The following is a 111069-nucleotide window of genomic DNA, read 5'->3' on the forward strand; positions in this document are numbered from 1 at the left end:
CATGCCGTAGTCTTGCAGGTAACGGTAGCCGTCCTTGTTCACCAGGATGCCGCCTTCGCCGCGGCAGCCCTCGGTCATCAGGATGCCGGAACCGGGCAGGCCGGTCGGGTGATACTGCACGAACTCCATGTCGCGCAGCGGTACGCCGTGGTGGAACGCCATGCCCATGCCGTCGCCGGTGACGATGCCGCCGTTGGTGTTGTAGCGATAGACGCGCCCGGCGCCGCCGGTGGCCATCACCACCGCGTTGGCGCGGATCTGCACGCGGGTGCCTTCCATCATGTTAAGCGCCACCAGGCCGCGCGCCTGGCCGTCATCCACCAGGATATCCAGCACGAAGTGCTCGTCGAAGCGTTGGATTTGCGGGTATTTCAGCGAGGTTTGGAACAGGGTGTGCAGCATGTGGAAGCCGGTCTTGTCGGCGGCGAACCAGGTGCGTTCGATCTTCATGCCGCCGAAGCGCCGCACGTTGACCGAACCGTCCGGTTTGCGGCTCCACGGGCAACCCCACTGTTCGAGCTGGGTCATCTCGCGCGGGCACTGATGCACGAAGTGATCGACCACGTCCTGCTCGCACAGCCAGTCGCCGCCGGCAACGGTGTCGTGGAAGTGGTAGTCGAAGGTATCGTGATCCTGAGTGACGGCGGCGGAGCCCCCCTCGGCGGCGACCGTGTGGCTGCGCATCGGGTAGACCTTAGAGATCAGCGCGATTTTCAGTTGGGGATTGGCTTCCGCTGCGGCTATTGCTGCACGTAAACCAGCGCCCCCGGCCCCAATAATGGCAAGATCGGCGTTAAAGGTTTGCACTGCATTCCTCCAATGTTCTTATTAAGAACGGCAAGTTAAATATCTATGCTTAAAATTTAGCGAACTCTTCGGGTGCTAACTAATTGAACCGATTAATGTTGCTTAAAGGTTAAGGATAGATATCTCCCACCAATAATGGGGAATTAACTATACCTAAAGTTAAGTAGTGGAAATTTGATGTGATCGATTGTTTTGTCGATTAACGCTCGACCAACAGGCTTGCCTGCCTTTTCGCGTGTTCGGCGTGCTTTACCCTTTTTAGCGCGCTTTTGCCGCCTATTTATCGGAAATTGGCGTTATCGCCGGTTGCGCATCGTGAAGAATTTGTTTGGCTGCAAGGATGCGAGTAGACTGCATCCCCTGTTTGATTTCGGAGTTAATTACCATGAGCGAAACGGCAAGCTGGCAGCCTAGTGCACCCATCGCCAATTTGTTGAAACGCGCAGCGATTCTGGCTGAGATCCGGCGTTTCTTCGCCGATCGTGGCGTGCTGGAAGTTGAGACGCCCACCATGAGCCAGGCAACGGTCACCGACGTTCACCTGTTCCCGTTCGAGACGCGTTTCGTCGGGCCGGGGGCGGCAGAGGGCCTGACGCTATACATGATGACCAGCCCGGAATATCACATGAAGCGCCTGCTGGCGGCGGGCAGCGGCCCGATCTACCAAATGGGGCGCAGCTTCCGCAATGAAGAAGCCGGGCGGCATCACAACCCGGAATTCACCATGCTGGAGTGGTACCGTCCGCACTACGACATGTACCGCCTGATGAATGAGGTGGACGATCTGCTGCAACAGGTGCTGGACTGCGAGAGCGCGGAGACCCTGTCTTATCAGCAGGCGTTCCTGCGTCATCTGGACATCGATCCGCTGTCGGCGGAGAAGGCGCAGCTGCGTGAAGCGGCGGCCAAACTCGATCTGAGCAACATCGCCGATACCGAAGAAGACCGCGATACGCTGCTGCAGCTGCTGTTCACCGTGGGCGTGGAGCCACATATCGGTCGTGAAAAGCCGGCGTTCGTTTACCACTTCCCGGCCAGCCAGGCGGCGTTGGCGGAGATCAGCACCGAGGACCACCGCGTGGCGGAGCGTTTCGAGGTGTACTTCAAGGGCATTGAGCTGGCGAACGGTTTCCGCGAGCTGACCGACGGCCGTGAACAACAGCAACGCTTCGAGCAGGACAATCGCAAACGCGCGGAGCGCGGCCTGCCGCAGCAGCCGATCGACTACAACCTGTTGGCGGCGTTGCAGCACGGCATGCCGGAATGTTCCGGCGTGGCGCTGGGCGTGGATCGTCTGGTGATGCTGGCGTTGGGCGCCGAGAGCCTGAGCGACGTGTTGGCCTTCCCGGTCGGGATCGCCTGACGTTTCAGGCGGTGAGAAAAGCAAAAAGGGTCGGCAAATGCCGGCCCTTTTTTTATCGCGAGAGTCCCTTACAGCCCTCCGGCGTCGCGCTTGGTATTCGGTGCCGGCGTGGACGGCGGCGTACGGCCGTTGTTGGTCAGCCGCGACAGCGTCTCGGTACGCACCTGGAACGGTGGGTACGGCAGCGTGATGCCGTGCTCACGGTAGCCTGCCAGGATCAGCTGGTGGATCTCGTGGCGCAGCGGCATGCGGTGGCCCATCTCGGCGGCGTAAATACGCATCTCGAAGATCTGGATGCCTTGCTGCAGGTCGACCAGGTAGACCTCCGGCGCCGGGTTATCCAGCACCAGCGAGCAGCGCTCGGCGGCGTTCATCAGGATCTTGGTCACCTCTTCACTGTTGGCTTCGCCCGGCGCCGGTACGGTCAGCACCACACGAGTCAGGTTATCCGACAGCGACCAGTTGACGAACTGCTCGGTGATGAAGGCTTTGTTCGGCACGATGATCTCTTTGCGGTCCCAGTCCGAGATGGTGGTGGCGCGGGTGTTGATCTTGGTGACGGTGCCGGTCAGGTTGCGGATCGTCACGGTATCGCCGATGCGGATCGGCTTCTCGAACAGGATGATCAGGCCGGAGATGAAGTTGGAGAAGATCTCCTGCATGCCGAAGCCCAACCCCAGACTGAGCGCGGTGACCACCCATTGCAGTTTCGACCATTCGATGCCGATCCAGGCGAAGCTGAGCACTGCGCCAAACAGCAGCAGCAGGTACTTGGTGATGGTGGTGATGGCGTAGCCGGTGCCTGGCGACAGATCGAGGTGCTGCAGCACCGCCAGCTCCAGCAGCGCCGGCAGGTTGCGCACCAGCTGCATGGTGATGATCAACACCAGAATGGCGATCAGAACCGCGCCGAGGGTGATCGGATGGGCGGTTTCCACGCCGTTCACCGTCGAGGTGACGTCCCACAGCGAGATGTTTTCCAGGAAGGCGAACGCGGAGTGGATCTCCGACCACAGCACGATCACCGACACCAGCGCGATCAGCGTCAGGATCGAACGCACCAGCCGCAGCGACTGGGCGCTGATGGTGTCCAGATCGAAGTCTGAATCGTCCGGATCGATGGATCCTTCGGTACTGTTCGGGGTATGCGAAGTTTCGTCTTCGCCGCGGGCGCGCTGGGCCAGAATGTCGGCGCGGCGCTGTTTGGCGCGATCGAAGGCGATGCGCCGCCGCTGGATCAACATCCAACGGCGAATGATGTGGTAGATGACCAGCAGCAGGAACCAAATCGCCACCGAGGTTTCCAGGCGCGCCAACAGCGCCTGCGCGGTGGTGAGGTAACCGACGGTCGACGCCAGCGCCGCCAGCAGCGGCGCCGACAGCAGCAGCCCCCAAAAGGCGCTGTTGAGCATGTTGTCGCCGGAGCCGTTTTTATCCAGATACAGCGGGATGCCGGCGCGTTTCAGGCTGTGGGTGACCAGCGCCAGCGCCAGACACAGCAGGATGAAGCACAGCCGCCCCAGCGTATTGGCGAACTCGCGCTCTTTCAGGCTATCGAAGGTGATCAGCGCCATGATCAGCGGCACGATCAGCCAGATCGACATTTTGTAGTAGCGCATGGCGCGCGAGACCTGCTTCGCCGGCCAGCGGAAGTGCACGATGAACAGCCCCTGCGGGTGGGCGAAGGCGGCGCAGATCATACAGATCCACAGGATCGGCAATGTGGCGGTCACCCCTTTGCCGATCGCTTCCGCCACCGGGTAGTTCCAGGCGCTTTGCAGGCCGTAGCCGAGTGCGGCCCACAGTACCGGCAGCGGCATCGCCACCAGAATCGACCAGAACACGGTGCGCACCGTCAGGAAGAATTCATCCTGCGTCACCTTGCCGACGCGGCTGCTGGCGCGCTCGAGGAAGGCGTGATAGTGCTTGCGCGAACTGATGCTGAAAATCACCAGCAGCAGGGCGCCGAAGATCGGGATCAGCGTTTCGCGGCTGGTCACCATCATCATGAAGGCGCCGCCGAGCTGCGACAGCGTATCCAGCGACAGGACGCGCGTCAGATCGTGCGCCACGTTGAGCGGGTAAGAGAAGTTGATCGGATTGACGTCCGGCACCCAGAACAGGTAGCGGTGGGTGGCGTCGCGAATTTCGTTCAACGCTTCGATCAGCTGGGTGTTGGCCACCTTCAGCTTGGTCAGCTCGAGAATTTGGGTGTCGCAACCGGACAACAGCGAGTTCAGCAGCTCGCGCTGGGTGCGCAGCTGGGCATCGACGATGCGCTGCTCCTGGTTGGTCAGTGCGCTGCCGTCGTCGCGTTTGAACTCGCGCTGCGACAGTTTTTCCAGCTGGCTTTCAAACTGCAGGCGTTGCACGCGCAGCTGGGCCATGTCGCCGTCCAGCTGTTGCGGTTTGGGCATTTCCGGCAATGTCGCCACCTGGGCGCGCAGGGTTTCCCCCAGCGCCGACGACGAACCGAGCCACTGGGCCTGTTCGATGATGGTGCTCAGCGCCTGGCGCACCTGCAGTGTCTGCGCCGCCGCCTGCCGCTGCTGCGATGAAATCAGATCCATGCGCTGCGCCTGGTTGTTCAGCGCGGCGGACAGTTCGCGGTTGATCTGCAGCTGTTGGCTGATGCTCTTCGGCAGATCGCCGTTCTGCTCGGCCAACTGCTCGGTTTTTTCCAGCGCCAGTTCCGCTTCGCGTTGGCGCTGGGCGTTGAGGTTGTTGCGCAGCGCCTGCAGCTGAACGTCTATTTTCTCGTGGCGCTTTTTATAGACTTCGGCGCGCATGCGCGCCAGCTCCTGGCGATTGTTGGCCGACAGCTGCGCCAGCTCCAGTTCGTCTACTTTGGCCTTGCGCGCCGCGGCTTCGGTCTGCAGCAGGGCCAGGGCGGCCTGCGCGTACGGCGTGGTCGGGTTGGCGGGCTGCGCCTGCAAACGGCGCTGCACTTCGGTCAGCGCGCGGCGGGCGTCGGTCTGCTGCTGCGGCAACTGGCCGAGCGAGTCGCTGATTTCCCGGGTGCGATCCTGCTCTTGCTGCAGCAGGCGTGCCTGTTCCAGTAGCAGGCTGCTGGTTTGCAGGATCTGCTGCTCCAGATCGGCCGCCGGGAGATCGTCGCCGTTCGGCAGGATCTTGTTGCTTTCCAGCACCAGCTGCCGGCGCAACTCCTGCGTCATCTTCGGGAAATCGTCGATCACCCTCTGATACTGCTCGGAGCGAGTCTGCGACTCTTTACGCTCCGTCAGCCAGTTGAGAGCGCTTTGCAGCGCTTCGGTGGTCTCCGCCTGATTCGGCGCGTTTTTGCTGCTTTCCGCCTGCTTCAGCTCCTGTTTGAGCTGGTTCTCGGTCGGCACGGGGGCGGCCAGCGCCGGTTGCCACAGCAGGCAACCGAGCAAAAGCGTGATGATCAGGCGCACGGCGTCGATTCCTTTAGAGCGGGGTCTGTGGTGTTTCAGCGGCGGCCGGAATTTCGGCGAAGGCCTCACCCATGCGGGTGACGGTGCCGTTATGCAGCTGCGGCGCGAACTGTACGCTGCCTGCGGTAAACAGGTTGATCACCGTGGAGCCGAGCTTGAAACGGCCCATCTCGGCGCCTTTTTCCAGCGCGATGGCACCTTCTTCACCGGCGGCCGGGTAGGTCCAGCGCTTGATGATGCCTTCGCGCGGCGGCGTGACGGTGCCGGCCCAGACGGTTTCGATGCTGCCGACGATGGTGGCGCCGACCAGGATTTGCACCATCGGCCCGATGTCGGTGTCGAACACGCAGATCACGCGCTCGTTGCGCGCGAACAGGTTAGGCACGTTGGCGGCGGTGAGCGGGTTGACCGAGAACAGATCGCCCGGCACATAGATCATCTCGCGCAGCACGCCGGCGCACGGCATGTGTACGCGGTGGTAATCGCGCGGCGCCAGATAGGTGGTGGCGAACAGGCCGTTGCGGAACGGCTCGGCCAGCAGATAGTTGCCGGCCAGCAGCGCTTCCAGACTGTAATGGTGGCCTTTAGCCTGGAAGATTTGATCGTCGCGGATCGGACCGAGCTGGCTGATGGCGCCGTCGGCGGGCAGCGCCAGCCAGTTGGCGTCGGCGATGATAGGGCGTGCGCCGTCGCGCAGCGGGCGCACGAAGAAGTCGTTGAAAGTGGCGTAAGACGCCAGGTCCGGATTTTGCGCTTCCTGCATCTCTACGCGGTAGTAGCGGGCGAAGGTCTTGACCACCAGTTGGGTCAGCCAGCCGGCCTGTTTGTCCGCGCCCCAGCCCGCCAGGCGGGTCAGCGCCAGCTTAGGCAGCCAATATTGCAATTTAATCTTGATGCTATCCAGCACGTTAACCTCGTGAATCAGGGTAAAGGGCGCGCATTGTAACGAGGGCTCCGCCGTCGTCAATCCCGCCCGTCAGTGTCAGTCTGCGGCGTCCGTGAAGTTCTTGCGAACCTTCACCTGCGCCATGCTTTCCAGAATGCGGTGATAGTTGTCGAAACGCTCTTCCGCGATATCGCCTTTCTCCATCGCCTCGCGAATGGCGCAGCCGGGATCGGTATCGTGGCGGCAGTCGCGGAATTTGCAACCGCCTAAATAATCACGGAATTCGACAAAGCCACGGGTGATTTGTTCCGGCTCCAGGTGCCACAGGCCAAACTCGCGCACCCCTGGAGAGTCGATCACATCGCCGCCGTGCTGGAAATGGTACAGCCGCGCGGCGGTGGTGGTATGTTGCCCGAGGCCCGATACGTCGGAAACCTGATTTACCAGAATTTGCTCTTCGGACGGCGGCAGCAGCGCGTTCAGCAGGCTGGACTTGCCGACCCCGGACTGACCGGCGAAGATGCTGATGCGCCCGGCCAGCGCCTGTTCGAATTCCTCCATGCCTTCCCGCGTCTGGCTGGAGACTTCCAGCACCCGGTAGCCAATCTTGCGATAGATATCCATCATGCCGTCGACCAGCTTGCGCGCTTCGGCGTCCAGCAGGTCAATCTTGTTGAGCACGATCAGCGGCTCGACTTCGAGCGTTTCGCAGGCCACCAGATAACGGTCGATGATGTTCAGCGACAGCTCGGGCAGGATCGCCGACACGATGACTATCTGATTGATATTGGCGGCGATCGGCTTCACGCCGTCGTAGAAATCCGGGCGCGTCAGCACCGAGGTGCGTTCGTGCACTGCTTCCACAATGCCTTTTACCCCTTCATGGGCGCCCAGGCCGGGGCGCCACACCACGCGATCGCCGGTCACCAGCGAACGCAGCGTGCGGCGGATGTTGCAGCGGTGCTGAGTGCCATCCGGCGCCTCAACGTCGGCGTGCATGCCGAAACGGCTGATGACGACGCCTTCCTGCGGCTCGCCCAGTTGGGAATCATCAGGTTCCGGTTTGTTGTCAGCGCGCTTCAGACGGCGCTGATGGTTCGCCTGCACGCGGCGTTGCTGGCCTTTGGACAGTTTGTTCTTACTCACTGCGCCTCACTTGAATCGGTTTTATACCTTTACGTATACGCACAGCTGCGGCGGGGGACTTTCCCCGGGCGCAGCCTTGAACCCGTCAGGGTATATGTCGCCCAGGGCGACCAAAAAGACTATGATACACGCTATTTTATATTAAATAACCGTTGTTAGCCGCCGGCTGCGGCGCGTCGCCACCGGCGGCGCCCGCCGTCTCGTCCGCGCAGCGTTTTTCTCTCGGCTTTTAGGCAGGAAACATCATGACAGGAAACGAAAATAACCTGATTTGGATCGATTTGGAGATGACCGGTCTGGATCCCGAGCGTGACCGCATTATCGAAATCGCCACGCTGGTCACCGACGCCAACCTGAACATCCTGGCGGAAGGGCCGGTGATCGCCGTGCATCAAACCGATGAGCAGCTGGCCCTGATGGACGAGTGGAACGTGCGCACCCATACCGGCAGCGGATTGGTGGAGCGAGTGAAAGCCAGCCGTCAGGACGATCGCGCCGCCGAGCTGGAAACCATCGCCTTCCTGCAGCAATGGGTGCCGGCCGGCAAATCGCCGATCTGCGGCAACAGCGTAGGCCAGGATCGCCGTTTCCTGTTCCGCTATATGCCGGAACTGGAGGCCTACTTCCATTACCGCTATCTGGATGTCAGCACGCTGAAGGAGCTGGCGCGCCGCTGGAAGCCGGAAATTCTCGGCGGCTTTAAGAAGCAGGGCACCCATCAGGCGCTGGGTGACATCCGCGAATCGGTGGCCGAACTGGCTTATTACCGCGAACATTTCATTCAGCTTTAAGGCGATAGCAGCCCCTGTGGAGAAAAAACGCCGTTTTTAGCCGCTTAATTCGCCAATCTGGCGCTTTAATCGGCAATCAAACAAAAATCGCGTTTTTTTGCTTTCAGGGGCTTGCGACAAAAAGGATTTCTCGTATAATGCGCACCCCGTACCGATGAAGAATTTCGTAACGTTCCACCATCGATACGCCGGGCGGGAATAGCTCAGTTGGTAGAGCACGACCTTGCCAAGGTCGGGGTCGCGAGTTCGAGTCTCGTTTCCCGCTCCAAATTCAACAATGTCGCGATGCGGCATGATGAATAAATAAAGCAGTATCAAGCAGTATCTATGCGACGCGGGAATAGCTCAGTTGGTAGAGCGCAACCTTGCCAAGGTTGAGGTCGCGAGTTCGAGCCTCGTTTCCCGCTCCAAAAATTCAAAGGTCACGCCAGTATTTGGTGGCCGGATGCCAAAAGCATCTCAATGCGGGAATAGCTCAGTTGGTAGAGCACGACCTTGCCAAGGTCGGGGTCGCGAGTTCGAGTCTCGTTTCCCGCTCCAATTTTCTCTTCGTTTCAAACTCAAATCCAACGCCTTGTCGGGCGCGGATTTTTGTCCCGTTTTACACACCCGGTAAAAACGTTGTGAACAGAGTTATCCACAGCCTCTGTACATAAACCCGCCTGCCTGAAAAATCAACGTCATACAAATTAAATATTTATTGCTTTGATTTATAAGCTTATTTATTTATGCCGAAACGTTATGCCGATCACTTGCTCTTTTTGTTGCAGTTGAAAGACAACGTGTTTTTATTTTTATACACAAATCCACAGAGTGAGTCGCTCGGGCGGCATGACTGTGCGATGTACGCCCTCAGGCGTCGCGCGGCAGGCCTTTTTCCACAGCCCGTATCAACCGTTTTTTCTGCGCCGTCTGCACCTCAATGCCCTGCGCTTCGCGGCGGGCGAGCTGTTGCGCCAGCGCCCAGTGGATATGTTCGTCCAGCATGGCGTCCTGCTCCAAACGCGCGCGCAGTGCGAGTACGATGCTGTCCTCATAAGGCGCGTTGCCCAGCGCCACCGCGATATTGCGCAGCCAGCGCAGGTGGCCGATGCGGCGTATCGCCGAGCCTTCGGTGATGCGCAGGAATTTTTCTTCCGTCCAATTGAACAGATCGATCAGCTGCGGCGCATGCAGCGCGGCGCGCGGGCTGAAGTCGTCTTCATCGGTGAGTTGCGAAAAGCGGTTCCACGGGCAGATCAGCTGGCAATCGTCGCAGCCGTAGATGCGGTTGCCGAGCAGCGGGCGGAACTCTTCCGGGATCGCGCCTTCCAGCTCGATGGTCAGGTAGGAGATGCAGCGCCGGGCGTCGACGGTATAGGGCGCGACGATGGCACCGGTCGGGCAGGTGGTGATGCAGGCGACGCAGCGGCCGCACTGCTCTTCCTGCGGCTGATCCACCGGCAGCGGCAGATCGATCAGCAGTTCACCGAGGAAAAACCAGGATCCGGCTTCGCGGTTGAGAATTAGTGAGTGTTTACCAACCCAGCCAATACCCGCTTTGGCGGCCAGCGCGCGCTCCATCACCGGCGCCGAATCGACAAAGGGACGGAAATTCAGCTCGCCGCAGTATTCCTGGATTTGATCGCCCAGCTTTTTCAGGCGCTGGCGCAACAGCTTGTGATAATCGCGCCCCAGCGCGTAGCGGCTGACGTAACCCAACTGCGGGTTTTGCAAGGTGCTGGCGAACGCCGCCTTGGCCGGCAGGTAGTTCATGCGCACGCTGATCACCCGCAGCGTGCCCGGCAACAGCTCGTGAGGGCGCGCGCGCAACATGCCGTGGCGCGCCATCCATTCCATCTCGCCGTGGTACTGTTTGTCGAGCCAGGCCTGCAGCTTCGGCTCTTCAAGGCTCAGATCGGTATCGCAGATGCCAACCTGCTGGAATCCTAGCGATTGCCCCCATTGCTTGATATGTTGGGCGAGTTGATGGAGATCGAGGGGGTGCGTCATGACGGGCCACAGTGAAAAAGCATACGTTGACAGTTTACCACACTCTGTCTGGCCTGCGGACTGGATCCGGCGTTCGGAACCTGCGGCGGCGGCCTCGCTCGGTATTTCTCTTTACGATTTGATGCAGCGCGCCGGTCAGGCGGCCTACGCGCTGGCGCGCAACGCTTACCCCTCACGCGACCACTGGCTGGTGCTCTGCGGCCACGGCAACAACGGCGGCGATGGCTATGTGACGGCGCGCCTGGCGAAGGCGGCGGGCGTGCAGGTGACGGTGATCGCCTGTGAAGGCGCACGGCCGTTGCCGCCGGAGGCCGCTGAAGCCCGCCTGGCCTGGCTGGCCGCCGGCGGCGATATTCTGCCGGCGCACAGCCGCTGGCCTGAACGAGTCGATCTGATCATCGACGCTCTGTTAGGCACCGGTTTAGGCAGTGCGCCGCGTGCGCCTTACGATGCGCTGATCGAAGCCGCCAACCGCCATTCGGCGCCGGTGGTGGCGCTCGATATCCCGTCCGGCCTGCTGGCAGAAAGCGGTGCGGCGCCGGGGGCGGTGGTGCGTGCCGCACACACCGTCACGTTTATCGGTCTTAAGCCGGGGTTGCTGACCGGCCAGGCGCGCGATTGGGTCGGGCAACTTCATCAGAATACGCTAGGCTTATCGGGTTGGTTGGCAAAGCAACCGGAGCAGATTCAGCGGCTTACCGCCGAAGTGCTGCCGCGCTGGCTGCATCCGCGCCGTCCCTGCGCCCACAAGGGCGAACATGGCCGTCTGCTGTTGGTGGGCGGCGACCGCGGATTCGGCGGCGCCATTCGCATGGCGGCGGAAGCGGCGCTGCGCAGCGGGGCGGGATTGGTGCGAGTGCTCACTCACATTGAACACGTTGCGCCGCTGTTGGCGGCCCGACCGGAGTTGATGGCACAGGCGTTGGACGAAGCGACGCTGCGGCAGGCGATGCAGTGGGCGGATGTGCTGGTGATTGGCCCGGGGTTGGGCCAGACTGAGTGGGGCAAAAACGCGTTGAACGTGCTGCAAACCAGCGATAAACCGGCTTTGTGGGACGCCGATGCGCTGAACTTGCTGGCATTAAATCCCGAGAAACGGCAGAATCGCGTGATGACTCCGCATCCCGGGGAGGCGGCGCGGCTGTTGAGCTGCAGCACCGCCGACATCGAGAGTGATCGCTTACTTGCCGTGCGTAACCTGACGGCGCGTTATGGCGGCGTGGCGGTGCTGAAAGGCGCCGGAACGCTGATCGCCGATGAGCGGGGGCAGATGGCGATCGCCGACGTCGGCAACGCCGGCATGGCCTCGGGCGGCATGGGCGATGTGCTGTCGGGCATCATCGGCGGTTTGCTGGCGCAAAAGCTCTCGCTGTATGATGCTGCCTGTGCGGGCTGCGTCGTACACGGCGCGGCCGGCGATCGCGTAGCGGAAAGACAAGGTACAAGAGGCATGTTGGCGACCGATTTACTGCCGGACATCCTTCATTTCGTTAACCCTGAGTGGGCAAAATAGACTTTATCGAATGAAAGAACTCGTTTTACCTCTGCCGGACGAGGCAGCGACTGTCGCTTTGGGCACCACTTTGGCCAAGGCTTGCGATCGCGCCAGCGTCATCTATCTGTACGGCGACCTGGGCGCCGGTAAAACCACCTTCAGCCGTGGCTTCCTGCAGGCGTTGGGGCATCGGGGCAACGTCAAAAGCCCGACCTACACGCTGGTGGAGCCTTATGCCCTGCAGCCGCTGGCGGTGTATCACTTCGATCTGTATCGCCTGGCCGATCCGGAAGAGCTTGAGTTTATGGGCATTCGCGATTACTTCGCGCAAGACGCCATCTGCCTGGTCGAATGGCCGCAGCAGGGCACCGGCGTGCTGCCGGAGCCGGATCTGGCGTTACATCTGCGCTATCAGGGCGAAGGACGAGAGGCGCAGATCGAGGCGATTTCCGCTTACGGCGGCCAATTGTTAGACCGTATCCATGGATCACAGGGATGATGCTGCAATGACGCATGCGTTGAAAAAATTTGCGATCGTCATGTTGATCGCCGTGCTGGGGCCGCTCGGCGCGCTGAACGCGCTGGCGGCGTCTTCGCTGTCCGATATCAAAGTCTCTAACGCCCAGCGCGAAGCGACGGTGTCGGTGAGTTTCAATGGCCCGCCGGACTACGCGTTTTTCCCGCTGCACGGCCCGGATCGCGTGGTGTTGGACGTCAACCAGAAAGGCAAGGTCGGCGGCCTGCCGCTCAATTTCAGCGGCCAAAACCTAGTGAAAAGCATTCGCTCCAGCGCGCCGAAAGACGCCCAGAGCGTGCGCCTGGTGTTTGATCTGACCCAGCGCGCCAAAACCCGAGTTTCCACCCGTCAGAACGGCAGCGTACACACCGTGGTCTTCACCATTACGGCCGAAGGCGGCGCCAATGCCGTGGCGCGTAAAGCGCCGGTGCAAACGCCTGCGCCGGTGGCGGTCAGCCAACCGCCGCGTCAGGCGCCGGTCGCGGTGCGTGAAGCGCCGGAGCCGCCGCTGCGCAAAGCGCCGCCGGGTTCAAACCCCTTTACCAATAAACAGAGCGTGGTCGCAGGCACCGCCACCGAGGTGACGCCGCGCAGCAGCCGCGTTTCCGCCGGTTCCGGCGATCGGGTGGTGGTGGCGATCGACGCCGGCCACGGCGGTCAGGATCCGGGTGCCATCGGCCCGACCGGCCTGAAAGAGAAGAATGTCACCATCGCCATCGCGCGCCGTCTGCAGGCGATGCTGGACGCCGATCCGCAGTTCAAGCCGGTGCTGACGCGTAACGGCGACTATTTCATTTCGGTGATGGGGCGTTCCGACGTCGCGCGTAAGCAGGGCGCCAACGTGCTGGTTTCCATCCACGCCGACGCCGCGCCGAACCGCAGCGCCAGCGGCGCTTCTGTTTGGGTGCTGTCCAACCGCCGCGCCAACAGCGAAATGGCCGGCTGGCTCGAACAGCATGAGAAGCAGTCCGAGCTGCTCGGCGGCGCCGGCGATCTGCTGGCCAACAGCCAGGCCGACCCTTATCTGAGCCAGGCGGTGCTGGACCTGCAGTTCGGCCACTCGCAGCGCGTGGGGTACGATGTGGCGGTGAAAGTGCTGCAGCAGCTGCAGAGCGTCGGATCGCTGCATAAACGCCGGCCGGAACACGCCAGCCTGGGCGTGCTGCGTTCGCCGGATATCCCATCGCTGCTGGTGGAAACCGGATTTATCAGTAATAGCACGGAGGAGCGGCTGCTGGGCAGCAGCGCGTATCAGGAGAAGATTGCCAAGGCCATCCATAACGGTCTGCGCAGCTACTTCCTGGCGCATCCGCTGCAAGCCGACCCAAAGGTGGAAAACCGACCGCTGGACGTCGCAGCGGCGGTTAACACCTCAACACCAGACGTGCGCCAGCCGGAGCCTATCGTCAGCTCGGCCGGCGCGAGCCGCAGCCAAAGCGGCAAAACCCAGATCCACGTGGTGAAGCGGGCGGAGACGCTGTCCGGCATCGCCGACAGCTACGGTACGACCATGGCGGCGCTGCGGGATCTGAACAAACTGAAGAAAGACGGCGTATGGGTCGGGCAACGCCTGAAGGTGCCGGCGGGGAAAAACGCCGCCATCACTACCGTCGCCAAGGCGAAAACGCCGGCGAAGAAGCCGTCCAAACATAAAGTGGCCCGTGGGGATACGCTCTCCTCCATCGCTTCTCGTTACGGCGTCAGCGTCGGCGATCTGAAACGGGTCAATAATCTGAAGTCGGACGTCGCGCCGCTGGATCGGACGCTGACCATTCCGCAGGCCTAGCGCCATCGCTACAGGAGTCAGCATGCCTATCCAGGTGTTACCGCCACAGCTCGCCAACCAGATCGCCGCCGGAGAGGTGGTTGAACGCCCCGCGTCGGTGGTCAAGGAGCTGGTGGAAAACAGCCTGGACGCCGGCGCGACGCGTATCGACATCGATATTGAACGCGGCGGCGCCAAGCTGATCCGCATTCGCGACAACGGCTGCGGCATCGGCAAGGACGACCTGGCGTTGGCGCTGGCGCGGCATGCCACCAGTAAAATCAGCACGCTCGATGACCTGGAGGCGATCGTCAGCCTCGGTTTTCGCGGCGAAGCGCTGGCCAGTATCAGCTCGGTTTCCCGTTTAACCCTGACGTCGCGCACCGCCGAGCAGAGCGAAGCGTGGCAAGCCTACGCCGAAGGGCGTGAGCAGGCGGTGACGGTCAAACCCGCCGCGCATCCGGTCGGCAGCACGCTGGAAGTGCTGGATCTGTTTTACAACACCCCGGCGCGTCGCAAGTTCATGCGCACCGAGAAAACCGAATTCGGCCATATCGATGAAGTGGTGCGGCGCATCGCGCTGGCGCGTTTCGATGTGGCGATCAACCTCAGCCATAACGGCAAATTGATCCGCCAATACCGGGCGGCGAAGGAAGAAAGCCAACACGAGCGCCGTTTGGGCAGCATCTGCGGCCCGGCGTTTTTGCAGCATGCGCTGAACATCGACTGGCAGCACGGCGATCTGAGCATCCGCGGCTGGGTGGCGGATCCGGCCGGCGCGCGTCAGCTGGGTGAAATGCAGTATTGCTACGTCAACCGCCGCATGATGCGCGATCGGCTGATCAATCACGCCATTCGTCAGGCCTATCAGGATCAGTTGAAAGACGATCAGCAGCCCGCTTACGTGCTGTACCTGGAGGTCGATCCGCACCAGGTGGATGTCAACGTTCATCCAGCCAAGCACGAGGTGCGTTTCCATCAGGCGCGGCTGGTGCACGATTTTATTTATCAGGCGGTGACCACCGTGCTGCAGCAGGCCGGCCAAACGCCGCTGCTGCCGCTGACGGAAACGCCTGACGAAGAACCAGCGCCGGTCTGGCAGCAGGAAAACCGCGTCGCCGCCGGCGGCAACCATTTTTCTCAGCCTGCGCCGCGCCGCGAAACGCCGCCGCAGGCCGGCGTCGCCCGCGAGCGTGCACCGCAGCCGGGTTGGCAAACGGCGGGCGGTTACCAGAAACGCGAAGGCGAGCTGTACGGCAAACTGATCCAGCCCGCCGCAGAGCCGCCGGCCGACGCCGAGTCGGAAACCCCGAGCAAGCCACCGCTGTTCCCGCCGGTGAAAGCCGCAGCGGAAGTACCGCTGGCGGGCGGGCAGCACAGTTTTGGCCGGGTGCTGATGATTTATCCGCCATGCTATGCGTTGATTGAGCAGCGCCAACTGCCGGCACTGCTCAATCTGACGGTGGCCGAACGCTGGCTGCGTCAGGCGCAGCTCAACCCGTCGGCGGAGGGGCTGCGGCCGCAACCGCTGCTGATCCCGATCAAGCTGACGCTGAGTAAAAACGAAGCGGCGGCCATTGCGCGGCATCAGACGCTGTTGGCGGCGATGGGGCTGGATCTGCAGACAGATCATGGCCGTGTGACGTTGCGCGCAGTGCCTTTACCATTACGCCAACAAAATTTACAAAAACTGATACCCGAACTGTTAGGCTATCTGGCCGAACATCAGGAGATGTCGCCCGCGGTGCTGGCTACCTGGCTCGCTCGTCGCCTTGGCAGCGAACATGAACAGTGGAACACCTCGCAAGCGATACAATTGCTGACCGACGTTGAACGACTTTGCCCGCAGCTGGTCAAATCGCCACCGAGCGGACTTTTACAACCCGTTGATTTACAGGCCGCACTGGCGGCCCTCAAGCATGACTGAAACTGAAATGACACCACGTCCCCCGGCTATTTTCATCATGGGGCCGACCGCCTCGGGCAAGACCGCGCTGGCGATCGCGCTGCGCGAACGCCTGCCGGTGGAGCTGATCAGCGTCGATTCCGCGCTGATTTATCGCGGCATGGATATCGGCACCGCCAAGCCGAACGCCGAAGAATTGGCGCAGGCGCCGCACCGGCTGATCGATATCCGCGATCCCGCCGAAGCTTATTCGGCGGCGGAGTTCCGCGCCGACGCGCTGAAAGAGATGGCCGACATCACCGCCGCCGGGCGCATTCCGCTGCTGGTGGGCGGTACCATGTTGTATTTCAAGGCGTTGCTGGAAGGATTGTCGCCGCTGCCGTCCGCCGATCCCGCAGTGCGCGAGCGCATCGAACGGCAAGCGGCGGAGCTGGGTTGGGAGGCGTTGCACCGGCAGTTGCAGGCGATCGATCCGGTCGCGGCATTGAGAATTCATCCGAATGATCCGCAGAGACTGTCCAGAGCACTGGAAGTTTTTTTTATTTCGGGTAAAACTTTAACGGAACTGACTCAAATTTCGGGTGAATCGTTACCGTATCAAGTTCACCAATTTGCGATAGCGCCGACCAGCCGTGAGTTGATCCATCAACGCATCGAGCTGCGGTACCATCAAATGTTGGCGGCGGGTTTTGAGACGGAAGCGCGTGCACTTTTCGCACGGGGTGATTTGCATACGGACTTGCCCTCCATTCGCTGTGTCGGTTACCGCCAGATGTGGTCATACTTGTCTGGTGAAATTAGTTACGATGAGATGGTTTATCGTGGTATTTGCGCAACACGTCAGTTGGCTAAACGCCAGATGACCTGGTTACGGGGTTGGGAGTCGGTCCATTGGTTGGACAGTGAAAAGCCGGGAGAGGCTTTGGACTCGGTGACACAGGTTGTTAGTGCATAGGTTGGGTGATTGTGTACAATTGCTGAGTATTCAGCGCGCAAATTTTTACGTCGTTTATTTTAGAGCCGACAGGTTCTTAGTTACAAACAACAAGCAAATAAGGAAAAGATAGAATGGCTAAGGGGCAATCTTTGCAAGATCCGTTCCTGAACGCATTGCGTCGTGAACGTGTTCCGGTTTCTATTTATTTGGTGAATGGTATTAAGCTGCAAGGCCAGATTGAGTCTTTTGACCAGTTTGTCATCCTGTTGAAGAACACGGTTAGCCAGATGGTGTACAAGCACGCTATCTCTACCGTTGTCCCGTCACGTCCGGTTTCGCATCACAGCAACAACCCGAGCGGCGGTTCAAGCAACTATCACCATGGCAACAATCCGTCTGCGCAGCAACAGTCGCAGCAGGAAAGCGATGACGCTGAATAAAGCGCGTTGCAAGTCAACCATGACGGGGAGCATAAGCAGCCGCGCGCTGTTTATGTCCCCCAAACTCACGGTGAGTGTCCGTTTGAGAGGTTGCACGCTTGTTTGACCGTTATGAAGCCGGTGAGCAGGCCGTACTGGTTCATATCTATTTCTCGCAAGACAAAGATACGGAAGACCTCAACGAGTTCGAATCGTTGGTTTCCTCAGCCGGTGTCGAAGCTTTGCAAGTGGTGACTGGTAGCCGCAAAGCCCCGCATCCGAAGTACTTTGTCGGCGAAGGAAAGGCCGAAGAAATTGCAGATGCGGTGAAAGCCAGCGGCGCGTCTGTTGTCCTGTTTGATCATTCCCTTTCCCCGGCGCAGGAAAGAAACCTTGAGCGCCTGTGCGAATGCCGGGTGATCGACCGCACCGGGTTGATTTTAGACATCTTTGCCCAGCGTGCCCGCACCCATGAAGGTAAGCTGCAGGTGGAGCTGGCGCAGTTGCGTCACATCGCCACGCGTCTGGTGCGCGGCTGGACGCACCTGGAGCGGCAAAAAGGGGGGATAGGCCTGCGCGGGCCGGGGGAAACCCAGCTTGAGACCGACCGTCGCCTGTTGCGCGATCGCATCAGCTTGATTCTGCGCCGCCTGGAGCGGGTAGAGAAGCAGCGTGAACAAGGCCGACGCGCGCGGACCCGCGCCGATGTGCCGACCGTATCGCTGGTGGGCTACACCAACGCCGGCAAATCCACCCTGTTTAACCGAATAACGTCTGCCGAGGTGTATGCGGCGGACCAGCTATTTGCCACCCTGGATCCTACGTTGCGGCGCATTGATGTGCCGGACGTGGGAGATACCGTGTTGGCGGATACCGTAGGCTTTATCCGGCACCTGCCGCACGATCTGGTGGCCGCCTTCAAGGCGACGCTGCAGGAGACGCGCCAGGCATCGCTGCTGCTGCACGTCATCGACGCGGCGGATCCGCGCGTCGATGAGAACATCGAAGCGGTGAACACCGTGCTGGCGGAGATCGACTCGGATGAAATCCCTACACTGTTAGTGATGAACAAAATAGATATGCTGGACGATTTTGTGCCGCGTATCGACCGCAACGACGAAAACCTGCCGATCCGGGTGTGGCTGTCCGCCGCCAGCGGAGAGGGTATTCCGTTGCTGTATCAGGCGTTGACGGAGCGCTTATCGGGGGAGATCGCGCATTACGAATTGCGCTTACCGCCACGGGCAGGCCGTCTTCGCAGCCGTTTTTACCAGCTTCAGGCGATTGAAAAAGAGTGGAACGAGGAGGACGGCAGCATTGGCGTGGTGGTGCGAATGCCGATCGTCGAATGGCGTCGTCTCTGCAAGCAAGAACAGGACCTGATTGACTTTATCGTATGATCATATCCTGTTACATTTATGCTTCGCGAAAGCCTGAAGTACCCAATCACAGAATATGGAGCTAAAACATGGCGTGGAATCAGCCCGGTAATAACGGACAGGACCGCGACCCGTGGGGGAGCAGCAATAACAATGGCGGCAACTCTGGCGGTAACAACAAAGGCGGTCGTGATCAAGGGCCACCTGATTTGGACGATATCTTCCGCAAACTGAGCAAGAAATTGAGCGGTTTCGGCGGGGGCAAAGGCTCCAACAGCAATAGCGGCGGCACCGGCACCTCTGGTCCGGGCTTCAGCGGCCGCATTATCGGTATCGCGGCGGTCGCCGTGGTGGTGATCTGGGCCGCCAGCGGCTTCTACACCATCAAGGAAGCCGAGCGCGGCGTCGTGACGCGTTTCGGCAAGTTCAGCCACCTGGTGCAGCCGGGCCTGAACTGGAAACCGACCTTCATCGACGACGTGCGTCCGGTAAACGTGGAATCCGTGCGCGAGCTGGCGGCGTCCGGCGTGATGCTGACCTCCGATGAAAACGTGGTGCGCGTGGAAATGAACGTGCAGTACCGCGTGACCAACCCGGAAGCGTACCTGTTCAGCGTCGTCAATGCCGACGACAGCCTGAGCCAGGCGACCGACAGCGCCCTGCGCGGCGTGATCGGTAAATACTCGATGGACCGCATCCTGACCGAAGGCCGTACCGTGGTGCGTAACGACACGCAGCGCATGCTGGAAGAGACCATTCGTCCTTACAACATGGGCATCACGCTGCTGGACGTCAACTTCCAGGCGGCGCGTCCACCGGAAGAGGTGAAGGCGTCGTTCGACGATGCGATCGCCGCGCGTGAGAACGAGCAGCAATACATCCGTGAAGCGGAAGCTTACGCCAACGAAGTTCAGCCGCGTGCGAACGGCCAGGCGCAGCGTCTGCTGGAAGACTCCAAGGCTTATAAAGACCGCACCATCCTGGAGGCTCAGGGTGAGGTGGCGCGCTTTGCCAAACTGTTGCCGGAATACAAGTCCGCTCCGCAGATCACCCGTGAGCGTCTGTATATCGAAACCATGGAAAAAGTGCTGGGCCATACCCGTAAGGTGTTGGTGAGCGACAAAGGCAACAACCTGATGGTGCTGCCGTTGGATCAGATGCTGCGCGGCCAAGGCGCGGCACCGGAGAGCGGCAACAAGGATACCAGCCTGATTCGCCTCAATCCGAATCCTGCGCCGGCTGCCAACAGCAGCGCTCCGCGCACCAGCGGCGGTTCGATTATGGATCAGCGCCGGGCGAATGCGCAGCGTGACGACACCACTCGCGTAGGGAGAGAGTAATCAATGCGTAAGTCTTTTGTAGTTATTGTCCTCGCGGTGCTGGTGGTGCTGTACGCTTCGCTGTTCGTGGTGCAGGAAGGCCAGCGCGGCATCGTGCTGCGCTTCGGCAAGGTTCTGCGCGACGGCGAAAACAAGCCGCTGGTGTATGCGCCGGGTCTGCACCTCAAGATCCCGTTCATTGAAACCGTGAAGAACCTGGATGCGCGTATCCAGACCATGGACAACCAGGCCGATCGCTTCGTGACCAGCGAGAAGAAAGACCTGATCGTCGACTCCTATCTGAAGTGGCGCATCAGCGATTTCAGCCGTTACTATCTGGCGACCGGCGGCGGCGACGTCTCCCAGGCTGAAGTGCTGCTGAAACGTAAGTTCAGCGACCGTCTGCGTTCCGAAATCGGCCGCCTGGACGTGAAAGACATCGTGACCGACTCGCGCGGCAAGCTGATGTCCGACGTGCGTGACGCGCTGAACACCGGCACCGTGGGCGACGGCGAGGAAGTGGCGACCACCGAAGCCGATGACGCTATCGCCTCTGCGGCGGCGCGCGTTGAGCGGGAAACCACCGGCAAACAGCCGCAGGTGAACCCGAACAGCATGGCGGCGCTGGGCATCGAAGTGATCGACGTGCGTATCAAGCAGATCAACCTGCCGGCCGAAGTGTCCGACGCCATCTACCAGCGTATGCGCGCCGAGCGTGAAGCGGTAGCCCGTCGTCTGCGCTCGCAAGGCCAGGAAGAAGCCGAGAAGCTGCGCGCCAGCGCGGACTACGAAGTGACCCGTACCCTGGCGGAAGCCGAGCGTCAGGCGCGTATCACCCGCGGTGAAGGCGATGCCGAAGCGGCCAAACTGTTCGCCAATGCGTTCAGCCAGGATCCGGACTTCTATGCCTTTATCCGCAGCCTGCGCGCCTATGAAGCCAGCTTCAAGGACAACCAGGATGTGCTGGTACTGAGCCCGGACAGCGATTTCTTCCGCTACATGAAGTCGCCTGATACCCTGCGCAAATAAGCGCGGCAGGCAATCTGATCGAGGGCCCGTTTACGCGGGCCCTTTCTCGTTTTTGGGGGATGCATGAACTCAACGATTTGGCTGGCGCTTGGGCTGGTTCTGGTACTGGAAGGATTGGGGCCGATGCTGTTTCCGCAGGCCTGGCGCAAAATGATTGTGGCGATGTCGCAGCTGCCGGACGCGACGCTGCGGCGATTTGGCGGTGGAATAGTGGTTGCGGGCTGCGTGATCTACTACATGTTGAGCGGCCGCACGGGTCTTTAAAGTCTAGCCCAAAATTTATGCAATCGTATGCTAAAAGTGCTGAAAATCGAAAATTACGGTGGTAGAATCCATTTTTAAGCAATCGGTGATTTTGAAAAATGGGTAAGAACGTCGTCGTACTGGGCACCCAATGGGGTGACGAAGGTAAAGGCAAGGTTGTAGACCTGCTGACTGAACGGGCTCAATATGTTGTGCGCTACCAAGGTGGCCATAACGCTGGCCACACTCTGGTAATCAACGGTGAAAAAACCGTCCTTCATTTAATTCCTTCAGGTATTCTGCGTGAAAACGTCACCAGCATCATCGGCAACGGTGTTGTTCTGGCGCCGGACGCGTTGATGAAAGAAATGGGTGAACTCGAAGCGCGTGGCATCCCGGTACGCGAACGTCTGTTACTGTCTGAAGCTTGCCCGTTGATCCTGCCTTACCACGTTGCGTTGGATAACGCGCGTGAGAAAGCGCGCGGCGCGAAAGCGATCGGCACCACCGGTCGCGGCATCGGCCCGGCTTACGAAGATAAAGTGGCTCGTCGCGGCCTGCGCGTCGGCGACCTGTTCAACAAAGAAACCTTCGCCGTTAAGCTGAAAGAGATCGTCGATTACCACAACTTCCAGCTGGTCAACTACTACAAAGTTGAAGCCGTCGATTATCAGGCGACGCTGGACTATGTGCTGTCTATCGCCGACATCCTGACCGCCATGGTGGTTGACGTTTCCGAACTGCTGGACGGCGCGCGCAAGCGTGGCGATCTGATCATGTTCGAAGGCGCTCAGGGCACCCTGCTGGATATCGACCACGGCACCTATCCGTACGTGACCTCTTCCAACACCACCGCAGGCGGCGTAGCTACCGGTTCCGGCATTGGCCCACGTTATGTGGACTACGTGCTGGGCATCGTGAAAGCTTACTCTACTCGCGTGGGTGCAGGTCCGTTCCCAACCGAACTGTTCGATGAAACCGGCGAGTACCTGTGCAAGCAGGGTAACGAGTTCGGCGCCACCACCGGCCGTCGTCGTCGTACCGGCTGGCTGGATGCCGTAGCGGTGCGTCGTGCGGTGCAGATCAACTCACTGTCCGGCTTCTGCCTGACCAAACTGGACGTCCTGGACGGCCTGAAAGAAGTGAAGATCTGCGTGGGTTACCGCATGCCGGACGGCCGCGAAGTGGACACCACTCCGCTGGCGGCAGAAGGCTGGGAAGGCATTGAGCCTATCTACGAAACCATGCCGGGCTGGAGCGAAACCACCTTTGGCGTGAAAGAGCACAGCAAGCTGCCTCAGGCTGCGCTGAACTACATCAAGCGCATCGAAGAAGTGACCGGCGTACCGGTAGACATCATCTCTACCGGCCCGGATCGCAGCGAAACCATGATCCTGCGCGACCCGTTCGACGCATAATCAGGCTTTGCGGCACTAAACAAACCGGGCGCGTCCCGGTTTGTTTTTATCCTGACTCCCTCCGATTGCGGCTTCACGTCAAAAAATCCTTTCATAAACCCGCCTTAGGGTGCGGGATTCGCTAAATAATTAGCGACGAACTCTCCGGCTGGTTTATTATCCAATGAGTAATCTTTTGAATAGCGCCGAAAAGCGGCGTATCAGACGGGTAAAGTGATACCCAGAGGTAAGATGTGCAGTTAACAAGTTTTACTGATTATGGCCTGCGGGCGTTGATCTACATGGCTTCGTTGCCGCAGGACAAGATGACCAGCATCTCGGAAGTGACCGAGGTTTACGGCGTGTCTCGCAACCATATGGTGAAGATCATCAATCAGTTGAGCCGGGTGGGTTTTGTCACGGCGGTGCGCGGCAAGCATGGCGGCATCCGTTTGGGCAAACCGGCCGAGAGCATTCGCCTCGGCGACGTAGTGCGGGCGCTGGAGCCGCTTGCGCTGGTTAACTGCAGCAGCGAGTTTTGCCACATCACCCCTGCCTGCCGACTGAAGCAGGTGCTCCAGCAGGGCGTACAGAATTTCCTTGAAGAGCTGGATAAGCATACGTTGGCCGACATGGTCGAAGACAATCCGCCGCTCTACAAGCTATTGCTTGTCGAATAAAACGACGTTGAGAAGACAAGGCTCAACGTCATCCTGCTGATGACAACGGAGGAACCGCAATGTCACAAGATCCATTCCTGGAACGAGAAGCAGAAAAATACGAATCCCCCATCCCCAGCCGTGAATATATCCTGGCCCATTTGGCGAAACGAGAAACGCCGGCCAGCCGCGAAGAACTGGGCAACGAACTGGGCCTCAGCGGCGAAGAGCAGCTGGAAGCGCTGCGCCGCCGCCTGCGCGCCATGGAGCGCGATGGCCAGTTAGTGTTTACCCGCCGCCAGTGCTACGCGCTGCCGGAACGTTTGGATCTGCTGCGCGGCACGGTGATCGGCCACCGCGACGGCTACGGCTTCCTGCGCGTTGAGGGCAGCAAAGACGATCTGTACCTGTCCGCCGAACAGATGAAAATGGCGATCCACGGCGACGTGGTGCTGGCGCAGGCGCTGGGCGCAGACCGTAAAGGGCGTCGCGAGGCGCGCATCGTGCGCGTGCTGGTGCCGAAAACCAGTCAGATCGTCGGCCGTTTCTTCATGGACGCCGGTACCGGCTTTGTGGTGCCGGACGACAGCCGTCTGAGCTTTGATATTCTGATCCCGGCGGACAACGTCAGCGGCGCGCGCATGGGCTTTATGGTGGTGGTGGAGCTGACTCAGCGTCCGACCCGCCGCACCAAGGCGGTCGGCAAGATCGTCGAGATCCTCGGCGACAAAATGGGCACCAGCATGGCGGTGGACATCGCGCTGCGCACCCATGAGATCCCGCATACCTGGCCGCCGCAGGTGGAAAAACAGGTGGCCGATCTCAGCGAGCAGGTGCCGGAAGCGGCCAAGAAGGGCCGCGTCGATCTGCGCAAGCTGCCGTTGGTCACCATCGACGGTGAAGACGCGCGCGACTTCGATGATGCTGTGTACTGCGAGAAGAAACGCGGCGGCGGCTGGCGCCTGTGGGTGGCGATCGCCGACGTCAGCTACTACGTGCGTCCGCGCACCGCGCTGGACGATGAAGCGCGTAGCCGCGGCAACTCGGTCTATTTCCCGTCGCAGGTGATCCCGATGCTGCCGGAAGTGCTGTCCAACGGGCTGTGCTCCCTGAACCCGCAGGTCGATCGCCTGTGCATGGTGTGCGAGATGACCATCTCCGCCCAGGGGCGCCTGTCGACGGCCAAGTTCTACGAGGCGGTAATGAGCTCTCACGCCCGCCTGACCTACAACAAGGTGTGGCACATTCTGCAGGGCGATCAGGAGCTGCGCGAGCATTACCACCCGCTGGTCAAGCACCTGGAAGAGCTGCACGCCATGTACAAGGTGCTGGATAAGGCGCGCGCCGAGCGCGGCGGCATCGCGTTTGAAACCGAAGAAGCCAAATTCATCTTCAACGCCGAACGTCGCATCGAGCGCGTGGAACCGACGGTGCGCAACGACGCCCACAAGCTGATCGAAGAGTGCATGATCATGGCCAACGTGGCGGCCGCGCGCTTCGTCGAGAAACGCAACGAGCCGGCGTTGTACCGCGTGCACGATCGTCCAAGCGACGACCATATCTCCGCGCTGCGCAGCGTGCTGAGCGAGCTGGGGCTGACGCTGGGCGGCGGTAACAAGCCGCAGCCGAAAGACTATGCGGTGCTGATGGATGAAGTGTCCGAGCGCCCTGATCACGAAATGCTGCAAACCATGTTGCTGCGCTCGATGAAGCAGGCGATTTACGATCCGGAAAACCGCGGCCACTTCGGCCTGGCGTTGGCGTCTTACGGCCACTTCACCTCGCCGATCCGCCGTTATCCGGATCTGGCGCTGCACCGCGCGATCAAATATCAGCTGGCCAAGGAACACGGCGAGCCGAAAGAGCGCTGGACGCCGACCGGCGGCTGGCACAGCGAATTCGAAGAGATGCTGCAGCTGGGCGAACACTGCTCGATGACCGAGCGCCGCGCGGACGAAGCGACGCGCAACGTCGCCGACTGGCTGAAGTGCGACTTCATGCAGGATCACGTCGGTGAAGTGTTCAGCGGCATCATCTCCAGCGTGACCGGCTTCGGCTTCTTCGTGCGCCTGAACGATCTGTTCATCGACGGGCTGGTGCACGTATCAACGCTGGATAATGATTACTATCGCTACGATAATATCGGCCAGCGCCTGATCGGCGAGTCTTCCGGCACGGTCTATCGTCTGGGGGATACGGTGGAGATCCGCGTGGACGCGGTGCATATGGACGAGCGCAAGATTGACTTCGCGCTGGTATCCAGCACCCGCAAAGCGCGCGGTGAAGGCAAAACCGAGCGCGATCGCGCCAAGAATGGCGGTCAGCGTACGCTGCGCGACAACGGTAGCGCAGGGCGCGGCAAGCGCCGCGGTGGCAAACCGCCGGCCAACTTCGAGCCGGACAGCGCCTTCCGCAAGCAGGATGACGCCAAGCCCGCCGACAAGGTGAAGAAGGCGAAGAAGAAGGCCAAGAAGGCGTCCGACAAAACGCGGAAAATCGCGGCGGCGACCAAAGCCAAACGCGCAGCCAAGAAGAAAGGTGCCGAGCAGGCCTAACCTGCCGCACATCGTTACCATCGGCCGGTTATCGCCGGCCGCACGAATTTAAAAGAGCATCATGAGCGAAATTATTTACGGCATCCACGCCGTCAAAGCCCTGTTAGAGCGCGATCCGCAACGCTTCCTGGAAGTGTTTATCCTGAAAGGCCGCGAAGATCGCCGCCTGCAACCGCTGATCGCCGAGCTGGAAGCGACCGGTATCGTTATTCAGGTGGCGAACCGCCAATGGCTGGATGACAAGGTTGAAGGCGCGGTGCACCAGGGGATCGTCGCCCGGGTGCGCGAAGGGCGTCAGTATCAGGAGAACGATCTGCCGGGCCTGCTGGAAAGCGTGGAGACGCCGTTCCTGCTGGTGCTGGACGGCGTGACCGACCCGCATAACCTCGGTGCCTGCCTGCGCAGTGCCGACGCCGCCGGCGTGCACGCGGTGATCGTGCCGCGTGACCGTTCCGCCCAGTTGAACGCCACCGCCAAGAAAGTGGCCTGCGGCGCCGCCGAAAACGTGCCGTTGATCCGCGTGACCAACCTGGCGCGCACGCTGCGTCTGTTGCAGGAAATGAATGTCTGGGTGGTGGGCACCGCCGGCGAAGCCGACCATACGCTGTATCAGAGCAAAATGACCGGCCCGATGGCGCTGGTGATGGGCGCGGAAGGCGAAGGCATGCGCCGCCTGACCCGCGAACACTGCGACGAGCTGATCAGCATCCCGATGGCCGGTACCGTCTCTTCGCTGAACGTGTCGGTCGCCACCGGCATCTGCCTGTTCGAAGCGGTGCGTCAGCGCGGCTGATTCTCCTGACGGGGGCGCAGTGCCCCCGTTAATTCCCCCTCTTGTGATCCCGCCTGCGGCAGAAATCCCTGCGCCGACCATACTTACTCCTGACGCTTTTTTCAGGGAGCACTCTCATGGTCTGGACTACGCACACCGTTTTTAACCAACCCAAGCCGCTCGGCAACAGCAACCTGTTTCTCTCCGATACGCCGCTGCGTGAAGCGTTGCAGCGCGAGCAAGGCGGTTGGGACGCCGAGGTATTGGCTTCGCTGGGCCAGCAGCTCGGCACGCAGGAGTCGCTGGAGCTGGGGCGGCTGGCCAACGCCAACCCGCCGGAGCTGCTGCGCTACGACGCCACCGGCCAGCGACTGGACGACGTCCGCTTTCACCCGGCCTGGCATATCCTGATGCAGGGGCTGATCGCCAACCGGGTGCACAACCTGCCCTGGCAGGAGGATGCGCGCATCGGTTCCTTCGTGGCGCGCGCCGCGCGCTTTATGCTGCATGCTCAGGTCGAGGCCGGCACGCTGTGCCCGGTGACCATGACCTTCGGCGCCACGCCGCTACTGCAGCAGGCGTTACCGGCCGAGTTTCGCTCCTGGCTGACGCCGTTGCTGTCGGATCGTTATGACGCTCACCTGTTGCCGGGCGGGCAAAAGCGCGGTCTGCTGATCGGCATGGGTATGACAGAGAAGCAGGGCGGCTCCGATGTCTTGAGCAATACCACCACCGCCGTGCCGCTCGGCGCGCGCGGGCCGGGCGAAGCCTACCGGCTGGTGGGGCACAAGTGGTTCTTCTCGGTGCCGCAGAGCGATGCGCACCTGGTGCTGGCGCAGGCCGAAGGCGGGTTGTCCTGTTTCTTCCTGCCGCGCATTTTGCCGGACGGCAGTCGCAACGCCATTCGCCTGGAGCGGCTGAAAGACAAGCTGGGCAACCGTTCCAACGCCAGCAGCGAAGTGGAGTTTCAGGACGCCACCGCCTGGCTGCTGGGCGATGAGGGCGACGGCGTGCGGCATATCCTGAAGATGGGCGGCCTGACCCGTTTCGACTGCTCGCTCGGCAGCCACGGCCTGATGCGCCGCGGGCTGTCGGTGGCGCTGTATCATGCGCTGCAGCGGCAGGCGTTCGGCAAGCTGTTGATCGAACAACCGCTGATGCGCCAGGTTCTGGCACGCATGGCGCTGCGATTGGAAGGGCATACCGCGTTGCTGTTCCGGCTGGCCCGCGCCTGGGAAAGCCGCAGCAATGAGGGCGAACTGATCTACAGCCGCCTGCTGACGCCAGCGGCCAAATACAGCATCTGCCGGCAGGGCATGCCGTTCATCGCCGAGGCGATGGAGGTGCTGGGGGGGATCGGCTACTGCGAAGAGAGCGAACTGCCGCGTCTGTACCGCGAGATGCCGGTCAACAGCATCTGGGAGGGTTCCGGCAACATCATGTGCCTGGACGTGCTGCGCAGCTTGCACAAGCTGCCGGGCGCGCTCGAGATGTTGCAGTTCGAACTGCAGCCGGTGCGCGGTCAGAATCGGCTGTTCGATCATGCCTGGCGGCAGTGGCAGCAGCGTGCCCGGCAACCGAGCGAGGAGATGGGGCGGTTGCTGACCCAGCAGCTGTTCGATCTGTGCTGCGCCGCGCAGCTGTTGCAGCACGCCAGCCCGCAGATCGCCGACGCCTGGTGTCACCTGACGCTGGATCACCGCGGTGAGAGCCTGCTGTCGGCCGAGGTGTGCGAGCTGCTGTTGAACCGCGCCATCGGCGGCTAGGGAAAAGGGTGGCGCGCGGCGGCGAAAACCTTTTTAATTCAGCCTCACTCTGACAGGAAAATGCACATGGATATTCTCAGCGCGTTGGCGGCGTTCGCCTCTTACTTCTTTAGCGGTTTCGCCATGATTTTGGTGTTTCTGTTCGTCTATACCCGTATCACTCCGCACGACGAATGGGCACTGATCAAGGCCGATAATCAATCCGCCGCCTTTGCTTTCATCGGTGCCTGCCTGGGGTATGTGATCCCGTTGGCCAGCGCGGCGATCAACTCGATCAGCCTGCTGGATTACCTGCTGTGGGGCGTGGTGGCGCTGGTGGTGCAACTGCTGCTATTCGCGGCCGTGAAGATCTACATGCCGCGCATCAGCGACAAGATCGAAGCCAACCATCTGGCCGCCGGGATTTTCCTGGGGGGCGTCTCCGTCAGCGGCGGCGTGTTGAATGCGGCTTGCATGAGCTACTAAAGGTATAAGATCGCCGAGGCGCGCCAGCCAGGCGGGTGCGCCTGCTCTTCCATCCGCAGGATGCGGTAATAGCTGGCGCCGTGTTGGTCGGCGGTGCGGGCGATGGCCAGTTCCGCCTCCTGCGGTGAGCCGGGCAGATCGTTGAAGGTGATCTCGGCGATTTCACTGAGCGGCGTCACGCGATCGGCGGGCGCCAGCTCGGCGGACTGTGCGCCGGTGCTGAGCAACCCCATGGAAAGCAAGAGGGAGGTGAGTGCGGTGGAGCGTTTCATGGCGTTCCCCTTCGTCAGATCCTGATTCGACACCCGCAATATGCGGCATGCTGTCCCTCAGTGTGCAACACCCTGCTTCAGCCAGTGCAAAGCCAGTGTAAATCTGCTTAAAAAATCCTCACCTTAGCGATACAGGATCGCCTGGGAATACCATTGGCCCGGCACGACGGTCTCGCTGTTCATGATGATCATGTAATAACGGGCGCCGGCGGCGGTGGCCTTGCGCTGGATCTCCGCCTCCACGTCCATCGGGCTGCCGCGTACTACGGCGGTGACGGTGCCGATTTTCACCAGTTCGGCGGTTTGCGCGCGAACGATCTCCTGCGCCTGTGCGGTGGGCGGCGGCGGCGGTTTCGGCGTGGTGGTCATGATGCCGCAGGCGGAAAGCTGTGTGGCCAGAGTCAGGCTAATGAGTGTACGAACAATCGTCATGGTGACCTCGGAAGCGCCGGTGCGATGGCTTCAGTGTAACGCAATATAAGCTGTAACAGATTGAGCTATCGCTGCTTCGTGCAAGTTTGTCATGATTAAGGCCAACAGGTGATTGAGGATGAGCGGATGATCGAAATTCATGACGAGCGGGCGGGCGATATTGCGGTGATCCATGCGGTGCCGGCGGGGCAGTATCATCGGCCGCTGCCGACGGTGTTCTTCTGCCATGGCTATACCTCGTCGAAAGAGGTGTACGCCTACTTCGCCTATGCGCTGGCGCGCGCCGGTTTTCGGGCGGTGCTGCCGGATGCCGATCGGCACGGCGAGCGGTTCGACGGCGATGAGACGCGGCGCCTGGCGTCGTTCTGGGAGATCTTGCGCAGCAATATCGACGAACTGCCGCAGGTCAAAGCGCATTTTGAGCGGCTCGGCCTGATTGCCGACGGACACATCGGCGTCGCCGGCGCCTCAATGGGCGGCATGACCGCGCTCGGCGCCTTCGCGCGCTTCCCGTGGATCCGGGCGGCCGCCAGCCTGATGGGCTCCGGTTATTACCGTTCGCTGGCGCAAACGCTGTATCCGCCGTTGGGCGAACGGGGCGAGGCGCTCTCGCCGGCGGCGTATGCCGCGCGTACCGCCGTGCTGGCGGAGTATGAACTGGAGGGGCGTTTGGCGCAGATCGCCGGGCGGCCGCTGCTGCTGTGGCACGGCGAGACGGACGACGTGGTGCCGGCGGCGGACAGCCTGCGTTTGGCGGCCGAACTGCGGCGGCAAGGCGCGGACGGCCGTTTGACGTCGCTCGTCGAGCCGGGGGTGAAGCATCGCATCACGCCGTTGGCGCTGTCCGCCACCACCGATTTCTTCCGCCGCGAGTTGTAATGCGCATCCGGGCGCGATGCAGGGAATTACAGCGCTCTGCGCAGGCTGTTTCGGCCATTGTTTGGCCGCCTTAAGGGGAGAATGTCAGCGTGAATTCTTTCTGGGGCAGCAAGGAACAGAGCATGATAAAGGGTATCAGCAAGACGGCCGAGGCCGATCGCAGTTTGATGGGAACGATAAAAGCGCGCACCGAGGTTAAATCAGCGGCCTTCAGCGAGCTGTTGGGCGCCGCCGACGGCAAAGCGCGGCAAAACAAGGCTAATCCGCTGTCGCGAATTACCGCGCATACGGTGCAAAACATGACGGCACTGTTCTCTTTCGCGCCGAAAGCGGCGGCCACTCACACTGCGGCGGCAGGGGCGCTCTCTTTCGAGCAGCGGGCGACCCTGGCGGAAAGTACCGAACTGCTGCAAACGCGCACCCACTATCTGCGGATGGCGTTGCAGTTGCACAATCCGGGCAAGGCGCTCAGCGCGCCGGCGTTGCTCAAGCTCTGATTGGCGTGGGAAGTAGTGGAGCGCCCAACGTGCGGCGCTCCTGAGTGGACTTAACGGGCTCTCTGGTGAAGCCCTGGGGATTTCCCTGGCGTGGCGTGTCTCTTTAGCGGTACAGCTCGGCGCTGACGTGCATCGTGCTGTTGTCGCCCGGTTCGTGCAGGGCGATGATGCGATAAGAGGTTGCGCCGCGTTGATCGGCGATTTTACTGACCTGGCTGCTGGCGTCATCCGGCGAAACCACGTTCTGGTTCAGGGTGACGAAGCCGACGCTCTGGCGTTGATCGGCCTGGTGCGAGGTGATCTCCGTCGCGGCCATTACGTTGGCGGAGAACAGGGCGGCCAGCGCCGTCGCGAGCATGATGCGTTTCATAGTGCCTCTCTTAACTTCTTGCCGTTACGGCCTGACAGCGAGTGTCGCTGCGGCAAAAAGTCATTTATCTGCATTGAATAACCTGGAATCTTTTTCGTCGCGCTGTCTGCGGCGGATATGGTTAATTTTAGTCCGTTTCGGCGGATTAAAAAGCGGGGCGTTTTGATGACCTTTTTCAAAAAAAATGAAATAGATTTGTGACTCAGCGCTGATTTCATTGAAAGATTTTTGAAACCGATGGATCGGCGTACATAGGTTCACCCACGAGCAAATCGTGCTATTTCCCATAGCGCCTCGCATTAACGCGAATAAAACCCACGCAGTCCTTGAGTTTCCCGCCCTGCGTCAGTATGATTACGCGTCATTTTTCAGCCGCACACTAAACACGTTCCTTGCTTCCATGGGCCGCGGTTGACCCTGACAGGAGGCTGAATAATCCGTAAGGAGCAATTCGATGCGTCATTACGAAATCGTTTTTATGGTCCATCCTGACCAAAGCGAACAGGTTCCGGGCATGATCGAGCGTTACAGTGCTACCATCACTAACGCGCAAGGTCAGATTCACCGTCTGGAAGACTGGGGCCGCCGTCAGCTGGCTTATCCGATCAACAAACTGCACAAGGCTCACTACGTTCTGCTGAACGTTGAAGCGCCGCAGGAAGCGATCGATGAGCTGGAAACTAACTTCCGCTTCAACGACGCCGTTATCCGCAGCATGGTTATGCGCGTTAAGCACGCGGTAACTGAAGCATCTCCGATGGTTAAAGCGAAAGACGAACGTCGTGGCGATCGCCGCGAAGACTTCGCTAACGAAACCGCAGATGATGCAGATGCTGGGGATTCTGAAGAGTAATTGCCGCCGTGACGGCTAATCGTCTGGTTTTGTCGGGCACTGTGTGCAAGGCGCCGGTTCGAAAAGTGAGTCCTTCCGGGATACCACACTGCCAATTTGTGCTAGAGCACCGTTCGCAGCAGATGGAAGCCGGATTCAGCAGACAAGCATGGTGCCGAATGCCCGTGGTTGTCAGCGGACAACAGTCACAAGCACTAACTCAAAGATTAACGGTCGGCAGTCAGATTACCGTGCAAGGCTTTGTAAGCTGCCATCAAGGGCGCAACGGGCTGAGCAAATTGGTTCTGCATGCCGAGCAGATTGAATTGATAGATTCTGGAGACTAGCCAAATGGCACGTTATTTCCGTCGTCGCAAGTTCTGCCGTTTCACCGCGGAAGGCGTTCAAGAGATTGACTATAAAGACATCGCTACGCTGAAAAACTACATCACCGAAAGTGGTAAAATTGTACCGAGCCGTATCACCGGTACTCGTGCAAAATATCAGCGCCAGCTGGCCCGTGCTATCAAGCGCGCGCGCTACCTGTCTTTGTTGCCGTACACTGATCGTCATCAGTAATCGGCCACTGTCCATTAACGACTTTGAGAGGATAAGGTAATGCAAGTTATTCTGCTTGATAAAGTAGCAAACCTGGGCAGCCTGGGTGATCAAGTTAACGTTAAAGCGGGCTACGCTCGTAACTTCCTGGTACCACAGGGCAAAGCTGTTCCTGCTACCAAGAAAAACGTTGAGTTCTTCGAAGCACGCCGTGCTGAACTGGAAGCCAAACTGGCTGACGTTCTGGCTGCTGCTGAAGCTCGCGCAACCAAGATCAACGAACTGGGTTCAGTGACCATCGCTTCCAAATCTGGCGACGAAGGTAAACTGTTCGGCTCTATCGGCACCCGCGACATCGCTGACGCAGTGACTGCGGCAGGCGTTGAAGTTGCCAAGAGCGAAGTTCGTCTGCCGAACGGCGTTCTGCGTACCACTGGTGAGCACGAAGTGCACTTCCAGGTACACAGCGACGTGTTCGCACAGCTGAATGTAGTTGTGGTTGCAGAAGCGTAATTTACGCTGCTGTTAACCCGGTTAAAACGCCAGCCTCGCGCTGGCGTTTTGCTTTTCTGCGCCCGGCAAAACGCGCTACGCTTGAACTCGGGATGAAAAGGAGAGCGTGCGATGGCAAAGATTACTCTGCAACGGGTTTACGACTTCAGCGCGCCGGCGCCGGCGCATTGTTATCTGATAGATCGGCTATGGCCGCGCGGCGTCAGCAAGGAAAGGCTGGCGGGCGTGCAGTGGCTGAAACAGGTGGCGCCGGATGACGAGCTGCGCAAGTGGTTCCATCAGCATACCGACCAGTGGGCGGTCTTTGAGGCGCGTTACCGCCAACAGCTGGTGGCCAACGATGCCTGGCGGCCGCTGGTGGCGCTGTTGCGGCAGGGGGAGGCGCTGACGCTGCTGTATGGCAGCAAGGATACCGAGCACAATCAGGGCGTGGTGCTGCGCGAGTTTCTGCTGGCGCAGCTGTAGGGATTAGCGTTCCCGGCGGTAGCTGCCGTCGGCCTGGCGGCGGAACAGCACCTGGCTGTTGTCTGCGGTGGTGACCGACAGCGCGTTAATCACGCCGTTGGCGTCGCGTTCGATACGCACTTCCTGGCCGGCTTTCATGTTGCTCAGCGGCTTGTCGCCGCCTTCCACCTGCGCCATGGCGAACACTTCATTCACCGGCAGGTTGTTGTCGCGAAACAGCTGGGCCAGCGTCTGGCCGGGCTGGATCTGATAACGCTGCCAGTTGCCCGCCGGCGCAGTTTCGTTGGCAGACGTGGTGCCGCCGTTTTGCAGTTCGGCCTGCAGCGGCACGCTGGTTTCCTGCTGAGATACCGGGAACGGCTGTCTTTCGGGCGAGTAAGGCCACAGCAACGCCAACAGCAGAATGATGCCGAAGATCAGCACCCAGCGGCGGTGGAAGTAGGGCAGCGGCTCCATCCAATGGAAACCGTCCGGCAGATGCCAGACTTTGGCCAGCAGCGCTTTGACCTGCTGCATTTTGTCGTTGGCCGACGGCGGTTCCGATGGCGGCTCCGCGCCTTCAGACGCAGGTGCGGCGCCCGGTTTCAGGCGCTGGCTGACGTTCAGCCAGGTGCGCAGCAGCGGCTGGTAGATGCGGGTGGTTTTCCTTCTCCTGGGCGCGATTCTGCCCATGGTGACCTCTCTTCGACGGCGTAATAATTAGCGCGGCGCGACAAACGCGTCGCCTGCCCGGTATCCTGCTTTCAGTATAGTCCGCTAACTGATTGAAGTGAAAGGCGGCTGAGCGGCAGAGCCGAGGTTTGCGGCTGCGGGCGTTAACAGAAGGTTATTGTTTCTTTTTCTACGACAAAAGTCATCATTCTCCACACAAGATTTTACCCGGCATTGACGCGCTGTTATGCTGCGCTTTCGACTTTTTACAGACTTAAGGAAAACCCCATGACAACCCCTTCTTTTGACAGCGTTGAAGCGCAAGCAAGTTACGGGATTGGTTTACAGGTCGGCCAGCAGCTGCAAGAGTCCGGGCTGGAAGGTTTGCAACCGGAAGCTTTGCTGGCGGGTCTGCGCGACGCGCTGGAAGGGAATGCCCCGGCGGTTCCGGTAGACGTGGTGCACCGTGCGCTGCGTGAAATCCACGAGCGTGCGGACGCGGTGCGCCGCGAGCGCCAGCAGGCGATGGCCGTTGAAGGCCAGAAGTTCCTGGACGACAACGCCAAACGCGACGACGTGACGCTGACCGAGTCCGGCCTGCAGTTCTCCGTGCTGGAGCAGGGCAACGGCCCAATCCCGTCCCGTCAGGATCGCGTGCGTGTGCACTACACCGGTCGTCTGATCAACGGCGACGTGTTCGACAGCTCGGTTGAGCGCGGCCAGCCGGCGGAATTCCCGGTCAGCGGCGTGATCCCAGGCTGGATCGAAGCGCTGACCCTGATGCCGGTCGGCTCCAAATGGCAGCTGTATATCCCGCACAACCTGGCCTACGGCGAGCGTGGTGCTGGCGCGTCCATCCCGCCGTTCAGCGCGCTGGTGTTCGACGTCGAGCTGCTGGAAATCCTGTAATCCCACCGAGGATTGCTCTGGGCGCCTTCGCGGCGCCCTTGTTTTATGCGCCGCGCAGCGCGCGCGGGAACAGCAGATTGTTCTCCAGACTGATGTGTTCCATCAGATCGCCGATGAACTCGTCGATGCCGTTGTACAGCGCTCGCCAGGTGGTGCAGGCACCCTCCGGCGGCGTGACGTTATCGGTGAGGAACTTCACCACCTCCAGTTGCTCGCCCGCCTCGTCATGTTCATGTTCCATCACCGAAATAGGTCCGGCGGCCTGAGGCCCCATCCCCTGTTTGATCAGCGGGAACAGGATCTGCTCCTCTTTCATCATGTGATTCTCCAGATCCAGGCGGATCAGGTTCAGCTGCTTCGCCAACCCGCGCGGGCAGGCGGGTTTGTCGCCGTGCACGCGTTCAACTTTTTCCGCCATCAGCACCAGTTCGGCCAGCTGTTCTCGGTGCCGCTGATGAAAGCGCGGTAGAATGTAGTCGATCACCTCATCGAGCGGGGCCGTGCGCCAGTCACGGTTTTGTACCGGCGTGGCGGCCAGAGCGGCCAGTTCGTTCTCCAATCTGTCGATATCCAGGCCTTTACGCTCGGCGGCGCGTTCCAGCGACTGTCGGCCGCCGCAGCAGAAATCCAGCTGGTGTTGGCGAAAAAGACGGGATGCCCGGGGAATGGCGATAGCGAGCGCGCCAAGGGATTGATTGCGGTAATCCATGGTAGTGCCTCTTTAAACGAAGGAATTCTATAAAATGCATTTTAAATGCAATTTAAAGGGCGCGCCAGCGGGAAAATAGCGAAGATGGCCGGGGGATTGCCCCGGCCTGACGATTATTTTGCGCTTAAATCGATGCGATAGACCGCGAAACCGATGCGGTCATTGCCTTCGGCGGTCATCGGGTATTGGGCGTGCTCTTTGATAAACGCCGTTGCTTTGTCCGATGGCGAGGTCTCGAAGCGGATATCCAGCGGCTGCTTGCTGCTGAAGGTCGCCAAACGCCAGTTGTTGTCTGCCTGCGGATGTACTGCGCCGCGCCGTTTGGTTTCGGCGCTGATGTAGGCCGCCAGTACCGAACGGTTCTCATCCGGCGAAGCGAAGGCGATATGTTGGTCGCCGGTACCGGCAAATTTGCCGCCGTAGGCGCGGTAGTTGTTGGTGGCGACCAGGAAAGTGGCGTTCGGATCGATCGGCTTGCCGTTGAAGGTCAGCTGCTTGATACGCTCCGCCTTATCGTTGATCAACTGGCATTCGCCGTCATAGCGCGCCGGCTGGCTGACGTCGATCTGGTAATTGACGCCGTCGATCACGTCGAAATTATAGGTGCGGAAGCCATCCCAGTTGATCAAACCTTGCGGCTTGGCGTTATTGACGTCTATCTGGTTGAACTGACCGGCGGAGCACTCCAGCCACTCTTTCACCTCTTTGCCGCTGGCCTTCACCACCACCAGCGTATTTGGATAGAGATAGAGATCGGCGGCGTTGCGGAAGGTGAGCTGGCCCTTTTCCACTTCGACGAAGCTGGCGGGATCGTTCTTGCGGCCGCCGACCTTGAACGGCGCCGCCGCCGACAGCACCGGCAGATCGGCCAGATCCGGGTCGCCCTGGATGTAATGTTCGACGTAGGCCTTCTGCGCATTGTTGACGATTTGCACCGTCGGATCGTCCTGCACCAGCGCCAGATAGCTGTACATGTTGCCGTCGGATTTGCCGATCGGCTGGCTGACGAACTCGCGCGTGCCCTTGTGATCGTCCGCCAATACTTTCACCAGCGCGGCGTCTTCAGCCGCCAGCGATTTCTTGTTCTCTTTGTCGTAGATCGGCCGCGCTTCCGCTTTGGCGGCGGTCACTTTCCAACTGCCGCCATCGTTGTTGAGCTGCAGGTCGACCACGCCGAGATGATCGCCCCACTGGCCCGGCATGACCGCCGGTATGCCGTTCAGCAGGCCCTTATCGATATCCGCGCCTTTGATGTTGGCGAAGTCCTTGCTTGGGAACACCGCATGGGCGTGACCGAACATGATGGCGTCGATGCCCGGCACCTGGCTGAGGTAATAGACCGAGTTTTCCGCCATCGCCTTGTAAGGCTCGCTGGACAGCCCGGAATGCGGGATCGCCACCACCAGATCGGCGCCCTGTTTACGCATTTCCGGCACGTAGCGCTTGGCGGTGGCGGTGATGTCGTCCACCGTCACTTTGCCCTGCAGGTTGGCTTTGTCCCATACCAGGATCTGCGGCGGCACGAAGCCGATGTAGCCGATGCGCAGCGTATGCGCCTTGCCGTCGCGGTCTTTCACCGGCGTATCGACGATGATGTACGGCGTGAACAGCGGTTTTTGCGTTTTGGCGTCGAGGACGTTGGCGTTGATATACGGGAATTTGGCGCCGGCGATGGCGTTCTTCAGGTAATCCAGCCCGTAGTTGAACTCATGGTTGCCGATGTTGCCGACCACATAGTCCAGCGTGTTCATCGCCTTGTAGACCGGGTGCACGTCGCCCGGCTTCAACCCCTTGGCCGCCATGTAGTCGCCGAGCGGGCTGCCCTGAATGATGTCGCCGTTGTCCACTAACACCGCGTTGGTGGCCTGCTGGCGCGCCTGTTGGATCAGACTGGCGGTGCGCACCAGGCCGAATTTGTCGGTCGGGGTGTCCTTGTAGTAATCGAAGTCCATCATATTGCTGTGCAGATCGGTGGTTTCCAGCACGCGCAGATCGACGGTCGCCGCCTGCGCCGAGGCGCACACCAGCAGCGCAAGCGCGGACAGCCTCAGTGGATGCTTCATCATTGGGGGGTCTCTCCATTCCATTATTCGAGTGTTATCGCAGAGGGAAATGTAATTAACATTGCTTGCCACAGCAAACTGTGAAGTTTGACAGAAAACGGCGGCAGGTAACGCGGGGAAGTTCACAGTTGCGCCCTACAAGATCTGAGCAATTCCCGGGGCTTAGGCGGTTGAGATGGATATTCGGCGCAAAAAAAACTAGTCTGCTAGCAGAGACAGAGGGAAATTTCCCACGGAGATGCGGAGTTGAGGTGCATGATGTTAGAGCGAATTTGCCAACTGTCCCGCGAGGCGGGGGCGGCGATCATGGCGGTGTACGATGGTGAACAACCGCTTGATGTCGCACAGAAAAAAGATGATTCACCGGTGACGGCGGCCGATCTGGCGGCGCACCATATCATCAAGCGCGGCCTGGCGGCGCTGACGCCGGAGGTGCCGCTGCTGTCGGAAGAGGATCCGCCGGCGTGGGAAGAGCGCCGCAACTGGACGCGCTACTGGCTGGTCGATCCGTTGGACGGCACTAAAGAGTTTTTACATCGCAATGGCGAGTTCACGGTCAATATCGCCCTGATTGAAGACGGGCAGGCGGTGATGGGCGTGGTGTATGCCCCGGCGATCGACGTGTTGTATCTGGCGGAGCGCGGCAAGGCCTGGAAAGAAGAGAAGGGCGTGCGGCAGGCGATCGGCGTCAGCAACGCGCATCCGCCGCTGGTGGTGGTGAGCCGCTCGCATATCGACGACGAACTGAAAGACTATCTGCAGCAGCTGGGCGAGCACCAGACCGTGTCCGTCGGCTCCTCGCTGAAATTCTGCCTGGTGGCGGAAGGCAAGGCGCAGCTCTATCCCCGCTTCGGGCCGACCAACATTTGGGATACCGCCGCAGGGCATGCGGTGGCGGTGGCTGCCGGGGCGCAGATTCACGATTGGCAGGGCAAGCCGTTGCTTTACACCCCGCGTGAATCCTTCCTCAACCCCGGCTTCCGGGTTTCGCTGTTCTGAGTTAGTTCGCCAACAGCTGGTGCAGCTTGGACATCACCTGCTGCACCTCTTCCGGCGTCAGCGCGCCGTCTTTGGCGAACTGGATGCGCCCTTGCTTATCCAGCACCACAATAGCGGAGCCTTTCGGCTGCAGATCCCAGGCTTTGCGCACGTTGCCGTCGCTGTCGACGATGAACTGCGACCATGGGAACTCCTTCTTGCTGTCTTCAATGCTGCTGCGCACGAACATCGCGGTGCCCATCAGGGCATCGTCGGTGTTGACGATTGTCGTCGTTTGGTAACGATCGTGTGGTAGCTTCGCCTTCTTGATCGCTTCAATCAGTGGGTCGTTCATGTCTTTGGCGGAGCTGCGGCCGGCAATATGTTGTATCACCCGCACTTTTCCACTGAGCTGCGCGCTGTTCCAGTTTTGGTAGCTAAAATTACCGTCAGCGTAATTGAGCTCTCCTTTGTCGCTGACGCCGACCGGCGCCACGCGCTGCTGGAGCTGGAAGTTGTGTGCGGAAGCGAAAAGCGGGGCGAGCAGCAGGGATACCATCAGCATGCGACTTGTTTTCATGCTTTCTCCTTGTAATGGGGGGAATTTGTGCGACAGCACTTCGACAGCCTAAAGCATAGGATGTGATAAGAGGTCTGTCCTGTTAACCGGATCGCAGATTTTCCCTTGGTTCGCTAATCATCAGATTTTGAAGGGATATCCTGAAAACGTTATAAATTATCATATACAATTCTGTCAAAAAGTGTAAATCCAGCGTAGATCACCGGGCGAAAGTGAACGTTCTGGTCTTTACTGGGTCTACTACATGCAATCAAGTTGCGTTCTGAATTTCGAGGCTGCCACCTTTGGCGGCTCGCTGAGCGCATGGATCAACGGGAGGAGCGTAAAAGAATGAGAATCTTCCAGCGTTATAACCCTTTGAAAGTGGCAAAGTACGTTAAGACCCTGTTTCGCGGAAGGCTATATATCAAGGACGTAGGCGCATTTGAATTCGACGAGGGGAAAATCCTGCCGCCGAAGATTCGCGACAAGCGCCATTTCAGCGTGATGTCTGAAGTGAACCGCCAGGTGCTGCTGTTGCAGGCCGAGTTCGGTTGAACACCATGCTGGCAGCTGAAAAAAATGCGGCCCCGATGGGGCCGCTGATGTTTTTGCCGGCTGGCATCAAGCCGCCGGGGTGTCTTCCGGGGCTTTCGGCAGTACCGCCGCCGGTTTGTCGCTCAGCCGGGTGACCAGCAGCTGGTCTATCTTGTAGCTGTCGATATCCACCACTTCAAACTTGTAGCCGGCGTATTTGACGAAGTCGGTGCGTTTCGGGATCTTGCGCAGCATATACATCATAAAGCCGCCGATGGTCTCGTAGTTACCCGCCTGCGGGAATTCGTCGATATCCAGCACGCGCATCACGTCGTCGATCGGCGTGCCGCCTTCAATCAGCCATGAGCTTTCGTCACGCGCTACGATCTGCTCTTCCTGACCCTGGCCGACCAGGTCGCCCATCAGCGTGGTCATCACGTCGTTAAGGGTGATGATGCCCACCACCAACGCATATTCATTGAGGATCACCGCGAAGTCTTCACCGGCGGTCTTGAAGCTTTCCAGCGCTTCAGACAGCGTGAGGGTGTCCGGCACGATCAGCGCCGAACGGATCTGCACGCCGCTGCTCAGCACCAGGCTCTGGTTGCCCAGCACGCGGTTCAGCAGGTCTTTGGAGTCGACGTAGCCGACCACCTGATCGATATGGCCGTCGCACACCAGGAACTTGGAGTGCGGGTGGGTCGAGACTTTCTCCTTAATGCTCTCTTCGCTTTCGCGCAGATCGAAGTACACCACGCTTTCGCGCGAGGTCATCGAAGACGGCACGGTACGCGATTCCAGTTCGAACACGTTTTCAATCAGCTCGTGCTCCTGCTTGCGCAGCACGCCCGCCAGGGCGCCGGCTTCCACCACCGCGTAAATATCATCGGAAGTGATGTCGTCCTTGCGCACCATCGGCAGTTTGAACATGCGGAAGATCAGGTTGGCCATGCCGTTGAAGAACCACACCAGCGGGCGGAAGATCATGATGGAGAAACGCATCGGGTTGATGATCCGGACGGCGACCGTCTCTGGTGCAATCATACCGATGCGCTTCGGGGTCAAATCGGCGAACAGGATAAACAGGCTGGTCACCAGCACGAAGGAGCAGATGAAGCTGACCTGTTCCGCCAGTTCGGGGGACAGGAATTTAATAAAGAATTGTTGGAAGGTGCCGGAAAAAGCCGCGTCGCCGACGATACCGCCGAGGATGGCCACGGCGTTCAGGCCGATCTGCACCACGGTGAAGAAGATGCCCGGAGTTTCTTGCAGTTTAAGCACTCTGGCGGCGTTGACGTTGCCTTCGTCCGCCATCAGCTTCAGTTTGATCTTGCGCGAGGCGGCCAGAGAGATTTCCGACAGTGAGAAGAACGCACTCACCGCGATCAGAAAAAGAATCAGTAAAATACTGTTTAACATAATCTATCCATACGTGCCGACGGGATGCCGGCGCTCTTGAGGAAGGGTAGTACATAGTAAAAAAAGCAGCGATAACAACCAGAAGGGAAGCTATCGGGCCGCAGAAGCGGCCCGCATAGTATAGCAGTTGCCCCACAGGGGCCGCCAGCGGTTAAAAAAGTGCCGCCGGCCTGCATCGGATCAGCCCTGCGGCGGCAGGCAAACGCCGATGCCGCCCAGCCCGCAGTAGCCTTCCGGGTTCTTGAACAGGTACTGCTGGTGATCGTCTTCTGCGTAATAGAACGGCAGCGCCGGCGCGATCTCGGTGGTGATGACACGCTTGTCTCCCGCCGCGTCCATCGCCTGCTGGAAGCGCTGCAGGCTGCTTTCGGCTTCGGCCTGCTGTTCAGGGCTCAGCGTATAGATCGCCGAGCGGTACTGCGTGCCGACGTCGCCGCCCTGGCGCATGCCCTGCGCCGGATCGTGATTTTCCCAGAACAGCTGCAGCAGCTGTTTGTAGCTGACGACCTGCGGATCGAACACCACGCGCACCACTTCGGCATGGCCGGTCTGGCCGCTGCATACTTCACGGTAGGTCGGGTTCGGCGTGTAGCCGCCGCTGTAGCCGGCGGCGGTGCTGTAGACGCCCGGCTGTTGCCAGAACAGGCGCTCTACGCCCCAGAAACAGCCCATGGCGAAGATCGCCACTTCCATGCCTGCCGGCACCTGGGTCATCGAGTGTTCGGTGACCACGTTGAGCGTTGCGACAGGCATTGGCGTGGTGCGGCCAGGCAGCGCGCTTGCCTTATCGACGGTTTGTGATTTATCAAAAAATGGCACCACGGTTGACTCCTGTTGTCACAGTAAGAATTGACCCTACATGGCGGCGGTTCGGTTGTATCTCACCGCGTCTTTGCCCACAATAAGTGGCAAGTGGGATTTTGTATAAGCTTAACGCAGTATTTTGAGCGCCAAAAGTGAAGAATTCGCCTGTTGCGCGGCGGTGGCAAAGCGCGGCGGGCGGCGTCCGGAACGAGGCTGAAGAGGGCTGCCGTCATGATAGCGCGGAGTCTGCCCTGGCCCCGGAGCGAACACCATAACAGGAAAGTAAAATCAATAAGGAGAACACGTGCCAAAGTACCCGGTCATGTGCTTGATAGCTGTGTTGCTTGCAACACCTGCAGCCTACGCGGCGAACGTGCGGTTGCAGGTGGAAGGGTTAAGCGGAGAATTGGAAAAAAACGTCCGGGTGCGGCTGTCGTCGATCACGCCTGAAGAAGTCGGCACCGACGGCCGTTTTCGCGCGCGGGTGGATGAGGCGGTGCGCCAGGGGCTGCGCGCGCTCGGCTATTACCAGCCGACCATCGAGTTTACGCTGGACGACAGGCCGGGGATGTCGCGCCCGGTGCTGCATGCCAAGGTCAATCCGGGCGAACCGGTGCGCATCGCCGGCGCCAACATCGTGCTGGAAGGCGGCGCAAAGACCGATGAGGACTACCTGGCGCTGGTAAAGAAGGACCGGCCGACCATCGGCGAGATCCTCAACCACGGCAAGTATGACAGTTTCAAAGGCTCGCTCACCGGCCTGGCGCTGCGCAAAGGCTACTTCGATGCCGACATGACCAAAAGCCAGCTCGGTGTGGCCGAAGATCTGCACAAGGCGTTTTGGGATATCGATTTCAACAGCGGCGAACGTTATCGCTTCGGCAAGGTGAAATTCACCGGTTCGCAAATCCGCGAAGACTATCTGCAAAATCTGGTGCCCTTTCATCAGGGGGATTACTACAGTTCGGAGGATTTGGCCGAGCTGAACCGCCGTTTGTCCGCCACCAACTGGTTTAACTCGGTGGTGGTGTCCCCTGATTTCAACGATGCCAAAGAGAACAAGATTTTGCCGTTGGACGCGCTGGTGACGCCGCGCACGCGCAACACCGTCGAAACCGGTATCGGTTACTCCACCGACGTCGGCCCACGGGTGAAAGGCACCTGGAAAAAGCCCTGGCTCAACGATCGCGGGCATAGCCTGGAAACCAGCGCCAGCGTGTCGGCGCCGGAGCAGCAGCTGGATCTGACCTACAAGATCCCGCTGCTGAAGAATCCGCTGGAGCAGTATTACCTGCTGCAGGGCGGGCTCAAGAACGTCAATCTCAACGACACCAAATCCGTCACCTCCAAAGTGGTGGCCTCGCGCAACTGGGATCTCTCCAGCGGCTGGCAGCGGGCGATCAACCTGACCTGGCGCTGGGATAACTTTACCCAGGGTAACGTCAGCAACACCACCATGCTGTTGTATCCCGGCGTCAGCTTCAACCGCACCCGTTCGCGCGGCGGCCTGATGCCGACCTGGGGCGACAGCCAGCGCTACTCCATCGACGTGTCCGACACCACTTGGGGCTCCGGCGTGGACTTCGCGCTGATGCAGGCGCAGAACGTCTGGATCCGCACCCTGGCCGACAAGCACCGTTTCGTGGCGCGCGGGCAGGTGGGATGGATTGAAACCAACGATTTCGACAAGGTGCCGCCGGATCTGCGTTTCTTCGCCGGTGGCGACCGCAGCATTCGCGGCTACAAGTACAAAGACATTTCGCCGCGTGATAACGACGGCAAGCTGACCGGTGCCTCCAAGATGCTGACCGGATCGCTGGAGTACCAATACAACGTGACCGGCAAATGGTGGGGGGCGATGTTCGTCGACTCCGGTGAAGCGGTGAACGATATCAAGCAGAGCAACTTCAAAACCGGCGCCGGTGTCGGCGTGCGCTGGCAGTCGCCGGTGGGGCCGGTGAAGCTGGATATCGCCGCGCCCGTGGGGGACAAGGACACCCACGGGATGCAGTTCTACATCGGTTTGGGGCCTGAACTATGAGCCTGGTTAAAAAGATTTGTCTCGGATTTCTGGTCGTCTTGCTGTTGCTGATCGGCGGTCTGGCCTTCCTGGTGGGCACCACCACCGGTTTGCATATGGTCATCAACGGCGCGGCGCGCTGGGTGCCTGGGCTGGAGATCGCCGGCGTCAGCGGCGGTTGGCGCGATTTGACGCTGAAGGGCGTGAAGTATCAGATGCCGGGCGTGACGGTCAACGCCGGGCAGTTCCACCTCTCCCTCGATCTGTCCTGCTTTAAACGCAGTTCGCTGTGCGTCAACGCCTTGACCGCTCAGGACGTGGACGTGGCGGTGAACACCAAAGAGATGGCGCCTGCCGCGCCGGTGGAGGAGAGCAGTGAGCCGACCACCAATCTCAGCACGCCTTATCCGATCACGCTGCGCCTGTTGGCGCTGAATAACGTCAAGGTCACCGTCGACGACACCGCCATCTCTCTGGCCGAGTTCCGCACCGGTGCACACTGGCAGGAGCGCGCGCTGACGCTGATGCCCACCAAGATCGGCTCGCTGCTGATCGCGTTGCCGAAAACCCCGCAAAACCCGTTGCCGGAAGCGGTGCAACCGGCGGTAGAGGTGGCGAAAAAGGTCGGCGAGCAGGTTACCGAAGCGGCGAAACCGGCGCCGCAGCCGGAAGAGAAGCCGCTCGGCGAAACGCTGAAGGAACTGTTCGCCAAACCGCTGTTGCCGGATCTGCCGGACATCCGCCTGCCGCTGGATATCACCGTCAAAGAGATCAGCGGCGAGCAGCTGCGCTTGACCGGCGATACCGACGTGCTGATCACGAGCCTGTTGCTGCAGGCCAGCACGCAGGACCAGCATATCCAGCTGGACAACTTCGACGTGAAATCGCCGCAGGGCACGCTGTCGGTGCAGGGACAGGCGACCCTGACTGGCGACTGGCCGGTGGCCCTGACCGCCAACAGCGCGTTGAATATCGAGCCGCTGAAGGGCGAGAAAGTGAAGCTGAACATCGGCGGCGGACTGCGTGACGAGCTGAAGGTGGCGCTGAACCTGTCCGGCCCGGTCGGGGCCCAACTCGATGTGCAAACCCGGCTGGCCGAAGCCGGCCTGCCGCTGGCGCTGACGCTGCAGAGCAAGCAGCTGAAATGGCCGCTGAGCGGCGAGGCGCAGTATCAGGTCAACGATTTCCGCCTGCGCTTTAACGGCAAGGCGACCGACTACGCGCTGTCGACGCGCGCCAATCTGAAAGGCCAGGATCTGCCGCCGGCGGTGTTGACGCTGGACGGCAAAGGCAACGTCGAGCAGTTCAAGCTGGAGCGCCTGCGCCTGGCGGCGCTGCAGGGCAATACCGACCTCACCGCGCTGGTGGACTGGAGCAAGGCCATCAGTTGGAACTCGCAATTGACGCTGAGCGGCATCAATACCGCCAAGCAGTGGCCGGAATGGCCGGCGAAGCTCGACGGCAAGATAGCTACGCGCGGCAGCCTGCACGGCGGCAGCTGGCAGTTGCAGGTGCCGGTGTTGCAGCTGGACGGCAACGTGAAGCAGAACAAGGTCACGGCGCGCGGCACGCTGAGCGGCAACGCCGCCGGGCAGTGGAAAATCCCCGGCATCGATCTGACGCTGGGGCGTAACCAGCTGAACGTCAAAGGGCAGTTGGACGAGAAGAGCTGGAATCTGGACGCTAACATCGACGCGCCGCGTCTGGACGGCGCGCTGCCGGGCCTGGGCGGCACCGCCAAAGGGCTGCTGAAACTGCGCGGCAATCTGCAGGCACCGCAGCTGCTGGCGGATTTGACCGCCTCCGGCTTGCAGTGGCAGGCGCTGCGCATCAACCGCGTGAAGATCGATGGTGATGTGCGCTCCACGGATCAGATCCAGGGGCAGTTGGCGGTACGCGTCGAGCAGCTGAAGCAGGACGCGCTGGAGGTCAGCCTGCTGACCCTCGACGCCAAAGGCAGCGAGAAACAGCATCAGCTGCAGTTGAAGATCGACGGCAAACCGGTCTCCGGCCAGCTGGCGCTGCAGGGCAGCTTCGATCGTCAACAGCAGCGCTGGCGCGGCAATCTGAACAACACCCGCTTCGATACGCCGGTCGGGGAGTGGCGCCTGACGCGCGCCATCGCGCTGGACTACCTGAACACTGAGCAGAAGATCAGCGTCGGGCCGCACTGCTGGCAGAACCCGAATGCCGAACTGTGTGTGCCGAAGACCATTGAAGCCGGCCAGAGCGGCCAGGCCAGCGTGGTGCTTAACCGGTTCGACCTGGCGATGATCAAACCGTTCCTCGGTCCGGAAACCGCCCTCAGTGGCGTGTTCACCGGCCGGGCCGACGTCAGCTGGAAACCAGGCGGCGCGCTGCCGGAGGCGAAAGTCACGCTGGCCGGCAACGGCGTCAAAGTCGTGCAGCAGGTACAGGGCAACGCGCTGCCGATCGCCTTCGATACGCTGACCCTCAACGCCGGGCTGAACAACGGCCGCGCGCAGGCCGACTGGCGGATCAAACTGACCAACAACGGCCAGTTCGACGGCAACATCCAGGTGGCGGATCCGCAGGTGCGGCGCACCATCAGCGGCAACGTCAATATCACCAACATCTCGCTGGCGCTGATCAACCCGGCGCTGATGAAGGGCGAAAGCGCGGCGGGCATGCTGAACGCCAACCTGCGCCTGGGCGGCAGCGCGCAGAAGCCGCTGGTGTTCGGCCGCCTGGCGTTGGATCGGGCGAAGGTGCAGGGGCACTGGATGCCGTTCGACATGACCGATGCGCGGCTGGCGGTGAATTTCAACGGCATGACCTCGACGCTCGAGGGGCTGCTCAGCACCACGCGCGGTCAGCTGAATCTGGCGGGCGACGCCGACTGGCGTGACATCAATGCCTGGCGTGCGCGCATCGCCGCCAAGGGCGACAAGCTGCGGGTGACGGTGCCGCCGATGATCCGCATCGACGTGTCGCCGGATCTGGTGTTCGAAGCCACGCCGCAGCTGTTCTCGCTCAACGGCAAGGTCGATATTCCCTGGGCGCGCATCACGGTGCAGGAGCTGCCGGAAAGCGCGGTGGGCGTCTCTTCCGACGAGGTGATGCTGGACGATCAGCTGAAGCCGATTCAACCGAAGACGGCATCGATCCCCATTAACAGCAACCTGATGATTCACGTCGGCAACGACGTGCGGCTGGACGCTTTCGGCCTCAAAGCCCGCCTGAAGGGCGACCTGAAGGTGGTGCAGGACAAGAAAGGGCTGGGCCTCAACGGCCAGATTGACATCCCTTCCGGTCGATTCCATGCTTATGGTCAGGATTTGATCGTGCGTAAAGGGCAGCTGATGTTCTCCGGTCCGCCGGATCAGCCACTGCTCAACATCGAGGCGATCCGCAACCCGGAATCCACCGAGGACGACGTGACCGCCGGCGTGCGCGTGACCGGCCTGGCGGATGCGCCGAAGCTGGAAGTGTTCTCCGATCCGGCCAAATCGCAGCAGGAAGCCTTGTCTTATCTGCTGCGCGGCCAGGGTTTGAGCAGTTCCGGCGCCGACGGCAACGCCATGACGTCGATGTTAATCGGCATGGGGGTTGCACAAAGTGGTCAACTTGTGGGTAAAATCGGCGAGGCATTCGGCGTGAGTAATTTGGCCCTGGACACTCAGGGGGTTGGCGACAATTCCCAGGTTGTCGTGAGCGGCTATGTCCTCCCAGGCTTACAAGTAAAATATGGGGTGGGTATTTTCGACTCGCTGGCCACGCTGACGTTGCGTTATCGCCTGATGCCTAAGTTGTATCTTGAAGCGGTGTCTGGTCTCGACCAGGCATTAGATTTGCTCTATCAGTTTGAGTTTTAGCGATGCGAATAATTGTCTACGGCAGTTTACGACGCAAACAGGGAAACAGCCATTGGATGACCAACGCCCAATGGCTCGGCGAGCACGAGCTCGAAGGCTATCAGATTTATAATCTGGGCCATTACCCGGCGGCGATCCCTGGAGAGGGCACGATACATTGCGAGGTGTATCGTATTAACTCATCGATTCTGGCAGAGCTGGACGAACTGAAAAGCAACACCAAGGACTATAAGCGCGAGCTGATTCAGACGCCTTATGGGAGTGCGTGGATCTACCTGTACAAACACAGCGTGGACGGTTACCCGCGAATTACCAGCGGTGACTGGCTGAAGCGTCTCGAAGAACAGTAAGAAAAAAAACACCGCTCATTGAGCGGTGTTTTTTCATCGGACGGCGGCGAGAATTACTTCTTGGCGGCGCGTTCGAAGGAGGCGATGATTTCCGCTTTAGCCGCGGCAGCGTCTGCCCAGCCTTCCACTTTCACCCATTTGCCTTTTTCCAGATCTTTGTAGTGCTCGAAGAAGTGAGCGATCTGAGCTTTCAGCAGCTCCGGCAGGTCGTTCACGTCTTTCACGTGATCGTACTCTTTGGTCAGCTTGCTGTGCGGTACCGCAACCAGCTTGGCGTCTTCACCGGCTTCGTCGGTCATCTTCAGCACGCCAACCGGACGGCAGCGGATCACGGAACCCGGCTGCAGCGGATATGGCGTTGGGACCAGCACGTCAACCGGGTCGCCGTCCAGAGACAGGGTGTGGTTGATGTAGCCGTAGTTGCACGGGTAGAACATTGCGGTGGACATGAAACGGTCAACGAACAGCGCGCCGGTTTCTTTGTCGATTTCGTATTTGATTGGATCGGCGTTGGCCGGGATTTCGATTACTACGTAGATGTCTTCCGGCAGGTCTTTGCCAGCAGGGACCAGATTCAAGCTCATGTCGGTTTCCTTTAATCATCAAACCAGAAATGGAGTGGCGGCTATTATAGCGGACTCTTTTGCGATTTCCTGCCCTTTTCATCGTCGAAAACCCAGTGCCTCTGCGCGCGGAGAATTTCCAGATTAATCCCGCCACGGCATGAAGTTTTGCCTGCGGCTGCCGATAACTTCAACAAACAATAATGAGCCAGCAAAGCTGGCTCCGCGTTTTGCCACCCCTACTACGTCTGATCTCACTATTCTGAAGCCGGGAAGAACTCATGCTAAAAAAGATTACGGTGAAGGCTGGGCTGATCGCCCTGCTGAGCCTGATGACCATGCTGCTGATTATGGTCAGCATTATTGGCGTCAACGCGATTAACGAAGGATCGCGCTCGATCCATACCTTAAACCAGATCCTTGGCGAAGAGCTGGGCTCGCTGGCCAACAGCTCCAACCTGACGCTGCGCGCCCGAACCGCTGCCTCGCTGGCGGTGCGCCAACGGGAGATCGGCCAGACTGATGTCTCCGACGCGACCGTCGGCCGCATCTACGGCTACCTCGAGCAGTCGAACAAGGAAATGGCGCGCTTTGTCGGCGTCGGCACCGTGACCGATCGCGGCCGCGAACTCTCCAACCGCCTGCAAAACAGCTATCGCGCCTATCTGGAACAGGGCGTGAAGCCGATGGCCGCCGCCATCAAGGCCGGCAAGATTGATGAGTATTATCATATCCAGGAGACGCGCATCTCCGCATTGAGCATCGCGTTTGAAAAGGATCTCACCGATTTCCGCAGCTTCGCCATGAAGCTCGGCGCCCAGCAGGTGCATGACGCGGAAAGCAACGCCAACACCAAGATCTCGCTGATCGTGGTGGCGGGCCTGCTGAGTGTGCTGCTGGCGGTGCTGGCCTGGTTCGCGCTGCGCGTGATCATTCTGCGCCCGTTGGACGAGTCCATCGCGCAGCTGGAGCACATCGCCGGCGGCGATCTGACCCATGAGATCCGCGGCGAGGGTGATACCGAAATGGGGCGCCTGATACGTGCTATGCAGCGCATGCAGCGGGCGTTGGCCAGTTCGGTCAGCAAAGTGCGCGATGCCAGCAGCCAGATCGACACCGGTTCACGCGAACTGGCGGCCGGCAACCTGCACCTGGCGCAGCGCACCGAAGAATCGGCCGCCTCGCTGGAAGAGACCGCCGCCAGCATGGAGCAACTGACCTCGACGGTGAAAATGAACGCCGAGAACTGCGAACAGGCCAACCAACTGGCGCTGAGCGTGTCCGATATCGCCAACCAGGGCAGCGACGTGGTCAGCCAGGTGATGAGCAAGATGCAGGCGATCACCGACAGTTCACGCCGCATCGCCGATATCATCAGCGTGATGGACGGCATCGCCTTCCAGACCAATATCCTGGCGCTGAATGCGGCGGTGGAAGCGGCGCGCGCCGGTGAACAGGGCCGCGGCTTCGCGGTGGTGGCCGGCGAAGTACGCAATCTGGCGCAGCGCAGCGCCCAGTCGGCGAAAGAGATCAAAGGGCTGATCGAAGCGTCGCAGAACCGGGTGCAGGAAGGCGAGCAGATGGTGGAGTCGGCGGCGCAGACCATGAGCGGCATCACCGGCGAAGTGGGCCGGGTGACGGCGTTGATGCGTGAGATCTCGGCGGCGACACGCGAACAAAGCAGCGGTATCGAACAGGTGAACCTGGCGGTGGCGCAGATGGATCAGGTGGCGCAACAGAATGCGGCGCTGGTGGAGGAGTCTGCGGCGGCGACGCGCTCGCTGGAAGATCAGGCTCAGCTGCTGGCGCAGAGCATGGCGGCGTTCAAGCTGTAAGGCGACAAGGGTTCGGCAAGGCGCCGAACCCTGGCAAAAAACGCGTTACTCGTCCGGGTTTTCGGCGATGAAGCGTTCTGCGTCTTCTACCATCGACTTGGTGCCGACGAAGAATGGCGCGCGCTGGTGCAGTTTCACCGGCGTGATGTCCAGAATGCGGTTTTTACCGTCGCTGGCCTTACCGCCGGCCTGTTCGGCCAGGAACGCCATCGGGTTGCATTCGTACAGCAGGCGCAGCTTGCCCTGTGGGTGGCTGGCGGTGCTTGGGTAGATGTAGATGCCGCCTTTCAGCAGGTTGCGGTGGAAGTCCGCCACCAGAGAACCGATGTAGCGCGAGGTATAAGGGCGCTGCGTCGCTTCGTCCTGCTCCTGGCAGTACTTGATGTATTTCTTCACGCCGAGAGGGAACTTGATGTAGTTGCCTTCGTTGATGGAATACATGTTGCCGCTCGCCGGGAAGCGCACTTTCTCGTGAGAGAGACAGAACACGCCCAGAGACGGGTCGTAAGTGAAGGCGTGGACGCCGTAACCGGTGGTGTACACCAGCATGGTGGACGAACCGTAAACCACATAACCCGCTGCGACCTGGGCGCTGCCCGGCTGCAGGAAGTCTTCTTCGGTCACCGGCGTGCCGACCGGCGTGATGCGACGGTAGATAGAGAAAATCGTACCGACCGAGACGTTGACATCGATGTTGGACGAACCGTCCAACGGATCCATCAATACGACATACTTGGCATTTTCAGCACGCTCGCCGTCGAATATCACGATTTCATCTTCTTCTTCGGAAGCGATACCCGCAACTTCACCGCGCGCTTTCAACGCCGCTTTCAGTTTTTCGTTCGCGTACAGGTCCAGTTTCATCTGAACTTCGCCCTGTACGTTGGACACCCCGCTGGTTCCCAGAATATCAACCAGGCCGGCCTTGTTGATGTCGCGGTGGATGATTTTGGCGCCCAGTTTAATGGCAGAAAGTAACGCGGTCAGCTCGCCGGTGGCGTGCGAGAAGTCGTGCTGTTTCTCGACGATAAATTCGCCTAACGTTTTCATGACACAATCCCTGAATCTACGGATGGATAGCGGCCTGTTAACAAACCGCCAACGTTTTCGCGTGCAGTGTAGCCCAAAGATGCGCGCCATTCATAGGCAAATCCATTTCTTCTGGACGATTCTGAGCGTTAGAATATGCCGACATTCGATGCACTCACATGAGAAACCTATGCGCATTCACATTCTTGGGATCTGTGGCACCTTTATGGGCGGGTTGGCGATGCTGGCGCGCTCACTGGGGCATGACGTCACCGGTTCGGACGCTAACGTCTATCCGCCGATGAGCACGCTGCTGGAGAACCAGGGGATCGATCTTATTCAGGGTTATGATCCAGCCCAGCTGGATCCGGCGCCGGATCTGGTGATCATCGGCAACGCCATGACGCGCGGCAACCCGTGCGTGGAGGCGGTGCTGGAGCGTGGCATCCCTTACGTTTCCGGTCCGCAGTGGCTGCACGACGCCGTGTTGCGCGATCGCTGGGTATTGGCGGTCGCCGGCACCCACGGCAAAACCACCACCGCCGGCATGGCGACCTGGATCCTCGAGGCCTGCGGCTACCAGCCCGGCTTCGTCATCGGCGGCGTGCCGGGCAACTTCGACGTTTCGGCCCGCCTCGGCGGCAGCCCGTTCTTCGTCATTGAAGCCGACGAGTATGACTGCGCGTTCTTCGACAAGCGCTCCAAATTCGTGCATTACAGCCCACGTACGCTGATCATGAATAACCTGGAGTTCGACCATGCCGACATCTTCGACGATCTGAAAGCCATCCAGAAACAGTTCCACCATCTGGTGCGTCTGGTGCCGGGCAAAGGCAAGATCATTCTGCCGGACAACGACAGCCACCTGAAACAGGTGATGGCGATGGGCTGCTGGAGCGAGCAGGAGCTGGTGGGGGAAGAGGGCACCTGGCGCGCGCAGAAGCTGACGCCGGACGCCAGCCATTACGCGGTGTTCCTCGACGGCGAGCAGGTCGGCGAAGTGAACTGGGCGCTGGTGGGCGAGCACAACATGCATAACGGCCTGATGGCCATCGCCGCTACCCGCCACGTCGGCGTACAGCCGGCGGACGCCTGCCGCGCATTGGGCGATTTCATCAATGCCCGCCGCCGCCTGGAGTTGCGCGGCGAAGCCAACGGCGTCACCGTTTACGACGACTTCGCGCACCACCCGACGGCGATCCTGGCCACTCTGGCCGCGCTGCGCGGCAAGGTAGGCGGCACGGCGCGCATTCTGGCGGTGCTGGAACCGCGCTCCAACACCATGAAAATGGGCATCAGCAAAAACGATCTGGCGCCTTCGCTCGGCCGCGCCGACGAGGTGTTCCTGTTCCAGCCGCATCACATTCCGTGGCAGGTGGCGGAAGTGGCGGATGCCTGTGTGCAACCGGCGCACTGGAGTGCGGATCTCGACGCGCTGGTGGACATGGTGGTGAAAACCGCACAGCCGGGCGATCACATTCTGGTGATGAGCAACGGCGGTTTTGGCGGCATTCACGATCGCCTGCTGGACGCGCTGGCGAAAAAGCAGGAACCGAAGGTGACCTACTGATCGCTTAGCCGCATCAGCCAACACAAGGGCCGCATTCGCGGCCTTTTTTACGCCCATAAAAAAGCCCTCGCGAGCGAGGGCAACGGGGTTCGTCGGATAGGACGACGAGAGGGTCTCTGGGAAATCGGCGTTTGCGTCAGAACTCGGCAGTGGCAGTGACGAGGGTAATCAGCTCTGCAAAGCCGTTCCCAGAGTTGTTATTTGTAAATCTCGGCGGTGGCGTGGTAGTTGCCTTCGTTACGCGCTTCTATTACGCGGTAGGCGGTCGCGCCTTTCGCGTCGGCTTTCTCCGACAACGCCTGGCGAATGTCGGTCGGCGCGCCGTCGATGCCGCTGACGGTAATGGTGCCGATAGATTGCAGATTGGCGGTCTGATCGTTAGTCACCAACTGGGCGGCGGAGGCGCCGAAGGAGATGACGGACAGCAAACCGAGTGCAGCAACAGTAGTTTTCATGTTCATGATAGCGATCCTTGGTCATAACAGCCTGGAAGGGCTTGGCAGCGATTTTTATTCTTGAAGGCCGTTATGACAGCGTTTGGTTCCAGAGATGTATTGCCCGTTGCCGGGTAATGCCGGTACTTATTTGTAGATTTCAGCGGTCGCGTGGAAGTTGCCGTCGTTACGCGCTTCGATCACACGGTAAGCGGTCGCCCCTTTGGCGTCGGCTTTATCGGACAGCGCCTGACGAATGTCGGAAGGTGCAGCGGCGACGCCGCTCACGGTGATCACGCCGGCGGGCTGCAGTTTTGCGGCCTGGGTTGCATCAACAGATTGTGCTGCGAATGCGCCGAAGGAAAGCATGGACAGAACGCTCAGGGTTGCAACGGTAGCTTTAATTTTCATCATCTCACCTCATCGTATTCTTTTATCAGTTCCAACGAACTGTGACTTAGTTCACGGAAATGAGTATACAGCTAGTAACGCGAAAAATTAATAGTTCGCTAACAGTTGCTAGTGAAACTTTAAACCGATGAACCTTCTTTTTTATAACCGTAAGGAATAAAAAACGCTTATAAAACGATCTTTCGATGTTAATTTTATGTAATTTCAATGAGGTAAGTGCTTTTGACCAAAAGTGCGGAAGATCACAGTGGGTACTGCTGGCTACATGGAGATGTCATGGAAATGTGTTGTGGCGGGATAAAAAAGCAGTGTTAAACGCGGTTGAGGGCCGAGAAGGTAACGCAGGGGTTAAAGAAGCGCTAACAAAATGCGAACGGTAGCCGCACTTTGTTAGCGCCAGGTTTCACAGCTCTTGCTCGAACACGCCCAGGATCGCTTCATGCAGCTTCTGAGCGGTAAAGCCGCTGGACGGGGTGACGAAAATAGTGTCGTCGCCGGCGATAGTGCCAAGGATGCCCTGGGATTTGCCCAATGAGTCGAGCAGGCGGGCGATCAGCTGTGCGGCGCCGGGGCTGGTGTGGATCACCACGACGGCGTCGTTATGGTCGACGTCCAGCACCAGGTTCTTTAGCGGGCTGGTAGTGGTCGGCACGCCGAGTTCGGCCGGAAGGCAATACACCATTTCCATTTTGGCATTACGCGTACGTACCGCACCGAACTTGGTCAGCATGCGCGATACTTTGGATTGGTTAATGTTTTCGAAGCCTTCTTCTTGCAGCGCCAAAACGATCTCGCCTTGAGAACTGAATTTTTCTTCTTTCAATAACGCTTTGAACGTCTTGATCAGATCTTCCTGTTTTGCGGGATTACGCATTTTGCACCGTGGAAAGTTGATAGTGGAAGTCATGATTATGCATATAGATGAATTTTTATGCAACAGAGGCCGACCCAAAGAAAATAAACATGACCGGGCGGCGAGGAAAGGGCGGCATTTTAACAAAATCCGGCCGCGATGAATATGCCCTTTTGACGACGGAAAATCGGCCCGCAGTAGTAAATAAAATGTTATTAAAATGATGTTGTTCTGATGTTGCGTAAGGGTGTAATGTAACGGCCGGTTAACTTGCTCGTGAATAACCTCGCATTATTTTTGATTAGTGTGCGCTATGCCCTTCATGCGTAAGCGATTTAATCTAAAATGGGCGCGACAGCGGCCATTTTATTACACTGGCAGGCAAGAATTGGCTAATTTATTGTTTTTAAAGGTGTAATAATTTAAGGTCCGTAACCAACACATTCACGGCGCTTTATATATTTAAGATAATAAAGGAGTATAGGATGAAAGTTGCAGTTCTCGGTGCTGCTGGCGGTATCGGCCAGGCCCTCGCCCTTCTACTCAAAACCCAGCTTCCTTCAGGTTCTGAACTCTCTCTCTACGACATTGCCCCCGTTACCCCAGGCGTTGCCGTCGACTTAAGCCACATCCCAACCGCAGTTAAAATCAAAGGCTTCAGCGGCGAAGACGCGACCCCGGCTCTGCACGGCGCGGACGTGGTGCTGATTTCCGCAGGCGTGGCCCGTAAGCCAGGCATGGATCGCTCCGACCTGTTCAACGTTAACGCCGGCATCGTGCGTAACCTGATTGAGCAAGTGGCGAAAACCTGCCCGAAAGCCTGCATCGGCATCATCACCAACCCGGTAAACACCACGGTCGCCATCGCGGCGGAAGTGCTGAAAAAAGCCGGCGTTTACGACAAAAACAAACTGTTCGGCGTGACCTCGCTGGATATCATTCGTTCCAACACCTTCGTGGCCGAGCTGAAAGGCAAGCAGCCTGAAGAACTGAACGTGCCGGTGATCGGCGGCCACTCTGGCGTGACCATCCTGCCTCTGCTGTCGCAGATCCCAGGCGTGAGCTTCACCGATCAGGAAGTGGCGGATCTGACCAAACGCATTCAGAACGCCGGCACCGAAGTGGTGGAAGCTAAAGCCGGTGGCGGATCTGCAACGCTGTCCATGGGCCAGGCGGCCGCACGTTTCGGCCTGTCTCTGGTGCGTGCGCTGCAGGGTGAGAAAGGCGTGGTGGAATGCGCTTACGTTGAAGGCGACGGCAAATACGCTCGCTTCTTCGCGCAGCCGCTGGTGCTGGGCAAAAACGGCGTTGAAGAACGCAAAGATATCGGCACCCTGAGCGCCTTTGAACAAAAAGCGCTGAATGAGATGCTGGACGTGCTGCACAAAGATATCGAGCTGGGCGAGAAGTTCATCAATAACTGATCGTCGCCGCGAGTCAGCCGATAAACGCCGCCGGACGCTGTTCCGGCGGTTTTTTTTGCCCTGCGTTCACGACTTGATGCGCGCTTTGCGATCCAGCAGGCAATCGCTGTGCGGATCATAATAGCGGCTTGGCCAGATCTCCGAGGGGTGAACGCCTATCGCTTCGGCGATCAGCCATTCTCCTTTCGGCCATGGGCGCGACAGCGCGTTGGCCAGCGTTGATGAGCTTAATCCTGCCTTGCGTGATACCGCCGCCAGCGTGGTGCCCTGCTTGCGTAACGCCGCGATGATATCTGCCGTGTGCCAGTCCTGCTTCCTTGAATTCATGTTTACATTCCTTTTCTGATTAGCCAAAGTTGCGTTAGTGGTATAACTAACGGGTCGAGGTTAGGCGTTTGAACAACGTGAAACGCTTATTCGGAAATCAGAATACCATTAAATTTCCAAAAAATGACCCAATCAGTTTCCAAATAAATGACTTTGCCCACTACTGCCCAGAGATAATGGCTATGAAAAACGAGTGGTTTGCCGCCAAGGAGCTGACAGGCATCGCAGGATTACCTTCCTCACCACAGGGAATCAATCTGATGGCCCGGCGCGAAGGCTGGATCAGCCGCAGGCGCCAAGGCGTGCAGGGAAAAGCGTTGGAGTATCATATCGACAGCCTGCCGGCAGGCGCGCGCAATCTGCTGATGCTGAGGGAAGACGGGGCGGCATATGACCTGGAGCGCCAGGATCCGTTGGCGGTTTGGATCGAGTATTACTACCATCTGACGGAAAGCGAGCGCGAAAAAATGGTGGCTTTCCTGATGCGGGAAGGGATCGGCGGCCTGCTGGCACGCATCGACGAAGAAAACAAGAGGTAGTCAGGCCCGTGGGCGCGGGCCTGATGAGAACGTTAAGAAACCCAGATTTCTTAAAATTCGCGCTGTACCGCCAGATGGGCCAGGCCTTCCAGCGCCGTGCGGTGCTCCGAGGCCGGCAAGACCTGCAGCGCGGCGATCGCCTTGTCGGCTTCCTCTTCGGCGCGTTGGCGGGTGTATTCCAGCGAACCGCATTGCTGCATCGCCTGCAATACCGGCTCCAGCAGGTGGCGGCCGTTGCCTTGCTCAATCGCGCCTCGGATCATCTCACGCTGCGCGTCGTCGCCGTTGTGCATCGCGTGCAGCAGCGGCAGGGTCGGTTTCCCTTCGTTCAGATCGTCGCCGGTGTTTTTACCGAGGGTGCTGCCGTCGGCGCTGTAATCGAGCAGATCGTCGATCAGCTGGAAAGCGGTGCCGAGGTAGCGGCCATAATCTTGCAGCGCCTGCTCTTGCTCGGCGCTGGCGCCGGACAGGATCGCCGACGATTGCGCCGCCGCTTCAAACAGACGGGCGGTTTTGCTGTAGATCACCCGCATATAGTTTTCTTCGCTGATGTCAGGATCGTGCACGTTCATCAACTGCAGCACTTCACCTTCGGCGATGACGTTGACCGCCTCCGACATCAACGCCAGCACGCGCAGTGATTCCAGGCTGGTCATCATCTGGAAGGCGCGGGTGTAGATAAAGTCGCCGACCAGCACGCTGGCCGCATTGCCGAACGCGGCATTGGCGGTGGCTTTGCCGCGGCGCATGTCCGATTCGTCGACGACGTCGTCATGCAGCAGCGTGGCGGTATGAATGAACTCGATCAGGGCGGCGACGGTGACGTGCTTGTTGCCTTCATACCCCAACGCTCGCGCCGCCAGGACGGCGATCATCGGCCGGATGCGCTTACCGCCACCGCTGATAATGTAATAGCCAAGCTGATTGATGAGCGTGACATCGGAATTCAGCTGTTCGAGAATTGTTGCGTTCACGGCCGCCATATCTTGCGCGGTTAACTCGGTAATTTGCTCTAGGTTCATTGTATTTTTTTCAGCTGTGTTTCTCTTCACCGCGTTGAGATCGCTGCTCACATCGGTACATGGCGGTAACTGTCCCTATGATTGTACTTGAAAAACGGTTCAGATAAACGCCACGAAAGAAACTGTGTTTTTTTTCTTCTTTTTTGTTCATCTGGTCTTATTCTGCTCTTGTCATGCGCCGCTTTTTTGCGTAGAATTCGCGCCCTATTGTGAATATTTATAGCGCGCTCTGAACTAACACAGTCGGGCACGCGGAAAGCGGAGTTTTATATGTACGCGGTTTTCCAAAGTGGTGGTAAACAACACCGAGTAAGCGAAGGTCAGACCGTTCGCTTGGAAAAGCTGGACATCGCAACTGGTGAAGCGGTTGAGTTTGACCAGATTCTGATGATCGCTAATGGCGAAGATATCAAAATCGGCGTTCCTTTCGTCGATGGCGGCAAGATCAAAGCTGAAGTCGTTGCTCACGGTCGTGGCGAGAAAATTAAGATTGTTAAGTTTCGTCGTCGTAAACACCACCGTAAGCAGCAGGGCCACCGTCAGTGGTTCACTGACGTTAAAATCACCGGCATCAGCGCTTAAGTTAGGAGAGCGGATTAATGGCACACAAAAAGGCTGGCGGCTCGACTCGTAACGGTCGCGATTCAGAAGCTAAACGTCTGGGCGTAAAACGCTTTGGCGGCGAAGCAGTACTGGCAGGCAGCATCATCGTTCGTCAGCGCGGCACCAAATTCCACGCTGGTACCAACGTGGGTTGCGGCAAAGACCACACTCTGTTTGCTTTGAAAGACGGTAAAGTCAAATTCGAAGTTAAAGGCCCGAGCAATCGTAAATTCATCAGCATCGAAGCTGAATAATTTTTCGAGCCTTACGAAATAGATGTAAGCCCCGCAATTCGTTGCGGGGCTTTTTACATTTATGGGCTGCTCAGGTGCGGCCCCGTCAGCGTTGGCGAAGGTGATATGGATACGAAGCAGCAGGTCGGCGTTGGCATTTCCCTGGCGTTAACTACGGCGGTTTGCTGGGGCGCGTTGCCGATCGCGATGAAAGAAGTGCTGGCGGTAATGGAGCCGTTTACCGTCGTCTGGTACCGCTTTACCATGGCCGCGATCGGTTTGGGCGTCATCCTCGCGGTGCGCGGCAAGCTGCCGCCGCTGACGATGTTCCGCCAGCCGCGCTGGCTGCTGCTGTTGGCGATCGCCACGGCAGGGCTGCTGGGCAACTTCGTGTTGTTCAGTTCATCGCTGCAATACCTGAGCCCGACGGCGTCGCAGGTGATTGGCCAGCTGTCGCCAGTCGGCATGATGTTCGCCAGCGTGCTGATCTTAAAAGAGCGCATGCGGGTTACCCAGGCGATCGGCGCGCTGATGCTGATCGGCGGCTTGATGCTGTTCTTCAACGTCAGCCTGGTTGAGATCTTCACCCGGCTGACGGACTATACGCTGGGCGTCATGCTGGGCGTGTGCGCGGCGATGGTCTGGGTGAGCTACGGCGTGGCGCAGAAGGTGTTGTTGCGCCGGCTGGCGTCGCCGCAGATCCTGGTTATGTTGTACACTTTATGTGCGATAGCGTTGTTTCCTCTGGCCAAGCCCGAGGTGATTTTCCAGCTTAGCGGCTGGCAATTGGCGTGCCTGCTGTTTTGCGGCGCCAATACGCTGATCGGCTATGGCGCGCTGGCGGAAGCGATGGCGCGATGGCAGGCGGCGCAGGTGAGCGCGTTGGTGACGCTGACCCCGCTGTTTACCCTGCTGTTTTCAGATTTATTGGCGATGGCCTGGCCTCAGGCGTTCGCCGCGCCGACGTTGAACCTCGTCGGCTATGTTGGCGCGTTTGTGGTTGTGGCGGGCGCTATGTTTTCCGCAATTGGTCACCGGTGGTGGCCGCGACGGGCAGAACCCCCCCAGGTTGCTCCTTTGAAGCAGCCCGGTGAATGATTTACGGAGACGGTAAATGAAGTTTGTAGATGAAGCAGCGATTTTGGTCGTTGCAGGCGACGGCGGCAACGGATGCGTCAGCTTCCGCCGCGAAAAATATATCCCCAACGGTGGGCCTGACGGCGGCGACGGCGGCGACGGCGGCGACGTCTACCTGCTGGCGGACGAAAACCTCAACACCCTGATCGACTACCGTTTTGAGAAGTCTTTCCGCGCCGAGCGTGGCCAGAACGGCCAGAGCCGCGACTGTACCGGTAAACGCGGTAAAGACGTCATCATCAAGGTGCCGGTCGGCACGCGCGTGAAGGATCAGGGCACCGGCGAGATCCTCGGCGACATGACCCGTCACGAGCAGAAGCTGATGGTCGCCAAGGGCGGCTGGCACGGTCTGGGCAACACCCGTTTCAAATCTTCGGTCAACCGTGCGCCGCGTCAGAAGACGCTGGGCACCGCCGGCGAAGCGCGCGATCTGCTGCTGGAACTGTTGCTGCTGGCCGACGTGGGCATGCTGGGTCTGCCGAACGCCGGCAAATCGACCTTCATCCGCGCGGTGTCCGCCGCCAAACCGAAGGTGGCCGACTATCCGTTCACCACCCTGGTGCCGAGCCTGGGCGTGGTGCGCATGGACCACGAGCAGAGCTTTGTGGTCGCCGACATCCCGGGGCTGATCGAGGGCGCATCCGAAGGCGCGGGCCTGGGCATTCGCTTCCTGAAACACCTGGAGCGTTGCCGCGTGCTGCTGCACCTGGTGGACATCGCGCCGATCGACGAATCCGATCCGGTGGAAAACGCCAAAGTCATCATCAACGAGTTGAACCAATACAGCGAAAATCTGGCGCAGAAGCCACGCTGGCTGGTGTTCAACAAAATTGATGTGATTGGTGAGGAAGAAGCCGCCGAACGCGCCAAGGCGATTGTGGAAGGCATGGGCTGGGAAGGGAAGTACTACATGATCTCCGCCGCCAACCTCGAAGGCGTCAACGCGCTGTGCTGGGACGTGATGAACTTCATCAACACCCAGCCGAAAGCGATGGCGATCGAAGAAAGCGCACCGGAAAAAGTCGAATTCATGTGGGATGACTACCACCGTGAGCAAATCGCGGAAGTGGAAGCCGAAGCGGAAGATGACTGGGATGACGACTGGGACGAGGACGACGACGAAGGCGTCGAAATCATTTACCAGAAGTAATTCGGTGATCAAGGGCTCAGCAACGCTGGGCCCTTGTTATTTGAGCGCTTTTTCCGGCAGCCAGCACTGGGCGTTCAGGCCGCGTGCATCGCGGCGGTTTTCCAGCGTCAAACGCCCCTGGTGCAGCTGCACGATGCGGATCACGATATTCAACCCCAGCCCGCTGCCGCCGTAGCGTTGATCCATGCGGCGAAACGCCTGCGTCAGCTCCCCGACCATCTCTTCCTTGATCCCCGGGCCATCGTCGATGACCTGCAGCAGATAGCCGTTGTCCTGTGGCGTTAACTGTACCAGTATCGCGCCGCCTTCCGGGCCGTAGCGGTGGGCGTTTTCGACCAGGTTGCGCAGCAGCAGCCGCAGCAGCACCGGATCGCCGTTCACCGCTGCGGCGGCCGGCAATCGCCAGTCCAACGTCTGCCCGCGTTGAGCGGTCATTTCGCCGAGCTCTTCGCGCAGCGGCTGGATCACATCGGCCACCCAATCGAAATGCTGGTAATGGCCGCTGGCGAAGTCTTGCCCGGCGCGCGACAGCATCAACAGTTGCTCGACGGTGTGCATCAGCAGATCGATGCGGGCGATCAGCGCCTGGCTGCCCTTGACCCCCTGTTTTTCCATCAGTTCCAGATGCAGGCGAATGCCGGCCAGCGGCGTGCGCAGCTCATGGGCGGCGTCGGCGGTAAACAGGCGTTCCTGTTGAATGGTGTTGTCCAGCCGTGAGAACAGCTGATTGAGCGCATTGGTGACCGCCACCATCTCCAGACTGTCGCTGTTGATCGGCAGCGGCGTCAGGTTATCGGCAGAGCGCTTTTCCAGCCGCTGCTGCAATTGGTTGAGCGGACGGGTGATCCAGCTGATGGCCCAGAACGACGCCAGCAGCGTGACGATCATCATGATCAGCGAAGGCGCCAACAGCGACGCGATGGCCTCGGCGATCTCGGTATCGACGCGTTCGCTGCGCACTTTGGCAGACAGGGTTTCGTCCACCAGGAAACTGATCTGTTCCTGGCTTTCGTGCCACAGCCAGAAGGCGCTGATGAGTTGCGTGACCAGCAGGATCAGCGCCAGCATCAACAGCAGGCGGCGGCGCATGCTGATCATGACGAAGGTTCCAAACGGTAGCCGATGCCGCGCACGGTGCGGATGCGATCCTTGCCCAGTTTGCGGCGCAGGTTGTGGATGTGCACTTCCAGCGTGTTGGAACCCAAATCGTCTTGCCAGGTGTAGAGATCTTGCTGCAGGAGCTCACGGTTAACCGTCTGCCCGGCGCGCATGATCAGGCGCGCCAGGATGGCGAACTCTTTCGGCGTGACCTCCACCGGCTGCTGTTGCAGGTAGACTTGCTGGCTGGACAGGTTCAGCTGCAGGTCGTCCACCTGCATCAGATTGTCGCTGTGGCCCTGGTAGCGGCGCAGGAGGGCGCGCACGCGTGCCTGCAGCTCAACCAATGCGAAGGGTTTGACCAGGTAGTCGTCGGCGCCGGCGTCCAGCCCGTCGACCCGGTCTTCCAAGGCGTCGCGGGCGGTCAGGATCAGCACCGGCAGATCGATCTGCTGGCGGCGCCACTGCCGCAGCAGTGCGGCGCCGTCCATGTCCGGCAGGCCGAGATCCAGGATCACCATGCTGTATTGGCTGGTGATGAGCAGGCTGTTGGCCTCCGCCGCCGTGGCGGCGCAGTCGCAGACATAGCCTTCGCCGGTCAGCGCCAGCGCCAGCCCCTGTTGCAGCAGTTCATCATCCTCAACGACCAGCAGCTTCATGACGATCCTTAGTTGTTTTGGTAAATATCCCGATACAGGCGGCTTTCGAAGCGCACCAGCGGTGCGCGGCGCTGCTTCTGATCTTCCGGCGGCACGGCGTAGCCGGAGAGATACTGCACGAAGGCCATGCGCTGGCCGCTGGCGGTGGTGATGAAGCCTGCCAGGTTGTACACGCCCTGCAGCGCGCCGGTCTTGGCCGACACTTTGCCGTCGACGCCGGCTTCGTGCAGGCCGCCGCGGTAGCGCAGCGTGCCGTCATAACCGGACAGCGGCAGCATCGAGATGAAGTTCAGCTCGTTATCGTGCTGCGCGATGTACTGCAGCGCCTGCATCATGGTCGCCGGCGCCAGCAGGTTGTGGCGCGACAGGCCGGAGCCATCGGCGATGATGGTGTTGCCCAGATCGATACCGGCCTTCTGGCGCAGCACCTGCCGAACCGCGTCGGACCCCGCTCGCCAGGTGCCCGGCACGCCGAAGCGTTCGTGGCCGATGGTGCGGAAGACGGTATCGGCGATCATGTTGTCCGATTTCTTCAACATGATCTTCAACAGATCGTGCAGCGGCGCCGACTGGGTTTGCGCGATCACCGTGCCGGTGATACCGGGACGCGTCTGGCGTTTCAAATGCCCGTCGATCTGGATGCCGGCCTGCGTCAGTTCGTCTTTCAGGATCGCGCCCGCATAGCTGGCGCCGTCCTGGATGGCGAAGGCCAACGGCAGCGGTTCGCTGCGCTGCGTCAGGCAGCCGGTCAGGGTAAAGCGGTTCAGTTCGCCCGGCACCACGTCCAGCTCGCAGTACTGCGCGTCTGCGGAACCGCGCGCCAGAGTGCGCACCTGGCTGAACATATTGACCGGATAATAGGAGGCGACGCGGATAAACGCCATGTCGCCCGGGTTCGGCGCGCTGTACAGCGAGACCGAGAAACAGTTGCGATCGACGATGGCGGCGGCCGGCGGCGCGCTGAAGCACTGCGTCAGATCGTTCCACGGCCAGCCGGGCGCTTTGTCATGGCTGGCGAAGACCGAAGTATCGACCAGCACGTCGCCGCTGATTTGGCGCACGCCCTGTTTCTTCAGGACGGCCACCATATTGCGCAGGCTCTGACGTTTGAAGGTCGGATCGCCGCTGAAGCGGGCGATCAGGTTGCCGCGCAGCACGCCGTCGCGGATATCACCCTGGCTCTCCAGCGTGGTGGTGAAACGGTAATCGGGCCCGAGCTGCAGCAATGCCGCCAGCGCCGTCAGCACTTTTTGGGTACTGGCCGGCAGCGCCATTTGCTGAGAGTGGTAATCGATCGTCGGCGAGCCGGCGCCGATCTTCTGAACGACCAGGGCAAGGTTGGCCCCATCAGGCAGATATTGTGTGTACTCTTCAACCGGGGCCGCATTCGCATTCAGAACAAATGCGCAAGCCAATGCACTGACAATTCGTGAAAAACGCATAATCTCGGGATAACAGCTGGATAACGTGCCGTCATACTACGGTGCAATCAGGGAAAAAGTAAACGATGACCCTCAAGGAACTCTAGGCTAAAATGCGTATCAAAATGCAAAACCAATCTTGGCTTGGGCCCCGTTCCGAGTCAGGTTTCTTTTGTTTGTCGCCTGGAGGCGGGTGGCGCTATGCCAACCGTGTTTTCATACGAATACGTCAGGATGACGGTTATTTGAACAGGAAAGATTTAGAGGTATTTATACGATGAACCAAATTCCGATGACCTTGTTTGGCGCTGAAAAACTGCGCGAAGAGCTCGAATATCTGAAAAGCGTGCGCCGCCCGAAAATCATTGCGGATATCGCTGAAGCGCGCGAACACGGCGATCTGAAAGAGAACGCCGAGTACCACGCCGCCCGCGAACAGCAGGGTTTCTGCGAAGGCCGCATTCAGGAAATCGAAGCCAAGCTGTCCAATGCTCAGGTGATCGACATCACCAAAATGCCGAACACCGGCCGGGTGATCTTCGGCGCCACCGTATCGGTGATGAATCTGGACAGTGAAGAAGAAGTGACTTACCGCATCGTTGGCGACGATGAGGCCGATTTCAAGAAAAATCTGATTTCGGTAAACTCGCCGATGGCGCGCGGTCTGATCGGCAAAGAGCAAGACGATGTGGTGGTGATCAAAACCCCAGGCGGCGACGTGGAATACGAGATCCTGAAGGTCGAGTATCTCTGATCGAGGCCGTTGGTCATTAATGCGCCAACGTTTTGTAAAGATAGGAAAAAGGCCGCAAGCGGCCTTTTATCTTCGTCAGGCGCATGGCACCTTTTCTTTAACCTGATGGTTATTAACGCGGTAGACTGATCTTGCGCTCTTTCGAAGGGCGGTAAAGAATAAGCGTACTGCCGATAACCTGCACATTGCAGGCGCCCGTTTCGCGCACGATAGCGTCGGCGATCAGGGTCTTGGTTTCGCGATCTTCAGCGGCGATTTTTACCTTGATCAGCTCATGATGCTCCAGAGCCTGTTCAATTTCAGCCAGCACCCCTTCGGTAAGACCGTTATTGCCCAGCATCACCACCGGTTTTAACGGATGCGCCAGGCCTTTCAGGTGCTGTTTTTGTTTATTATTCAGATTCATTGTCTTTTTTGCTTAAGTTGGGATTGAAAACGGTACATTCTACCGCCATCTCATGTATATCACCAAATCGGTCTTCACCGGTGTGAGTCTACGTGAGCAGCGACCCTGACATAAGACTCTTTTTATGATAGTTGGAAAACGAGATGGCTAATAAAAAGCGTTCGGCTAGCTCCAGTCGCTGGTTACAAGAACACTTTAGCGATAAATATGTGCAGCAGGCGCAGAAAAAGGGACTGCGATCCCGCGCCTGGTTTAAACTTGATGAAATACAGCAGAGCGACAAACTGTTCAAGCCGGGCATGACTGTGGTTGACCTGGGCGCCGCGCCGGGCGGTTGGTCGCAGTATGTGGTCACCCAAATCGGCGGTACCGGTCGCATCATCGCCTGTGATATTTTGCCAATGGATCCTATCGTTGGCGTCGATTTCCTTCAGGGCGATTTTCGTGATGAACTGGTGCTGAAGGCACTGTTGGAACGAGTAGGCGAGAGTAAGGTTCAGGTGGTCATGTCCGATATGGCCCCGAATATGAGTGGCACCCCGGCCGTCGATATTCCAAGGTCGATGTATCTGGTGGAGTTGGCGCTGGATATGTGTCGTGATGTCCTCGCACCAGGCGGAAGTTTCCTGGTGAAGGTGTTCCAGGGAGATGGCTTTGACGAGTACCTACGGGAAATTCGCTCCCTGTTTACGAAGGTTAAGATTCGTAAGCCAGACGCTTCCCGCGCCCGTTCGCGCGAAGTGTACATTGTAGCGACAGGGCGCAAACTGTAGTACCCTAACGCTGTTTGTTAACACAGTTGTAAGATGAGGTTAATCCCTTGAGTGACATGGCGAAAAACCTAATTCTCTGGTTAGTCATCGCAGTAGTGTTGATGTCTGTATTCCAGAGCTTTGGGCCCAGCGAGTCGAATGGCCGTAGGGTGGATTACTCTACCTTCATGTCCGAACTGACCCAGGACCAGGTTCGCGAAGCGCGAATCAACGGGCGTGAAATTAACGTTACCAAGAAAGACAGTAACAAATACACGACCTACATCCCTGTCAACGATCCGAAGTTGCTGGATACGTTGTTAACGAAGAACGTAAAAGTTGTCGGCGAGCCGCCTGAAGAGCCGAGCCTGCTGGCTTCTATCTTTATCTCGTGGTTCCCGATGCTGTTGCTGATCGGGGTCTGGATCTTCTTTATGCGGCAAATGCAGGGCGGCGGCGGCAAGGGCGCGATGTCCTTCGGCAAGAGCAAGGCCCGCATGCTGACGGAAGACCAGATCAAGACTACTTTCGCCGACGTTGCCGGTTGTGACGAAGCGAAAGAAGAGGTGAGCGAACTGGTGGAATACCTGCGCGAACCGAGCCGTTTCCAGAAGCTGGGCGGCAAGATCCCGAAAGGCGTGCTGATGGTTGGCCCGCCGGGGACCGGTAAAACGCTGTTGGCGAAAGCGATCGCCGGCGAAGCGAAGGTGCCGTTCTTCACCATTTCCGGTTCCGACTTCGTCGAAATGTTCGTCGGCGTGGGTGCATCCCGCGTGCGTGACATGTTCGAACAAGCGAAAAAAGCCGCGCCGTGCATCATCTTCATCGATGAAATCGACGCCGTCGGCCGCCAGCGTGGCGCCGGCCTGGGTGGCGGTCACGATGAGCGCGAGCAAACCCTGAACCAGATGCTGGTTGAGATGGACGGTTTCGAAGGCAACGAGGGCATCATCGTCATCGCGGCTACCAACCGTCCGGACGTGCTTGACCCTGCGCTGCTGCGTCCGGGCCGTTTCGACCGTCAGGTCGTGGTCGGGCTGCCGGATGTGCGTGGCCGTGAGCAGATCCTGAAGGTGCACATGCGCCGCGTGCCGTTGGCCGCCGACATCGACGCTTCCGTCATTGCGCGCGGTACGCCGGGCTTCTCCGGTGCTGACCTGGCTAACCTGGTCAACGAAGCGGCGCTGTTCGCCGCCCGCGGCAACAAGCGCGTGGTGTCGATGGTGGAGTTCGAGAAAGCCAAAGACAAGATCATGATGGGTGCGGAACGTCGCTCCATGGTGATGACCGAAGCGCAGAAAGAGTCGACCGCGTATCACGAAGCGGGCCACGCCATCATTGGCCGCCTGGTTCCTGAACACGATCCGGTACACAAGGTCACCATCATTCCTCGTGGCCGTGCGCTTGGCGTGACCTTCTTCCTGCCGGAAGGGGATGCGATCAGCGCCAGCCGTCAGAAGCTGGAGAGCCAAATCTCCACCCTGTACGGCGGCCGTCTGGCGGAAGAGATCATCTACGGGCCGGAAAAAGTGTCTACCGGCGCGTCGAACGACATCAAAGTGGCGACCTCCATCGCCCGCAACATGGTGACCCAATGGGGCTTCTCCGAGAAGCTGGGGCCGCTGCTGTATGCGGAAGAAGAGGGTGAAGTGTTCCTGGGCCGTTCCGTGGCCAAGGCGAAGCACATGTCGGATGAGACCGCGCGTATCATCGACCAGGAAGTGAAGTCGCTGATCGAACGCAACTACACGCGTGCTCGCTCGCTGCTGATGGAAAACATGGACATCCTGCACTCGATGAAGGATGCGCTGATGAAGTATGAAACCATCGATGCGCCGCAGATCGACGATCTGATGAACCGCAAAGACGTGCGTCCGCCGGCTGGCTGGGACGATGCGAACAAAGGCAACAGTTCCGACAACGGCGGCACCCCGAAAGCCCCGACGCCGGTAGATGAGCCGCGCACCCCAACGCCGGGCAACACCATGTCCGAACAGCTCGACAAGTAACAACGGCTGTGTAATAACATCAAACCCCGGTACGCCGGGGTTTTTTTTTGCCCGGCGGGCAGTGAACCAGGCAACAGTAAGGTGGATCAACCATGCAGTTAACCGTGCGCGACATGACGCTCAATCTCTCCCATCCGCAGGTGATGGGTATCCTCAACGTGACGCCGGATTCGTTTTCAGACGGCGGCCGTCACAACACCCTGAACCAGGCTCTGCTGCACGCGCACGCGCTGATTTCGGCTGGCGCCACGATGATCGACGTCGGCGGCGAATCGACAAGGCCGGGGGCGGCGGAGGTGAGCGAAGAGGAAGAATTGGAACGGGTCGTGCCGGTGGTGGAAGCGCTGGCGCAGCGCTTCGAGGTCTTTATCTCGGTCGATACTTCGAAGGCGGGCGTGATCCGCGAATCGGCGCAGGCCGGCGCCCATCTGATCAACGACATCCGTTCGCTGCAGGAGCCGGGCGCCCTGGCGGCGGCGGCGGAAAGCGGCCTGCCGGTCTGCCTGATGCACATGCAGGGGCAGCCGCGCACCATGCAGCAGGCGCCGCACTACGACGATCTGATCGCCGACGTTCAGACGTTTTTTGAACACCATATCCGGCGCTGCAATGAGGCGGGGATAACAAATCAGAAATTGCTGCTCGACCCCGGCTTCGGTTTCGGTAAAAATTTGGCGCACAACTATCAGCTTCTGGCTCGGTTGTCGGAGTTTCATCGGTTCGGTTTGCCGCTGCTGGTCGGCATGTCGCGCAAATCGATGATTGGACAACTGCTGAACGTGCCGCCGGATCAACGGGTTATCGGCAGCGTGGCCTGCGCAGTGATCGCGGCGATGCAGGGCGCGCAGATTGTCAGAGTGCATGACGTTAAAGAAACCGTCGAGGCGATGCGTGTCGTCGAGGCAACACTTTCAGCAAAGGAATAGTAAGACATGAGCGAGCGCAAATATTTCGGTACCGACGGCATCCGCGGCAAAGTCGGGGACAGCCCCATCACCCCCGACTTCGTGCTGAAGCTGGGTTGGGCGGCCGGCAAGGTGCTGGCGCGCCACGGTTCGCGCAAGATCATCATCGGCAAGGACACGCGCATCTCCGGTTACATGCTGGAGTCCGCGTTGGAAGCCGGCCTGGCGGCCGCGGGGCTTTCTGCCTCTTTCACCGGGCCGATGCCGACGCCGGCGGTAGCCTATCTGACGCGCACCTTCCGCGCCGAAGCGGGCATCGTCATCTCCGCCTCACATAACCCGTTTTACGACAACGGCATCAAATTCTTCTCGATAGACGGCGCCAAACTGCCGGACAACGTCGAAGAGGCGATTGAAGCCGAGATGGAAAAACCGCTGACCTGCGTGGAGTCCGCCGAACTGGGTAAAGCCAGCCGCATCATCGACGCCGCCGGCCGCTATATCGAATTCTGTAAAGGCACCTTCCCGAGCGAGCTGAGCCTGAAAGGGCTGAAGATCGTGGTCGACTGCGCCAACGGCGCCACTTACCACATTGCGCCGAGCGTGCTGCGCGAATTGGGCGCCACGGTGATCGCCATCGGCGTTGAGCCGGACGGCATGAATATCAACGAAAAATGCGGCGCCACCGACGTGCGTCAGCTGCAGGAGCGCGTACTCAAAGAAAAAGCGCACGTGGGCCTGGCGTTCGACGGCGACGGCGATCGCGTGATGATGGTGGACAATTTGGGCAACAAGGTGGACGGCGATCAGATCCTGTACATCATCGCGCGTGAAGGCCTGCGTCAAGGCCAGCTGCGCGGCGGCGCGGTCGGCACCCTGATGAGCAACATGGGGCTGGAGCTGGCGCTGAAGCAGCTGGGCATTCCGTTCGCCCGCGCCAAGGTGGGCGACCGCTATGTGCTGGAGAAGCTGCAGGAGTTGGGCTGGCGCATCGGCGCGGAAAACTCCGGCCATGTGATCCTGCTGGACAAAACCACCACCGGCGACGGCATCGTGGCCGGGCTGCAGGTGCTGACCGCCATAGTGCGCAACCACATGAGCCTGCACGATTTGTGCAGCGGCATGAAGCTGTTGCCGCAGATCCTGGTCAATGTGCGCTTCGCCGGCGAGCATAATCCGCTGGAATCCGAAGCGGTGCGTAAAGTCACCGAGCAGGTGGAAGCCGAGCTGGCCGGTCGCGGCCGGGTGCTGCTGCGCAAATCGGGCACCGAACCGCTGATCCGCGTGATGGTGGAAGGCGAGGACGAGCAGCAGGTGACCGCGCTGGCGCATCGCATCGCCGACGCGGTGAAATCCGCAGGTTAAAACAGACAGTTAGCCGCCGGGCTCGGCAACGCTGAGCCCGAACAGGCGATTGTTGGCGTTTTTTTCCGCAAACGCGCCGGCGGCTGCAAATTGCCCTTGCGCGGGTTGGCGGCTTTGGTTAGTATTCACACCCGCTTCAGTAGGCAGTTTTTAAAAGCGCCTGCTTGATGAGTGTGAAGCATTTGGCATGCGGTTAGGCCGCAAGGATACGGGTACTACTATGTACGAAGCTCTTCTGGTAATTTTCCTGCTGATCTCAATCGGGCTGGTTGCTCTGATTATGCTGCAGCAAGGTAAAGGCGCTGATATGGGAGCCTCTTTCGGAGCAGGTGCATCAGGCACGCTGTTCGGTTCGAGTGGTTCCGGTAACTTTATGACCCGCATGACTGCTGTGCTGGCGACGCTGTTCTTCGTCATCAGCCTGATTCTGGGCAACCTCAGCAGCAACCAAAGCAAGAAAGGCAGCGAGTGGGAAAACCTGGGTCAGCCAGTGAAAACTGAGCAGACAACCGCGCCGGCGGCACCAGCCAAACCGAGCAGCGATATCCCGCAGTAAGCCGCAACAGAGTTTGAAAACGGTGGTTGTGAACTCGAAAGAACAACGGCCGTTAGCAGTAAGAATCAGTACCGAGGTGGTGGAATTGGTAGACACGCTACCTTGAGGTGGTAGTGCCCTAACGGGCTTGTGGGTTCGAGTCCCATCCTCGGTACCAAATCCCAGAGATAACTTGCAATTTTGCGATTATCGGCGTAGTATTTGCCACGTTTTCGGACGCGGGGTGGAGCAGCCTGGTAGCTCGTCGGGCTCATAACCCGAAGGTCGTCGGTTCAAATCCGGCCCCCGCAACCACTTTCCTTTAAGTGTTTATTTTCAAATACACTTTTCGATTGAAACCCGCTTTTCTCGATCAACATTTGAAAATGACACTTGCTCGAAAGTTGTACCGAGGCCGCCTAGCGGCAAACAGGGTCCAGTTGCATAAAGCCCCGATTTTTCGGGGTTTTTTGTTATTTGGCAACAGAATCACTGGGCTATTTAGCCCTTTTTTTATGTCTTGGGGGTGGGCTTGTCCACATTAGAGCAACAGTTAACAGAGATGCTTTCGGCACCCGTAGAAGCGTTGGGCTTTGAGCTTGTAGGCATCGAATTCATTCGTGCGCGCCAATCGACGCTCCGCATCTATATTGATAGTGACAACGGCATCAATGTTGATGATTGCGCTGATGTCAGCCACCAGGTCAGCGCTGTATTGGACGTCGAAGATCCAATCACGGTCGCTTACAACTTGGAAGTCTCCTCTCCTGGCCTTGATCGCCCGATGTTCACCGCAGAACACTATACGCGTTACCTCGGTGAAGAAGTCAGCCTGGTCCTGCGCATGGCGGTACAGAACCGTCGCAAGTGGCAGGGTATTATCAAGTCTGTCGAAGGCGAGATGATCACGGTTACTGTGGAAGGGAAAGATGAAGTGTTCGCGCTGAGCAACATCCAGAAAGCGAACCTGGTACCCCACTTTTAAAGTTTGGAAGAGGCAACTAGGATGAACAAAGAGATTCTGGCTGTTGTTGAAGCAGTTTCCAATGAAAAATCCCTTCCGCGCGAGAAGATTTTCGAAGCGCTGGAAACTGCATTAGCCACCGCAACCAAGAAAAAATACGAGCAGGAAATCGACGTGCGCGTCAGCATTGACCGTAGAACCGGCGATTTCGATACCTTCCGCCGTTGGGTCGCCGTAGACGAAGTGACTCAGCCAACGCGTGAAATCACGCTGGAAGCCGCTCAGTTTGAAGATCCGAGCATCGAGCTCGGCGGCTACGTCGAAGATCAGATCGAATCCGTGACCTTCGACCGTATCACCACCCAAACCGCCAAACAGGTTATCGTGCAGAAAGTGCGCGAAGCCGAGCGTGCGATGGTGGTCGACGCTTTCCGTGAACACGAAGGCGAGATCGTCACCGGCGTGGTGAAGAAAGTGAACCGCGACAGCATCGCGCTGGATCTGGGCAACAACGCCGAAGCGGTGATTGGCCGTGAAGACATGCTGCCGCGCGAAAACTTCCGTCCGGGCGACCGCATTCGCGGCGTATTGTACGCCGTGCGTCCTGAAGCTCGCGGCGCGCAGCTGTTCGTCAGCCGTTCCAGCTCGGAAATGCTGAAAGAACTGTTCCGCATCGAAGTGCCGGAAATCGGCGAAGAAGTGATTGAAATTAAAGCGGCAGCCCGCGATCCTGGCTCCCGCGCGAAAATTGCAGTGAAAACCAACGACAAGCGCATCGACCCGGTCGGCGCTTGCGTAGGCATGCGCGGTGCGCGCGTTCAGGCCGTGTCGAGCGAGCTCGGCGGCGAACGTATCGACATCATCCTGTGGGATGACAACCCTGCGCAATTCGTCATCAACGCCATGGCGCCGGCCGACGTCGCGTCGATCGTGGTAGACGAAGATAACTGCACCATGGATATCGCCGTTGAAGCCAGCAACCTGGCGCAGGCGATCGGCCGTAACGGCCAAAACGTGCGTTTGGCTTCCCAGCTGCTGAAACAACACCGCGGCGACGATCGTTGGGAACTGAACGTGATGACGGCGGACGACCTGCAGGCCAAGCACCAGGCCGAGGCTCATGCCGCTATTGATACCTTCACCAAGTATCTTGATATCGACGAAGATTTCGCCACCGTACTGGTTGAAGAAGGCTTCTCCACGCTGGAAGAGCTGGCCTACGTGCCGATCAAAGAGCTGTTGGAAATCGACGGTCTGGATGAAGATACGGTTGAAGCATTGCGCGAACGCGCCAAAGCTGCATTGACCACGCTGGCCCTGGCACAAGAAGAAAGCCTGGGCGACAACAAACCGGCCGACGATTTGCTCAACCTGCCGGGTCTTGAGCGCAGCATGGCCTTTAAACTGGCCGCGCGTGGGGTTTGTACGCTGGAAGATCTTGCCGAGCAGGGTGTTGACGATCTGGCTGATATTGAAGGGCTTAGCGATGAGCAAGCCGGCGAGCTGATCATGGCTGCACGCAATATCTGTTGGTTTGGCGACAACGCGTAATAACTGTAGCAGGAAGGAACAGCATGACGACAGATGTAACCGTAAAATCGCTGGCAGCAGAGATTCAGACTCCGGTTGATCGCCTGGTACAGCAGTTTGCTGATGCAGGGATCAACAAGTCCGAGTCGGACTCTGTTACCCAGCAAGAAAAAGAAACATTGCTGGCGCACCTGAACCGTGAACACGGCAGCGCGCCGGGTAAACTCACTTTGCAGCGCAAAACGCGCAGCACCTTGAATATCCCGAGCACCGGCGGTAAAAGTAAATCGGTGCAAATTGAGGTCCGCAAGAAACGCACTTATGTAAATCGCGATACGCAGGAAGCCCAGTTGGCTGAAGCGGCAGAGCAGGCACAGCGTGAAGCGGAAGAGCAGGCACGGCGCGAAGCGGAAGAGCTCGCAAAACGCGAAGCGGAAGCGAAGCGCGCAGCCGAAGAGCAAGCCAAACGTGAGGCCGCGGAGATTGCTAAGCGTAATTCAGCGGAAAAAGAAAAAGTGACCAATCAACATACCGACGAAATGACCAAGCCAGCTCAGGCGGAAAAAGCACGCCGTGAAGCCGAAGCCGCTGAACTGAAACGCAAAGCGGAAGAGGAAGTGCGCCGCAAGGTTGAAGAGGAAGCCAAGCGCGTGGCGGAAGAAGCCCGCCGCATGGCCGAAGAGAACGGCGAGAAGTGGGCCCAAGCCGACGCGGCAAGCGCTGCGGTTGAAAGCGCCGACTATCACGTGACCACCTCTCAGCACGCCCGTGCTGCTGAAGACGAAAACGACGCCAAAGTTGAAGGCGATCGTCGCAGCCGCACCCGCGGCGGCAAAGCCACCAAGCAGAAGAAAGGCAACAAGCTGTCCGAATCCAAAGCGGATCGCGAAGAAGCGCGCGCCGTTACCCGTGGCGGTAAAGGCGGCAAACGCAAGCCTAGCGCTCTGCAGCAGGGCTTCAACAAGCCGGCGCAGGTGGTTAACCGCGACGTGGTGATCGGTGAAACCATCACCGTAGCCGAGCTGGCCAACAAGATGGCGGTAAAAGGTTCTCAGGTCATCAAAGTGATGATGAAGCTGGGCGCCATGGCCACCATCAACCAGGTTATCGACCAGGAAACCGCACAGCTGGTTGCCGAAGAGATGGGCCACAAAGTTATCCTGCGTCGTGAAAACGAGCTGGAAGAAGCGCTGATGAGCGACCGTGATACGGGCGCTGCGGCTGAACCGCGTGCGCCGGTCGTGACCATCATGGGCCACGTTGACCACGGTAAAACCTCTCTGCTGGACTACATCCGCTCCACTAAAGTGGCGGCGGGCGAAGCCGGCGGCATTACCCAGCACATCGGTGCCTACCACGTAGAAACCGAGAACGGCATGATCACCTTCCTGGATACCCCGGGCCACGCCGCGTTTACCTCGATGCGTGCTCGCGGTGCTCAGGCAACTGACATCGTGGTTCTGGTGGTGGCGGCTGATGACGGCGTGATGCCACAGACCATCGAAGCTATCCAGCACGCGAAAGCGGCGCAGGTGCCATTGGTGGTTGCGGTTAACAAAATCGACAAACCGGAAGCCGATCCGGACCGCGTTAAGCAGGAACTGTCTCAGTACGGCGTTATGCCGGAAGAGTGGGGCGGCGAAGCGCAGTTCGTCCACGTGTCCGCGAAAGCCGGTACCGGTATCGACGAACTGCTGCAGGCTATCCTGCTGCAGGCCGAAGTTCTGGAACTGAAAGCGGTACGCAGCGGCATGGCGAGCGGCGTAGTGATCGAGTCCTTCCTGGATAAAGGCCGTGGCCCAGTGGCTACCGTGCTGGTTCAGGAAGGTACGCTGAACAAGGGCGACATCGTCCTGTGTGGCTTCGAATACGGCCGTGTGCGTGCGATGCGCGACGAATTGGGCCGTGAAGTGACCTCCGCCGGTCCGTCTATCCCTGTGGAAATCCTGGGTCTGTCCAGCGTGCCTGCAGCGGGTGACGAAGCGACCGTAGTGCGTGACGAGAAGAAAGCGCGTGAAGTGGCGCTGTATCGTCAGGGCAAGTTCCGCGAAGTCAAACTGGCGCGTCAGCAGAAGTCCAAGCTGGAAAACATGTTCGCCAACATGACCGACGGCGAAGTGTCCGAGCTGAACATCGTACTGAAATCCGACGTTCAGGGTTCTTGCGAAGCGATCAGCGACTCGCTGCTGAAACTCTCCACCGACGAAGTGAAGGTGAAGATTGTCGGCTCCGGCGTAGGTGGTATCACCGAAACTGACGCGACGCTGGCTGCGGCTTCCAACGCCATCATCCTGGGCTTCAACGTGCGTGCCGACGCTTCTGCGCGCCGCGTGATCGAAGCGGAAAGCCTGGATCTGCGTTACTACTCCGTGATCTATAACCTGATCGACGAAGTGAAGCAGGCGATGAGCGGTATGCTGGCGCCGGAATACAAGCAGCAGATCATCGGCCTGGCCGAAGTGCGCGACGTGTTCAAATCGCCTAAGTTCGGCGCTATCGCCGGCTGTATGGTTACCGAAGGGACCATCAAGCGTCACAACCCAATCCGCGTACTGCGCGACAACGTGGTTATCTATGAAGGCGAGCTGGAATCCCTGCGCCGCTTCAAAGATGACGTTAACGAAGTCCGTAACGGCATGGAATGTGGTATCGGCGTTAAGAACTATAACGACGTGCGCGTCGGCGACATGATCGAAGTGTTCGAGATCATTGAGATCCAACGCACCATCGCTTAACGATTGCACATCTGCTTATATCTGTTTACGGGGGGCCTTTGTGCCCCCCGATTTGTCTGGAGAATCCAAAATGGCAAAAGAATTCAGCCGCGGTCAACGCGTGGCGCAAGAGATGCAGAAAGAGATTGCGATCATTCTGCAGCGTGAAGTGAAAGATCCGCGCGTCGGCATGGCGACCGTTTCCGGCGTGGAAGTGTCCCGTGATCTGGCGTACGCCAAGGTTTACGTCACCTTCCTGAACGTGCTGACCGAGAACCACGATCCGGATCTGGTCAACAACGGCATCAAAGCGTTGCAAGACGCTTCCGGTTACATCCGCACCCTGCTGGGCAAAGCGATGCGCCTGCGCGTGGTGCCGGAGCTGACCTTCGCCTACGATAACTCCCTGGTGGAAGGCATGCGCATGTCCAACCTGGTGACCAACGTGGTGAAGAACGACGCCGAGCGCCGTTCCGCCTCAGGCGATGACAAGGAGGACTGATGAGTCGCCCTCGTCGCCGCGGCCGTGATATCCACGGCGTGCTGTTGCTGGACAAGCCGCAGGGTTTGTCGTCCAACGATGCGCTGCAAAAAGTAAAGCGCCTGTACAACGCCAACCGGGCGGGTCACACCGGCGCGCTCGATCCGCTGGCGACCGGCATGCTGCCTATCTGCCTGGGTGAAGCGACCAAGTTTTCGCAATATCTGCTCGATTCCGACAAGCGCTATCGGGTGATCGCCAAGCTGGGGCAGCGTACCGATACCTCGGACGCCGACGGTCAGATCGTGCAGGAGCGCCCGGTGAACTTCACCCAGGCGCAGCTCGACGCGGCGCTGGACACCTTCCGCGGCGACATCCAGCAGGTGCCGTCGATGTATTCGGCGCTGAAATACCAGGGCAAGAAACTCTACGAGTATGCGCGCCAGGGGATTGAAGTGCCGCGCGAAGCGCGCAGCATCACGGTGTACGAGCTGCAGTTTATCCGCTGGGAAGGGGATGAGCTGGAGCTGGAGATTCACTGCTCGAAAGGCACTTACATCCGCACCATCACCGACGATCTCGGCGAGCTGCTGGGCTGCGGCGCGCACGTGATCTATCTGCGTCGCCTGCAGGTGGCGACTTACCCGATCGCGCGCATGGTGACGCTGGAACAGCTGAACGCCTTGCTGGCGCAGGCGCAGGAACAAGCGATCGCCCCCGGCGAGCTGCTCGATCCGCTGCTGATGCCGATGGACAGCCCGGTTGAGAACTATCCGGAAGTGAATTTGCTGCCGGTGGTGGCGGGCTACGTCAAGCAGGGGCAGCCGGTGCAGGTGGCCGGTGCGCCGGCCTCCGGTATGGTGCGTATCACCGAGGGTGAAGAGCGGAAATTCATCGGCGTTGGCGACATCGCCGAGGATGGTCGCGTGGCGCCGCGCCGCCTGGTGGTCGAACATTTCGACTGACGGCGGGGCACTGCGTCGCCTTGCGATCGCACTGCGCTAAGAGTAGAATGGCGCAGCTTATGCATTGGGTTGCTGAATTAGAGATCGGCGCCTGTTTTTATTATCTATAATCTGGAGTATTACAATGTCTCTAAGTGTTGAAGCTAAAGCTCAAATCGTAGCTGATTTCGGTCGTGGTACTAACGACAGCGGTTCTACCGAAGTTCAGGTTGCCCTGCTGACTGCGCAGATCAACCATCTGCAAGGCCACTTCTCCGAGCACAAAAAAGATCACCACAGCCGTCGTGGTCTGCTGCGTATGGTTTCTCAGCGTCGTAAGCTGCTGGACTACCTGAAGCGTAAAGATGTAGCACGTTACACCAGCCTGATCGAGCGTCTGGGTCTGCGTCGCTAATCTAGCAAGTTTCAGTGGAAAGGGGCCTATTTTGGCCCCTTTCTTCTAGGAAGCATAAGCAAATCAGGTTAATGTATTACTGATGTTTCCAAACAGGCTCTTCCGTTACAGAGGTTCGCGCGGCTAATGAGAGGCTTTATCTCCCGCCTGAGATAAGGATTGTCATTAGTCGCGAGGATGTAGTGAGAAGGCAAATCGAGTCACAGGCGTGTCGAGTCGTCAATGCGATTGCGCGCCGCTAATCAAGGATATAATTTTGCTGACACCGATCATTCGCAAATTCCAGTATGGCCAGCATACCGTCACCATCGAAACCGGTATGATGGCTCGTCAGGCCACCGCCGCCGTTATGGTGAGCATGGATGACACCGCCGTCTTCGTTACCGTTGTTGGCCAGAAAAAAGCCAAGCCGGGCCAGAGCTTCTTCCCGCTGACCGTTAACTACCAAGAGCGTACCTACGCCGCTGGTCGTATCCCGGGCAGCTTCTTCCGTCGCGAAGGCCGTCCGAGCGAAGGCGAGACCCTGACTTCCCGTCTGATTGACCGTCCGATCCGTCCACTGTTCCCGGACAACTTCCTGAACGAAGTTCAGGTGATCGCGACCGTGGTTTCCGTTAACCCGCAGGTGAACCCGGACATCGTTGCGATGATCGGTGCCTCTGCCGCCCTGAGCCTGTCCGGTATTCCGTTCAACGGCCCAATCGGCGCAGCGCGCGTAGGTTACATCAACGATCAGTACGTGCTGAACCCGACGACCGACGAGCTGAAAGAAAGCCGTCTGGACCTGGTGGTTGCTGGTACTGCCGGTGCGGTGCTGATGGTTGAATCCGAAGCGGACGTGCTGAGCGAAGATCAGATGCTGGGTGCCGTGGTATTCGGCCACGACCAGCAGCAAGTGGTTATCGAGAACATCAACGCTCTGGTTGCCGAAGCCGGCAAACCGAAGTGGGATTGGCAGGCGCCTGCGGTCAACGAAGCGCTGCACGCGCGCGTGGCTGAACTGGCCGAAGCTCGCCTGGGCGACGCTTACCACATCACCGAAAAACAAGAGCGTTACGCTCAGGTTGACGCGATCAAAGACAGCGTAGTTGAAACCCTGCTGGCGCAGGACGAAACGCTGGACGCCGGCGAAATCCAGGACATCCTGGGCAACGTCGAGAAGAACGTGGTGCGCAGCCGCGTACTGCGTGGCGAGCCGCGTATCGACGGCCGTGAAAAAGACATGATCCGTGGCCTGGACGTGCGCACCGGCGTACTGCCGCGCACCCACGGTTCTGCGCTGTTCACCCGTGGCGAAACTCAGGCGCTGGTTACCGCGACCCTGGGCACCGCGCGCGACGCCCAGAACCTGGACGAGCTGATGGGCGAGAAGACCGACAGCTTCCTGTTCCACTACAACTTCCCTCCGTACTCCGTAGGCGAAACCGGCATGGTCGGTTCTCCTAAGCGTCGTGAAATCGGTCACGGTCGCCTGGCGAAACGCGGCGTATTGGCTATGATGCCTAAACCGGAAGATTTCCCGTACACGGTTCGCGTGGTGTCTGAAATCACCGAATCCAACGGTTCTTCTTCCATGGCTTCCGTGTGCGGCGCGTCTCTGGCGCTGATGGACGCCGGTGTGCCAATCAAGGCCGCCGTTGCGGGTATCGCGATGGGCCTGGTGAAAGAAGCCGATAACTTTGTGGTTCTGTCCGACATTCTGGGTGACGAAGATCACCTGGGCGACATGGACTTCAAAGTGGCCGGTAGCCGCGACGGTATCACCGCGCTGCAGATGGACATCAAAATCGAAGGCATCACCCGCGAAATCATGCAGGTGGCTCTGAACCAGGCCAAGGGCGCGCGTCTGCACATCCTGGGCGTAATGGAACAGGCTATCAGCACCCCACGCGGCGATATCTCCGAATTCGCACCGCGTATTCATACTATCCGCATCAACCCGGATAAGATTAAAGACGTGATCGGTAAGGGCGGTTCCGTTATCCGCGCGCTGACCGAAGAGACTGGCACTACCATCGAAATTGAAGATGATGGTACAGTTAAAATCGCAGCGACCGACGGTGAGAAGGCGAAATTCGCTATCCGTCGTATCGAAGAGATCACTGCAGAGATCGAAGTGGGCCGTATTTACCAGGGTAAAGTGACCCGTATCGTTGATTTCGGCGCGTTCGTCGCTATCGGCGGTGGTAAAGAAGGTCTGGTGCACATTTCTCAGATCGCCGACAAGCGCGTCGAGAAAGTGACCGACTATCTGCAGATGGGTCAGGAAGTGCCGGTTAAGGTACTGGAAGTTGACCGTCAGGGCCGCGTGCGTCTGAGCATCAAAGAAGCGATGGCGCCGGAAGCAGGTTCACCTGCGCCTGAAGCAGAATAACTGTATAGATAGTTTTACAGCTCCCCGCCATGGGGTTGGGAGCTGTTCGTATCGCGCGGGTAGGATGCCCGCGTTTTAGCAAACGGAGGACAGGACGTTCATCCAATGTTTGTCTTCGGGAGTGGGAAATGAAGCCTTTCTTGCGCTGGTGTTACGTTGCGACAGCACTCATGCTGGCAGGATGCAGCAACCATGATTGGCGTAAAGACGAAGTTTTGGCAATCCCGTTGCAGCCAACGTTGCAGCAGGAAGTGATCCTGGCGCGCATGGAACAAATTCTTGCCAGCCGGGCACTGACGGATGACGAACGCGCACAGCTTTTATATGAGCGCGGTGTGCTGTATGATAGCCTCGGGTTACGTGCATTAGCGCGCAATGATTTCTCGCAGGCGCTGGCGATACGTCCCGACATGCCGGAAGTTTTCAACTACCTGGGCATTTACTTAACGCAGGCAGGCAATTTTGATGCTGCCTATGAAGCGTTTGATTCTGTACTAGAGCTTGATCCAACTTACAATTACGCGCGTTTAAACCGGGGCATCGCACTGTATTATGGCGGCCGCTTCCCGTTGGCGCAGGATGATCTGCAGGCGTTTTATCAAGACGACCCAAACGATCCCTTCCGTTCGTTATGGCTGTATCTGGTGGAGCGAGAAATCGATCCCAAGAAGGCCGAGGTAGCGCTTCAGCAGCGCTATGACAAAGCGGACAGAGGGCAATGGGGATGGAATATTGTCGAATTCTACCTGGGCAAGATCAGCGAAAAAACGCTGATGGAACGCCTCAAGGCAGATGCAACGGATAACACTTCGCTCGCTGAGCATCTCAGTGAAACTGACTTCTATTTGGGTAAACACTACCTGAGTCTGGGGGACAAGGACACCGCTTCGGCGCTGTTCAAACTGACGGTGTCTAACAACGTTCACAACTTCGTTGAGCACCGCTATGCATTGTTGGAATTGGCGCTTTTGGGCCAAGAGCAAGACGACCTATCGGAATCGGACCAGCAATAGCTGACGAACACCTATCAGCCTGATGGACATTGGTTTTTAACCAAAGTTATCGCCTTAACGGGCGAGGGCTTTTTTGTTCGTTTTATAATCTAATTTGAGCCGGTTCACACTTTTCAATGAAAATGACTGAAAATTTTCTCGACGAGTTATGTAGACTGGCTGCCATTATTAATGAGGCACGTGTACATGACGACTGAGTTTGAAACCTCTTTTGCTGATCTGGGGCTGTCTGCTCCAATCATTTCCGCCCTGAACGATCTGGGCTATGAAAAACCATCTCCGATCCAGGCTGAGTGTATTCCTCACCTGTTGAACGGCCGCGACGTGCTGGGCATGGCACAGACCGGTAGTGGTAAAACTGCAGCGTTCTCGCTGCCGCTGCTGCACAACCTGCAGGCAGACCTGAAAGCACCTCAGATCCTGGTGCTGGCACCGACCCGCGAACTGGCGGTTCAGGTTGCTGAAGCGATGACCGATTTCTCCAAACACATGAACGGCGTCAACGTGGTAGCCCTGTACGGCGGCCAGCGTTACGACGTGCAGCTGCGCGCTCTGCGCCAGGGCCCGCAAATCGTTGTGGGTACCCCAGGCCGTCTGCTGGACCACCTGAAACGCGGCACCCTGAACCTCTCTAACCTGAGCGGCCTGGTGCTGGATGAAGCCGACGAAATGCTGCGCATGGGCTTTATCGAAGACGTAGAAACCATCATGGCTGAGATCCCGGCTGAACATCAGACCGCGCTGTTCTCCGCCACCATGCCGGAAGCGATCCGTCGCATCACCCGCCGCTTCATGAAAGAGCCGCAGGAAGTGCGCATCCAGTCCAGCGTGACCACCCGTCCGGACATCAGCCAGAGCTACTGGTCGGTCTACGGCATGCGTAAAAACGAAGCGCTGGTGCGTTTCTTGGAAGCCGAAGACTTTGACGCGGCGATCATCTTCGTTCGTACCAAGAACGCGACCCTGGAAGTGGCCGAAGCGCTGGAGCGCAGCGGTTACAGCAGCGCCGCGCTGAACGGCGACATGAACCAGGCGCTGCGTGAGCAGACTCTGGAGCGTCTGAAAGACGGTCGTCTGGATATCCTGATCGCGACCGACGTTGCGGCCCGTGGCCTGGACGTTGAGCGCATCAGCCTGGTTGTCAACTACGACATCCCGATGGACTCCGAGTCTTACGTTCACCGTATCGGCCGTACCGGTCGTGCGGGCCGCGCCGGCCGCGCGCTGCTGTTCGTGGAAAACCGCGAACGCCGCCTGCTGCGCAACATCGAACGCACCATGAAGCTGACCATCCCTGAAGTGGAACTGCCGAACGCAGAACTGCTGGGCGAGCGTCGTCTGGCCAAGTTCGCCGCGAAAGTTCAGCAGCAGCTGGAAAGCAGCGATCTGGACCTGTACCGCGCACTGCTGACCAAACTGCAGCCGGAAGAAGAGCTGGATATGGAAACTCTGGCCGCAGCGCTGCTGAAAATGGCACAGGGCGAACGTCCGCTGATCCTGCCGCCGGATCCGGTCTTCAAGCCGCGTCAGCGCCGCGAGTTCAACGACCGTGACGATCGTCGCGGTGATCGTGGCGACCGTCGTGACAGCCGTGACGGCGATCGTCCGCGTCGCGAACGTCGTGACGTTGGCGAAATGCAGCTGTACCGCATCGAAGTGGGCCGTGACGATGGCGTTGAAGTTCGTCACATCGTTGGCGCTATCGCTAACGAAGGCGACATCAGCAGCCGTTACATCGGTAACATCAAGCTGTTCGCTTCCCACTCCACCATCGAGCTGCCAAAAGGTATGCCGGGCGAGATCCTGAATCACTTCACTCGCACTCGCATTCTGAACAAGCCGATGAACATGCAACTGCTGGGCGATGCACAGCCGTTCGAACGTCGCGAGCGTCGTGACGGTGGCAACGGTGGCAACGGTGGCGAGCGTCGCGGCAACGGTCGTCCGTTCAACGGCGAACGTCGCGAAGGCGGCCCACGTCGCTCCTTCGGCGAACGTCGTGAAGGCGGTAACGGCGGCGAGCGTCGTGGCGGTAACTACAACCGTGACGGCAAGCCGGCGCCACGCCGTGATGACGGCGCACCGGCAGCACCACGTCGTCGTTTCGGCGACGCGTAATCGCTGATTCGCCGTTCGCGGTGAAGCGCTCTGAAAAACCAGCCTGCGGGCTGGTTTTTTTATGCCTGAAAGTTGCCGTCAAACGTCCCTGAATGGCGTATCATTCATAAGGTTTTTTCTTACGGATGATATGCACGGGAGATGCCATGAGTTGGCAGCAGTTTAAATCTCAATACCTGGTGCGCTTTTGGGCGCCGCTGCCGGCGGTGATCGCCGCCGGGATCCTTTCTACCTACTACTTCGGCATGACCGGCACCTTCTGGGCGGTGACCGGCGAGTTCACCCGCTGGGGCGGCCATGTGCTGCAGTGGTTCGGCCTGCACCCCGAGCAGTGGGGCTATTTCAAGGTCATCGGCCTGCAGGGCACGCCGCTGGAGCGCATCGACGGGCGGATGATCATCGGCATGTTCGCCGGCTGCATCGCCGCCGCGCTGTGGGCCAACAACATCAAACTGCGTCAGCCGCAGCACCGCATTCGCATCGTGCAGGCGCTGCTGGGCGGCATCATCGCCGGCTTCGGCGCACGCCTGGCGATGGGCTGCAACCTGGCGGCATTTTTCACCGGCATTCCGCAGTTCTCGTTGCACGCCTGGTTCTTCGCGCTGGCGACCGCCGCCGGCTCCTACTTCGGCGCCAAATTCACGCTGCTGCCGATGTTCCGCATTCCGATCAAGTTGCAAAAGGTGAAGGCCGCCGCGCCGCTGACGCAGAAGCCTGAGCAGGCGCGTCGCCGTTTCCGGCTGGGCATGGCGATCTTCGGCCTGGCGGTGGCCTGGTCGCTGTGGACGCTGTTCGATGCGCCGAAGCTCGGCATCGCCATGCTGTTCGGCATCGGCTTTGGCCTGCTGATCGAGCGCGCGCAGATCTGCTTCACTTCGGCGTTCCGCGATCTGTGGATCACCGGGCGCACCCACATGGCGAAAGCCATCATCATCGGCATGGCGGTGAGCGCCATCGGTATCTTCAGCTATGTGCAGCTGGGCGTGGCGCCGAAGATCATGTGGGCCGGCCCGAATGCGGTGCTCGGCGGTTTGCTGTTCGGCTTCGGCATCGTGCTGGCCGGCGGTTGCGAGACCGGCTGGATGTACCGCGCCGTGGAAGGGCAGGTGCACTACTGGTGGGTGGGGCTGGGCAACATCATCGGCGCTACGCTGCTGGCCTATTACTGGGACGACCTGGCGCCGGCGCTGGCGACCGACTACGACAAGATTAACCTGCTCGATACCTTCGGCCCGATCGGCGGCCTGCTGGTGACTTACCTGCTGCTGGCGCTGGCCTTCGCCGCCATGCTGTGGTGGGAGAAACGCTTTTTCCGCGCCCGGCCTGAGGCGCAGGTGGTGAATTTGAGGAGCATGCCATGAAAGAGACGACGATAGTGCCGGACTACCGGCTGGACATGCTGGGCGAGCCTTGCCCGTACCCGGCGGTGGCGACGCTGGAGGCGATGCCGCAGCTGAAGCCGGGGGAGATCCTGGAGGTGATCAGCGATTGCCCGCAGTCGATCAACAACATCCCGCTCGATGCGCGCAACCACGGCTACAAGGTGCTGGATATTCAGCAGGATGGGCCGACCATCCGCTATCTGATTCAGCGTTAACGCCAAGGCGGTGGGGTTTCCACCGCCTTTTCGCTTTTTAGCCCTTCACGATGTCGCCTTTTACCCCGGCGACAATCTCGAACGAACGCAGCCGCGCCTGATGATCGAAAATCTGGCCGTTGACCATGATCTCGTCAGCATCGGTTTCACGCAGCAGCGTTTGCAGCCCGTGGCGCACCGTATTTTCGTCGCCGACGATCGACATCCGCAGCGCCTGCTCGACGCCGTATTGCTCACCTGCGGTCCACAGCGCGTGGATGTTATCCACCGGCGGCGGCAGCGGGCCGGGCGAACCGCGGCGCAGATTGATGAACTGCTGTTGCATCGAGCTGAACAGGAAGCGCGCGTCGCGGTCGCTGTCGGCGGCGATCACGTTGACGCACACCATGGAGTGCGGTTGCGCCAGCTGTTTGGAGGGTTTGAAGTTCTCGCGGTACAGCTGCAGCGCCTGGAACAGCATATCCGGGGCGAAGTGCGAAGCGAAGGCGAACGGCAGGCCGAGCTGTGCCGCCAGCTGCGCGCTGTAGAGGCTGGAGCCGAGCAGCCAGAGCGGCACATGCAGCCCCTGGCCCGGCACCGCCTGCACCGGCTGGCCGGGCTGCGCATCGCAGAAGTAGTTTTGCAGTTCCTGCACGTCGCGCGGGAAGGTATCCACGTCGCCGGACAGGTGGCGGCGCAAGGCCATCATGGTGCGCTGATCGGTGCCAGGCGCGCGGCCCAGCCCCAGATCGATGCGGCCGGGGTAGAGCGATTCCAGCGTGCCGAACTGCTCGGCGATCACCAGCGGCGCATGGTTCGGCAGCATTACGCCGCCGGAGCCGAGGCGAATGCTTTGGGTGCCGGCGGCCAGATAGCCCAGCAGCACCGAGGTGGCGGCGCTGCCGATGCCGGTCATGTTGTGGTGCTCGGCCAGCCAGTAGCGCTGGTAGCCCCAGCGTTCGGCGTGTTGCGCCAGATCCAGCGAACAGTGGAAAGCGTCGCGCGCTTTGGCCCCTTGCGGGATTGGCGATAAATCCAGTACCGACAGCGGTACGGCAGTGTTTTCAGTCATGGCATCGTCCATCAGAGAGTGGATCGCTTAAAGGGCGATTGCAGAGGTCTGCATACCAAAAAGCCGAAAATGATGCTTTTTAGTGTTAAAAGCATAATCCAATTTATAGTTATAAAAGAGGAGATATGTGCTTGTGATATCCTCATGAGAGCAATGGTGTTTTTTGGAGCAATTTGAAATATGGAAATGATGATACTCGCCCGCCGCTTACCGTTCCGGGAACTGACATAATGAAAAAAAAGACGTTGTTTACCCTATTGCTGATGATGGTGGCGATCGCATTGGCGATCCTGTTCCGCGCGCACAACCAGGATTTGTTGCTGCAGGGTGAAGTGGATGCGCCTGAAGTGATCGTCGCTTCCAAAGCGAAAGGCCGGGTGGTTGAACGCCTGATTGAGCGCGGCGACGACGTGAAAAGCGGTCAGCTGATCATCCAGCTCGACAGCCCTGAACTGATAGCGCAACTGCGTTCCGCACAGGCGACGCGCGACGAAGCCAAGGCGCAGCTCGACCAGTCGCTGAACGGCACCCGTGAAGAGAGTATCCGCAACCTGCGCGCCAACCTGGCGCAGGCCGAAGCGCAGTACCGCAATGCGCAAAATGACTACAATCGCAACCTGAGCGTGGCCGGCAAAGGCTATATCTCGAAGTCCGAGCTGGACGCTTCGCGCCGCGCGCGCGACACCGCCTTCCAACAGGTACAGGCGGCCAAAGCCAATCTGGATGAAGGCATCAACGGCGATCGCGTCGAGCTGCGGCAACAATATGCGGCGGCGCTGCGGGCGGCGGAAGAGAACCTGCTGCAGATCCAGGCGCAGACCGACGACCTGCAGGTAAAAGCGCCGGTGGATGGCGAAGTGGGGCCGATCCCGGCCGAAGTGGGTGAACTGCTGAACGCCGGCAGCCCGCTGGTGACGCTGATCCGGGTGCCGGACGCTTACTTCGTGTTTAACCTGCGCGAAGACATCCTGGCCCACGTGCGCAAAGGCGACAAGGTCAAGCTGCGGGTGCCGGCGCTGAAGGACAAAATGATCGACACCGAGGTGCGCTACATCGCGCCGCTGGGGGATTACGCCACTAAACGCGCCACCCGCGCCACCGGCGACTTCGACCTGAAAACCTTCGAAGTGCGCCTGTATCCGTCACAGCCGGTGGACGGCCTGCGTCCGGGGATGAGCACCTTATGGCAATGGAAAGAGTAAGGGCCGGCTGGCGCTGCTTCAGTCACGCGTTCGACAAAGAGTGCCGCGTCGCCTTTCGCAGCCCGGTGGTGCACTGGCTGAGCTGGATCTTTCCGCTGATCCTGTTTGTGCTGATCAGCAGCAACTTCTCCGAAGGCACGCTGCTCGATCTGCCGGTCTCGGTGGTGGATAGCGATCACAGCCCGCTGTCCAAATCGCTGACGCGCCGGCTGGATGCGGGTTCGCACGCCCACGTCGAGGCTTACGGCGGCGGATTGCCGGAGTCGCTGAACCGCCTGCGCAGCGCACAGGATTACGCGTTGCTGTACATCCCGCCGGACTTTGAGGCCAACGCGCTGTCGGGCAAGCAGCCGAGCGTGGTGATGTACTACAACGCGCTGTTCTACGGCGCCGGGCTGTACTCCACCCAGGACTTCGGCGGCCTGATGAACGAAATCAACGCCAGCACCCGCAGCATCATCGCCACCGAGATGGGCAAATCGCTGCCGCCGCTGGCGGACGTGACGCTCTCCTACGGCAGCCTGTTCAACGCCAGCGGCAGCTATATCTACTACCAACAGTTCGCCGCCACTATCCACCTGCTGCAGCTGTTCGTGGTGACCTGTATGATCTACGTGCTGGCGCGCAGCAAGTCGCTGCTGCAGGCCAAGCCGTTCAGCCTGGCGCTGCTCGGCAAGCTGGCGCCCTACACGCTGTGTTTCACCACCCTGCTGATGGTGGAGATCGCGGCGCTGGTGGGCATCTTTGACGCCCGCGTCAGCGGCAATCCGCTGTTTATGCTGATGATCGGCCTGTTCTACGTGATGGCGGCGCAGAGCATCGGCCTGCTGCTGTATACCTTTACCGGCAGCACCATCACCGCGTACAGCCTGATCGGTATTTTGGTCAGTATCGCAATGACTTTCTCCGGCATGGCGGTGCCTGAGCTGTCGATGCCGCTGCCGGCGCGCATCATTTCCAACATCGAACCGTTGACCCACGCGCTGTACGCGATGTTCGACGTGTTCCTGCGCCAGGTGCACGCTAGCGCCATCTTCAGCGTGTGCGCGCTGCTGGCGGTCTATCCGCTGGTGGCCGCGCTGCTGGTGCGCAACCGCCTGCCGGCGCGGCTGGCAAAAGAGGGGAACGCCGGATGAAGCTTTATTGGCAAACCTTCGTTAAGGTGCTGCTCGGCATGCTGGAGCGGCCGGTGTGGCTGATGCTGATCCTGTCGCTGTGTATCATGAGCATGGTGTACGCCAACCGCACGGTGTGGGATCTGCCGGTGGGGGTGATCGATCAGGATCACAGCGCCGCCAGCCGCCAGCTGATCCGCCAACTGGACGCCACCTCCAAGATCGCCATTGAAACTTACGACAGCCTGGAGCAGGCGCAGCGCGATCTCGGCTGGCGCAAGCTGTTTGCGGTGCTCATCATGCCGGTGGATCTGGAGAAGAAAATTCTCAGCGGGCAGAACATCGTGGTGCCGATGTACGGTGACGCCACCAACCGCCTGGCTAACGGCCAGATCCAACAGGACGTGGTGGCGGCCTACCAGCAGCTGCTGACGGAGTACAACAACGGGCTGCTGCTGCGCAGCGGCTTCAGCGAACGGCAGGCGCAGATATTGCTGACGCCGATACTGGGACAAACGCTGGACGTGTTCAACCCCGGCATCAGCTTCGCGGCGATCATCTTCCCCGGCCTGCTGGTGATGCTGTTGCAGCACTCGCTGCTGATCGCCTGTATCCGCGTCAATATCGCCATGAAGAGCATGCCCGGCGGCAAGGCGCCGCTGGCGGCGCACCTCGGCGGGCTGACGGCGCTGCTGCCGATCTGGCTGTTCCTGTCGATCGTGCTGTTCGTGCTGTGGCCGTGGGTCTTGGGCTATCGGCAGACGGCGAACATCGCCGAACTGCTGCTGCTGACCTTCCCGTTCCTGCTGGCGGTATTGGGGCTGGGCAAGCTGGTAACCGAGTGCCTGCGCAGCGTCGAGATGATCTACCTGACGCTGGCGTTCATCACCACGCCGATCTTCTACCTGTCCGGCACCATCTGGCCGCTGCAGTCGATGCCGGCTTGGGTGCGCGCCATTTCGTACAGCATTCCCTCCACCTGGGGCACCAAGGCGATCGCCGGCGTCAACCAGATGGGGCTGTCGCTGAATGAAGTGTGGGGCGACGTGGTGATGATGTTGATACTCGGCGTGGTCTATACCCTGCTGGGCTTCGGCGTGGGTTTCTTGCGCAACAGCGTGGCGCTGCGCGGGATGTTCAGGAAGCGGCGAGTGTAGGGGATAAATAAAGGCGCCATTTTCGGCGCCTTTATTATTTCATATTATCGATGTATTTAATTTGTTTTGTTTAGTTGGTTGCTGGTTTTTTTTTGATTTTTTATCTTTCCTTTGGTAATTATAATTGCCGATAGATTTAGGGAATTAATGGTCGGCGTTAATTTTATCTGTAACGTGTTATTTAAAGGATGGAATAATATGTCAACAATAAGAACGCTTACATTTGACGAGATGAAACTGATTGGCGGTTGTGGCGATGGGCATAACGGCGGCGATCGTGACAGCCCAAGCAGAGGTGCACCAAACTCTTGTGCCAATCAGGTTAGAATGGGCATTATCATTGGCGCATTTACCGGTTTTTCCGGCGGCCCGCCAGGGATGATAGGCATGGCAGTTGCCGGCGGCTTGATGGGGGCAGTTTCTTGCGCAGATAACAGCCCAGCAAGAAACAATAAGAATAACGATGGTGCTTTGGGGGGGAATAAAAATGCCAATAGTATTAATGGGCAGTGTCGCCGGTGATGTGAGTGTCGTTTTTGGGGCATCAAAATAGAGGCTTGAATAATGGCCAATAAACGTCTGGTCAACCTGCTTTGCAATATGGTGGCCTTAACATTGAGCATGTTTCTTATTTCGTTTTCCTCACTGCATATTATTTCATACGGAGAACATTTGGCAGATGCAGCCATTGCGGTTTTCACATATTTTGGTATCAGAAGCTGCTGTCTGATGGGGGTAAGCTTATTCCAGTGGTTCCACGGTGGGAATAATCGCACTCCTCTTGATAAATAAACCATGCCGGCAGCGTCCGCCGCCGGCATGGTCTTTGCTAAGACACCAACTCCAACCCCGCCACGCGGCGCCAGTAGCCGTTGCAGTCGGCGTGATCGGTCAAGGCCAGCGGCTGCTCGCCGTGCTCGTTGGCGCGGAAGGCGTCGATTTGCGCCAGCGTCTCGGTGCCCTGCGGCGATAGCCGCACGATGTCCACCAACCCCTGCATGCTCGGCAGCTCGTTGCCGAGGTTGTAGCAGTAGCCGCTCATGGTCTGGATGCCGTTGAGCACGAACACCTGCTGTTGCTCCTGGGAGCGCATCATGCGGCCCTGCGGATATTTGATGCAGCAGGTTTCGCACTCGTCCTTGCCGCGGTTCTCCGAGCGGGCGGTGAAGCAGCGCGCCGAATAGGCCAGCGGCAGGTGGCCGTAGCTCAGCACCTCCACCTCGAAGTCGTGGCGGAAGCCCAGCTCGTCGCACTGCGTCAGCAGGTTGGCCAGCCAGTCGCGCGACAGCTCGACCGGCATGCACCAGCGCACCATGCCCTGGCGGCGCAGCAGGCGCAGGGTATAGGCGTTGTAGCAGTTCAGTGCATGGCCGGCGACGAACGGCAAACCGCGTTCCGCCGCCATGTTCACCGCGCCCAGATCGTTGGCTTCAAGCAGGAACTCGCCGTTCTCCACATAGCGTTTCAGCTCATTCAGCTCGGACGGCGCCTGCAGCAGCGCCAGCGTGGAGATCACCACCTGCTTGCCGCTGCGGGCTATGTCGCGCGCCAGCGCCAGCCAATCGCCGACCTTCATCTCGCGCCGTTTGGTGCAGACGCTCTCGCCGAGGTAAATGATGTCGGCGCTGCTCTCCGCCGCCTGTTGATAGAACGCCGCGATGTCGGTTTTCGGCCAGTAGTAGAGTACCGGCCCCAGTGCGTATTTCATGTTTCCTCCGGCTACTGCCATTTGCGGTGATAGGCGCCCAGCGTGGTCTGGGTGCCTTCTGACATCGCGCCCAGCGTCTCCATCCAGGCGGCGTCGGCGCGGTAGGCGGTGGGATTGGCCTGGCAGCGGTCGATCGCCTGGCGCCAGACGCGTGCCACCTGGCTGACGTAAGCCGGGCTACGCTGGCGGCCTTCGATCTTCACCGAGGCGATGTTGGCGGCCAGCAGCTCCGGCAGCAGCTCCAGCGTATTGAGGCTGGTGGGTTCTTCCAGCGCGTGGTAGCGCACGTCGTCCACCAGATAGCGGCCCTTGCACAGCGTCGGGTAACCGGCGTTTTCATGGTCCTGGTAACGATCGATCAGCACGTCGTTCAGGCGCGACTCCATACCCTGCGGGGTTTGCTGCCAGCGCACGAAACGCGCTGGCGAGCAGGCACCGACGGTGTTCGGCGACTCGCCGGTCAGGTAGGAAGAGAGATAGCAGCGCCCCTCGGCCATGATGCACAGGCTGCCGAAGGCAAACACTTCCAGCGGCACCGGGCTGGTGCGCGCCAGCTGTTTCACCTGATGCATCGACAGCACGCGCGGCAGCACCACCCGGCCCACCTCGAAGTTGCGCTGGTAAAAACGGATCGCCTCCTCGTTGGTGGCGGAAGCCTGCACCGAAACGTGGCGCTCCAGCTGCGGGTAGCGCTGGGCGGCGTATTCCAGCATCGCCAGATCCGCCAGAATCAGCGCGTCGGCGCCCAGTTGGGCCGCCATATCCACCGCGCGCTGCCAGCGGGCGTAGCCGTCGGGATGGGCGAAGGTGTTGATGGCGATATGCAGTTTGCGGCCGTGGCGATGCACGTAATCAACCGCTTCCTGCAGCTTTTTCTCGGTGAAGTTGAGGCCGGCGAAGTGGCGCGCGTTGGTATCGTCTTTCAGACCGATGTAAACGGCGTCGGCGCCGTTATCCACCGCGGCCTTCAGGGCCGGCAGGTTGCCGGCGGGACAAAGCAGCTCCATAGATTTATCCTGGCTTAGCCGTACGCCCGGCCGGGCGCACGCTGTCTTTAAAGGTTGCCGACGGCGGTGTTCCGCCGGCAAACGCGATTTGGGGAGGCCATTTTAGGCAAAGGGGCACACACAGGTTTTGATTTGGGGCAGCTTATGGCGTATTGATAAACATGGCGGTGAAATGCACTATTTGTTGATATAGACCGCTGAAGCCGCGCGCCAGTGTGGCAAAATAGCGGTAGTCCGTATTGAAAGGAGTGGATGACCGTGTTGGAACAACTACGAGCACGCCTTGTGCGCCAGGGGCCGTCGCTGCTGCGCGTCCCGCTGAAATTCACGCCGTTCGCTCTGCAGCGCCAACTGCTGCAGCAGGTGCTGAGCTGGCAGTTCCGCCAGGCGTTGGCGGATGGCGATCTGGAATTTCTCGAATCGCGCTGGTTGAAGATCGAAGTTCGCGATCTGGCTCTACACTGGTTTATGACGGTAGAAAACGACAAACTGGTAGTCAGCCAGCACGCCGAAGCGGACGTCAGCTTCAGCGGCGACGCCAACGATCTGATCCTGATCGCGGCGCGCAAGCAAGATCCGGATACGCTGTTCTTTCAGCGTCGGCTGCAGATTGAAGGGGATACCGAATTGGGCCTGTATGTGAAAAATTTGATGGACGCCATCGAGCTGGAAAGCATGCCTGCGCCGCTGCGCATGGGGCTGCTGCAGTTGGCTGATTTTGTCGAAGCAGGGCTGCAGGAGGGCACGGCGTCGGCTTCCCGTGTGGCGGTATCATGCTGATCCGCGTAGAGATCCCGGTAGATGCGGCGGGCATCGATGCCTTGCTGCGCCGCGCCTTTGGCCGCGACGACGAAGCCGAACTGGTGCAGCAGCTGCGCGAAGACGGCCTGCTGACGCTGGGCGTGGTCGCCACTGACGACGAAGGTGGCGTAGTGGGTTACGCCGCGTTCAGCCCGGTGGACGTGGCCGGCGAAGACCGCCAATGGGTGGCGCTGGCGCCGCTGGTGGTAGACGAAAGCCTGCGCCGTCAGGGGCTGGCTGAAAAGCTGGTGTACGAAGGCTTGGATTCGCTGAACGAATTCAGCTATGCCGCGGTGGTGGTGCTGGGCGATCCGGCCTACTACGGCCGCTTCGGCTTTAAACCGGCCGCCGCCTATGGCCTGAACTGCCGCTGGCCGGGCACGGAAAACGCGTTCCAGGTGTATCCGCTGGCGGAAGACGCCCTGAATGGCGTCAGCGGCGAAGTGGCTTTTTCGGCGCCGTTTAATCGCTTTTAACCACCGGCAACAAATACTCAAGCGACAGCGGCGGGTGATTCACCAGCCGCTCTTTTTGTATTTTGCTCAGCTGTTTGACGCGGTATTCCAGCTTCAGCGCCGTTGAGCGATCCCCCACCTGGCAGTGAAACGCCAGCGTCAGCTCCCCTTTGCCGCGCAGCGCCTTGGCGCCTTTGCCGGCCTGATGCTGCGCCAGGCGGCGCGCCACGTCGGTGGTGATGCCGGTATACAGCATGCCGCTCGGTAAACGCAGCATATAGAGGTGCCAGGGAGTGGGGGAGGTGTCGGTCATCGTACGCCGTTTTGGTGGCCAGGGTCGGCGTATGATGGCATGTTCGCCATCACAATCCCATCCCCGGCCGCCGGTGCCTTACCGCTTTACCCCTTTTTTCCCGCCAGCTCGAAGCGCGGCGAAACGATGCCGTACAGCGTCCAGCCGAGGAAGGTGGCGATGGCGCCCCACATCATCGCTTCTTCACCGGAGCTGTAGAGCGCGTAGAAGCTGTACAGCGCGCCGATGCCGGCGATGATATTGGCGATGCGCGCCTTGTTGTCCGGCACCTTCGCCACTTTCTGAATAATGACCAACGCCGCCATCGACAGGATGTACGGGATGATGTTGGTCACCACCGCCAGGTTCACCAGCACGTTGAACTGTTTGTTCAACGACGGGCTGATGGTCATCAGCGACAAACCGCTCTGGATGACGACGATGGTCAGCATGCCTTTAACCGGCGCATCGGCCTTGCTCAGCTTGGAGAAGATTTTCGGGAAGAAGCCGCTGTCGGCGGAGGATTTGAACACCTGCGCGATGGTGAACTGCCAGCCGAGCAGCGAGCCGACGCAGGACATCACCATCAGCGCCATGATGATCTTGCCGACCGTCGGGTTGAACATGTGGGAGAACGCCAGCCCGAATGGGGCGGTGGAGTTGGCCAGATCCATGTTCGGCACGATGCCGGCGATCACGTTGGTCGAAACGATATAGATCACCGCCGCGCTGAGGGTGCCGCCCAGTACGGCGATCGGCACGTTGCGCTCCGGGTTTTCCACCACGTCGGTGTTGGCGCAGGCGGATTCCAGCCCCAGGAACGCCCACAGGGTCATTGAGATGGAGGCGCCGATGGCTTCGAAGGTCGGCACCTGATGCGGGTTCCAGGCGGCGACGTAGGCGCTGCCGCTGAACCAGTACCAGCCGACGATCGAGATGCCCACCACCGGAATGATCACGCCCCAGACGGTGATGCCGCTGATTTTGCCGGTGATGCGCGCGCCGCCGAAGTTGGCGACGGTCGCCAGCCACAGTACGCCGATGGTGGCGATGCAGATCCCGAGCGGGCTGAGCGTAGCGCCAAACAGCTCGGTGCCATAGCCGACGGCGGAAATGGCGATGGCGATGTTGGCGATCAGCAACGAAACGCCGTAGGTGTAGTTCGCCATAAAGTTGCCTGATTTACCGAAGGCATACTCGGCGTAGCCGCCCATGCCGCCGGATTTACGGCTGAACATGCCGCATTTGGCGAAGGCGTAGGCCAGCGCCATCGAGCCGACGGCGGTCACCAGCCAGGAAACGATCGAAATCGTGCCCACTTCGGCCAGCTTGGTCGGCAGCATAATTATGCCGGAACCCATCATATTCACGGCGGTCAGGATCGTTAATTGCACGACCCCCATTTTATTATTGGACTTACTCATGATCATTTTCTCTTTTAGGATGCGATCCGGGCGACGAGAATAATCGCCGCCCCGTAAGGTGATTAATTTTTCATGACGTAGCCGTAAGCGCGGTTCCAGCCGTCCTCATCCTGTTGGATATAAACGCCCTGCAATTCCGGTGCGAATCCCGGCAATAAGTTGATGCCTTCTTCCAGTGCCAGGAAATAACGCTGAGCGGCGCCGCCCCAAATTTCACCAGGCACCACGCACAGCACGCCTGGTGGGTAAGGCAGGGCGCCTTCGGCGGCGATGCGGCCCTCGGCCTTGGCCAGCGACACCAATTCCACATTGCCGCGCACGAACTCGGTATTGGCGTCCTGCGGGTTCATCACCACGCGTGGGAAATAGCTTTTGCGGAACATCTCTTTTTGCAGTTCTTTAACGTCATAGCTGACGTAAAGGTCGTGCATTTCCTGGCACAGCTGGCGGATGGTGTAGTTTTTGTAGCGCTGCTGGTGGTTTTTATAGACTGCCGGCAGCACCTCGCTGAGCAGGGAGTTTTGCTCGATGTGCTTCTCGAAGCGGGCGATCAGGGCTACCAGGTGCTGCATCTTGGCGATGTCTTCCGCCGGCGTCAGCAGGAACAGGATCGAGTTGAGATCGCATTTTTCCGGCACGATGCCGTTTTCGCGCAGGTAGTTGGCCAGAATGGTCGCCGGGATGCCGAACTCGCTGTAGCTGCCGGTCGCGGTATCGATGCCCGGCGTGGTGAGCAGCAGTTTGCACGGATCGACGAAATACTGCGATTCGGCATAGCCTTCAAAGGCGTGCCATTTCTCGCCGGGCACGAAGTTGAAGAAGCGCAGATCGTTGGCCATCGCCGCGGTGTCATAGGCCTGCCACGGCTTGCCGTCGATCTGATCCGGCACGAACGGTTTGATCATCGTGCAGGTATCCAGCAGCATTTTGCGCGCTTCGATGCCCACGCGCACGCACTCCTGCCACAGGCGCTGGCCGCTTTTGCCCTCGTGCATCTTGGCGTTGACGTCCAGCGCGGCAAACAGCGGGTAGAACGGGCTGGTGGAGGCGTGCAGCATAAAGGCGTTGTTGAAGCGCTTGTGGTTGCAGTAGCGGCTCTGTCCCTTGATATGCTTGTCTTTTTTGTGGATCTGCGAGGTCTGCGAGAAACCGGCCTGCTGTTTGTGTACCGACTGGGTGACGATGATGCCGGGATCGTTTTCGTTCAGTTCCAGCAGCAGCGGCGAGCAGTCTTTCATCATCGGAATGAACTGCTCATAGCCCACCCAGGCGGAGTCGAACAGGATGTAGTCGCAGAGGTGGCCAATCTTGTCGACCACCTGACGGGCGTTGTAGATGGTGCCGTCGTAGGTGCCGAGCTGGATGATCGCCAGGCGGAACGGGCGAGCCTCGTTGGCGCGTTCCGGCGCCACTTCGCGGATCTGCTGGCGCAGGTAGCGTTCGTCGAAGCAGTGCGCGTCGATGCCGCCGATAAAGCCGAACGGGTTACGGGCGGTTTCCAGATATACCGGTGTGGCACCGGCCTGGATCAACGCGCCGTGGTGGTTGGATTTATGGTTGTTGCGGTCGAACAGCACCAGGTCGCCGCGCGTCAGCAGGGCGTTGGTCGCCACCTTGTTCGAGGCCGAGGTGCCGTTGAGCACGAAGTAGGTCTTGTCGGCGTTGAACACCTTGGCGGCGTGCTGCTGTGCGGCGCAAGGTGCGCCTTCGTGGATCAACAAATCGCCCAGTTTGACGTCGGCGTTACACATGTCGGAGCGGAAAAGTGTTTCGCCGTAGAAGTCGAAGAACTGGCGGCCCGCCGGGTGTTTGCGGAAGAACTCGCCGCCCTGGTGGCCGGGGCAGGCGAAGGTGGCGTTGCCCATTTCTACGTATTGCGTCAGCGTGTTGAAGAACGGCGGCAGCAGCTCGCTCTCATATTTGGCGGCGGCGGCCTCCAGCTGTTTGCCGTAGAACTGGGTATTCTTGCCGCACAGTTCAAACACGCCGTGCAGCGCCGGCAAGACGGCGTTATCCAGCTCTTCTTCGCAGCAGACGGCGACGAACAGCGGGATGTTCAGGCCGTGTTCTTCGATGCGCGTCACCATGCCTTGCGCGACGTCGTCTACCGACAGCACGATGGCGGCGACGTCATTGAAATCGCTGTGATGCACATCGACGATGTCGCGTTCAGTTTCAAAGCAGCCGAGGGTTTGGGTGTTGGCGGCAATTTTTAATTTTTTCATTTTTCTCATTCTTCAGGCAAAGGCAGTCCGCCGGCAAATAATTCCATTTGCCGTTAACGCCTTCACGAAAATAAAGGTGTGCGAGAACCCAGTGATGCCGAAAGGCATTAACTGTGTTCGTTGTTTTATTTGGCTTGGATGCGCTTGGCCGAAATTAAAAATGCATTGCGTGTCCTTCCCGGTTAGCGAGAAAGAGACATTATCACCGGAGTGCGGAGAATAAAGTGAAACGCAAAGACACTCTTATCAACGGCGTAAGAGCGAAGGGGAGGGTTATCTGTAGTTGAAGAATGCGAAGCTAAAGCAGCTGCGATGAGCCATCATCATAATATGGGTTGTACGCCTGATGTGTGCCATTTTTCGGTTATTGTTTTCCATTTTCTAATCCACCTTGCTGAGTGAAAAGATGGCGCTATTTTAGCGCAAGATTCGCTAAAAATCGTGATGAGAATCACATAAATGCCGGTTTTGATAAATAACTATTCACCGGTTATGCAATGTGTTGCATAAGTATCATCCGGGTGCAGAGGTTGGCATGTAAATGAATTGCTAATGTTCGCGAGCCCTGAACGCTTAATTTCAATGGCGCTCGGGAAGGAATAAAAAAAGCGGTCAAATAACCGGCTGCATAACGATCAAATAAATCTGTATTGTGTTATTTATGTTATCAACCTGCTTTATGCTCAAATAAATAAAAATTCACTATCTGTGTTTTTATATTCATTTTTGTTTTTTGGCGATTATCGTTATTTGTGACTCGCTTCAACAACGCAGGGTAAGATGAGGCGAGTGAACAGGGAGGCGATTGACCTTGAATACCCCAGAACAACGGCAGCAGATTGCGGATTTCATCGGTAAGCAACACGTCTTGACGCTGTGCGCCGGCGACGGCCTCGACATGTGGTGCGCCAATTGTTTTTACGTGTTCGACGCCGCGACGATGGCGCTGTGGCTGATGACCGAACCGCACACCCGCCACGGCGGGCTGATGCTGAACAACGGCCGGGTGGTCGGTACCATCGCGCCGAAACCGAAAAGCATCGCGCTGATCCGCGGCGTACAGTACCGCGCCGAGGCGGTGCTGCTGAGCGGCGAAGAAGCCGAGGCGGCGCGCGCGCGTTACTGCAAGCGTTTCCCGATCGCCAGGGCGATGAAGGCCTCGGTTTGGCGGCTGGATCTGCACGAGGTGAAGATGACCGACAACACCCTGGGCTTCGGCAAGAAGCTGCACTGGGCGCGGTCTATACTTTAAGTCGACGTATTGATTACAACGGGAGATCGCATGGCGCGAGCACTGTTAGTCGGCGCAACCGGGCTGGTGGGGCGCGAGTTGTTGCAGCGGTTGCAAAGCGATCCGCAGATAACGGCCATCGTGGCGCCGACGCGCACGCCGCTGCCGCCGCACGGCAAGCTGACCAATCCGGTCGGCGACGCGCTGTTCGAGTTGCTGAGTAGCCTGCAACAGCCGGTCGATTTGGTTTTCTGCTGCCTGGGCACCACCCGCCAGGCGGCGGGCAGCGCCGATGCCTTCCGCTACGTCGATTACCAGTTGGTGGTGGAGAGCGCGCTGACCGGCCGCCGGTTGGGGGCGCAGCACTGTCTGGTGGTGAGCGCATTGGGCGCCAATGCGGATTCCACCTTCTTGTATAACCGCACCAAAGGCGAGATGGAGCAGGCGCTGCGCGAACAGCACTGGCCGCGCCTGACGCTGGTGCGGCCTTCCATGCTGGTGGGGGATCGCCCTGCGCCGCGCCTGATGGAGCGCCTCACGCTGCCGCTGTTCAGGCTGTTGCCCGGCAAATGGCGGGCGGTCGCCGCCAAAGACGTGGCGCAAACGCTGCTGCAACAGGCGTTCACGCCGGGTGAAGGGGTCAGGGTGCTGGAGTCGGATCGGCTGCACTGCTACCGAGGCTGACGCTGAGGTGATCGAACGCCAGCTCCAGCCCGGCGGGCAGTTCGTGGTCCAGTAGCCACCGATCGAGATGATGACTGATGTGCGTCAGCAGCGTGCGTTTGGGCTGCAGCAACCGTTGCGTCTCCTGCGCGCGGGTCAGATCGTTGTGGTTGCGCGGCGCCTGCGGCTGAGGCGGCAGGCTGCAATCGAGCACCAGCAGATCCAGTACCACGTTCTGCAGATAGTCGGCGGTGGCCGGCGGCAGGCCGACGGTGTCGGTCAGGTAGGCCAGTGAAGCGCCCGCCGCCTGGATCAGATAGCCGTGGGTCAGTTTGGAATGTTGCAGCGGCAGCGGGGTGATGCGCATGCCGCCCAGTTCGACGGTGGCGAAGGGCGCCAGCGGCGGCTGAAACGCCAGAATGCCGGGGTGTTTGAACAGATCGTCGCAGCCCTGTTCATCCGGCGGGCCATATACCGGAATGGAATTTCCGCACCCCCAACGCAAAGGAAATAACCCCTGAACGTGATCCATGTGGTAATGTGTCAGTAAAAAACGTTGAATTTGCCCCGCCGAAAATCGCCGCTCCAAAGCCGGTAATCCCGCATCCAATAAGGTCGTTTCCCCCTGATAGTTGAGCATGGCGCTGCACGCTCGCCGCCGAAATGCCGGCTCGCGCCGCGCCCGTTGGCAGATAGGGCAGTCGCAGCCGAACACTGGCACCTGCTGCGCGCCGCCGGTGCCGAGAAAGGTCAGTTGCATTGCTCCCCTCCGTTAAAGGTACTTCTGCGCAAAGCGGTTGATGTCGCGAAAATCCGCCAGCCGCGCCTGCAGCGTAGCGTGATCCCAGTGCCACCACTGGCTGCGTTCGATGCGTTCTATCAACGCGTCGTCAAAGCGCATGCCGATCTTTTTGGCCGCCACGCCGGCGACGATGCTGTAGGGCTCCACGTCCTTGGTGACCACCGCCGCGCTGCCGATCACTGCGCCGTTGCCGACGCTGACGCCCGGCATCAGGATGGCGTTATGGCCGATCCACACGTCGTGGCCGACGGTGACGTGGTGCTCGCGCCGCCAGTCGAAGAACGCCGCGTCGTCTTCCCCCAGCCCGTATTCGGAAGCGCGGTAGGTGAAGTGGTGCTGCGCGATGCGCTGGTAGGTCGGGTGGTTGCCGGGATTGATGCGCGCATAGGAGGCGATGGAGACGAACTTGCCGATGGTGGCGTAAAAGATCTGGTTGTGCCCGGCGGTGTAGGAGTAGTCCCCCATCTCCACCTCTTCCAGGATCGCATCGTCGGCCAGGTGCACATACTGACCGAGCCGGGTGCGGTTAAGGGTCACGTTGTCGCCGATTTTCGGCTGGGCGAAGTCGTTCATGGCGTCGCGTCCTGAGTTTGTCGGGTAGTGGTGGGCAGCAGCGCCAGCAGCGCCGCCAGGGTGTCGTCGAGTGGGCCGTCGTTGTGCAGCACCCGGCAGCCGGCGGGCAGGCTCTGCTGATATTCTGCCGCCCGCGCCAGCCGCTGCTCGATCTGCTCGGCGCCTTCTCGCCCGCGATCCTGCAGGCGCTGGCGCAGGATCGCGGCGCTGACCTGCAGGCACACCGGCAGCAGCTGCGCCCCATAGCGCTGCTGTGCCTGCGGCAGGTGGGCGCGCGAACCGTTGACCGCCACGTCGATCCCCTGCAGCAGCCAAAGATCCACCTCGATCCCAAACGCGTAGCGCTGCTGGTGGGCCTGCCAGTCGAGCGCGAACAGCCCCTTGGCGCGGCGGCGCAGAAATTCCGGTTCGCTCAGCGCGATATGATTCTCGCAGCCGGCGTCCGCCGGCCGGGTGATATAACGGTGCGCCACTAGCGGCGCGCGGTCGGCGTCGGCCCGCAGCGCGGCCAGCAGGCTGTCCTTGCCTGCGCCGGAAGGCCCCATCAGATAGATGAGCCGCGCCATCAGAACACCTGCCTGCCCTGACGCCACACGTTCTGCACATAAACGTGCTCGCCGTGCGGCCGCGCCAGCACCAGATCTGCCCGCAATCCTTCGGCGATGGTGCCGCGATCCTGCAGATCCAGCGCCCGCGCCGGGTTGCGGGTGATCATGCGCACCGCCTGGGGCAGATCGTAGGCGTTGCGCTCGTCCGCTGCGAGGCGAAACGCCGCGTCCAGCAGGCTGGCCGGGTAATAATCGGAAGAGAGAATGTCCAGCACGCCCAGCGCCGCCAGATGGTGCGCCGCCACGTTGCCGGAGTGGGAACCGCCGCGCACGATGTTCGGTGCGCCCATCAGTACCTGCAGGCCCTGCTGGTGCGAGGCGCGGGCGGCCGCCTCGGTGGTGGGGAACTCGGCAATCGCGCTGCCCAGCGCGCAGGATTCGGCCACGTGCGCGGCGGTGGCGTCGTCATGGCTGGCCAGCGAGATGCGGCGCGCGCGGCAGTGGGCGGCGATCGCCTCGCGGTTCGGTGCGGCCCAGCGGGCGGACAGGGCGACCTGCTGCTCCTCGTACTCGCTCATCTGTTGGTCGTTGAGGTGGTATTTGCCCTGATAATATTCGCGGTATTTTTCGCGTGAGGCGAACTGGCGCTGGCCCGGCGAGTGGTCCATCAGCGACACCAGCGACACGCCCGGCTTGTCCATCAGCTGTTCAAACAGCGGCAGCGTGCTCTCGTGCGGCAGCTCGCAGCGCAGGTGCAGCCGATGCTCAGCGCGGTTCACCCCGGCGCGCTGGCTGTGGATCACCGCGTCGATCATCTTCTGCAGGTTTTCCAGCCGGTGGCCGCCGTCGCGCACGTCGCCGATCGCCACTGCGTCCAGCACCGTGGTGATGCCGTTGGCCACCATCAGCGCATCGTGGCTGCTCATCGCCGAATGGGCCGGCCAGTCGACGTTCGGGCGCGGGGTGAAAAACTTGTCCAGGTTGTCGGTATGCAGCTCGATCAGCCCCGGCAGCAGCCAGCCGCCGTCGCCGTCCAGCGCCTGCGGCAGCCGGCTTGGGCCGTCGGCGAAGCTGCGGATCACGCCGTCCTGCATCTCCAGCGAGCCTTGCACCACCTGGTCATCCAGCACCAGCTTAACGTTATTGACGATCATCAGAGGGCCTCCAGCGCCTGCGGCGCCTGCATGTCATAAAGCCGGTCGGCGACCTGTCGGCGGACGCCTTCATCATGGAAAATGCCGACGATCGCCGCGCCGCGCGCCTTGGCGCGTTCGATAAGCTGCACCACCGCCGCGCTGTTGCGGCTGTCGAGCGAGGCGGTCGGTTCGTCCAGCAACAGAATGGGGTAATCGACGATAAAGCCGCGCGCGATGTTCACCCGCTGCTGTTCGCCGCCGGAGAAGGTGGACGGCGCCAGCGGCCACAGGCGCTGCGGCACGTTGAGCGCAGCGAGCAGCGCTTCGGCGCGTTCACGGCACTCGGAGCGCTCGACGCCCTGTTCCAGCAGCGGCTGCATCACCACCTCCAGCGCGCTGATGCGTGGGATCACCCGCAGGAACTGGCTGACCCAGCCCAGCGTATGGCGGCGCACCGCCAGAATCTGGCGCGCGTCGGCACTGACCATGTCCAGCCAGTCGCCCTGATGGTTGATCCAGATATGGCCGCTGTCCGGCAGGTAGTTGGCGTACAGCGAGCGCAGCAGGGTGGATTTGCCGCTGCCGGAGTGGCCGTGCAGCACCACGCATTCGCCGCCGTGGACCGTCAGATTGGCGTCGTGCAGCACCGGCAGGCGGGTGCCGTATTGCTGATGCAGCACAAAGGTTTTACTGAGATGTTCAACTCGGATTTGCATAGTCATCTGTTATCGCCTTGGGTTACGACAGTACCGAAGAAACCAGCAGCTGGGTGTAGGGGTGGTGCGGATCGTCCAGCACCCGATCGGTCAGGCCGCTCTCCACCACTTCGCCCTGTTTCATCACCAGCAGGCGGTGGGCCAGCAGCCGCGCCACGCCAAGATCGTGGGTGACGATCACCGCCGCCAGCTGCATCTCCACCACCAGGTTGCGCAGCAGATCGAGCAGGCGCGCCTGCACCGACACGTCCAGCCCGCCGGTCGGCTCGTCCATAAACACCAGCTTGGGGTGGGTGACCAGGTTGCGGGCGATCTGCAGCCGCTGCTGCATGCCGCCGGAGAAGGTGGTCGGTAGATCGTCGAGGCGCGACAGCGGGATCTCGACGTCCTCCAGCCACTGGCCGGCCTGGCGGCGAATGTCGCCATAGTGGCGCTGGCCGATAGCCATCAGCCGCTCGCCTATGTTGCCGCCGGCGGAGACCTGCGGCCGTAGCCCGTCGAGCGGATGCTGATGCACCACGCCCCAGTCGGTGCGCAGCAGGCGGCGGCGATCGCTCTCCGCCATGGCGTACAGGTCGTGCTCCTGGTCCGCCTGCGGGCGGTAAAGGATCTGCCCGTGCTGCGGCGCCAGCCGCGCCGAGATCGATTTCAGCAGCGTGGTTTTGCCGGAGCCGGATTCGCCGACGATGCCCAGCACTTCACCGGGGTAGATGTCGAACGACACGTCGCTGAAGCCCTTGCCGGGGGCGTACAGGTGGGTGAGCTGGTTCACCGACAGCAGCGGGGTGGTGCTCAAAGGGGTGGAAGTCATCAGTGCTGCGCCTCTTGCGAAGATTGCGCCAGCTGCTGCCGGCAGTAGTCGGTGTCCGAACAGACGAACATGCGGTTGCCCCGATCGTCGAGCACCACCTCGTCCAGGTAGCTGTGGCGCGAGCCGCACAGCGCGCAGGGTTCGTCCCACTGCTGCACGCTGAACGGATGATCGTCGAAGTCCAGGCTCTCCACCTTGGTGAATGGCGGCAGGGCGTAGATGCGTTTCTCGCGCCCGGCGCCGAACAGCTGCAGCGCCGGCATCATGTGCATTTTCGGGTTGTCGAATTTCGGGATCGGTGACGGATCCATCACGTAGCGATCGTTGACCTTCACCGGGTAGGCGTAGGTGGTGGCGATATGGCCGTAGCGCGCGATGTCCTCATACAGCTTCACCTGCATCACGCCGTACTCCTCCAGCGCGTGCATTTTGCGGGTCTCGGTTTCGCGCGGTTCGATAAAGCGCAGCGGCTCCGGGATCGGCACCTGATAGATCAGGATCTGGTCTTCGCGCAGCGCGGTTTCCGGAATGCGGTGACGGGTTTGGATCAGCGTGGCCTCCGGCGTGCGTTCGGTGGTTTCCACCCCGGCGACGCGCTGGAAGAAGCGGCGGATCGACACCGCGTTGGTGGTATCGTCGGCGCCCTGGTCGATCACCTTCAACACGTCGGCGCGGCCGATGACGCTGGCGGTGAGCTGAATGCCGCCGGTGCCCCAGCCGTAGGGCATCGGCATCTCGCGGCCGCCGAACGGCACCTGATAGCCGGGGAGCGCCACCGCCTTCAGGATGGCGCGGCGGATCATGCGCTTGGTCTGCTCGTCCAGATAACCGAGGTTATAGCCGGTCAATACTTCACTCATCGCGGGCCTCCTGACGCTCGCTGTATTCCTGTCGCAGCCGCTTGAGCAGCTCCAGTTCGGCCTGGAAGTCGACGTAGTGCGGCAGCTTGAGATGGGAGACGAAGCCGGCGGCCTCGACGTTGTCGGCGTGGGCCAGCACGAACTCTTCGTCCTGCGCCGGGCCGGCGACGCCTTCGCCGTAGTCGGGGCTTTGCAATGCGCGGTCCACCAGCGCCATCGCCATCGCTTTGCGTTCGGCGCGGCCGAACACCAGCCCGTAACCGCGGGTGAAGTGCGGCGGATGGTCCTTGGGATCGACGAAGCCGTTGACCATTTCGCACTCGGTCAGCAGGATCTCGCCGATATCGATGGCAAAACCGAGCTCTTCAGGCACGATCTCCACCGAAACGTGGCCGGTGCGGATCTCGCCGGCGAACGGGTGGTTGCGGCCGTAGCCGCGCTGGGTGGCGTAGCCGAGCGCCAGCAGGAAGCCTTCGTCGCCACGCACCAGCTGCTGCAGGCGCGCCGAGCGCGAGCAGGGGTAAACCGGCGGGTTGCGGGTGATGTCGTCCGGTGTGCTGCCGTCGTCCTGTTCCTCCCGCGCCAGCTGCTGGCGACACAACAGATCGAACACGTGGCTGCAGTTGTCCGGCAGCGGTTCGTCGGCCTGCGGCGCGCGCGGCGCTTCGCCTTCCGCCAGCAGCGCGAAGTCCAGCAGCCGGTGGGTGTAGTCGTAGGTCGGCCCCAGCACCTGCCCGCCGGGCAAGTCCTTGTAAACCGCCGAGATGCGCCGCTCCAGCCGCATGTTTTCGCTGGCCAGCGGCTCGCTGACCGCCAGGCGCGGCAGGGTGGTGCGATAGGCGCGCAGCAGGAAAATCGCCTCCACCAGATCGCCGCTGGCCTGTTTGATGGCCAGCGCCGCCAGCTCGCGATCGTAGATGCCGCCTTCGGTCATCACCCGATCCACTGCCAGCCCCAGCTGCTGTTCGATTTGTTCCGCGCCGATCGCCGGAAGCGCCTCGTCGCCGCGCCGCAGCTGTTCCTGCAGCTGATGGGCGGCCTCAATGGCTTTTTCGCCCCCTTTTACCGCTACGTACATCAGCACACCTCCACGCGGGTGGTCCGCGGGATCGCCAGCAGGCGATCGCCGCAGGTCAGCAAAATATCCAGCCCCAGCGGGAAGCGCTGCGGGCGGTTGACCAGGTAATCCAGCAGCGCCGGCGGCAGGCGCGGCGCGATCAGGCGTTGGCTCTCGATGCCGGGGCCGCTCAGGCGCAGCGCGGTGCCGTTTTCCAGCTCGCCGAGCTGCACGATGACCGTAGTGCCGCATTCCGGCGAGATTTCAGTGCCGTGCGGCAACACCTGCAGATCGGCGGCCTTAACGTGCTCATCGAACAGGGCAAAGCAGACCTCCTGCGCCGTGGCGGCCAGCGGCGCGCCGCTGTGAAAACGAATGTTGGTTAGCACTTGCTCACTATTGAGCGCAGCGCACAGCTGCAGCGGCGTTTCCTGATCGGCCAGCGTCAGCAGCGCGGCGGTGCTGGCGGCGTTCAGCGGCGCCCAGGCCGGGCCGTTCGGCAGCGTCACCCGGTAGCCCGGTTCGCTCAAGGCTTTAAGAATCAAACGGAAAGCGTGCTGCGATTGGTCTATCGGTTGCTCAAAACCGGTCAATAAACTCATGGCTTAATCCCCTCGCACCAGCGTAAAGAAGTCCACCCGGCTGGCGGCGATCGCCCGGGCGCGCAGCTGGCGCTGTTCGTGCTGCAGTGCAGCCAGCGGCGCGATCAGCTGTTGTTGCAGGCGTTCGCCGTGTTCCGGCTGTTGCAGCAGCGCATCGGCCAACGCGCACAGCTCGGCGTGCGCCTTGTCGCGCCCGGCGATATAGCTGTAGCCGTAACCGCCGTTGTCCAGCAGCACCACCGCGCGGGTGACGGTCATGTCCCCCAGCACGAAGCGGCGGCCGGTGGCGCCCATGCGCCCCTGCAGCTGGGCCAGGCCGATCTCCGGCGCGCGGATGCTGCGGTAACCCGGGCTGAGGTTCAGCGCCTGCCAGTGGCTGCGCAGCTGCTCGGGCTGGCTGTGCGCCAGCACCGACATCCAGCGTTGTCTCGACTCTAAGGCGTGCATTCAGTGCTCCATCGTCAGTTCAATCATGTCGGCACGGGCCAGGCTGACGGAGTATTCCGCCACGTCTTCGCCGCCGCTGCGGACGTTAAGGGTGCGCACGCACAGCAGCGGCGCGTGGGTGGCGATCTCCAGCAGCCGGCTCTCTTTGGCCTGCGCGCGGCGCGCGCTGATGCGCGTCTGGCGGCGGGTCAGCGGCTGCTGCAGGTGCTGCTCGATAAACTGGTGCAGCGAACCGCTGTGGAACTGCTGCAGCGCCGGCCACCAGTCCAGATCCGGCAGATAGTGGTCGATGACGCTCATCGGTACGCCGTTGACCCGGCGCAGAGTGCGCAGGTGGATCACCATTTCGCCTTCCTCACGCGAGAGCGCGCTGGCAACATGCCCATTGCACGGGCGCAAGACAGCGAGTAAGCGCTCACTGGTGGGATGGCTGCCCTGCTCGAACAGGTTCTGGCTGAAGCGGGTGTTGGCGTGCAGCGGGTAGTCGTAAGGCCGCATCAGCACCAGAATGCCGACGCCGTGGCGGCGCTGCAGCCAGCCGCGTTCCACCAGCTGATCCACCGCGCGGCGCAGGGTGTGGCGATTGACCTGATAACGCTCGGCCAGCTGCTGTTCCGAAGGCAGGTAGTCGCCGCAGCGGTACTGCGTGCGCAGCTCCTGTTCCAGCTGCGCGGCGATCTGCTGATAGCGGGTGGGATAGGTGGTCGGATGTCTAGATAACTCCATCATAATAAAAACCTCGTCATACCGATGGCTGTGCGATGAAGGCGGAAGCGGTGCGTTTCATCGTGCGTCTACCCTGTGGTTTTCAAGTTGGCATCATGGTGACGGGCGCAGATGACAATCGCGTTACGCCTCGGTGGCGAACAGATGAACTATTTAGGACAGCCCGAACGTGCACGGGCGGCGGCGGCGCGCTATGCTGGCACCACTGTTGACTGACTCTGGCCGCTACCATGCCGCAACCTCTGAACGCCCCTGAACACGCCCCACGCGCCTGGCCGCTGTGGAAACCGATCCTGTTTCTGCTGGTGGTGGCCGTCGGCCTCTACTACGTCAAATGGCAGCCTTACTACGGCAAGGCGTTCGTGGCGGCGGACAGCCATTCGATCGGCAAATCGATCCTGGCCGACGGTGCCGCGAGCCCCTGGCTGGCGGCCTGGCAGTACGCGCTGGTCTACTTCACCGCGGTATGGAAGGCGGCGCTGCTCGGAGTGCTGTTAGGTTCGCTGGTGCAGGTGCTGATCCCGCGCGACTGGCTGGCGCGCACGCTCGGCCACCGGCGTTTTTCCGGCACCGTGCTGGGGGCGCTGATCGCGCTGCCGGGCATGATGTGCACCTGCTGCGCCGCGCCGGTCGCCGCCGGCATGCGCCGCCAGTCGGTGTCCAGCGGCGCCGCGCTGGCCTTTTGGCTCGCCAACCCGGTATTGAACCCGGCGACGCTGGTGTTCATGGGATTTGTGCTCGGTTGGCCGTTCGCCGCCATCCGCCTGGTGGCGGGCGTGGTGATGGTGCTGGGTATCGCCTGGCTGGTGCAGCGCGTGACCGCCAACGACCCGCAGCCCGCCGCGCCGCAGCCGCCGGTGATGACGGCGCAGAGCGATGAGCGGCCGTTCCTTGCCCGCTGGGGCAAAGCGCTGTGGGCGCTGTTTTGGTCGACCATCCCGATCTACGTGCTGGCGGTGCTGGCGCTGGGCGCGGCGCGGGTCTGGCTGTTCCCGCACGCCGACGGCGCCGTCGACAATAGCCTGCTGTGGATCATCGCGCTGGCGATCGTCGGCTGCCTGTTCGTTATCCCCACCGCAGCAGAAATCCCGATCGTGCAGACCATGATGCTGGCGGGCATGGGCGCCGGCCCGGCGCTGGCGCTGCTGATGACCCTGCCGGCGGTCAGCCTGCCTTCGCTGCTGATGCTCAACAAGGCCTTCTCCGCCCGGGCGCTGTGCCTGACGGCGGCGCTGGTGGCGCTGTGCGGCGCACTGACCGGCGTGGTGGGGATGGGGTTGGTGTAGCTTACCGCTGCTGATGAGTGGCTTGAGGCTGTCTCAAGGAAGAGATGGAAATGGAACAGCGGAATAAACCTGAAATGGACGTAGGGGCGATATTGTTGGAGCAAGCGTTGCGTGAAAGAGTGGATGCTGCCCTTTCACGCTTAAGAAACGGCACCGCGGTTTATCTCAGCCATTCGGAGGTAGAAAAACGAATGGCTATATTTAAAGCGAAAATCCGGGGACGTGATTGGCGAGGGGGATGAGGGGGCTTAGCTCTGGGGCTGGGCTGGCAGGTTTTGTGGGTAGAAGACTGCGTTATCTACCAGGCGGCTTTGAGCGAGAAGCGGACGTCAAAATCATGGCGATAGGGATTTTATGCCACATTAAATACAACAACCCGATCCTAAATAGCTGCGCGGAATAGTGCTCCACTTTTTACCAACCCTTGTGAGACAAGGATATTGGACGTTTTCGCTGGCATGTGGCGCTACATCAGACTTGTCATGTTACGTATCTCCAATGCCAGGCAGATTCCCATAAATGACAGGTGTAGCGGTATTAGGCGCAGCTATTTAGAGCACGCCCGATAAATTCCACACTTGCCCTGAACTCAATACGCCTTAGAATGAGGGCTTCCATAGCAGTTAAAGTCATAAAACTACTATCTAATTGGGTTGCCCAATTCAAAAATGGGCTTTTAGAACACAGCATAAAGAGGTTTACGATGCCAGAGATTAAAGCAGGTGGAATGGTCTATACGGTGCCAGATTCTATGGTGTTTGAAGGAGAGGAAGTCGAAATTTCTTCCTCTGATTTGGTACCAGCATATGGCGAGCACCATGAAGAAGGTGACGACCCAATCGGTGTAGACTTGCATATGGAGCTTCCAAATCAAGGTACGGTAATTTTTGGTATTGGTTCTGATGGTTGGAACGGCGTTTCCGTAACTGCAGGCCCATTAAATGGTAACGACAGTGCTGTTGATACCCTTCCAGAACCCCCCGCGAGTTTTGTTGAGCAGGTGTACATAGCGCCTGCTGATGACGATTACGAGGAGGAAGAGGAATAATTCAAGTCTGGAGAAGCTCTTTAAAGAGGGCTTTTTCTATTTGGAACTTGTTTGTATGCATCACCAACATCAATCCTTCACACCTTGGCATTGATAACATCAAATCAACGATTCAAACATGTGGTAATGCTCAATTTCATCAGCTTCGCGGTTGAAGTGAGAAAAAAGTGCCTAAATGGAAGAAAAGCGAAAGCCTATATTTGCACAGGTTTTTTGGGCAAAAATAGCAATTAGATAGTAATTAACTCGCTGTTTTTAAAGAAAA

113 protein-coding genes and 5 tRNA genes (1 of these 118 cut by a window edge) are annotated in these 111069 nt (G+C 59.8%); 74 read left to right on the plus strand and 44 right to left on the minus strand.

Going from position 1 to position 111069, the window contains the following annotated elements; genetic code table 11:
* A protein-coding gene (gene frdA / locus ACRAWE_RS18320) for a fumarate reductase (quinol) flavoprotein subunit (RefSeq protein WP_025159579.1) crosses the window boundary here: on the minus strand, positions 1-807 show its beginning. The gene continues 990 nt to the left of window position 1, outside the view; 807 of the gene's 1797 nt are visible here — the first part of the coding sequence; it begins with the start codon at positions 805-807; its stop codon lies beyond the left edge, outside the window.
* A 385-nt stretch (positions 808-1192) separates the two neighbouring features.
* Here frdA and epmA point away from each other — a divergent pair, with 385 nt between their 5' ends.
* On the plus strand, positions 1193-2170 hold the full coding sequence (gene epmA / locus ACRAWE_RS18325) for an elongation factor P--(R)-beta-lysine ligase (RefSeq protein ID WP_004929681.1): 978 nt from the start codon (positions 1193-1195) through the stop codon (positions 2168-2170).
* A gap of 68 nt (positions 2171-2238) precedes the next feature.
* On the opposite strand, the gene mscM is transcribed toward epmA, so the two are convergent.
* From mscM to rsgA, 3 genes are all read right to left on the minus strand, one after another.
* Positions 2239-5586, minus strand: coding sequence for a miniconductance mechanosensitive channel MscM (gene mscM, locus ACRAWE_RS18330; RefSeq protein ID WP_019453391.1), 3348 nt, complete (start codon positions 5584-5586; stop codon positions 2239-2241).
* A gap of 13 nt (positions 5587-5599) precedes the next feature.
* Positions 5600-6493, minus strand: coding sequence for an archaetidylserine decarboxylase (gene asd / locus ACRAWE_RS18335; protein WP_019453390.1), 894 nt, complete (start codon positions 6491-6493; stop codon positions 5600-5602).
* A 75-nt stretch (positions 6494-6568) separates the two neighbouring features.
* Positions 6569-7618 carry a small ribosomal subunit biogenesis GTPase RsgA gene (gene rsgA, locus ACRAWE_RS18340; RefSeq protein ID WP_432525701.1) on the minus strand — a complete coding sequence of 350 codons (1050 nt, stop codon included), beginning with the start codon at positions 7616-7618 and terminating at the stop codon, positions 6569-6571.
* 245 nt (positions 7619-7863) lie between these two features.
* Here rsgA and orn point away from each other — a divergent pair, with 245 nt between their 5' ends.
* The 4 genes from orn (at position 7864) to ACRAWE_RS18360 (ending at position 8949) form a co-directional block, all read left to right on the plus strand.
* Entirely contained in the window at positions 7864-8409 is a 546-nt protein-coding gene (gene orn / locus ACRAWE_RS18345) for an oligoribonuclease (protein WP_432525702.1), read from the plus strand.
* Positions 8410-8601: 192 nt separating this feature from the next.
* Positions 8602-8677, plus strand: a tRNA-Gly gene (locus ACRAWE_RS18350).
* Positions 8678-8743: 66 nt separating this feature from the next.
* Positions 8744-8819 (plus strand) — tRNA-Gly (locus ACRAWE_RS18355).
* A 54-nt stretch (positions 8820-8873) separates the two neighbouring features.
* Positions 8874-8949, plus strand: a tRNA-Gly gene (locus ACRAWE_RS18360).
* Positions 8950-9261: 312 nt separating this feature from the next.
* Here the strand turns inward: ACRAWE_RS18360 and queG are convergent.
* On the minus strand, positions 9262-10401 hold the full coding sequence (gene queG, locus ACRAWE_RS18365) for a tRNA epoxyqueuosine(34) reductase QueG (protein WP_074055428.1): 1140 nt from the start codon (positions 10399-10401) through the stop codon (positions 9262-9264).
* Between queG and nnr the strand changes: the two genes are divergently transcribed.
* The 16 genes from nnr (at position 10400) to ACRAWE_RS18445 (ending at position 29024) form a co-directional block, all read left to right on the plus strand.
* The gene (nnr, locus tag ACRAWE_RS18370; RefSeq protein ID WP_197667630.1) at positions 10400-11914 is read left to right on the plus strand and encodes a bifunctional ADP-dependent NAD(P)H-hydrate dehydratase/NAD(P)H-hydrate epimerase; all 1515 of its coding nucleotides are present in this window, start codon (positions 10400-10402) and stop codon (positions 11912-11914) included. The genes queG and nnr overlap by 2 nt on opposite strands.
* A 10-nt stretch (positions 11915-11924) precedes the next feature.
* Positions 11925-12395 (plus strand): tRNA (adenosine(37)-N6)-threonylcarbamoyltransferase complex ATPase subunit type 1 TsaE, encoded by a 471-nt coding sequence (gene tsaE / locus ACRAWE_RS18375; protein WP_025159581.1) that lies wholly within the window; start codon positions 11925-11927, stop codon positions 12393-12395.
* Positions 12396-12402: 7 nt separating this feature from the next.
* Positions 12403-14199: an N-acetylmuramoyl-L-alanine amidase AmiB gene (amiB, locus tag ACRAWE_RS18380; protein WP_063918011.1), complete on the plus strand. Its 1797-nt coding sequence runs from the start codon at positions 12403-12405 to the stop codon at positions 14197-14199.
* A 22-nt stretch (positions 14200-14221) separates the two neighbouring features.
* Entirely contained in the window at positions 14222-16105 is a 1884-nt protein-coding gene (mutL, locus tag ACRAWE_RS18385; RefSeq protein ID WP_154747211.1) for a DNA mismatch repair endonuclease MutL, read from the plus strand.
* Complete coding sequence (gene miaA / locus ACRAWE_RS18390) at positions 16098-17039, plus strand: tRNA (adenosine(37)-N6)-dimethylallyltransferase MiaA (RefSeq protein ID WP_063918013.1); 942 nt, start codon at positions 16098-16100, stop codon at positions 17037-17039. The genes mutL and miaA overlap by 8 nt, the downstream gene beginning before the upstream one ends.
* Positions 17040-17152: 113 nt before the next feature.
* Complete coding sequence (gene hfq / locus ACRAWE_RS18395; RefSeq protein WP_019453381.1) at positions 17153-17461, plus strand: RNA chaperone Hfq; 309 nt, start codon at positions 17153-17155, stop codon at positions 17459-17461.
* Between the two features lie 98 nt (positions 17462-17559).
* Positions 17560-18840, plus strand: a complete 1281-nt coding sequence (gene hflX / locus ACRAWE_RS18400) for a ribosome rescue GTPase HflX (protein ID WP_004933675.1) — start codon at positions 17560-17562, stop codon at positions 18838-18840.
* 68 nt (positions 18841-18908) lie between these two features.
* On the plus strand, positions 18909-20159 hold the full coding sequence (gene hflK / locus ACRAWE_RS18405) for an FtsH protease activity modulator HflK (RefSeq protein WP_019453380.1): 1251 nt from the start codon (positions 18909-18911) through the stop codon (positions 20157-20159).
* 3 nt (positions 20160-20162) lie between these two features.
* On the plus strand, positions 20163-21167 hold the full coding sequence (gene hflC / locus ACRAWE_RS18410; RefSeq protein ID WP_004933669.1) for a protease modulator HflC: 1005 nt from the start codon (positions 20163-20165) through the stop codon (positions 21165-21167).
* A gap of 63 nt (positions 21168-21230) precedes the next feature.
* Entirely contained in the window at positions 21231-21431 is a 201-nt protein-coding gene (locus ACRAWE_RS18415; protein ID WP_004933666.1) for a DUF2065 domain-containing protein, read from the plus strand.
* Between the two features lie 98 nt (positions 21432-21529).
* Positions 21530-22828 (plus strand): adenylosuccinate synthase, encoded by a 1299-nt coding sequence (locus tag ACRAWE_RS18420; RefSeq protein ID WP_025159583.1) that lies wholly within the window; start codon positions 21530-21532, stop codon positions 22826-22828.
* 233 nt (positions 22829-23061) lie between these two features.
* Entirely contained in the window at positions 23062-23487 is a 426-nt protein-coding gene (nsrR, locus tag ACRAWE_RS18425; RefSeq protein ID WP_015376391.1) for a nitric oxide-sensing transcriptional repressor NsrR, read from the plus strand.
* A gap of 59 nt (positions 23488-23546) precedes the next feature.
* Entirely contained in the window at positions 23547-26021 is a 2475-nt protein-coding gene (gene rnr / locus ACRAWE_RS18430) for a ribonuclease R (protein WP_432525703.1), read from the plus strand.
* 61 nt (positions 26022-26082) lie between these two features.
* Positions 26083-26814: a 23S rRNA (guanosine(2251)-2'-O)-methyltransferase RlmB gene (gene rlmB, locus ACRAWE_RS18435; protein WP_063991626.1), complete on the plus strand. Its 732-nt coding sequence runs from the start codon at positions 26083-26085 to the stop codon at positions 26812-26814.
* Positions 26815-26930: 116 nt separating this feature from the next.
* Positions 26931-28559 (plus strand): isovaleryl-CoA dehydrogenase, encoded by a 1629-nt coding sequence (locus ACRAWE_RS18440; RefSeq protein ID WP_432525704.1) that lies wholly within the window; start codon positions 26931-26933, stop codon positions 28557-28559.
* A gap of 66 nt (positions 28560-28625) precedes the next feature.
* Positions 28626-29024 (plus strand): DUF350 domain-containing protein, encoded by a 399-nt coding sequence (locus ACRAWE_RS18445; protein ID WP_015376394.1) that lies wholly within the window; start codon positions 28626-28628, stop codon positions 29022-29024.
* Here ACRAWE_RS18445 and ACRAWE_RS18450 read toward each other — a convergent pair.
* Positions 29021-29296: a DUF1471 domain-containing protein gene (locus ACRAWE_RS18450; protein ID WP_025159584.1), complete on the minus strand. Its 276-nt coding sequence runs from the start codon at positions 29294-29296 to the stop codon at positions 29021-29023. The two genes, ACRAWE_RS18445 and ACRAWE_RS18450, sit on opposite strands and share 4 nt — an antisense overlap.
* Positions 29297-29419: 123 nt before the next feature.
* A complete protein-coding gene (gene bsmA, locus ACRAWE_RS18455) occupies positions 29420-29728 on the minus strand; it encodes a biofilm peroxide resistance protein BsmA (protein WP_432525705.1) in 309 nt (102 codons plus the stop codon).
* A gap of 126 nt (positions 29729-29854) precedes the next feature.
* Between bsmA and yjfP the strand changes: the two genes are divergently transcribed.
* Together yjfP and ACRAWE_RS18465 are read left to right on the plus strand one after the other, a co-directional pair.
* Positions 29855-30607 carry an esterase gene (gene yjfP, locus ACRAWE_RS18460; protein WP_432525706.1) on the plus strand — a complete coding sequence of 251 codons (753 nt, stop codon included), beginning with the start codon at positions 29855-29857 and terminating at the stop codon, positions 30605-30607.
* A gap of 122 nt (positions 30608-30729) precedes the next feature.
* Positions 30730-31104, plus strand: coding sequence for a hypothetical protein (locus ACRAWE_RS18465; protein ID WP_432525707.1), 375 nt, complete (start codon positions 30730-30732; stop codon positions 31102-31104).
* 103 nt (positions 31105-31207) lie between these two features.
* Here the strand turns inward: ACRAWE_RS18465 and ACRAWE_RS18470 are convergent, their stop codons facing one another.
* Together ACRAWE_RS18470 and ACRAWE_RS18475 are read right to left on the minus strand one after the other, a co-directional pair.
* Positions 31208-31474, minus strand: a complete 267-nt coding sequence (locus ACRAWE_RS18470) for a DUF1471 domain-containing protein (RefSeq protein ID WP_019453370.1) — start codon at positions 31472-31474, stop codon at positions 31208-31210.
* Positions 31471-31692 (minus strand): hypothetical protein, encoded by a 222-nt coding sequence (locus ACRAWE_RS18475; RefSeq protein ID WP_139285582.1) that lies wholly within the window; start codon positions 31690-31692, stop codon positions 31471-31473. Before ACRAWE_RS18475 ends, ACRAWE_RS18470 begins: the two co-directional genes overlap by 4 nt.
* Positions 31693-31928: 236 nt before the next feature.
* Between ACRAWE_RS18475 and rpsF the strand changes: the two genes are divergently transcribed.
* The 5 genes from rpsF (at position 31929) to ACRAWE_RS18500 (ending at position 33842) form a co-directional block, all read left to right on the plus strand.
* Complete coding sequence (rpsF, locus tag ACRAWE_RS18480) at positions 31929-32327, plus strand: 30S ribosomal protein S6 (protein ID WP_004933634.1); 399 nt, start codon at positions 31929-31931, stop codon at positions 32325-32327.
* An 8-nt stretch (positions 32328-32335) separates the two neighbouring features.
* Positions 32336-32653, plus strand: coding sequence for a primosomal replication protein N (priB, locus tag ACRAWE_RS18485; protein ID WP_049233092.1), 318 nt, complete (start codon positions 32336-32338; stop codon positions 32651-32653).
* A gap of 4 nt (positions 32654-32657) precedes the next feature.
* Entirely contained in the window at positions 32658-32885 is a 228-nt protein-coding gene (gene rpsR / locus ACRAWE_RS18490) for a 30S ribosomal protein S18 (RefSeq protein ID WP_000135199.1), read from the plus strand.
* Positions 32886-32924: 39 nt separating this feature from the next.
* Positions 32925-33377 (plus strand): 50S ribosomal protein L9, encoded by a 453-nt coding sequence (gene rplI, locus ACRAWE_RS18495; protein ID WP_004933629.1) that lies wholly within the window; start codon positions 32925-32927, stop codon positions 33375-33377.
* A gap of 111 nt (positions 33378-33488) precedes the next feature.
* The gene (locus ACRAWE_RS18500) at positions 33489-33842 is read left to right on the plus strand and encodes a DUF488 domain-containing protein (RefSeq protein ID WP_019453369.1); all 354 of its coding nucleotides are present in this window, start codon (positions 33489-33491) and stop codon (positions 33840-33842) included.
* A gap of 3 nt (positions 33843-33845) precedes the next feature.
* Here the strand turns inward: ACRAWE_RS18500 and ACRAWE_RS18505 are convergent, their stop codons facing one another.
* The gene (locus tag ACRAWE_RS18505; RefSeq protein WP_154747207.1) at positions 33846-34514 is read right to left on the minus strand and encodes an OapA family protein; all 669 of its coding nucleotides are present in this window, start codon (positions 34512-34514) and stop codon (positions 33846-33848) included.
* Between the two features lie 267 nt (positions 34515-34781).
* On the opposite strand from ACRAWE_RS18505, the gene fklB reads away from it, so the two are divergent.
* Positions 34782-35402, plus strand: coding sequence for an FKBP-type peptidyl-prolyl cis-trans isomerase (fklB, locus tag ACRAWE_RS18510; RefSeq protein WP_004933618.1), 621 nt, complete (start codon positions 34782-34784; stop codon positions 35400-35402).
* A 43-nt stretch (positions 35403-35445) separates the two neighbouring features.
* Here the strand turns inward: fklB and ytfE are convergent, their stop codons facing one another.
* A complete protein-coding gene (gene ytfE / locus ACRAWE_RS18515) occupies positions 35446-36111 on the minus strand; it encodes an iron-sulfur cluster repair protein YtfE (protein ID WP_019453367.1) in 666 nt (221 codons plus the stop codon).
* Positions 36112-36224: 113 nt separating this feature from the next.
* Positions 36225-38177 (minus strand): bifunctional 2',3'-cyclic-nucleotide 2'-phosphodiesterase/3'-nucleotidase, encoded by a 1953-nt coding sequence (locus tag ACRAWE_RS18520; protein WP_197667635.1) that lies wholly within the window; start codon positions 38175-38177, stop codon positions 36225-36227.
* Between the two features lie 255 nt (positions 38178-38432).
* Between ACRAWE_RS18520 and cysQ the strand changes: the two genes are divergently transcribed.
* Positions 38433-39173 (plus strand): 3'(2'),5'-bisphosphate nucleotidase CysQ, encoded by a 741-nt coding sequence (gene cysQ, locus ACRAWE_RS18525; RefSeq protein WP_033644177.1) that lies wholly within the window; start codon positions 38433-38435, stop codon positions 39171-39173.
* A gap of 1 nt (position 39174) precedes the next feature.
* Here the strand turns inward: cysQ and ACRAWE_RS18530 are convergent, their stop codons facing one another.
* On the minus strand, positions 39175-39732 hold the full coding sequence (locus ACRAWE_RS18530) for a YtfJ family protein (RefSeq protein WP_025159587.1): 558 nt from the start codon (positions 39730-39732) through the stop codon (positions 39175-39177).
* 330 nt (positions 39733-40062) lie between these two features.
* Between ACRAWE_RS18530 and ACRAWE_RS18535 the strand changes: the two genes are divergently transcribed.
* The gene (locus ACRAWE_RS18535; protein WP_019453363.1) at positions 40063-40269 is read left to right on the plus strand and encodes a DUF1107 domain-containing protein; all 207 of its coding nucleotides are present in this window, start codon (positions 40063-40065) and stop codon (positions 40267-40269) included.
* Positions 40270-40335: 66 nt separating this feature from the next.
* Here ACRAWE_RS18535 and ACRAWE_RS18540 read toward each other — a convergent pair whose 3' ends face one another.
* Both ACRAWE_RS18540 and msrA read right to left on the minus strand, forming a co-directional pair.
* On the minus strand, positions 40336-41667 hold the full coding sequence (locus ACRAWE_RS18540) for a hemolysin family protein (protein WP_038879165.1): 1332 nt from the start codon (positions 41665-41667) through the stop codon (positions 40336-40338).
* Between the two features lie 180 nt (positions 41668-41847).
* Positions 41848-42486, minus strand: a complete 639-nt coding sequence (msrA, locus tag ACRAWE_RS18545) for a peptide-methionine (S)-S-oxide reductase MsrA (RefSeq protein WP_086012758.1) — start codon at positions 42484-42486, stop codon at positions 41848-41850.
* A gap of 307 nt (positions 42487-42793) precedes the next feature.
* Here msrA and tamA point away from each other — a divergent pair, with 307 nt between their 5' ends.
* Genes tamA through ACRAWE_RS18560 form a run of 3 tightly spaced genes read left to right on the plus strand, consistent with a single transcriptional unit; the run spans position 42794 to position 48677 of the window.
* Entirely contained in the window at positions 42794-44512 is a 1719-nt protein-coding gene (gene tamA, locus ACRAWE_RS18550) for an autotransporter assembly complex protein TamA (RefSeq protein ID WP_195934014.1), read from the plus strand.
* Positions 44509-48327, plus strand: coding sequence for an autotransporter assembly complex protein TamB (tamB, locus tag ACRAWE_RS18555; protein WP_432525709.1), 3819 nt, complete (start codon positions 44509-44511; stop codon positions 48325-48327). Before tamA ends, tamB begins: the two co-directional genes overlap by 4 nt.
* Before the next feature lie 2 nt (positions 48328-48329).
* On the plus strand, positions 48330-48677 hold the full coding sequence (locus ACRAWE_RS18560; protein ID WP_025159589.1) for a gamma-glutamylcyclotransferase family protein: 348 nt from the start codon (positions 48330-48332) through the stop codon (positions 48675-48677).
* A gap of 53 nt (positions 48678-48730) precedes the next feature.
* Here the strand turns inward: ACRAWE_RS18560 and ppa are convergent, their stop codons facing one another.
* Positions 48731-49261: an inorganic diphosphatase gene (ppa, locus tag ACRAWE_RS18565; protein WP_004933594.1), complete on the minus strand. Its 531-nt coding sequence runs from the start codon at positions 49259-49261 to the stop codon at positions 48731-48733.
* A gap of 260 nt (positions 49262-49521) precedes the next feature.
* Here ppa and ACRAWE_RS18570 point away from each other — a divergent pair, with 260 nt between their 5' ends.
* A complete protein-coding gene (locus ACRAWE_RS18570) occupies positions 49522-51075 on the plus strand; it encodes a methyl-accepting chemotaxis protein (RefSeq protein WP_432525710.1) in 1554 nt (517 codons plus the stop codon).
* 45 nt (positions 51076-51120) lie between these two features.
* On the opposite strand, the gene fbp is transcribed toward ACRAWE_RS18570, so the two are convergent.
* The gene (gene fbp, locus ACRAWE_RS18575; RefSeq protein WP_004933587.1) at positions 51121-52125 is read right to left on the minus strand and encodes a class 1 fructose-bisphosphatase; all 1005 of its coding nucleotides are present in this window, start codon (positions 52123-52125) and stop codon (positions 51121-51123) included.
* Between the two features lie 169 nt (positions 52126-52294).
* Between fbp and mpl the strand changes: the two genes are divergently transcribed.
* A complete protein-coding gene (gene mpl / locus ACRAWE_RS18580; RefSeq protein WP_198635725.1) occupies positions 52295-53674 on the plus strand; it encodes a UDP-N-acetylmuramate:L-alanyl-gamma-D-glutamyl-meso-diaminopimelate ligase in 1380 nt (459 codons plus the stop codon).
* 197 nt (positions 53675-53871) lie between these two features.
* Here the strand turns inward: mpl and yhcN (ACRAWE_RS18585) are convergent, their stop codons facing one another.
* The 3 genes from yhcN (ACRAWE_RS18585) to argR form a co-directional block, all read right to left on the minus strand.
* Entirely contained in the window at positions 53872-54135 is a 264-nt protein-coding gene (yhcN, locus tag ACRAWE_RS18585; RefSeq protein ID WP_004933578.1) for a peroxide/acid stress response protein YhcN, read from the minus strand.
* A 120-nt stretch (positions 54136-54255) separates the two neighbouring features.
* The gene (gene yhcN / locus ACRAWE_RS18590) at positions 54256-54519 is read right to left on the minus strand and encodes a peroxide/acid stress response protein YhcN (protein ID WP_004933574.1); all 264 of its coding nucleotides are present in this window, start codon (positions 54517-54519) and stop codon (positions 54256-54258) included.
* Between the two features lie 403 nt (positions 54520-54922).
* Complete coding sequence (gene argR, locus ACRAWE_RS18595) at positions 54923-55393, minus strand: transcriptional regulator ArgR (RefSeq protein WP_016929335.1); 471 nt, start codon at positions 55391-55393, stop codon at positions 54923-54925.
* Between the two features lie 464 nt (positions 55394-55857).
* Between argR and mdh the strand changes: the two genes are divergently transcribed.
* Positions 55858-56796 (plus strand): malate dehydrogenase, encoded by a 939-nt coding sequence (mdh, locus tag ACRAWE_RS18600; protein WP_004933569.1) that lies wholly within the window; start codon positions 55858-55860, stop codon positions 56794-56796.
* A gap of 66 nt (positions 56797-56862) precedes the next feature.
* On the opposite strand, the gene ACRAWE_RS18605 is transcribed toward mdh, so the two are convergent.
* Positions 56863-57123 (minus strand): helix-turn-helix domain-containing protein, encoded by a 261-nt coding sequence (locus tag ACRAWE_RS18605; RefSeq protein ID WP_019453353.1) that lies wholly within the window; start codon positions 57121-57123, stop codon positions 56863-56865.
* Positions 57124-57305: 182 nt separating this feature from the next.
* Here ACRAWE_RS18605 and ACRAWE_RS18610 point away from each other — a divergent pair, with 182 nt between their 5' ends.
* Complete coding sequence (locus ACRAWE_RS18610; RefSeq protein WP_211129607.1) at positions 57306-57662, plus strand: DNA-binding protein; 357 nt, start codon at positions 57306-57308, stop codon at positions 57660-57662.
* Between the two features lie 50 nt (positions 57663-57712).
* On the opposite strand, the gene ispB is transcribed toward ACRAWE_RS18610, so the two are convergent.
* The gene (gene ispB / locus ACRAWE_RS18615; protein ID WP_019453351.1) at positions 57713-58684 is read right to left on the minus strand and encodes an octaprenyl diphosphate synthase; all 972 of its coding nucleotides are present in this window, start codon (positions 58682-58684) and stop codon (positions 57713-57715) included.
* Positions 58685-58954: 270 nt separating this feature from the next.
* Between ispB and rplU the strand changes: the two genes are divergently transcribed.
* From rplU to cgtA, 4 genes are all read left to right on the plus strand, one after another.
* Positions 58955-59266 carry a 50S ribosomal protein L21 gene (gene rplU, locus ACRAWE_RS18620; RefSeq protein ID WP_004933561.1) on the plus strand — a complete coding sequence of 104 codons (312 nt, stop codon included), beginning with the start codon at positions 58955-58957 and terminating at the stop codon, positions 59264-59266.
* 17 nt (positions 59267-59283) lie between these two features.
* Positions 59284-59541 (plus strand): 50S ribosomal protein L27, encoded by a 258-nt coding sequence (gene rpmA, locus ACRAWE_RS18625; protein ID WP_004933559.1) that lies wholly within the window; start codon positions 59284-59286, stop codon positions 59539-59541.
* A 105-nt stretch (positions 59542-59646) separates the two neighbouring features.
* Positions 59647-60618: a DMT family transporter gene (locus ACRAWE_RS18630; protein ID WP_154747204.1), complete on the plus strand. Its 972-nt coding sequence runs from the start codon at positions 59647-59649 to the stop codon at positions 60616-60618.
* A 16-nt stretch (positions 60619-60634) separates the two neighbouring features.
* The gene (gene cgtA, locus ACRAWE_RS18635; protein ID WP_432525711.1) at positions 60635-61807 is read left to right on the plus strand and encodes an Obg family GTPase CgtA; all 1173 of its coding nucleotides are present in this window, start codon (positions 60635-60637) and stop codon (positions 61805-61807) included.
* A 36-nt stretch (positions 61808-61843) separates the two neighbouring features.
* Here cgtA and pmrB read toward each other — a convergent pair whose 3' ends face one another.
* From pmrB to dacB, 3 genes are read right to left on the minus strand one after another with little or no spacing between them, the layout of a single operon-like run.
* Positions 61844-62905 (minus strand): two-component system sensor histidine kinase PmrB, encoded by a 1062-nt coding sequence (gene pmrB / locus ACRAWE_RS18640; protein WP_019453349.1) that lies wholly within the window; start codon positions 62903-62905, stop codon positions 61844-61846.
* Positions 62902-63564: a two-component system response regulator PmrA gene (gene pmrA / locus ACRAWE_RS18645; RefSeq protein WP_019453348.1), complete on the minus strand. Its 663-nt coding sequence runs from the start codon at positions 63562-63564 to the stop codon at positions 62902-62904. The genes pmrB and pmrA overlap by 4 nt, the downstream gene beginning before the upstream one ends.
* Positions 63565-63572: 8 nt before the next feature.
* On the minus strand, positions 63573-65006 hold the full coding sequence (gene dacB, locus ACRAWE_RS18650) for a serine-type D-Ala-D-Ala carboxypeptidase (protein ID WP_025159591.1): 1434 nt from the start codon (positions 65004-65006) through the stop codon (positions 63573-63575).
* 256 nt (positions 65007-65262) lie between these two features.
* On the opposite strand from dacB, the gene greA reads away from it, so the two are divergent.
* Positions 65263-65739, plus strand: a complete 477-nt coding sequence (greA, locus tag ACRAWE_RS18655; protein WP_004933539.1) for a transcription elongation factor GreA — start codon at positions 65263-65265, stop codon at positions 65737-65739.
* A 112-nt stretch (positions 65740-65851) separates the two neighbouring features.
* Here the strand turns inward: greA and yhbY are convergent, their stop codons facing one another.
* On the minus strand, positions 65852-66145 hold the full coding sequence (gene yhbY / locus ACRAWE_RS18660; protein WP_004933536.1) for a ribosome assembly RNA-binding protein YhbY: 294 nt from the start codon (positions 66143-66145) through the stop codon (positions 65852-65854).
* A gap of 143 nt (positions 66146-66288) precedes the next feature.
* On the opposite strand from yhbY, the gene rlmE reads away from it, so the two are divergent.
* The 19 genes from rlmE to yedF all read left to right on the plus strand — a co-directional run bounded on the left by rlmE (position 66289) and on the right by yedF (position 85861).
* Positions 66289-66918 (plus strand): 23S rRNA (uridine(2552)-2'-O)-methyltransferase RlmE, encoded by a 630-nt coding sequence (rlmE, locus tag ACRAWE_RS18665; RefSeq protein WP_004933533.1) that lies wholly within the window; start codon positions 66289-66291, stop codon positions 66916-66918.
* A gap of 56 nt (positions 66919-66974) precedes the next feature.
* Positions 66975-68906: an ATP-dependent zinc metalloprotease FtsH gene (gene ftsH / locus ACRAWE_RS18670; protein WP_004933529.1), complete on the plus strand. Its 1932-nt coding sequence runs from the start codon at positions 66975-66977 to the stop codon at positions 68904-68906.
* 92 nt (positions 68907-68998) lie between these two features.
* Positions 68999-69832: a dihydropteroate synthase gene (gene folP / locus ACRAWE_RS18675; RefSeq protein WP_432525713.1), complete on the plus strand. Its 834-nt coding sequence runs from the start codon at positions 68999-69001 to the stop codon at positions 69830-69832.
* 6 nt (positions 69833-69838) lie between these two features.
* The gene (glmM, locus tag ACRAWE_RS18680; protein WP_432525714.1) at positions 69839-71176 is read left to right on the plus strand and encodes a phosphoglucosamine mutase; all 1338 of its coding nucleotides are present in this window, start codon (positions 69839-69841) and stop codon (positions 71174-71176) included.
* A 220-nt stretch (positions 71177-71396) separates the two neighbouring features.
* Positions 71397-71732, plus strand: coding sequence for a preprotein translocase subunit SecG (secG, locus tag ACRAWE_RS18685; protein WP_004933519.1), 336 nt, complete (start codon positions 71397-71399; stop codon positions 71730-71732).
* Between the two features lie 70 nt (positions 71733-71802).
* Positions 71803-71889: transfer RNA gene (locus ACRAWE_RS18690), tRNA-Leu, on the plus strand.
* 60 nt (positions 71890-71949) lie between these two features.
* Positions 71950-72026, plus strand: a tRNA-Met gene (locus ACRAWE_RS18695).
* A 217-nt stretch (positions 72027-72243) separates the two neighbouring features.
* Positions 72244-72696 carry a ribosome maturation factor RimP gene (gene rimP / locus ACRAWE_RS18700; protein WP_004933515.1) on the plus strand — a complete coding sequence of 151 codons (453 nt, stop codon included), beginning with the start codon at positions 72244-72246 and terminating at the stop codon, positions 72694-72696.
* 21 nt (positions 72697-72717) lie between these two features.
* Positions 72718-74226, plus strand: a complete 1509-nt coding sequence (gene nusA / locus ACRAWE_RS18705) for a transcription termination factor NusA (RefSeq protein WP_019453340.1) — start codon at positions 72718-72720, stop codon at positions 74224-74226.
* A 23-nt stretch (positions 74227-74249) separates the two neighbouring features.
* Positions 74250-76940 (plus strand): translation initiation factor IF-2, encoded by a 2691-nt coding sequence (infB, locus tag ACRAWE_RS18710; RefSeq protein ID WP_019453339.1) that lies wholly within the window; start codon positions 74250-74252, stop codon positions 76938-76940.
* Positions 76941-77010: 70 nt separating this feature from the next.
* Complete coding sequence (rbfA, locus tag ACRAWE_RS18715; RefSeq protein ID WP_019453338.1) at positions 77011-77421, plus strand: 30S ribosome-binding factor RbfA; 411 nt, start codon at positions 77011-77013, stop codon at positions 77419-77421.
* Positions 77421-78365, plus strand: a complete 945-nt coding sequence (gene truB, locus ACRAWE_RS18720; RefSeq protein WP_004933505.1) for a tRNA pseudouridine(55) synthase TruB — start codon at positions 77421-77423, stop codon at positions 78363-78365. Before rbfA ends, truB begins: the two co-directional genes overlap by 1 nt.
* Before the next feature lie 124 nt (positions 78366-78489).
* Complete coding sequence (gene rpsO / locus ACRAWE_RS18725) at positions 78490-78759, plus strand: 30S ribosomal protein S15 (protein WP_004933502.1); 270 nt, start codon at positions 78490-78492, stop codon at positions 78757-78759.
* Between the two features lie 256 nt (positions 78760-79015).
* Entirely contained in the window at positions 79016-81133 is a 2118-nt protein-coding gene (pnp, locus tag ACRAWE_RS18730; RefSeq protein WP_019453336.1) for a polyribonucleotide nucleotidyltransferase, read from the plus strand.
* 128 nt (positions 81134-81261) lie between these two features.
* A complete protein-coding gene (gene nlpI / locus ACRAWE_RS18735) occupies positions 81262-82146 on the plus strand; it encodes a lipoprotein NlpI (RefSeq protein ID WP_004933495.1) in 885 nt (294 codons plus the stop codon).
* Positions 82147-82268: 122 nt separating this feature from the next.
* Complete coding sequence (gene yrbN / locus ACRAWE_RS18740; RefSeq protein ID WP_223182019.1) at positions 82269-82343, plus strand: protein YrbN; 75 nt, start codon at positions 82269-82271, stop codon at positions 82341-82343.
* Complete coding sequence (locus ACRAWE_RS18745; protein ID WP_342578821.1) at positions 82333-84264, plus strand: DEAD/DEAH family ATP-dependent RNA helicase; 1932 nt, start codon at positions 82333-82335, stop codon at positions 84262-84264. Before yrbN ends, ACRAWE_RS18745 begins: the two co-directional genes overlap by 11 nt.
* 146 nt (positions 84265-84410) lie before the next feature.
* A complete protein-coding gene (gene yedE / locus ACRAWE_RS18750) occupies positions 84411-85625 on the plus strand; it encodes a selenium metabolism membrane protein YedE/FdhT (protein WP_019453334.1) in 1215 nt (404 codons plus the stop codon).
* Entirely contained in the window at positions 85622-85861 is a 240-nt protein-coding gene (gene yedF / locus ACRAWE_RS18755) for a sulfurtransferase-like selenium metabolism protein YedF (protein ID WP_004933486.1), read from the plus strand. The genes yedE and yedF overlap by 4 nt, the downstream gene beginning before the upstream one ends.
* Positions 85862-85898: 37 nt before the next feature.
* Here yedF and ACRAWE_RS18760 read toward each other — a convergent pair whose 3' ends face one another.
* Positions 85899-86912, minus strand: coding sequence for a luciferase-like monooxygenase (locus ACRAWE_RS18760; protein WP_211129596.1), 1014 nt, complete (start codon positions 86910-86912; stop codon positions 85899-85901).
* A 230-nt stretch (positions 86913-87142) separates the two neighbouring features.
* On the opposite strand from ACRAWE_RS18760, the gene ACRAWE_RS18765 reads away from it, so the two are divergent.
* The 5 genes from ACRAWE_RS18765 (at position 87143) to ACRAWE_RS18785 (ending at position 91178) form a co-directional block, all read left to right on the plus strand.
* Positions 87143-88114: an HlyD family secretion protein gene (locus ACRAWE_RS18765; protein WP_019453332.1), complete on the plus strand. Its 972-nt coding sequence runs from the start codon at positions 87143-87145 to the stop codon at positions 88112-88114.
* On the plus strand, positions 88096-89250 hold the full coding sequence (locus ACRAWE_RS18770; protein ID WP_025159593.1) for an ABC transporter permease: 1155 nt from the start codon (positions 88096-88098) through the stop codon (positions 89248-89250). The genes ACRAWE_RS18765 and ACRAWE_RS18770 overlap by 19 nt, the downstream gene beginning before the upstream one ends.
* A complete protein-coding gene (locus ACRAWE_RS18775) occupies positions 89247-90386 on the plus strand; it encodes an ABC transporter permease (RefSeq protein WP_432525720.1) in 1140 nt (379 codons plus the stop codon). Before ACRAWE_RS18770 ends, ACRAWE_RS18775 begins: the two co-directional genes overlap by 4 nt.
* 147 nt (positions 90387-90533) lie before the next feature.
* Positions 90534-90908, plus strand: coding sequence for a hypothetical protein (locus ACRAWE_RS18780; RefSeq protein WP_432525722.1), 375 nt, complete (start codon positions 90534-90536; stop codon positions 90906-90908).
* Between the two features lie 42 nt (positions 90909-90950).
* Positions 90951-91178, plus strand: coding sequence for a hypothetical protein (locus ACRAWE_RS18785; protein ID WP_432525724.1), 228 nt, complete (start codon positions 90951-90953; stop codon positions 91176-91178).
* A 37-nt stretch (positions 91179-91215) separates the two neighbouring features.
* Here the strand turns inward: ACRAWE_RS18785 and ACRAWE_RS18790 are convergent, their stop codons facing one another.
* Both ACRAWE_RS18790 and ubiU read right to left on the minus strand, forming a co-directional pair.
* Positions 91216-92094, minus strand: a complete 879-nt coding sequence (locus ACRAWE_RS18790) for a U32 family peptidase (RefSeq protein ID WP_432525726.1) — start codon at positions 92092-92094, stop codon at positions 91216-91218.
* 11 nt (positions 92095-92105) lie between these two features.
* Positions 92106-93101, minus strand: a complete 996-nt coding sequence (gene ubiU, locus ACRAWE_RS18795) for a ubiquinone anaerobic biosynthesis protein UbiU (RefSeq protein ID WP_432525727.1) — start codon at positions 93099-93101, stop codon at positions 92106-92108.
* A gap of 258 nt (positions 93102-93359) precedes the next feature.
* Between ubiU and ubiT the strand changes: the two genes are divergently transcribed.
* A complete protein-coding gene (gene ubiT / locus ACRAWE_RS18800; protein ID WP_025159594.1) occupies positions 93360-93881 on the plus strand; it encodes a ubiquinone anaerobic biosynthesis accessory factor UbiT in 522 nt (173 codons plus the stop codon).
* Entirely contained in the window at positions 93875-94378 is a 504-nt protein-coding gene (locus ACRAWE_RS18805; RefSeq protein ID WP_432525728.1) for a GNAT family N-acetyltransferase, read from the plus strand. Before ubiT ends, ACRAWE_RS18805 begins: the two co-directional genes overlap by 7 nt.
* On the opposite strand, the gene ACRAWE_RS18810 is transcribed toward ACRAWE_RS18805, so the two are convergent.
* The 4 genes from ACRAWE_RS18810 to speFL all read right to left on the minus strand — a co-directional run bounded on the left by ACRAWE_RS18810 (position 94365) and on the right by speFL (position 98676).
* The gene (locus tag ACRAWE_RS18810; RefSeq protein WP_139291246.1) at positions 94365-94670 is read right to left on the minus strand and encodes a GIY-YIG nuclease family protein; all 306 of its coding nucleotides are present in this window, start codon (positions 94668-94670) and stop codon (positions 94365-94367) included. The genes ACRAWE_RS18805 and ACRAWE_RS18810 overlap by 14 nt on opposite strands.
* Positions 94671-94756: 86 nt before the next feature.
* Positions 94757-96073: a putrescine-ornithine antiporter gene (gene potE / locus ACRAWE_RS18815; protein ID WP_025159595.1), complete on the minus strand. Its 1317-nt coding sequence runs from the start codon at positions 96071-96073 to the stop codon at positions 94757-94759.
* Between the two features lie 62 nt (positions 96074-96135).
* Positions 96136-98298 (minus strand): ornithine decarboxylase SpeF, encoded by a 2163-nt coding sequence (speF, locus tag ACRAWE_RS18820; protein ID WP_432525729.1) that lies wholly within the window; start codon positions 98296-98298, stop codon positions 96136-96138.
* Positions 98299-98571: 273 nt separating this feature from the next.
* Positions 98572-98676 (minus strand): leader peptide SpeFL, encoded by a 105-nt coding sequence (speFL, locus tag ACRAWE_RS18825; RefSeq protein WP_004933443.1) that lies wholly within the window; start codon positions 98674-98676, stop codon positions 98572-98574.
* Positions 98677-99109: 433 nt separating this feature from the next.
* Between speFL and ACRAWE_RS18830 the strand changes: the two genes are divergently transcribed.
* Entirely contained in the window at positions 99110-99550 is a 441-nt protein-coding gene (locus tag ACRAWE_RS18830) for a YhbP family protein (protein WP_015376428.1), read from the plus strand.
* Positions 99551-99580: 30 nt separating this feature from the next.
* Positions 99581-100213: an NAD(P)H-binding protein gene (locus ACRAWE_RS18835; RefSeq protein WP_198635740.1), complete on the plus strand. Its 633-nt coding sequence runs from the start codon at positions 99581-99583 to the stop codon at positions 100211-100213.
* Here ACRAWE_RS18835 and phnP read toward each other — a convergent pair.
* The 11 genes from phnP to phnF are packed head-to-tail and all read right to left on the minus strand — an operon-like array spanning position 100170 to position 108473.
* Positions 100170-100952: a phosphonate metabolism protein PhnP gene (phnP, locus tag ACRAWE_RS18840; RefSeq protein WP_432525731.1), complete on the minus strand. Its 783-nt coding sequence runs from the start codon at positions 100950-100952 to the stop codon at positions 100170-100172. The two genes, ACRAWE_RS18835 and phnP, sit on opposite strands and share 44 nt — an antisense overlap.
* A gap of 12 nt (positions 100953-100964) precedes the next feature.
* Positions 100965-101567: a DapH/DapD/GlmU-related protein gene (locus ACRAWE_RS18845; RefSeq protein WP_015376431.1), complete on the minus strand. Its 603-nt coding sequence runs from the start codon at positions 101565-101567 to the stop codon at positions 100965-100967.
* Positions 101564-102133, minus strand: a complete 570-nt coding sequence (gene phnN, locus ACRAWE_RS18850) for a ribose 1,5-bisphosphokinase (protein WP_074055390.1) — start codon at positions 102131-102133, stop codon at positions 101564-101566. Before phnN ends, ACRAWE_RS18845 begins: the two co-directional genes overlap by 4 nt.
* A complete protein-coding gene (gene phnM / locus ACRAWE_RS18855) occupies positions 102133-103269 on the minus strand; it encodes an alpha-D-ribose 1-methylphosphonate 5-triphosphate diphosphatase (protein ID WP_004933428.1) in 1137 nt (378 codons plus the stop codon). Before phnM ends, phnN begins: the two co-directional genes overlap by 1 nt.
* Positions 103269-103973 (minus strand): phosphonate C-P lyase system protein PhnL, encoded by a 705-nt coding sequence (phnL, locus tag ACRAWE_RS18860; RefSeq protein ID WP_432525733.1) that lies wholly within the window; start codon positions 103971-103973, stop codon positions 103269-103271. The genes phnM and phnL overlap by 1 nt, the downstream gene beginning before the upstream one ends.
* A gap of 16 nt (positions 103974-103989) precedes the next feature.
* Positions 103990-104778, minus strand: a complete 789-nt coding sequence (gene phnK, locus ACRAWE_RS18865) for a phosphonate C-P lyase system protein PhnK (RefSeq protein ID WP_019453318.1) — start codon at positions 104776-104778, stop codon at positions 103990-103992.
* Complete coding sequence (locus ACRAWE_RS18870) at positions 104778-105638, minus strand: alpha-D-ribose 1-methylphosphonate 5-phosphate C-P-lyase PhnJ (protein ID WP_432525734.1); 861 nt, start codon at positions 105636-105638, stop codon at positions 104778-104780. The genes phnK and ACRAWE_RS18870 overlap by 1 nt, the downstream gene beginning before the upstream one ends.
* Complete coding sequence (locus tag ACRAWE_RS18875; protein ID WP_156866154.1) at positions 105631-106716, minus strand: carbon-phosphorus lyase complex subunit PhnI; 1086 nt, start codon at positions 106714-106716, stop codon at positions 105631-105633. Before ACRAWE_RS18875 ends, ACRAWE_RS18870 begins: the two co-directional genes overlap by 8 nt.
* On the minus strand, positions 106716-107297 hold the full coding sequence (gene phnH, locus ACRAWE_RS18880; protein WP_312425629.1) for a phosphonate C-P lyase system protein PhnH: 582 nt from the start codon (positions 107295-107297) through the stop codon (positions 106716-106718). The genes ACRAWE_RS18875 and phnH overlap by 1 nt, the downstream gene beginning before the upstream one ends.
* A gap of 3 nt (positions 107298-107300) precedes the next feature.
* The gene (gene phnG, locus ACRAWE_RS18885) at positions 107301-107744 is read right to left on the minus strand and encodes a phosphonate C-P lyase system protein PhnG (RefSeq protein WP_063918040.1); all 444 of its coding nucleotides are present in this window, start codon (positions 107742-107744) and stop codon (positions 107301-107303) included.
* Positions 107745-108473 carry a phosphonate metabolism transcriptional regulator PhnF gene (gene phnF, locus ACRAWE_RS18890; RefSeq protein WP_015376439.1) on the minus strand — a complete coding sequence of 243 codons (729 nt, stop codon included), beginning with the start codon at positions 108471-108473 and terminating at the stop codon, positions 107745-107747.
* Between the two features lie 227 nt (positions 108474-108700).
* Here phnF and ACRAWE_RS18895 point away from each other — a divergent pair, with 227 nt between their 5' ends.
* The 3 genes from ACRAWE_RS18895 (at position 108701) to ACRAWE_RS18905 (ending at position 110804) form a co-directional block, all read left to right on the plus strand.
* A complete protein-coding gene (locus ACRAWE_RS18895) occupies positions 108701-109756 on the plus strand; it encodes a permease (protein ID WP_063918041.1) in 1056 nt (351 codons plus the stop codon).
* Positions 109757-109800: 44 nt separating this feature from the next.
* Positions 109801-109998, plus strand: coding sequence for a hypothetical protein (locus ACRAWE_RS18900; protein ID WP_432525735.1), 198 nt, complete (start codon positions 109801-109803; stop codon positions 109996-109998).
* Positions 109999-110459: 461 nt separating this feature from the next.
* Positions 110460-110804: a hypothetical protein gene (locus ACRAWE_RS18905; RefSeq protein WP_259389985.1), complete on the plus strand. Its 345-nt coding sequence runs from the start codon at positions 110460-110462 to the stop codon at positions 110802-110804.
* Positions 110805-111069 lie beyond the last annotated feature (265 nt).

The organism is Serratia sp. BFP-2025, from assembly GCF_050880365.1.
In the GTDB taxonomy this organism is placed as follows: Bacteria; Pseudomonadota; Gammaproteobacteria; order Enterobacterales; family Enterobacteriaceae; genus Serratia; species Serratia surfactantfaciens.

Excerpts from the sequence above, each read along its gene's own strand:
- epmA (WP_004929681.1), top strand. The coding sequence starts at position 1,193 with ATGAGCGAAACGGCAAGCTGGCAGCCTAGTGCACCCATCGCCAATTTG.
- orn (WP_432525702.1), top strand. The coding sequence starts at position 7,864 with ATGACAGGAAACGAAAATAACCTGATTTGGATCGATTTGGAGATGACC.
- nnr (WP_197667630.1), top strand. The coding sequence starts at position 10,400 with ATGACGGGCCACAGTGAAAAAGCATACGTTGACAGTTTACCACACTCT.
- queG (WP_074055428.1), bottom strand. The coding sequence starts at position 10,401 with ATGACGCACCCCCTCGATCTCCATCAACTCGCCCAACATATCAAGCAA.
- tsaE (WP_025159581.1), top strand. The coding sequence starts at position 11,925 with ATGAAAGAACTCGTTTTACCTCTGCCGGACGAGGCAGCGACTGTCGCT.
- amiB (WP_063918011.1), top strand. The coding sequence starts at position 12,403 with ATGACGCATGCGTTGAAAAAATTTGCGATCGTCATGTTGATCGCCGTG.
- mutL (WP_154747211.1), top strand. The coding sequence starts at position 14,222 with ATGCCTATCCAGGTGTTACCGCCACAGCTCGCCAACCAGATCGCCGCC.
- miaA (WP_063918013.1), top strand. The coding sequence starts at position 16,098 with ATGACTGAAACTGAAATGACACCACGTCCCCCGGCTATTTTCATCATG.
- hfq (WP_019453381.1), top strand. The coding sequence starts at position 17,153 with ATGGCTAAGGGGCAATCTTTGCAAGATCCGTTCCTGAACGCATTGCGT.
- hflK (WP_019453380.1), top strand. The coding sequence starts at position 18,909 with ATGGCGTGGAATCAGCCCGGTAATAACGGACAGGACCGCGACCCGTGG.
- hflC (WP_004933669.1), top strand. The coding sequence starts at position 20,163 with ATGCGTAAGTCTTTTGTAGTTATTGTCCTCGCGGTGCTGGTGGTGCTG.
- ACRAWE_RS18415 (WP_004933666.1), top strand. The coding sequence starts at position 21,231 with ATGAACTCAACGATTTGGCTGGCGCTTGGGCTGGTTCTGGTACTGGAA.
- ACRAWE_RS18420 (WP_025159583.1), top strand. The coding sequence starts at position 21,530 with ATGGGTAAGAACGTCGTCGTACTGGGCACCCAATGGGGTGACGAAGGT.
- rnr (WP_432525703.1), top strand. The coding sequence starts at position 23,547 with ATGTCACAAGATCCATTCCTGGAACGAGAAGCAGAAAAATACGAATCC.
- rlmB (WP_063991626.1), top strand. The coding sequence starts at position 26,083 with ATGAGCGAAATTATTTACGGCATCCACGCCGTCAAAGCCCTGTTAGAG.
- ACRAWE_RS18440 (WP_432525704.1), top strand. The coding sequence starts at position 26,931 with ATGGTCTGGACTACGCACACCGTTTTTAACCAACCCAAGCCGCTCGGC.
- ACRAWE_RS18445 (WP_015376394.1), top strand. The coding sequence starts at position 28,626 with ATGGATATTCTCAGCGCGTTGGCGGCGTTCGCCTCTTACTTCTTTAGC.
- ACRAWE_RS18450 (WP_025159584.1), bottom strand. The coding sequence starts at position 29,296 with ATGAAACGCTCCACCGCACTCACCTCCCTCTTGCTTTCCATGGGGTTG.
- bsmA (WP_432525705.1), bottom strand. The coding sequence starts at position 29,728 with ATGACGATTGTTCGTACACTCATTAGCCTGACTCTGGCCACACAGCTT.
- yjfP (WP_432525706.1), top strand. The coding sequence starts at position 29,855 with ATGATCGAAATTCATGACGAGCGGGCGGGCGATATTGCGGTGATCCAT.
- ACRAWE_RS18465 (WP_432525707.1), top strand. The coding sequence starts at position 30,730 with ATGATAAAGGGTATCAGCAAGACGGCCGAGGCCGATCGCAGTTTGATG.
- ACRAWE_RS18470 (WP_019453370.1), bottom strand. The coding sequence starts at position 31,474 with ATGAAACGCATCATGCTCGCGACGGCGCTGGCCGCCCTGTTCTCCGCC.
- ACRAWE_RS18475 (WP_139285582.1), bottom strand. The coding sequence starts at position 31,692 with ATGAAATCAGCGCTGAGTCACAAATCTATTTCATTTTTTTTGAAAAAG.
- rpsF (WP_004933634.1), top strand. The coding sequence starts at position 31,929 with ATGCGTCATTACGAAATCGTTTTTATGGTCCATCCTGACCAAAGCGAA.
- rpsR (WP_000135199.1), top strand. The coding sequence starts at position 32,658 with ATGGCACGTTATTTCCGTCGTCGCAAGTTCTGCCGTTTCACCGCGGAA.
- rplI (WP_004933629.1), top strand. The coding sequence starts at position 32,925 with ATGCAAGTTATTCTGCTTGATAAAGTAGCAAACCTGGGCAGCCTGGGT.
- ACRAWE_RS18500 (WP_019453369.1), top strand. The coding sequence starts at position 33,489 with ATGGCAAAGATTACTCTGCAACGGGTTTACGACTTCAGCGCGCCGGCG.
- ACRAWE_RS18505 (WP_154747207.1), bottom strand. The coding sequence starts at position 34,514 with ATGGGCAGAATCGCGCCCAGGAGAAGGAAAACCACCCGCATCTACCAG.
- fklB (WP_004933618.1), top strand. The coding sequence starts at position 34,782 with ATGACAACCCCTTCTTTTGACAGCGTTGAAGCGCAAGCAAGTTACGGG.
- ytfE (WP_019453367.1), bottom strand. The coding sequence starts at position 36,111 with ATGGATTACCGCAATCAATCCCTTGGCGCGCTCGCTATCGCCATTCCC.
- ACRAWE_RS18520 (WP_197667635.1), bottom strand. The coding sequence starts at position 38,177 with ATGATGAAGCATCCACTGAGGCTGTCCGCGCTTGCGCTGCTGGTGTGC.
- cysQ (WP_033644177.1), top strand. The coding sequence starts at position 38,433 with ATGTTAGAGCGAATTTGCCAACTGTCCCGCGAGGCGGGGGCGGCGATC.
- ACRAWE_RS18530 (WP_025159587.1), bottom strand. The coding sequence starts at position 39,732 with ATGAAAACAAGTCGCATGCTGATGGTATCCCTGCTGCTCGCCCCGCTT.
- ACRAWE_RS18535 (WP_019453363.1), top strand. The coding sequence starts at position 40,063 with ATGAGAATCTTCCAGCGTTATAACCCTTTGAAAGTGGCAAAGTACGTT.
- ACRAWE_RS18540 (WP_038879165.1), bottom strand. The coding sequence starts at position 41,667 with ATGTTAAACAGTATTTTACTGATTCTTTTTCTGATCGCGGTGAGTGCG.
- tamA (WP_195934014.1), top strand. The coding sequence starts at position 42,794 with ATGTGCTTGATAGCTGTGTTGCTTGCAACACCTGCAGCCTACGCGGCG.
- tamB (WP_432525709.1), top strand. The coding sequence starts at position 44,509 with ATGAGCCTGGTTAAAAAGATTTGTCTCGGATTTCTGGTCGTCTTGCTG.
- ACRAWE_RS18560 (WP_025159589.1), top strand. The coding sequence starts at position 48,330 with ATGCGAATAATTGTCTACGGCAGTTTACGACGCAAACAGGGAAACAGC.
- ppa (WP_004933594.1), bottom strand. The coding sequence starts at position 49,261 with ATGAGCTTGAATCTGGTCCCTGCTGGCAAAGACCTGCCGGAAGACATC.
- ACRAWE_RS18570 (WP_432525710.1), top strand. The coding sequence starts at position 49,522 with ATGCTAAAAAAGATTACGGTGAAGGCTGGGCTGATCGCCCTGCTGAGC.
- fbp (WP_004933587.1), bottom strand. The coding sequence starts at position 52,125 with ATGAAAACGTTAGGCGAATTTATCGTCGAGAAACAGCACGACTTCTCG.
- mpl (WP_198635725.1), top strand. The coding sequence starts at position 52,295 with ATGCGCATTCACATTCTTGGGATCTGTGGCACCTTTATGGGCGGGTTG.
- yhcN (WP_004933578.1), bottom strand. The coding sequence starts at position 54,135 with ATGAACATGAAAACTACTGTTGCTGCACTCGGTTTGCTGTCCGTCATC.
- yhcN (WP_004933574.1), bottom strand. The coding sequence starts at position 54,519 with ATGAAAATTAAAGCTACCGTTGCAACCCTGAGCGTTCTGTCCATGCTT.
- argR (WP_016929335.1), bottom strand. The coding sequence starts at position 55,393 with ATGCGTAATCCCGCAAAACAGGAAGATCTGATCAAGACGTTCAAAGCG.
- mdh (WP_004933569.1), top strand. The coding sequence starts at position 55,858 with ATGAAAGTTGCAGTTCTCGGTGCTGCTGGCGGTATCGGCCAGGCCCTC.
- ACRAWE_RS18605 (WP_019453353.1), bottom strand. The coding sequence starts at position 57,123 with ATGAATTCAAGGAAGCAGGACTGGCACACGGCAGATATCATCGCGGCG.
- ACRAWE_RS18610 (WP_211129607.1), top strand. The coding sequence starts at position 57,306 with ATGAAAAACGAGTGGTTTGCCGCCAAGGAGCTGACAGGCATCGCAGGA.
- ispB (WP_019453351.1), bottom strand. The coding sequence starts at position 58,684 with ATGAACCTAGAGCAAATTACCGAGTTAACCGCGCAAGATATGGCGGCC.
- rplU (WP_004933561.1), top strand. The coding sequence starts at position 58,955 with ATGTACGCGGTTTTCCAAAGTGGTGGTAAACAACACCGAGTAAGCGAA.
- rpmA (WP_004933559.1), top strand. The coding sequence starts at position 59,284 with ATGGCACACAAAAAGGCTGGCGGCTCGACTCGTAACGGTCGCGATTCA.
- ACRAWE_RS18630 (WP_154747204.1), top strand. The coding sequence starts at position 59,647 with ATGGATACGAAGCAGCAGGTCGGCGTTGGCATTTCCCTGGCGTTAACT.
- cgtA (WP_432525711.1), top strand. The coding sequence starts at position 60,635 with ATGAAGTTTGTAGATGAAGCAGCGATTTTGGTCGTTGCAGGCGACGGC.
- pmrB (WP_019453349.1), bottom strand. The coding sequence starts at position 62,905 with ATGATCAGCATGCGCCGCCGCCTGCTGTTGATGCTGGCGCTGATCCTG.
- pmrA (WP_019453348.1), bottom strand. The coding sequence starts at position 63,564 with ATGAAGCTGCTGGTCGTTGAGGATGATGAACTGCTGCAACAGGGGCTG.
- dacB (WP_025159591.1), bottom strand. The coding sequence starts at position 65,006 with ATGCGTTTTTCACGAATTGTCAGTGCATTGGCTTGCGCATTTGTTCTG.
- greA (WP_004933539.1), top strand. The coding sequence starts at position 65,263 with ATGAACCAAATTCCGATGACCTTGTTTGGCGCTGAAAAACTGCGCGAA.
- yhbY (WP_004933536.1), bottom strand. The coding sequence starts at position 66,145 with ATGAATCTGAATAATAAACAAAAACAGCACCTGAAAGGCCTGGCGCAT.
- rlmE (WP_004933533.1), top strand. The coding sequence starts at position 66,289 with ATGGCTAATAAAAAGCGTTCGGCTAGCTCCAGTCGCTGGTTACAAGAA.
- ftsH (WP_004933529.1), top strand. The coding sequence starts at position 66,975 with ATGGCGAAAAACCTAATTCTCTGGTTAGTCATCGCAGTAGTGTTGATG.
- folP (WP_432525713.1), top strand. The coding sequence starts at position 68,999 with ATGCAGTTAACCGTGCGCGACATGACGCTCAATCTCTCCCATCCGCAG.
- glmM (WP_432525714.1), top strand. The coding sequence starts at position 69,839 with ATGAGCGAGCGCAAATATTTCGGTACCGACGGCATCCGCGGCAAAGTC.
- secG (WP_004933519.1), top strand. The coding sequence starts at position 71,397 with ATGTACGAAGCTCTTCTGGTAATTTTCCTGCTGATCTCAATCGGGCTG.
- nusA (WP_019453340.1), top strand. The coding sequence starts at position 72,718 with ATGAACAAAGAGATTCTGGCTGTTGTTGAAGCAGTTTCCAATGAAAAA.
- infB (WP_019453339.1), top strand. The coding sequence starts at position 74,250 with ATGACGACAGATGTAACCGTAAAATCGCTGGCAGCAGAGATTCAGACT.
- rbfA (WP_019453338.1), top strand. The coding sequence starts at position 77,011 with ATGGCAAAAGAATTCAGCCGCGGTCAACGCGTGGCGCAAGAGATGCAG.
- truB (WP_004933505.1), top strand. The coding sequence starts at position 77,421 with ATGAGTCGCCCTCGTCGCCGCGGCCGTGATATCCACGGCGTGCTGTTG.
- rpsO (WP_004933502.1), top strand. The coding sequence starts at position 78,490 with ATGTCTCTAAGTGTTGAAGCTAAAGCTCAAATCGTAGCTGATTTCGGT.
- nlpI (WP_004933495.1), top strand. The coding sequence starts at position 81,262 with ATGAAGCCTTTCTTGCGCTGGTGTTACGTTGCGACAGCACTCATGCTG.
- ACRAWE_RS18745 (WP_342578821.1), top strand. The coding sequence starts at position 82,333 with ATGACGACTGAGTTTGAAACCTCTTTTGCTGATCTGGGGCTGTCTGCT.
- yedE (WP_019453334.1), top strand. The coding sequence starts at position 84,411 with ATGAGTTGGCAGCAGTTTAAATCTCAATACCTGGTGCGCTTTTGGGCG.
- yedF (WP_004933486.1), top strand. The coding sequence starts at position 85,622 with ATGAAAGAGACGACGATAGTGCCGGACTACCGGCTGGACATGCTGGGC.
- ACRAWE_RS18760 (WP_211129596.1), bottom strand. The coding sequence starts at position 86,912 with ATGACTGAAAACACTGCCGTACCGCTGTCGGTACTGGATTTATCGCCA.
- ACRAWE_RS18765 (WP_019453332.1), top strand. The coding sequence starts at position 87,143 with ATGAAAAAAAAGACGTTGTTTACCCTATTGCTGATGATGGTGGCGATC.
- ACRAWE_RS18770 (WP_025159593.1), top strand. The coding sequence starts at position 88,096 with ATGGCAATGGAAAGAGTAAGGGCCGGCTGGCGCTGCTTCAGTCACGCG.
- ACRAWE_RS18775 (WP_432525720.1), top strand. The coding sequence starts at position 89,247 with ATGAAGCTTTATTGGCAAACCTTCGTTAAGGTGCTGCTCGGCATGCTG.
- ACRAWE_RS18780 (WP_432525722.1), top strand. The coding sequence starts at position 90,534 with ATGGTCGGCGTTAATTTTATCTGTAACGTGTTATTTAAAGGATGGAAT.
- ACRAWE_RS18785 (WP_432525724.1), top strand. The coding sequence starts at position 90,951 with ATGGCCAATAAACGTCTGGTCAACCTGCTTTGCAATATGGTGGCCTTA.
- ACRAWE_RS18790 (WP_432525726.1), bottom strand. The coding sequence starts at position 92,094 with ATGAAATACGCACTGGGGCCGGTACTCTACTACTGGCCGAAAACCGAC.
- ubiU (WP_432525727.1), bottom strand. The coding sequence starts at position 93,101 with ATGGAGCTGCTTTGTCCCGCCGGCAACCTGCCGGCCCTGAAGGCCGCG.
- ACRAWE_RS18805 (WP_432525728.1), top strand. The coding sequence starts at position 93,875 with ATGCTGATCCGCGTAGAGATCCCGGTAGATGCGGCGGGCATCGATGCC.
- ACRAWE_RS18810 (WP_139291246.1), bottom strand. The coding sequence starts at position 94,670 with ATGACCGACACCTCCCCCACTCCCTGGCACCTCTATATGCTGCGTTTA.
- potE (WP_025159595.1), bottom strand. The coding sequence starts at position 96,073 with ATGAGTAAGTCCAATAATAAAATGGGGGTCGTGCAATTAACGATCCTG.
- speF (WP_432525729.1), bottom strand. The coding sequence starts at position 98,298 with ATGAAAAAATTAAAAATTGCCGCCAACACCCAAACCCTCGGCTGCTTT.
- speFL (WP_004933443.1), bottom strand. The coding sequence starts at position 98,676 with ATGGAAAACAATAACCGAAAAATGGCACACATCAGGCGTACAACCCAT.
- ACRAWE_RS18835 (WP_198635740.1), top strand. The coding sequence starts at position 99,581 with ATGGCGCGAGCACTGTTAGTCGGCGCAACCGGGCTGGTGGGGCGCGAG.
- phnP (WP_432525731.1), bottom strand. The coding sequence starts at position 100,952 with ATGCAACTGACCTTTCTCGGCACCGGCGGCGCGCAGCAGGTGCCAGTG.
- ACRAWE_RS18845 (WP_015376431.1), bottom strand. The coding sequence starts at position 101,567 with ATGAACGACTTCGCCCAGCCGAAAATCGGCGACAACGTGACCCTTAAC.
- phnN (WP_074055390.1), bottom strand. The coding sequence starts at position 102,133 with ATGGCGCGGCTCATCTATCTGATGGGGCCTTCCGGCGCAGGCAAGGAC.
- phnM (WP_004933428.1), bottom strand. The coding sequence starts at position 103,269 with ATGATCGTCAATAACGTTAAGCTGGTGCTGGATGACCAGGTGGTGCAA.
- phnL (WP_432525733.1), bottom strand. The coding sequence starts at position 103,973 with ATGACTATGCAAATCCGAGTTGAACATCTCAGTAAAACCTTTGTGCTG.
- phnK (WP_019453318.1), bottom strand. The coding sequence starts at position 104,778 with ATGACTTCCACCCCTTTGAGCACCACCCCGCTGCTGTCGGTGAACCAG.
- ACRAWE_RS18870 (WP_432525734.1), bottom strand. The coding sequence starts at position 105,638 with ATGAGTGAAGTATTGACCGGCTATAACCTCGGTTATCTGGACGAGCAG.
- ACRAWE_RS18875 (WP_156866154.1), bottom strand. The coding sequence starts at position 106,716 with ATGTACGTAGCGGTAAAAGGGGGCGAAAAAGCCATTGAGGCCGCCCAT.
- phnH (WP_312425629.1), bottom strand. The coding sequence starts at position 107,297 with ATGAGTTTATTGACCGGTTTTGAGCAACCGATAGACCAATCGCAGCAC.
- phnG (WP_063918040.1), bottom strand. The coding sequence starts at position 107,744 with ATGCACGCCTTAGAGTCGAGACAACGCTGGATGTCGGTGCTGGCGCAC.
- phnF (WP_015376439.1), bottom strand. The coding sequence starts at position 108,473 with ATGATGGAGTTATCTAGACATCCGACCACCTATCCCACCCGCTATCAG.
- ACRAWE_RS18895 (WP_063918041.1), top strand. The coding sequence starts at position 108,701 with ATGCCGCAACCTCTGAACGCCCCTGAACACGCCCCACGCGCCTGGCCG.
- ACRAWE_RS18900 (WP_432525735.1), top strand. The coding sequence starts at position 109,801 with ATGGAAATGGAACAGCGGAATAAACCTGAAATGGACGTAGGGGCGATA.
- ACRAWE_RS18905 (WP_259389985.1), top strand. The coding sequence starts at position 110,460 with ATGCCAGAGATTAAAGCAGGTGGAATGGTCTATACGGTGCCAGATTCT.